Source organism: Aquitalea magnusonii (genome assembly GCF_003202035.1).
Lineage (GTDB): Bacteria > Pseudomonadota > Gammaproteobacteria > Burkholderiales > Chromobacteriaceae > Aquitalea > Aquitalea magnusonii.
The window spans coordinates 120,857-223,308 of the sequence record NZ_QJKC01000001.1 but is presented as its reverse complement, the minus strand read 5'-3'; the positions used below and the strand labels follow the sequence as shown (position 1 = coordinate 223,308).

The 102,452-nt window shown below is 55.9% G+C and carries 95 protein-coding genes, 1 other RNA gene and 1 riboswitch (1 of these 97 cut by a window edge); of the genes, 54 read left to right on the top strand and 42 right to left on the bottom strand.

Annotated elements, in window-relative coordinates; translation table 11 throughout:
• The 8 genes from DFR38_RS01025 to DFR38_RS00990 form a co-directional block, all read left to right on the top strand.
• On the top strand, positions 1–522 hold a 522-nt coding region (locus DFR38_RS01025; RefSeq protein ID WP_110312870.1), incomplete at its 5' end, for an isochorismatase family protein.
• 96 nt (positions 523–618) lie between these two features.
• Positions 619–1,248, top strand: a complete 630-nt coding sequence (locus DFR38_RS01020; RefSeq protein WP_059287372.1) for an isochorismatase family protein — start codon at positions 619–621, stop codon at positions 1,246–1,248.
• A gap of 85 nt (positions 1,249–1,333) precedes the next feature.
• Positions 1,334–2,080 (top strand): SDR family NAD(P)-dependent oxidoreductase, encoded by a 747-nt coding sequence (locus DFR38_RS01015; protein ID WP_059287373.1) that lies wholly within the window; start codon positions 1,334–1,336, stop codon positions 2,078–2,080.
• Positions 2,081–2,093: 13 nt separating this feature from the next.
• The gene (locus DFR38_RS01010; RefSeq protein ID WP_059287374.1) at positions 2,094–2,438 is read left to right on the top strand and encodes a putative quinol monooxygenase; all 345 of its coding nucleotides are present in this window, start codon (positions 2,094–2,096) and stop codon (positions 2,436–2,438) included.
• Positions 2,435–3,331 carry a pirin family protein gene (locus DFR38_RS01005; protein WP_110312869.1) on the top strand — a complete coding sequence of 299 codons (897 nt, stop codon included), beginning with the start codon at positions 2,435–2,437 and terminating at the stop codon, positions 3,329–3,331. The genes DFR38_RS01010 and DFR38_RS01005 overlap by 4 nt, the downstream gene beginning before the upstream one ends.
• On the top strand, positions 3,328–4,533 hold the full coding sequence (locus DFR38_RS01000; protein WP_059287375.1) for an MFS transporter: 1,206 nt from the start codon (positions 3,328–3,330) through the stop codon (positions 4,531–4,533). The genes DFR38_RS01005 and DFR38_RS01000 overlap by 4 nt, the downstream gene beginning before the upstream one ends.
• 33 nt (positions 4,534–4,566) lie before the next feature.
• Positions 4,567–5,472, top strand: a complete 906-nt coding sequence (locus tag DFR38_RS00995; RefSeq protein WP_110312868.1) for a LysR family transcriptional regulator ArgP — start codon at positions 4,567–4,569, stop codon at positions 5,470–5,472.
• Between the two features lie 53 nt (positions 5,473–5,525).
• Positions 5,526–5,963: a cytidine deaminase gene (locus tag DFR38_RS00990; protein WP_110312867.1), complete on the top strand. Its 438-nt coding sequence runs from the start codon at positions 5,526–5,528 to the stop codon at positions 5,961–5,963.
• A 213-nt stretch (positions 5,964–6,176) separates the two neighbouring features.
• On the opposite strand, the gene purL is transcribed toward DFR38_RS00990, so the two are convergent.
• On the bottom strand, positions 6,177–10,136 hold the full coding sequence (purL, locus tag DFR38_RS00985; protein ID WP_110312866.1) for a phosphoribosylformylglycinamidine synthase: 3,960 nt from the start codon (positions 10,134–10,136) through the stop codon (positions 6,177–6,179).
• A 147-nt stretch (positions 10,137–10,283) separates the two neighbouring features.
• Here purL and DFR38_RS00980 point away from each other — a divergent pair, with 147 nt between their 5' ends.
• Positions 10,284–10,622 carry a P-II family nitrogen regulator gene (locus tag DFR38_RS00980; RefSeq protein ID WP_059285500.1) on the top strand — a complete coding sequence of 113 codons (339 nt, stop codon included), beginning with the start codon at positions 10,284–10,286 and terminating at the stop codon, positions 10,620–10,622.
• An 88-nt stretch (positions 10,623–10,710) separates the two neighbouring features.
• Here the strand turns inward: DFR38_RS00980 and DFR38_RS00975 are convergent, their stop codons facing one another.
• Positions 10,711–11,502 (bottom strand): outer membrane protein assembly factor BamD, encoded by a 792-nt coding sequence (locus DFR38_RS00975; RefSeq protein WP_059285499.1) that lies wholly within the window; start codon positions 11,500–11,502, stop codon positions 10,711–10,713.
• Between DFR38_RS00975 and rluD the strand changes: the two genes are divergently transcribed.
• The 8 genes from rluD to DFR38_RS00935 all read left to right on the top strand — a co-directional run bounded on the left by rluD (position 11,501) and on the right by DFR38_RS00935 (position 21,815).
• Entirely contained in the window at positions 11,501–12,601 is a 1,101-nt protein-coding gene (gene rluD, locus DFR38_RS00970; RefSeq protein WP_059285498.1) for a 23S rRNA pseudouridine(1911/1915/1917) synthase RluD, read from the top strand. The genes DFR38_RS00975 and rluD overlap by 2 nt on opposite strands.
• Positions 12,588–13,346: a peptidoglycan editing factor PgeF gene (gene pgeF / locus DFR38_RS00965; protein ID WP_110312865.1), complete on the top strand. Its 759-nt coding sequence runs from the start codon at positions 12,588–12,590 to the stop codon at positions 13,344–13,346. Before rluD ends, pgeF begins: the two co-directional genes overlap by 14 nt.
• A gap of 485 nt (positions 13,347–13,831) precedes the next feature.
• Positions 13,832–16,705: a ribonucleoside-diphosphate reductase subunit alpha gene (locus DFR38_RS00960; RefSeq protein WP_059285763.1), complete on the top strand. Its 2,874-nt coding sequence runs from the start codon at positions 13,832–13,834 to the stop codon at positions 16,703–16,705.
• A gap of 19 nt (positions 16,706–16,724) precedes the next feature.
• Positions 16,725–16,970, top strand: a complete 246-nt coding sequence (locus tag DFR38_RS00955) for a hypothetical protein (protein ID WP_059285742.1) — start codon at positions 16,725–16,727, stop codon at positions 16,968–16,970.
• 142 nt (positions 16,971–17,112) lie between these two features.
• Positions 17,113–17,505, top strand: coding sequence for a DUF4440 domain-containing protein (locus DFR38_RS00950; RefSeq protein WP_110312864.1), 393 nt, complete (start codon positions 17,113–17,115; stop codon positions 17,503–17,505).
• Positions 17,506–17,578: 73 nt separating this feature from the next.
• Positions 17,579–17,851: a hypothetical protein gene (locus tag DFR38_RS00945; RefSeq protein WP_059285744.1), complete on the top strand. Its 273-nt coding sequence runs from the start codon at positions 17,579–17,581 to the stop codon at positions 17,849–17,851.
• Between the two features lie 18 nt (positions 17,852–17,869).
• Complete coding sequence (locus tag DFR38_RS00940) at positions 17,870–18,952, top strand: ribonucleotide-diphosphate reductase subunit beta (RefSeq protein WP_059285764.1); 1,083 nt, start codon at positions 17,870–17,872, stop codon at positions 18,950–18,952.
• A 313-nt stretch (positions 18,953–19,265) separates the two neighbouring features.
• Complete coding sequence (locus tag DFR38_RS00935) at positions 19,266–21,815, top strand: AAA family ATPase (protein WP_059285745.1); 2,550 nt, start codon at positions 19,266–19,268, stop codon at positions 21,813–21,815.
• Positions 21,816–22,035: 220 nt separating this feature from the next.
• Here the strand turns inward: DFR38_RS00935 and DFR38_RS00930 are convergent, their stop codons facing one another.
• From DFR38_RS00930 to DFR38_RS00910, 5 genes are all read right to left on the bottom strand, one after another.
• Entirely contained in the window at positions 22,036–24,651 is a 2,616-nt protein-coding gene (locus DFR38_RS00930; protein ID WP_082693406.1) for an HD domain-containing protein, read from the bottom strand.
• A 72-nt stretch (positions 24,652–24,723) separates the two neighbouring features.
• Complete coding sequence (locus tag DFR38_RS00925; RefSeq protein ID WP_146215889.1) at positions 24,724–28,593, bottom strand: hypothetical protein; 3,870 nt, start codon at positions 28,591–28,593, stop codon at positions 24,724–24,726.
• A 48-nt stretch (positions 28,594–28,641) separates the two neighbouring features.
• Positions 28,642–29,139: a GNAT family N-acetyltransferase gene (locus tag DFR38_RS00920; protein ID WP_082693407.1), complete on the bottom strand. Its 498-nt coding sequence runs from the start codon at positions 29,137–29,139 to the stop codon at positions 28,642–28,644.
• 42 nt (positions 29,140–29,181) lie between these two features.
• Positions 29,182–29,805 (bottom strand): hypothetical protein, encoded by a 624-nt coding sequence (locus DFR38_RS00915; RefSeq protein WP_059285750.1) that lies wholly within the window; start codon positions 29,803–29,805, stop codon positions 29,182–29,184.
• Positions 29,806–29,841: 36 nt separating this feature from the next.
• The gene (locus DFR38_RS00910; protein ID WP_059285751.1) at positions 29,842–30,873 is read right to left on the bottom strand and encodes a hypothetical protein; all 1,032 of its coding nucleotides are present in this window, start codon (positions 30,871–30,873) and stop codon (positions 29,842–29,844) included.
• A 95-nt stretch (positions 30,874–30,968) separates the two neighbouring features.
• Here DFR38_RS00910 and DFR38_RS21395 point away from each other — a divergent pair, with 95 nt between their 5' ends.
• The 12 genes from DFR38_RS21395 to DFR38_RS20850 all read left to right on the top strand — a co-directional run bounded on the left by DFR38_RS21395 (position 30,969) and on the right by DFR38_RS20850 (position 42,873).
• Positions 30,969–31,844 carry a hypothetical protein gene (locus tag DFR38_RS21395; RefSeq protein WP_059285752.1) on the top strand — a complete coding sequence of 292 codons (876 nt, stop codon included), beginning with the start codon at positions 30,969–30,971 and terminating at the stop codon, positions 31,842–31,844.
• Between the two features lie 225 nt (positions 31,845–32,069).
• Positions 32,070–32,324 (top strand): DNA-binding protein, encoded by a 255-nt coding sequence (locus DFR38_RS00900; protein ID WP_059285753.1) that lies wholly within the window; start codon positions 32,070–32,072, stop codon positions 32,322–32,324.
• A gap of 263 nt (positions 32,325–32,587) precedes the next feature.
• Positions 32,588–32,920, top strand: a complete 333-nt coding sequence (locus tag DFR38_RS20855; RefSeq protein WP_146215888.1) for a hypothetical protein — start codon at positions 32,588–32,590, stop codon at positions 32,918–32,920.
• The gene (locus tag DFR38_RS00890; RefSeq protein ID WP_059285755.1) at positions 32,914–33,564 is read left to right on the top strand and encodes a TnsA endonuclease N-terminal domain-containing protein; all 651 of its coding nucleotides are present in this window, start codon (positions 32,914–32,916) and stop codon (positions 33,562–33,564) included. The genes DFR38_RS20855 and DFR38_RS00890 overlap by 7 nt, the downstream gene beginning before the upstream one ends.
• Positions 33,561–35,528, top strand: coding sequence for a Mu transposase C-terminal domain-containing protein (locus tag DFR38_RS00885; RefSeq protein WP_158527671.1), 1,968 nt, complete (start codon positions 33,561–33,563; stop codon positions 35,526–35,528). Before DFR38_RS00890 ends, DFR38_RS00885 begins: the two co-directional genes overlap by 4 nt.
• Positions 35,525–36,454 (top strand): TniB family NTP-binding protein, encoded by a 930-nt coding sequence (locus tag DFR38_RS00880; RefSeq protein WP_059285758.1) that lies wholly within the window; start codon positions 35,525–35,527, stop codon positions 36,452–36,454. Before DFR38_RS00885 ends, DFR38_RS00880 begins: the two co-directional genes overlap by 4 nt.
• Positions 36,451–38,697: a TniQ family protein gene (locus DFR38_RS00875; RefSeq protein ID WP_082693409.1), complete on the top strand. Its 2,247-nt coding sequence runs from the start codon at positions 36,451–36,453 to the stop codon at positions 38,695–38,697. Before DFR38_RS00880 ends, DFR38_RS00875 begins: the two co-directional genes overlap by 4 nt.
• Positions 38,681–39,169, top strand: a complete 489-nt coding sequence (locus tag DFR38_RS00870; RefSeq protein WP_059285760.1) for a hypothetical protein — start codon at positions 38,681–38,683, stop codon at positions 39,167–39,169. The genes DFR38_RS00875 and DFR38_RS00870 overlap by 17 nt, the downstream gene beginning before the upstream one ends.
• A 583-nt stretch (positions 39,170–39,752) precedes the next feature.
• Positions 39,753–40,271 carry a hypothetical protein gene (locus DFR38_RS00865; protein ID WP_153010756.1) on the top strand — a complete coding sequence of 173 codons (519 nt, stop codon included), beginning with the start codon at positions 39,753–39,755 and terminating at the stop codon, positions 40,269–40,271.
• A gap of 24 nt (positions 40,272–40,295) precedes the next feature.
• On the top strand, positions 40,296–41,204 hold the full coding sequence (locus DFR38_RS00860) for a Kiwa anti-phage protein KwaB-like domain-containing protein (RefSeq protein WP_158527670.1): 909 nt from the start codon (positions 40,296–40,298) through the stop codon (positions 41,202–41,204).
• 659 nt (positions 41,205–41,863) lie between these two features.
• Positions 41,864–42,622 carry a hypothetical protein gene (locus DFR38_RS00855; protein ID WP_059285604.1) on the top strand — a complete coding sequence of 253 codons (759 nt, stop codon included), beginning with the start codon at positions 41,864–41,866 and terminating at the stop codon, positions 42,620–42,622.
• A 32-nt stretch (positions 42,623–42,654) separates the two neighbouring features.
• Positions 42,655–42,873 carry a hypothetical protein gene (locus DFR38_RS20850; RefSeq protein WP_146215887.1) on the top strand — a complete coding sequence of 73 codons (219 nt, stop codon included), beginning with the start codon at positions 42,655–42,657 and terminating at the stop codon, positions 42,871–42,873.
• A gap of 718 nt (positions 42,874–43,591) precedes the next feature.
• Here the strand turns inward: DFR38_RS20850 and DFR38_RS00845 are convergent.
• From DFR38_RS00845 to DFR38_RS21390, 5 genes are all read right to left on the bottom strand, one after another.
• Positions 43,592–44,362, bottom strand: a complete 771-nt coding sequence (locus tag DFR38_RS00845) for an LEM-3-like GIY-YIG domain-containing protein (RefSeq protein ID WP_059285607.1) — start codon at positions 44,360–44,362, stop codon at positions 43,592–43,594.
• A gap of 119 nt (positions 44,363–44,481) precedes the next feature.
• On the bottom strand, positions 44,482–44,673 hold the full coding sequence (locus DFR38_RS00840) for a hypothetical protein (RefSeq protein WP_110312862.1): 192 nt from the start codon (positions 44,671–44,673) through the stop codon (positions 44,482–44,484).
• Positions 44,674–44,864: 191 nt separating this feature from the next.
• Positions 44,865–45,557, bottom strand: a complete 693-nt coding sequence (locus DFR38_RS00835) for a hypothetical protein (RefSeq protein WP_146215886.1) — start codon at positions 45,555–45,557, stop codon at positions 44,865–44,867.
• A complete protein-coding gene (locus DFR38_RS00830) occupies positions 45,554–46,522 on the bottom strand; it encodes a DUF2726 domain-containing protein (RefSeq protein WP_082693375.1) in 969 nt (322 codons plus the stop codon). The genes DFR38_RS00835 and DFR38_RS00830 overlap by 4 nt, the downstream gene beginning before the upstream one ends.
• Before the next feature lie 66 nt (positions 46,523–46,588).
• Complete coding sequence (locus DFR38_RS21390; RefSeq protein ID WP_211310694.1) at positions 46,589–47,125, bottom strand: UvrD-helicase domain-containing protein; 537 nt, start codon at positions 47,123–47,125, stop codon at positions 46,589–46,591.
• Between the two features lie 20 nt (positions 47,126–47,145).
• On the opposite strand from DFR38_RS21390, the gene DFR38_RS21385 reads away from it, so the two are divergent.
• On the top strand, positions 47,146–47,562 hold the full coding sequence (locus DFR38_RS21385; RefSeq protein WP_204377448.1) for a hypothetical protein: 417 nt from the start codon (positions 47,146–47,148) through the stop codon (positions 47,560–47,562).
• A 486-nt stretch (positions 47,563–48,048) separates the two neighbouring features.
• Here the strand turns inward: DFR38_RS21385 and DFR38_RS00820 are convergent, their stop codons facing one another.
• From DFR38_RS00820 to DFR38_RS00810, 4 genes are all read right to left on the bottom strand, one after another.
• Positions 48,049–48,864, bottom strand: a complete 816-nt coding sequence (locus tag DFR38_RS00820; protein ID WP_059285613.1) for a YdbT family protein — start codon at positions 48,862–48,864, stop codon at positions 48,049–48,051.
• A gap of 186 nt (positions 48,865–49,050) precedes the next feature.
• Positions 49,051–49,548, bottom strand: a complete 498-nt coding sequence (locus tag DFR38_RS20845; RefSeq protein ID WP_146215885.1) for a hypothetical protein — start codon at positions 49,546–49,548, stop codon at positions 49,051–49,053.
• Positions 49,548–50,105: a hypothetical protein gene (locus tag DFR38_RS20840; RefSeq protein WP_059285614.1), complete on the bottom strand. Its 558-nt coding sequence runs from the start codon at positions 50,103–50,105 to the stop codon at positions 49,548–49,550. Before DFR38_RS20840 ends, DFR38_RS20845 begins: the two co-directional genes overlap by 1 nt.
• Positions 50,106–50,292: 187 nt before the next feature.
• Complete coding sequence (locus tag DFR38_RS00810) at positions 50,293–51,504, bottom strand: hypothetical protein (RefSeq protein ID WP_146215884.1); 1,212 nt, start codon at positions 51,502–51,504, stop codon at positions 50,293–50,295.
• A gap of 443 nt (positions 51,505–51,947) precedes the next feature.
• On the opposite strand from DFR38_RS00810, the gene DFR38_RS21820 reads away from it, so the two are divergent.
• The gene (locus DFR38_RS21820; protein ID WP_059285616.1) at positions 51,948–52,664 is read left to right on the top strand and encodes a 3'-5' exonuclease; all 717 of its coding nucleotides are present in this window, start codon (positions 51,948–51,950) and stop codon (positions 52,662–52,664) included.
• A gap of 508 nt (positions 52,665–53,172) precedes the next feature.
• Here the strand turns inward: DFR38_RS21820 and DFR38_RS20835 are convergent.
• The 4 genes from DFR38_RS20835 to DFR38_RS00780 form a co-directional block, all read right to left on the bottom strand.
• The gene (locus DFR38_RS20835) at positions 53,173–54,777 is read right to left on the bottom strand and encodes a restriction endonuclease subunit S (protein WP_082693376.1); all 1,605 of its coding nucleotides are present in this window, start codon (positions 54,775–54,777) and stop codon (positions 53,173–53,175) included.
• Positions 54,774–56,216, bottom strand: coding sequence for a class I SAM-dependent DNA methyltransferase (locus DFR38_RS00790; RefSeq protein ID WP_059285619.1), 1,443 nt, complete (start codon positions 56,214–56,216; stop codon positions 54,774–54,776). Before DFR38_RS00790 ends, DFR38_RS20835 begins: the two co-directional genes overlap by 4 nt.
• Before the next feature lie 118 nt (positions 56,217–56,334).
• On the bottom strand, positions 56,335–59,817 hold the full coding sequence (hsdR, locus tag DFR38_RS00785; RefSeq protein ID WP_059285620.1) for a type I restriction-modification system endonuclease: 3,483 nt from the start codon (positions 59,815–59,817) through the stop codon (positions 56,335–56,337).
• A 247-nt stretch (positions 59,818–60,064) separates the two neighbouring features.
• A complete protein-coding gene (locus tag DFR38_RS00780) occupies positions 60,065–60,766 on the bottom strand; it encodes a hypothetical protein (RefSeq protein ID WP_059285621.1) in 702 nt (233 codons plus the stop codon).
• A gap of 260 nt (positions 60,767–61,026) precedes the next feature.
• Between DFR38_RS00780 and DFR38_RS00775 the strand changes: the two genes are divergently transcribed.
• A complete protein-coding gene (locus DFR38_RS00775) occupies positions 61,027–62,853 on the top strand; it encodes a DUF4209 domain-containing protein (protein WP_161968923.1) in 1,827 nt (608 codons plus the stop codon).
• Between the two features lie 155 nt (positions 62,854–63,008).
• Here DFR38_RS00775 and DFR38_RS20830 read toward each other — a convergent pair whose 3' ends face one another.
• From DFR38_RS20830 to DFR38_RS00730, 10 genes are all read right to left on the bottom strand, one after another.
• Positions 63,009–63,893, bottom strand: a complete 885-nt coding sequence (locus DFR38_RS20830; RefSeq protein WP_146215882.1) for a hypothetical protein — start codon at positions 63,891–63,893, stop codon at positions 63,009–63,011.
• Positions 63,894–64,169: 276 nt separating this feature from the next.
• Complete coding sequence (locus DFR38_RS00770; protein WP_059285623.1) at positions 64,170–64,556, bottom strand: hypothetical protein; 387 nt, start codon at positions 64,554–64,556, stop codon at positions 64,170–64,172.
• A gap of 538 nt (positions 64,557–65,094) precedes the next feature.
• Complete coding sequence (locus tag DFR38_RS20825) at positions 65,095–65,928, bottom strand: hypothetical protein (RefSeq protein WP_146215881.1); 834 nt, start codon at positions 65,926–65,928, stop codon at positions 65,095–65,097.
• Between the two features lies 1 nt (position 65,929).
• Entirely contained in the window at positions 65,930–66,607 is a 678-nt protein-coding gene (locus DFR38_RS20820) for a hypothetical protein (RefSeq protein ID WP_146215880.1), read from the bottom strand.
• On the bottom strand, positions 66,588–67,145 hold the full coding sequence (locus tag DFR38_RS00755) for a RuvC family protein (protein ID WP_059285626.1): 558 nt from the start codon (positions 67,143–67,145) through the stop codon (positions 66,588–66,590). Before DFR38_RS00755 ends, DFR38_RS20820 begins: the two co-directional genes overlap by 20 nt.
• Before the next feature lie 143 nt (positions 67,146–67,288).
• Positions 67,289–67,504, bottom strand: coding sequence for a helix-turn-helix transcriptional regulator (locus DFR38_RS00750; protein WP_110312859.1), 216 nt, complete (start codon positions 67,502–67,504; stop codon positions 67,289–67,291).
• Positions 67,505–67,652: 148 nt separating this feature from the next.
• A complete protein-coding gene (locus tag DFR38_RS00745; RefSeq protein WP_110312858.1) occupies positions 67,653–68,099 on the bottom strand; it encodes a hypothetical protein in 447 nt (148 codons plus the stop codon).
• Positions 68,099–69,316: a tyrosine-type recombinase/integrase gene (locus tag DFR38_RS00740; RefSeq protein WP_059285628.1), complete on the bottom strand. Its 1,218-nt coding sequence runs from the start codon at positions 69,314–69,316 to the stop codon at positions 68,099–68,101. Before DFR38_RS00740 ends, DFR38_RS00745 begins: the two co-directional genes overlap by 1 nt.
• Before the next feature lie 164 nt (positions 69,317–69,480).
• Positions 69,481–69,845, bottom strand: a transfer-messenger RNA (tmRNA) gene (gene ssrA, locus DFR38_RS00735).
• 189 nt (positions 69,846–70,034) lie between these two features.
• Positions 70,035–70,466, bottom strand: coding sequence for an EamA family transporter (locus DFR38_RS00730; RefSeq protein ID WP_199051969.1), 432 nt, complete (start codon positions 70,464–70,466; stop codon positions 70,035–70,037).
• 94 nt (positions 70,467–70,560) lie between these two features.
• Between DFR38_RS00730 and DFR38_RS21645 the strand changes: the two genes are divergently transcribed.
• Positions 70,561–70,695, top strand: coding sequence for a hypothetical protein (locus DFR38_RS21645; protein ID WP_255524279.1), 135 nt, complete (start codon positions 70,561–70,563; stop codon positions 70,693–70,695).
• A 67-nt stretch (positions 70,696–70,762) separates the two neighbouring features.
• On the top strand, positions 70,763–71,398 hold the full coding sequence (locus tag DFR38_RS00725; RefSeq protein WP_059285629.1) for a LysE family translocator: 636 nt from the start codon (positions 70,763–70,765) through the stop codon (positions 71,396–71,398).
• Here DFR38_RS00725 and DFR38_RS00720 read toward each other — a convergent pair.
• Positions 71,389–72,042: a YkgJ family cysteine cluster protein gene (locus DFR38_RS00720; RefSeq protein ID WP_158527668.1), complete on the bottom strand. Its 654-nt coding sequence runs from the start codon at positions 72,040–72,042 to the stop codon at positions 71,389–71,391. The genes DFR38_RS00725 and DFR38_RS00720 overlap by 10 nt on opposite strands.
• A gap of 220 nt (positions 72,043–72,262) precedes the next feature.
• On the opposite strand from DFR38_RS00720, the gene DFR38_RS00715 reads away from it, so the two are divergent.
• The 4 genes from DFR38_RS00715 to DFR38_RS00700 all read left to right on the top strand — a co-directional run bounded on the left by DFR38_RS00715 (position 72,263) and on the right by DFR38_RS00700 (position 74,702).
• Positions 72,263–72,526, top strand: coding sequence for a hypothetical protein (locus tag DFR38_RS00715; protein ID WP_059287581.1), 264 nt, complete (start codon positions 72,263–72,265; stop codon positions 72,524–72,526).
• Positions 72,527–72,604: 78 nt separating this feature from the next.
• On the top strand, positions 72,605–72,793 hold the full coding sequence (locus DFR38_RS00710; protein ID WP_059287582.1) for a hypothetical protein: 189 nt from the start codon (positions 72,605–72,607) through the stop codon (positions 72,791–72,793).
• Between the two features lie 143 nt (positions 72,794–72,936).
• Complete coding sequence (locus tag DFR38_RS00705; RefSeq protein WP_059287583.1) at positions 72,937–73,368, top strand: LexA family protein; 432 nt, start codon at positions 72,937–72,939, stop codon at positions 73,366–73,368.
• The gene (locus DFR38_RS00700) at positions 73,368–74,702 is read left to right on the top strand and encodes a Y-family DNA polymerase (RefSeq protein WP_110312908.1); all 1,335 of its coding nucleotides are present in this window, start codon (positions 73,368–73,370) and stop codon (positions 74,700–74,702) included. The genes DFR38_RS00705 and DFR38_RS00700 overlap by 1 nt, the downstream gene beginning before the upstream one ends.
• Positions 74,703–74,714: 12 nt before the next feature.
• Here DFR38_RS00700 and DFR38_RS00695 read toward each other — a convergent pair whose 3' ends face one another.
• From DFR38_RS00695 to DFR38_RS00685, 3 genes are all read right to left on the bottom strand, one after another.
• Positions 74,715–76,082 (bottom strand): MATE family efflux transporter, encoded by a 1,368-nt coding sequence (locus DFR38_RS00695; protein WP_110312856.1) that lies wholly within the window; start codon positions 76,080–76,082, stop codon positions 74,715–74,717.
• Between the two features lie 104 nt (positions 76,083–76,186).
• Positions 76,187–76,528, bottom strand: a complete 342-nt coding sequence (locus DFR38_RS00690) for a zinc ribbon domain-containing protein YjdM (protein ID WP_059285153.1) — start codon at positions 76,526–76,528, stop codon at positions 76,187–76,189.
• 159 nt (positions 76,529–76,687) lie between these two features.
• Positions 76,688–77,707: a transporter gene (locus tag DFR38_RS00685; RefSeq protein WP_059285152.1), complete on the bottom strand. Its 1,020-nt coding sequence runs from the start codon at positions 77,705–77,707 to the stop codon at positions 76,688–76,690.
• A 314-nt stretch (positions 77,708–78,021) separates the two neighbouring features.
• Between DFR38_RS00685 and DFR38_RS00680 the strand changes: the two genes are divergently transcribed.
• The 4 genes from DFR38_RS00680 (at position 78,022) to fliD (DFR38_RS00665) (ending at position 83,000) form a co-directional block, all read left to right on the top strand.
• Positions 78,022–78,261: a hypothetical protein gene (locus DFR38_RS00680; RefSeq protein WP_059285151.1), complete on the top strand. Its 240-nt coding sequence runs from the start codon at positions 78,022–78,024 to the stop codon at positions 78,259–78,261.
• Positions 78,262–78,425: 164 nt separating this feature from the next.
• Entirely contained in the window at positions 78,426–79,709 is a 1,284-nt protein-coding gene (locus DFR38_RS00675) for an NAD(P)/FAD-dependent oxidoreductase (protein WP_110312855.1), read from the top strand.
• Between the two features lie 266 nt (positions 79,710–79,975).
• Positions 79,976–81,409, top strand: coding sequence for a flagellar filament capping protein FliD (gene fliD / locus DFR38_RS00670; RefSeq protein WP_059285150.1), 1,434 nt, complete (start codon positions 79,976–79,978; stop codon positions 81,407–81,409).
• Between the two features lie 223 nt (positions 81,410–81,632).
• On the top strand, positions 81,633–83,000 hold the full coding sequence (fliD, locus tag DFR38_RS00665; RefSeq protein ID WP_059285149.1) for a flagellar filament capping protein FliD: 1,368 nt from the start codon (positions 81,633–81,635) through the stop codon (positions 82,998–83,000).
• A 72-nt stretch (positions 83,001–83,072) separates the two neighbouring features.
• On the opposite strand, the gene DFR38_RS00660 is transcribed toward fliD (DFR38_RS00665), so the two are convergent.
• The 3 genes from DFR38_RS00660 to DFR38_RS00650 form a co-directional block, all read right to left on the bottom strand.
• Complete coding sequence (locus DFR38_RS00660; RefSeq protein WP_193394270.1) at positions 83,073–83,660, bottom strand: TMEM165/GDT1 family protein; 588 nt, start codon at positions 83,658–83,660, stop codon at positions 83,073–83,075.
• A gap of 11 nt (positions 83,661–83,671) precedes the next feature.
• A riboswitch (yybP-ykoY riboswitch) is annotated at positions 83,672–83,841 on the bottom strand.
• A gap of 60 nt (positions 83,842–83,901) precedes the next feature.
• Positions 83,902–84,945: an ABC transporter substrate-binding protein gene (locus tag DFR38_RS00655; RefSeq protein ID WP_059285147.1), complete on the bottom strand. Its 1,044-nt coding sequence runs from the start codon at positions 84,943–84,945 to the stop codon at positions 83,902–83,904.
• A 138-nt stretch (positions 84,946–85,083) separates the two neighbouring features.
• The gene (locus DFR38_RS00650; RefSeq protein ID WP_059285146.1) at positions 85,084–85,986 is read right to left on the bottom strand and encodes a LysR family transcriptional regulator; all 903 of its coding nucleotides are present in this window, start codon (positions 85,984–85,986) and stop codon (positions 85,084–85,086) included.
• Positions 85,987–86,131: 145 nt separating this feature from the next.
• Between DFR38_RS00650 and argE the strand changes: the two genes are divergently transcribed.
• The 4 genes from argE to DFR38_RS00630 all read left to right on the top strand — a co-directional run bounded on the left by argE (position 86,132) and on the right by DFR38_RS00630 (position 90,340).
• Positions 86,132–87,286: an acetylornithine deacetylase gene (gene argE, locus DFR38_RS00645; RefSeq protein WP_059285145.1), complete on the top strand. Its 1,155-nt coding sequence runs from the start codon at positions 86,132–86,134 to the stop codon at positions 87,284–87,286.
• A gap of 108 nt (positions 87,287–87,394) precedes the next feature.
• Positions 87,395–87,733, top strand: a complete 339-nt coding sequence (locus DFR38_RS00640; RefSeq protein ID WP_110312854.1) for a thioredoxin family protein — start codon at positions 87,395–87,397, stop codon at positions 87,731–87,733.
• Positions 87,734–87,823: 90 nt separating this feature from the next.
• Positions 87,824–89,749: a B12-binding domain-containing radical SAM protein gene (locus DFR38_RS00635; protein WP_059285165.1), complete on the top strand. Its 1,926-nt coding sequence runs from the start codon at positions 87,824–87,826 to the stop codon at positions 89,747–89,749.
• A 201-nt stretch (positions 89,750–89,950) separates the two neighbouring features.
• Entirely contained in the window at positions 89,951–90,340 is a 390-nt protein-coding gene (locus DFR38_RS00630; protein WP_059285144.1) for a phasin family protein, read from the top strand.
• 77 nt (positions 90,341–90,417) lie between these two features.
• Here DFR38_RS00630 and DFR38_RS21165 read toward each other — a convergent pair whose 3' ends face one another.
• The 4 genes from DFR38_RS21165 to DFR38_RS00615 all read right to left on the bottom strand — a co-directional run bounded on the left by DFR38_RS21165 (position 90,418) and on the right by DFR38_RS00615 (position 94,881).
• The gene (locus tag DFR38_RS21165; RefSeq protein WP_158527667.1) at positions 90,418–90,585 is read right to left on the bottom strand and encodes a hypothetical protein; all 168 of its coding nucleotides are present in this window, start codon (positions 90,583–90,585) and stop codon (positions 90,418–90,420) included.
• Positions 90,586–90,735: 150 nt separating this feature from the next.
• Complete coding sequence (locus DFR38_RS00625) at positions 90,736–91,830, bottom strand: polyamine ABC transporter substrate-binding protein (RefSeq protein WP_082693314.1); 1,095 nt, start codon at positions 91,828–91,830, stop codon at positions 90,736–90,738.
• A gap of 147 nt (positions 91,831–91,977) precedes the next feature.
• Positions 91,978–93,360 carry an aspartate aminotransferase family protein gene (locus tag DFR38_RS00620; protein ID WP_110312853.1) on the bottom strand — a complete coding sequence of 461 codons (1,383 nt, stop codon included), beginning with the start codon at positions 93,358–93,360 and terminating at the stop codon, positions 91,978–91,980.
• Between the two features lie 27 nt (positions 93,361–93,387).
• Positions 93,388–94,881 carry an aldehyde dehydrogenase gene (locus tag DFR38_RS00615; protein WP_110312852.1) on the bottom strand — a complete coding sequence of 498 codons (1,494 nt, stop codon included), beginning with the start codon at positions 94,879–94,881 and terminating at the stop codon, positions 93,388–93,390.
• 223 nt (positions 94,882–95,104) lie between these two features.
• Here DFR38_RS00615 and DFR38_RS00610 point away from each other — a divergent pair, with 223 nt between their 5' ends.
• The 3 genes from DFR38_RS00610 to DFR38_RS21345 all read left to right on the top strand — a co-directional run bounded on the left by DFR38_RS00610 (position 95,105) and on the right by DFR38_RS21345 (position 96,846).
• Entirely contained in the window at positions 95,105–95,905 is an 801-nt protein-coding gene (locus tag DFR38_RS00610) for a helix-turn-helix transcriptional regulator (protein WP_059285163.1), read from the top strand.
• A 204-nt stretch (positions 95,906–96,109) separates the two neighbouring features.
• On the top strand, positions 96,110–96,688 hold the full coding sequence (locus tag DFR38_RS00605) for a LexA family protein (protein WP_059285142.1): 579 nt from the start codon (positions 96,110–96,112) through the stop codon (positions 96,686–96,688).
• Positions 96,689–96,699: 11 nt separating this feature from the next.
• Positions 96,700–96,846: a hypothetical protein gene (locus DFR38_RS21345; protein ID WP_170124147.1), complete on the top strand. Its 147-nt coding sequence runs from the start codon at positions 96,700–96,702 to the stop codon at positions 96,844–96,846.
• A gap of 607 nt (positions 96,847–97,453) precedes the next feature.
• On the opposite strand, the gene DFR38_RS00600 is transcribed toward DFR38_RS21345, so the two are convergent.
• A complete protein-coding gene (locus DFR38_RS00600) occupies positions 97,454–98,401 on the bottom strand; it encodes a tRNA dihydrouridine synthase (protein ID WP_110312851.1) in 948 nt (315 codons plus the stop codon).
• Between the two features lie 60 nt (positions 98,402–98,461).
• On the opposite strand from DFR38_RS00600, the gene DFR38_RS00595 reads away from it, so the two are divergent.
• The 5 genes from DFR38_RS00595 to DFR38_RS00575 all read left to right on the top strand — a co-directional run.
• Positions 98,462–98,917, top strand: a complete 456-nt coding sequence (locus tag DFR38_RS00595; protein WP_059285141.1) for a GNAT family N-acetyltransferase — start codon at positions 98,462–98,464, stop codon at positions 98,915–98,917.
• 66 nt (positions 98,918–98,983) lie between these two features.
• Positions 98,984–99,199: a DUF1653 domain-containing protein gene (locus tag DFR38_RS00590; RefSeq protein ID WP_059285140.1), complete on the top strand. Its 216-nt coding sequence runs from the start codon at positions 98,984–98,986 to the stop codon at positions 99,197–99,199.
• Positions 99,200–99,210: 11 nt separating this feature from the next.
• Complete coding sequence (locus tag DFR38_RS00585; protein ID WP_059285139.1) at positions 99,211–100,116, top strand: histone deacetylase family protein; 906 nt, start codon at positions 99,211–99,213, stop codon at positions 100,114–100,116.
• Between the two features lie 55 nt (positions 100,117–100,171).
• Positions 100,172–100,705: a peptide-methionine (S)-S-oxide reductase MsrA gene (gene msrA, locus DFR38_RS00580; RefSeq protein WP_059285138.1), complete on the top strand. Its 534-nt coding sequence runs from the start codon at positions 100,172–100,174 to the stop codon at positions 100,703–100,705.
• A gap of 153 nt (positions 100,706–100,858) precedes the next feature.
• Positions 100,859–102,452, top strand: partial view of an ATP-binding protein gene (locus DFR38_RS00575; protein ID WP_110312850.1) — the 5' portion only. Its footprint extends 677 nt past the window's final position; only the first 1,594 of its 2,271 coding nucleotides appear in the window; the start codon lies at positions 100,859–100,861; its stop codon lies beyond the right edge, outside the window.

The window sequence follows — 102,452 nt, the reverse complement described above, 5'->3', positions numbered from 1 at the left end:
TTGGGCGATCTCAAACACAATGTGGTGGCACTGGCCAAAGCCGCGCGCACGCTGGGCGTGCCGGTCATTGTCACCGCCACCATGCCGGATGGCATGTGGGGGCCGACCATGCCGGAACTGACCGCCGCGCTGCCCGGTGTGCAGGTGATCAGCCGCACCGTGATCAATGCCTGGGAAGACCCGAAAGTACGCGCTGCCATCGAAAAAACCGGCCGCAAGCAAATCATCGTGGCTGGCGTGTCGCTGGAAATCTGTGCCAGCTTCCCGGCGCTGTCGGCCAAGGCCGCTGGCTATGACACCCGCGTGGTGCTGGATGCCTCCGGCACCTTCAATGAAGCCAAGCGTACTGCCGGCCTGCAGCGCCTGCTGGGTGCCGGCATCCCGGTCACTGACTATGCCACTGCTGCGGTAGAGATGCTGCGTAGCAATGTCGACCCCAAGGCCGGACAGGTGTATGGCGCTCTGGACATGCCCTTCGCCACCCTGGTGTGGCAGATGCAAAGCGGCTTCAGCAAAAAGTAAGCCGCTGCAGTGAGTCCTGCAAACGCCTGTCCGCAGTCAGGCACTGGCCGTAGCGTACGCATCATCCGCATCACTTTTTAAAGCGAGGGGAACACCATGTCACAACATGAAAATGCCAATCTGAACATGCTGTCACGCGATAACGCAGTTGTACTGCTGGTCGATCATCAGGTCGGTCTGATCAGTGGGGTACGTGATATCCCGCTGGGCGATCTCAAACACAATGTGGTGGCACTGGCCAAAGCCGCGCGCACGCTGGGCGTGCCGGTCATTGTCACCGCCACCATGCCGGATGGCATGTGGGGACCGACCATGCCGGAACTGACCGCCGCTCTGCCCGGTGTGCAGGTGATCAGCCGCACCGTGATCAATGCCTGGGAAGACCCGAACGTGCGGGCCGCCATCGAGCAAACCGGTCGCAAGCAAATCATTGTGGCGGGCGTATCGCTGGAAATCTGCGCCAGCTTCCCGGCCTTATCGGCCAAAGCCGCTGGCTACGATACCCGTGTGGTACTGGACGCTTCCGGTACCTTCAACGAAGCCAAGCGTACTGCCGGCCTGCAACGTCTGCTGGGTGCCGGCATTCCGGTTACCGACTATGCCACCGCAGCGGTGGAAATGCTGCGCAGCAATGTCGACCCCAGCGCGGGTGAAGTTTACAGCGACATGGACATGCCGTTTGCCACGCTGGTATGGCAGATCCAGAGCGGATTCACCAAGACCTAAGCACCTGCAGTGAGCACGGCCAGCACCCGCTTGAGGGCGCTGGCTGCCCACAGCCTCCCATCAAGCCAGACAGAGCAAATCCAACATGAAACAAGCAGACAAGGTAGCCGTAGTCACCGGTGGTTCCCGCGGCATTGGCGCAGCCATTGCCCGCAAGCTGGCCAGCCAGGGCGCACAGGTGGTGATTGTCTATCGCAGCAATCAGCAACAGGCCGAACAAGTTGTCGCCGACATCATCAGCCAGGGTGGCAAGGCCGAGGCCCATGCAGCCGATGTCAGCCAGGAGCAGGCGGTGCGCGACGTGCTGTCGGCCATTGCCACCCGCTTTGGCCGCATCGACATCCTCATCAACAATGCGGGCGTCTTCGAGGGACGCAGCCTGGCCGACGTGGATGCCGAGCATATCGCCCGTGTGTTCGACGGCAATATGGGCAGCATGCTGCTGATGACCCGCCATGCCCTGCCGTTTTTCCCGGAGCATGGCGGACGCATCGTCAATCTGTCCAGCAACCTGATCTACTCACCACGCATCGGTACGGCCATTTATTCGGCCAGCAAGGCCGCCGTTTCGGTACTGACCCACGCCTATGCGCTGGAACTGGGACCGCGCGGCATTACTGTCAATGCGGTAGCACCGGCCATGACCGAAACCGACATGACCGCAGCCACGCCGCTGGCGCGGCGCGAAGCCGTGGCCAGGGGCACACCGCTGGGGCGGGTGGCACAGCCGCAAGACATTGCCGATGTGGTGGCATTCCTGGCCAGTGACGAGGCGCGCTGGATTACCGGCCGCACTCTGCTGACTGATGGCGGCCTGACCGATGCCCTGTAAGGCTGCAACGGGCATGCATGTACTGACGGTGGAACTGACCATCAAACCAGAGTGTGTGGCTGATTTCCTGCAAGAACTTCAACAGTTCAGCCGTTTCATTCTGCAGCAAGAGGCTGATTGCCTGCGCTTTGAGATTTTCCAGGACGATGACGACCCTTGCCGCATCCTGCTGCTGGAAGGCTGGAGCAGTCGTCGTCATCTGGAAGCAGTGCAGTTGCAGCGCGCTTACTATCAGCCCTATTTCGCCAAGGTACAAAGCATGCTTGCCGCAGAGCGCTTGCTGCGGCACTGGCAGCCGCTCCCCCTTCAACAACGCTGCGGCCACCTGGCCCGGCGGCAATCAGGACTCACACCATGACTCAACTGAAGATTTCCGCAGCAGTCCACGGCCAGCCGCTCACCATCGGCACCGGCTTCCAGGCCCAGCATTTTGGCGAAGACATGTTCCACGGACTGATCGACCCGGTGGTGATGGTGGACCACTTCCACATGACCGCCCCCACCTTTGAGCCCCACCCGCACGCCGGTATTTCCGCTGTGACCTATCTGTTCGAGGACGCCAGCAGCCCGCATGTCAATTACGACTCCATGGGCAATCAGGGGCCTATCGTACCCGGAGCCCTGCACTGGCTGGCGGCCGGGCGTGGCGCGGTACATACCGAACAACCGGAAGGTGCCAATCCGCATGTGCATGCACTGCAGATTTTCGTCAATCTGCCCGCCAGCAAGAAAATGCAGGCACCGTTTGCCGTGCATGCCGATCCGGCAGCCATCCCGGAATACCGCGCCCCCGGCGTGCGGGTACGCATTGCCGCCGGCAGCAGCAATGGCATCCACGCCGCCCACACCGCGGACTTACCAGAAGCCTTTACCCTGCTGGATGGCTTTATCGAACCGGGCCAACGCTTCACCCATGCACTGGAGCCCGGCTGGAATGCCATGCTGTATGCCATCGATGGTCCCTTACAGCTGCAGGCAGCAGGACAAATCGCCGACATCCCGGCGGGAAGCGCGGTTGGTATCGGCCTGGATGCTACGGCGACACAAGCCGCCGCATTACAGCTATACAGCGCCGAAGGCTGCCATTTTGTCTTGCTATCCGGCCCGGCGCTAAAAGAACCCCTGGTCAAGCACGGTCCCTTCGTGATGAATAGCAGCGAAGAAATCAACGAGCGCATCCGTGCCTATCAGCGTGGCGAGTTCGGCCAACTGAGCGAGGACTGGCTGCGCAACAGCCGTCAGCCAGCATGACGACGCCGACCCGGCCGGCAGCCGCGCCGGCCACCCACTGGCCGGCCGTGCTGATTGCCATTTTTGCTGGTGCGGCCGGAGCCTTCTGCCTGGGCAAGGTGCCGGCGGTGCTCGGCCTGCTGCGTCATGAGCTGGGACTGACGCTGGTGCAAGGCGGCTGGATCGCTTCGGCTTTCAATAGCCTCGCCATTGTGCTCAGCCTGTTCATGGGCTTGCTGCTGGCACGCTGGAATGCCCTGCAAGCCGGTGTCATCGGCCTGTTGTTGCTGCTGCTTGGCGGCGGACTGGCCCTGCCGGCACACGGGCTGGACATGCTGCTGGCCTCGCGGGTGATTGAAGGCATCGGCTTCCTGCTGGTATCAGTTTCCATGCCCAGCATGATCGTCAGCCTGGCCAACGATCAGGACAAGCGGCTGGCACTCAGCCTGTGGGCAGTCAACCTGCCGCTGGGCGCAGCCATCGGCATGCTGCTGACTCCCGCTTTGGCGGCAGTGGGCGGCTGGCGACTGGCCTGGCTGACCGGCATGGCGCTACAGTTGCTGGCCTTGCTATTGTTGCTGGCTTGCAAACCGGCCTTCCGCCAACGCAGTACCGAGACAGCGGCGCCTGCATCCGGACAGACAGCACCTTTTACCGTATTGCGCCAGGCTGCAGTCTGGCGTTATGGCCTCGCCTTCATGCTGTATACCCTGATGCTGTGGGCAGTGTTTGTCTGGCTGCCCACCATGTTGCATGGCCGGCCAGAGCTGACTGCCAGCCGCATCGCCCTGCTGTCGGCACTGGCCGTGGTAGCCAATATTCCCGGCAACCTTGCTGGCGCCTGGCTGCTCAGGCGCGGCATGGCACGCGATACGCTGATTTGCAGTGCGCTGGGGCTGATGGGCCTGAGCGGCGTGCTTGCCTTCTGGCCCGGCCTGTCGGCGGATGCCGCCTATCTGCTGTGCCTGCTGCTGTCATTTTGCGGTGGCGCAGTACCGCCAGCCGCCCTGTCGTCGGCACACGGCCTTAGCCGTGGACCGGTACAGCTGGCCGTGTTGCAAGGCTACTTTGTACAACTGGCCAATCTGGGACAGTTACTCGGCCCCTTGCTGCTGGCGGCCATGGTGGCAGGTGCCACCGACTGGAGCGTGGCGCGCTGGCTGTTTCTGGCCGGAGCCCTCATCGCTGCCCTGCTGTTTGCCATGCGGCCACGCAGCCATTAGCATGGCCTGCTTCTGCCCTCGCCGGAGCCTGCCGTGCTCGACCCGAAACAACTGGAAGCCCTGTCCGCCGTGGTGGACAGCGGCGGCTTCGACAAGGCCGCACGCAAGCTGTTTCTGACCCAATCGGCCATTTCCCAGCGCATACGCCAGCTGGAAGAAAACCTGGGGCAGCCGGTACTCACCCGCACCAGCCCGCCCGCGCCCACCACGGCCGGCCGCCTGCTGCTGCAACACTTCCGCCAGCTCAGCCTGATGGAAGGCGAACTGCTCAACACCCTGTTGCCGGATGGCGAACAAAGCGACTTCACCACCCTGGCGGTGGGGGTGAATGCCGACAGCCTGGCCACCTGGTTTCTGCCGGCCGTGCAGACGCTGATGCAGCGCCGCCGCTTGCTGTTCGACGTGATGATGGATGACCAGGACTATACCCACGAGCTGATGCGCAGCGGCCATGTCGCCGGCTGCATCGGCACCCGCGACACGCCGATCCAGGGGGGCGAATGCCACTTTCTCGGCTGCATGCGTTATCTGTGCCTGGCCACGCCGGACTTTGCCGCCCGCTACTTTGCCGACGGCTTCACCCATGCGGCGCTGGCGCAGGCACCGGCCATCATTTTCAGTGGCAAGGACGATCTGCACAGCCAGTTTCTGCGCCAGGTAGCCGGCTACGACGGCAGCACGCCGCATATCACCCTGCCCACGCCGCAGGGCTTTGTGCAGGCCACGCGGCTGGGGCTGGCCTACAGCCTGCTGCCGGAGCTGATGATAGATGACGATCTGCAAAGTGGCCGCCTGCTGGATTTGCTGCCGGGGCAGTATGTCGACCTGCCGCTGTACTGGCACCACTGGCGGGTGGAGTCGGCACTGGCCGCCGACCTGAGCAGCGCCCTGCTCGACTGGGCCAGGCAGGTGTTGCGTCAGCAGCGACCCGAGCGTTGACAGCCGCCAAGCGCAGGTGCAAGATCACGCGCCCTGCTTCAGGATCAGACACCATGCCGCAGCACACCCCCACCCCGGCCCAGTGGGCCGCGCTCGAACAGGCCGCCCGCGCCGCCGCCCGCCGTGCCTATGTGCCCTACAGCCGCTTTGCCGTCGGTGCGGCCATTCTGGATGACAGGGGCCAGATCCATCCCGGCTGCAATGTGGAAAATGCCAGCTATGGCCTGGCCAACTGCGCCGAGCGCACCGCCATCTATTCGGCACGGGTATTGCACGATCTGCAGCAAATCGTGGCGGTCTGCGTCTACACCCCCACCGCTACCCCGACCTCGCCTTGCGGCGCCTGCCGTCAGGTACTGAACGAGTTTGGCCCCACCATGCTGGTACGCTGCATCTGCGATGGCAGCGAACGCATCGACACCACGCTGGATGTCTTGCTGCCGCATGCCTTTGGCCCGAAAAACCTGAGCGACGCGGCCAGTTCCACCTAAGGACCAGCAGCGGGGCCGACCAGTACTCCCGCAGCACATATAAAAAAACGGAAGCCCTGAGGCTTCCGTTTTGTTTTGCAGCGCAACTCCAGGCCGGTCTGGCGCGGCTGACAAAATAGCGCAGCCGCCCTGGGGCAAGGCGCGCCGACGCAGACAGTACATAAAGTACGGCAAGGAGGCGCAACGCTGCCACAGGGGTTTTGTCAGCTGCGCTTAGCCCACCCAGCGACGTGCCGAGGCAAACATACGGAACCAGGCGCCGTTTTCGCCCCAGTTATCCGGGTGCCAGCTGTTCTGCACAGTACGGAACACCCGTTCCGGGTGCGGCATCATGATGGTAAAGCGGCCATCGGCGGTGGTGACACCGGTAATGCCGTCCGGAGAACCGTTCGGGTTCAGCGGATAGGTTTCGGTGGCGCGGCCATCGAAATCGACATAACGCAGCGCGGTAATCACGCCATCCTGTGCGCCCGGCGCAAACACGGCACGACCTTCGCCGTGGCTGACCACTACCGGCAGCTGGCTGCCCACCATGTCGGCCAGGAAGATGGACGGCGATTCGGTCACTTCCACCATGGTGAAGCGGGCCTCGAACTGCTCGGAGGCATTGCGCTGGAACTTCGGCCAGTGCTGCGCCCCCGGAATGATGCCGGACAGATTGGACATCATCTGGCAGCCATTGCACACGCCCAGCGCGAAGGTATCAGCACGCTGGAAGAAGGCTTCGAACTGCTCGCGGGCACGCGGGTTGAACAGCACGCTCTTGGCCCAGCCTTCGCCGGCACCCAGCACATCGCCGTAGCTGAAGCCACCGCAGGCAGCCAGGCCCTTGAAGTCTGCCAGCGACACGCGGCCGCTGATGATGTCACTCATGTGCACGTCCACCGCCTGGAAGCCGGCGCGGTCGAATGCCGCGGCCATTTCCAGCTGACCGTTCACCCCCTGCTCGCGCAGGATGGCCATGCGCGGACGCGCACCGGTGGCGATGAACGGCGCCGCCGGGTTTTCTTCGGTATCGAAGGACAGCTTGGCAAACAGGCCCTGCGACTTGGTATTGGACAACAGCAGATGCTCGCTGTCGGCGCAGGCCGGATTGTCACGCATGCGTTGCAGGCGATAGCTGGTTTCGCTCCACGCCTTGTGCAGGTCGACACGGCTTTCGCTGAACAGCTCCTCACCATGATGGTTGATGACCAGGCGGTCCTTGCTGTTGATCTTGCCCAGAACAAACAGCTCGCGGCCAATGCCGGCAGCCATGAAGCGGGAGATCACCTCGGAGGTGTGCGCCTTTTTCACCTGCAGCACGGCGCCCAGCTCTTCATTGAACAGCACGCGCATGATGCGGCCGTGGGTGGCGGCTTCTGCCGTCGGCTGCACGAAATCGTCGATGAAGCGCTGGGTGTTCTTGCGCTCGATCACCAGTTCCTGCAGGTCAACCGTCAGGCCAACGTGGCCGGCAAACATCATTTCCGCCAGCGTGGCGAACAGGCCGCCATCGGAACGGTCGTGATAGGCCAGCAGCATGTCGTCACGCAGCAGGCTTTGCACGGTATTGAAGAAAGCGGCCAGCTGCGCCGGGCTTTCCACATCCGGCGCACGGCCTTCCATGGCCTTCCATACCTGGCCATAGATGGAGCCACCCAGGCGGCAGCGGCCGTAGCCCAGGTCCACCAGGATGATGTCGGTGTCTTTTTCATTGCGCAGTTGCGGGGTTACCGTCTTGCGCACATCTTCCACCGGCGAGAAAGCGGTCACGATCAGCGAAACCGGTGCCGTCACCGACTTCTTCTCACCGCCGTCTTCCCACACGGTTTTCATCGACAGCGAATCCTTGCCCACCGGGATGCTGATGCCCAGGTCCTGGCTCAGACGCGATACCGCCTCCACGGTCTGGTACAGGCGGGCTTCTTCGCCCGGATGACCGGCAGCGGCCATCCAGTTGGCGGACAGCTTGATATTGCCGATATGGCTGACAAAGCTGGCGGCAATATTGGTAAGCGATTCGCCAATGGCCATGCGGCCGGACGCGGCAGCGTCGAACAAGGCGGTCGGAGTGCGTTCGCCCATGGCCATGGCTTCGCCACGATGGCTGTTAAAGCCCATGGTGGTAACGGCCACATCGGCCACCGGCACCTGCCACGGACCCACCATCTGGTCGCGTGCGGTCATGCCGCCCACCGAGCGGTCGCCGATGGTGATCAGGAAGGATTTGTCAGCCACGGCCGGATTGCGCAGCACACGGTAGGCGGTTTCCTTCAGGTCGAAGCGCGAGGCGTCGAACACGCGGAATTCCAGCGGCACGGTCTTGACGTCGCGGGTCATGCGCGGCGGCTTGCCCAGCAGCACTTCCAGCGGCATGTCTACCGGATTGTTGTTGAAGTGGTCGTCGCGCACTTGCAGATGGCCATCATCGGTGGCCACGCCCAGCACGGCAAACGGGCAGCGTTCGCGTTCGCAAATGGCGGTAAAGCGCTCCAGGTCCTGCGGCAGGATGGCCAGTACGTAACGCTCTTGCGATTCATTGGACCAGATCTGCATCGGCGTCATGCCCTTTTCTTCCAGATGCACCTTGCGCAGGTGGAAGATGGCACCACGGCCGGCATCGTTCACCAGCTCCGGGAAGGCATTGGACAGACCACCGGCGCCCACGTCGTGAATGGACACGATGGGGTTGGCGGCACCGTACTGCCAGCAGCGGTCGATCACTTCCTGACAGCGGCGTTCGATTTCCGGGTTGCCACGCTGTACCGAATCGAAGTCCAGGTTTTCGCTGTTGGCACCGGTATCCATCGAGGACGCCGCGCCGCCACCCAGACCGATCAGCAGGCTGGGGCCACCCAGCTGGATCAGCAAGGCGCCTTCCGGAATTTCATTCTTGTGAATCTGCTGCTGCTGGATGCTGCCCAGGCCACCGGCAATCATGATCGGCTTGTGATAGCCGCGCACTTCGCCATCCACCACTTCTTCAAAGGTGCGGAAGTAGCCGGTCAGGTTGGGACGGCCGAATTCATTATTGAAAGCCGCACCGCCAATCGGGCCATCCAGCATGATTTGCAAGGCGGAGGCGATACGACCCGGACGGCCGTATTCGGCCTGGCTGTCGCTGTACACTTCCCACGGCTGCTTGAAGCCCGGAATGTTCAGGTTGGACACGGTAAAACCGGTCAGGCCAGCCTTGGGGCGCGAACCACGACCGGTGGCGCCTTCGTCACGGATTTCGCCACCGGAACCGGTGGAAGCACCCGGGAACGGGGAAATGGCGGTCGGGTGGTTGTGGGTTTCCACCTTCATCAGGATGTCGGTCGGTTCGGTGGTGAAACCGTACTCGGCCGTTTCCGGCGCCGGATAGAAGCGGTCGATAAAGGCCCCCTCGATCACCGAGGCATTATCCTTGTAGGCCACCAGCGTGCCTTCCGGATGGGCATCATGCGTGTCACGAATCATGCGGAACAAGGACTTGCCCTGCTCTACGCCATCGATCACGAACTGCGCATTGAAAATCTTGTGACGGCAATGCTCCGAGTTGGCCTGGGCAAACATCATCAGCTCGACGTCGGTGGGATTGCGGCCCATGCGGGTGAAGTTTTCCACCAGATAGACGATTTCGTCTTCGGACAGCGCCAGGCCCAGCGTGCGGTTGGCGGCTTCCAGCGCCGCGCGGCCACCGGCCAGGATGTCCACGCTGGTCAGCGGTTGCGGGTCCATGTGCACGAACAGCTTGTCGGCATCGTCCAGCGTGGCCAGCACGGTTTCGGTCATGCGATCGTGCAAGAGGCCCGCCAGAATCTGACGAGCCTCTTCACTTAAAGATATACCGGCGGTGCTGATCCAGTAAGCCGTGCCGCGTTCGATGCGTAGCACTTGCTCCAGCCCGCAGTGGCGGGCAATGTCGGTGGCCTTGGAGGCCCAGGGCGACAGCGTCCCCAGTCGTGGCGTCACCAGGAACAGCTCGCCCTGTGGCGCTTCCGGGTACGGGGCCTCGCCATAATTGAGCAGCTTGCCCAGAATATCTTGCTGTTCGGTCGAGAGTTGGCTTTCGCTTTCGGCGAAATGCCAGAATTCGGCTTTCACGCTGATCTCGGGCAAACCGGCCTCGGCCGCCGCAGCGAGAAGTTTTTCAAGACGAAACTGGGACAGGGCGGCACCGCCCCGCAGCTTGAGAATGGTCGACATGCAACACTCGCGACAAGTATCAGGAAAGCGCGTCATAATACAGCAAAACAGGCCGTGCATTAAGGCCATTCTGCGGCGAATGTCGGGCAATCAACCGTCCACAGCGCATTTCCGGAACAATAAAGTCACCGCAAGGAGCACCCGAGCATGAAAAAAATCGAAGCCGTGATCAAACCCTTCAAACTGGACGAAGTGCGCGAAGCCCTGTCCGACATCGGCATCAACGGCCTGACTGTCACCGAGGTCAAGGGCTTTGGCCGCCAGAAGGGCCATACCGAGTTATATCGCGGCGCAGAATACGTGGTGGACTTCCTGCCCAAGGTAAAAGTGGAGGTCATCCTGGCCGACGACCTGGTGGACCGCGCCATCGAATCCATCGTGGCCGCCGCCCGCACCGGCAAGATCGGCGACGGCAAGATCTTCATCACCCCGGTGGAGCAAGTGGTGCGCATCCGCACCGGCGAAACCAACGAAGACGCGATTTGATCAGCCGCCCTGCTTGCGGCACCGCCGGCAGCAGGGCAAGAAAAAAGGCCGCAGATGCGGCCTTTTCAGCTGACAAGCACGGTGCAGATTATTTCCACACCTTCCACCACGGCATTTCTTCCACCACCCACGGCGTAGCCAGATATTTGCTGTTGGGGTAGTTCAGCGCCAGTACGCGCTTGGCATCGCCACTGAGCTGGGTCAGGCCCAGCTTGTCGTAGGCAGTCACCATCAGCGCCAGCGCCTCTTCCGGATACTTGGTATTGGAATATTCCTTTACCACGCCCTGGGCACGGTTGGCCGCGGCCAGGTAAGCACCGCGTTTCATGTAGTAACGGGCCACGTGCATTTCACTGCCGCCCAGCGCGTCCACCAGACGATCCATCTTTGCCAGCGCATCCGCACTATACTTGCTGCTGGGGAAACGGGTGGTCAGTTCGCGGAAGGCCAGGAAAGATTCGCGCGCAGCCTTGGGATCGCGCTCGCTCATGTCCTGACCAGCCCATTTCGACAACATGCCCTGATCGTCGTTGTAATAGACCAGGCCCTTCAGGTAGTACATGTAATCCACATTCGGGTGTGCCGGATGCAGTTTGATAAAGCGGTCGGCAGCGGCGATCGCCAGCTCCGGTTCATTGTCCTTGTAATGGGTATAGGCCAGGTCCATTTCGGCCTGCTGGGCGTAGCGACCATAGGGGTAGCGCGCTTCCAGCGTTTCGTACAGCTTGACAGCACGGGTATAATTACCGCTATTCAGTTCATCCCGAGCTTCCGAGTAGAGCTTTTCCACGGTCCAGCCGCGCGTTTCGTCGTAGGTTTCCGTGGTTGCACAACCGGCAAGCCCCATCACCAACATTGCTGCTACAACGTATCTTTTCATGACCGATCCTTACTTTGACTCGGAGGATTATAGCGATATCTCGGAAAACGAGGTATCTGCTCGACAACAGCTGGAGGTTCCGCTCTCTTTGGGTAGCGAACGCCTCGACGCAGCTCTTGCCAAACTCCTCCCCGATTACTCCCGCAGCCGCCTGACCCAATGGATCAAGGATGGCCAAGTACTGGTGGACGGCAAAGTCGTCCCCCCGAAAACCAGGCTGCTGGGTGGCGAAAAGCTGGACGTTACCATTGTTCAGTCAAATGAAGAAATGGCTTTCCAGGCGGAAGCCATGGATTTGCCCATTGTTTACGAGGATGACCACATCCTGGTGGTGAACAAACCGGCCGGCCTGGTGGTGCATCCGGCCAGCGGCAACTGGACCGGCACCCTGCTCAACGGCCTGCTGCACCACTGCCCGGCCCTCGCCCATGTGCCGCGTGCCGGCATCGTGCACCGGCTGGACAAGGACACCTCCGGCCTGATGGTGGTGGCCAAGACCCTGCAAGCGCAAACCGAGCTGGTGCGCCAGATGCAGGCGCGCAGCGTCAAGCGCATCTATCGCGCCATTGCCGATGGCATCGTTCCCTACGATGGCACCATCAACACCCTGATCGGCCGCGACCCGCACAACCGCCTGCGCATGGCCGTGCTGAAGTTTGGTGGCAAGACCGCCATCACCCATGTGCGGGTGCTGGAACGCTACGACGCCCACTCCTATATCGAGTGCAAGCTGGAAACCGGCCGCACCCACCAGATTCGCGTCCACATGAAGGAAGCGCGCCACCCGCTGGCCGGCGACCAGCTGTACGGCAACCCGCGCCACAAGATGGACGACGACATCGCCGCCGTGGTGAAACACTTTGGCCGCCAGGCCCTGCACGCCTACAAGCTGGCACTGATCCACCCGGCCACCGGCGAGGAACGCAGCTGGCAGGCTCCGCTGCCGGACGATTTCCGCTTGCTGCTGGACACCCTGCGCGGTGAAAGTGGCGAACGCATGGAGCAGGCTGCCCCGCTGGCCGATGAATGGGAAGACGACGAGGACGAGGATGACGAAGACGACGACGGCGACATCGAGGTCATCTATGTCCGTGACTGAAACCGGCAGCAGCCCGCTACAGCAGGCCGACTGGCCGGCCCCGGCCACCGTACGCACCCTGCTCACCACGCGGCAGGGTGGCGTCAGCCAGCCGCCCTATGACAGCTTTAACCTGGGCATCCATGTCGGCGACCAGCCGGAAGCGGTTGCCGCCAATCGCGAACAACTGCGCCTGCTGCTGCCGGACGAACCGGCCTGGCTCAACCAGGTACACGGCACCCATGTGGTGGATGCTGCCGAAATCGGCGAAACCCTGCTCGACGCCGACGCCAGCTATAGCCGCCAGCCGGGCAAGGTCTGCGTGGTGATGACCGCCGACTGCCTGCCGGTGCTGCTGTGCGATGATGCCGGCAGCGTGGTTGCCGCCGCCCATGCCGGCTGGCGCGGGCTGTGCGATGGCGTGCTGGAAAGCACCGTCAGCGCCACCGGCGTGCCCCCCGCCAGCCTGATGGCCTGGCTGGGGCCGGCCATCGGCCCGGATGCCTTTGAAGTGGGCGCCGAAGTACGGGCCGCCTTTATCGCTTGCGACGCCGCCGCGGCCAGCGCCTTCACCGACATCGGCGAGGGCAAGTATCTGGCCGACATCTACCAGCTGGCGCGCCAGCGGCTGGCGGCACTGGGTATCGACCGGGTATATGGCGGCGACTACTGCACCGTCATCGAGCGCGAGCGCTTCTTCTCCTACCGCCGCGACGGCGTGACCGGCCGCATGGCCAGCCTGATCTGGCTGCAAGCGCAGCACTGACCCGGCCCGGCAATCACGGCGAGCACGGCAGCCCTTGCACGGACAGTGCGGCGGCTGCCGTTTTTTCTTGCCATCCACGCCTGACGGCCAGTTATCGATGAACTGTCATCGAACTTTCATGCCAACAGCGTAGCAGGCGCGCAACAGCGGCAAAACACCAGATGTTGTGGCAGACATGCATCACCCCCCAGATGCTTGTCTTTGCTGGATTTCCTGCCAGCCCCCCAGGCTGGCCGCCCTGCCTCAAAAAATTCCTAGTGCCCTGCAAGCCTTATCTGGCGCGGATTTCGCATTTTCTGAGCGCTGTCAAGACTTGCCGCATCGCGCCGGGAACACTAGAATTTGGGCCAATCAAGCAGTACAAACATATATATTGTGTTTATTCACAACGAACACACAGCTTTTCAACAGACTTGTCCACAGCCCTGCCCGGCCTGCCACCCAGGCCGCAGCGCAACAGACGCAAACCACCCAAAGAGGGCAATATGCAACTGACCACCTTTGAAGGGCAAACCGCCGCCGAGCTCGGCCGTGCCGCCGCCCCCCAGGCCGACTTCAGCCACTACAAGACCATTCGCCGCAATGGTGCCGTAGTGGCATTCGAGCCGGTCAAGATCTCCATCGCCATGACCAAGGCATTCCTGGCCGTGATGGGGCATCAGGGCGCTACGTCCGCCAGCATCCGCGACAAGGTGGCCCAGCTGACCGAGCAGGTGGTCAACGCCCTGATGCGCCGCAAGCCGGAAGGCGGCGCCATTCATATCGAAGACATCCAGGACCAGGTTGAACTGTCGCTGATGCGCTTTGGCGAACACGACGTGGCCCGCGCCTACGTGCTGTACCGCGAACAGCGCTCGCAAGAACGCGCCGCCCGTGGCGAAGCACTGACCCAGATCCAGATCAACGTCATCCGCAAGGACGGCCGCAAGCAGCCGCTGGACATTGCCCGCCTGCGCGCCGGCATCGAATCTGCCGCCCAGGGCCTGGCCGGCATCGATATCGACGCCATCCTGTCGGAAACCCTGAAGAACATCTACGACGGCGTATCGCTGGACGAAGTCAACAAGTCCGCCATTCTGGCCGCCCGCTCCATGATCGAACAGGATCCGGCCTACGACTACGTCACCGCCCGCCTGCTGCTGGACAGCATCCGCCTGGAAATCCTGGACGAATCGGTCAGCCAGGAAGAAATGGCCGAGCGCTATGCCGACTACTTCCCGCAGTTCATCAAGAAAGGCATTCAGGCCGAACTGCTGGACGAACGTCTGGCCGAGTTCGACCTGAAAAAACTGGGCGCCGCCCTGGACGCCAAGCGCGACCTGAAATTCGGCTACCTGGGCCTGCAAACCCTGTTCGACCGCTACTTCCTGCACATCGACGGCACCCGCATTGAAATGCCGCAGGCTTTCTACATGCGTGTCGCCATGGGCCTGGCCCTGAACGAAGTGAACCGCGAAGCCCGCGCCATCGAGTTCTACAATGTGCTGTCCAGCTTCGACTTCATGTCGTCCACCCCCACCCTGTTCAACTCCGGCACCCGTCGCAGCCAGCTGTCCAGCTGCTACCTGACCACCATTGCCGACGACCTGGACGGCATTTACGAAGGTCTGAAGGAAAACGCACTGCTGTCCAAATTTGCCGGCGGCCTGGGCAACGACTGGACCCCGGTGCGCGCCATGGGCAGCCATATCAAGGGCACCAACGGCAAATCGCAAGGCATCGTGCCCTTCCTGAAAGTGGTCAACGACACTGCCGTGGCCGTCAACCAGGGTGGCAAGCGCAAGGGCGCGGTGTGTGCCTACCTGGAAACCTGGCACGCCGACGTGGAAGAATTCCTCGAACTGCGCAAGAACACCGGTGACGACCGCCGCCGCACCCACGACATGAACACCGCCAACTGGATTCCGGACCTGTTCATGAAGCGCGTGATGGAAGGCGCCGAATGGAGCCTGTTCTCGCCGTCCGAAGTGCCTGACCTGCACGACCTGTATGGCGCCGCCTTTGAAAAGCGCTACCAGCACTACGAAGCCATGGGCGAACGTGGCGAGCTGAAAGTGTACAAACGCATCCCGGCGCTCAGCCTGTGGCGCAAGATGCTGACCATGCTGTTTGAAACCGGCCACCCGTGGGTAACCTTCAAGGACCCGTGCAATATCCGCAGCCCGCAGCAGCACATGGGCGTGGTACACAGCTCCAACCTGTGCACCGAAATCACCCTGAACACCAACGACGACGAAATCGCCGTGTGCAACCTGGGCTCGGTCAACCTGGCCGCCCACATGGGCGCCGATGGCAAGCTGGACGCTGAAAAGCTGCAGCGCACCATCCGCACCGCCCTGCGCATGCTGGACAACGTCATCGACATCAACTTCTACCCGGTGAAGAAGGCACGCAATTCCAACCTGAAGCACCGTCCGGTGGGCATGGGCATCATGGGCTTCCAGGACTGCCTGCACATGAAGCGCGTACCGTACGCCTCGCAGGAAGCGGTGGAATTTGCCGACGAATCCATGGAAATGGTCGCCTACTACGCCTACTGGGCCGGCACCGAACTGGCCGAAGAACGTGGCCGCTACCCGTCGTACAAGGGCAGCCTGTGGGACCGTGGCCTGCTGCCGCAAGACAGCATCAACCTGCTGGCCGCCGAACGCGGTGGTTACCTGGAAATGGACCGCACCGAACGCCTGGACTGGAACGCCCTGCGTGAGCGCATCAAGCAACACGGCATGCGCAACTCCAACACCCTGGCCATCGCCCCGACTGCCACCATCGCCAACATCATTGGCGTGTCTGCCAGCATCGAGCCGACCTACCAGAACCTGTTCGTCAAATCCAACCTGTCCGGCGAATTCACCGTCACCAACGAATACCTGGTGCGCGACCTGAAAAAAGCCGGCCTGTGGGACGAAGTGATGGTCGCCGACCTCAAGTACTTCGACGGCAGCCTGGGCCGCATCGACCGCATCCCGGCCGAGCTGAAAGCCATCTACGCCACCGCCTTTGAAGTGGACCCGAAATGGCTGGTGGAAGCAGCATCGCGCCGTCAGAAATGGATCGACCAGGCCCAGTCGCTCAACCTGTACATGGCTGGCGCATCCGGCAAGAAACTGGACGACCTGTACAAGCTGGCGTGGATTCGTGGCGTGAAAACCACCTACTACCTGCGCACCCTGGCCGCCTCCAGCGCCGAAAAATCCACCGGCAAGGGCGGCGAGCTGAACGCCGTGGCCAGTGGCCTGAACCCGGCCTACAACGCTGCACCGGAACAAGCCGCACCGGCCGTCGAGGTGGACCACACCCCGGCCACCGACGCCAAGTTCTGCAGCATTGACAATCCGGATTGTGAAGCTTGCCAATAATCAGACTGGAGACGCCAATATGATGCTGAAAGAACGTGTAGTTAAGGATGCAATCAAGTCTCAACAGTTACTGATTATTGAAGTTGGCAATATGGCCATGACCATATTGCCGAAGAAACTTGATTTGAATGAAGGCAGAGCAACGCTCGAATTCGTTGAGTTTTATGAAGACATGCGAATCCCTCGGAAAATTGCGATTGATTCAGTTGAATATCTGACTGAATCAACTCCCTGTTCAACAGCGCAATATTTCGATGCCGCATAAATTCTAAGCAATCTCCATTTCCAAACCGCTTGCCCGCAGGCGGTTTCCGAATGGGGAAGTGTAAGAGCAAACAAAGGTGCAGCCAGCATGGCCAGCCCTTGTCTGAACCAGGCCCGCAAGGCCCCAACAATCAGAGATGCCCATGACACTTCAGGAGTTTTTTAACCGTTACAGCCAGGCCTACTCGGCACTGGATGCACGCGCCGTATCGGCCCTGTTCACCCGGCCCTTCACCGCCGTGCACCATGGCCAGATCGCCACCTTTGGCATCAACGACGAAGAAATGCTGTACCAGACCACGGCCGGCATTCTCGCCTACTACCGCGCCCAGGGCGTCACCAGCGCCAGCTGCCATCTGGCCGAAGTACTGTCCTTTGGCAGCGAGCTGGCCACAGTCAAGGTACGCTGGACCGCCCACCGCCACCAGGCCGAGCCGTGGATGTTCTCCACCGGCTACCACCTGAAACGGGAAAACGGCGAATGGCGCATCTACGGCCTGGCACAGTTTGAAGAACACAGCCATCCGGCCCAATGAGCCGGACAGACTTCTCAAGCCGGCTGGCCGCAGCCGGCTTCGGAAGACCGAACCAACACACGGGGAGAACGGCATGAGTACCACCCTCTTCTGCAGCGCCAGCCGCGCCGCGCAGCATCCGGAACAAGACCGCTACCGCAAGCTGGGCCTGGTACTGGTCGACCTGCCGCAGCCGCTGCGCGACACGCCGGCCACCCCCCGTACCGCCATCCGCATCATGCGCCAGAGCGCCATGCAGCTGGAACAAGCCCCCTGTCAGCCCGACAGCCGCACCAGCACGCATGCCCTGCCCGGCGCCAGATACCAGATCCAGCCGACCGCCCCACAAGGCGTGGCCGGCAAATAAACACGGAGAATGCAAAACATGTTGAGCTTTGACGATACCCCGGTACAAAAACCGGCCGTTCCCACCAGCAACGACAAGCACACCGGCGGCCGCGTCAATGCCGTCGACAAAAAAGTCATCAACGGCACCACCGACGTCAACCAGCTGGTCCCGTTCAAGCACAAATGGGCCTGGGAAAAATACCTCGCCCAATGTGCCAACCACTGGATGCCGCAAGAAGTGAACATGCAGCGCGACATCGAACAATGGAAAACCGGCCAGCTGTCCGAAGACGAAATGCGCATCGTCAAGCGCAACCTGGGCTTCTTCGTCACCGCCGACAGCCTGGCCGCCAACAACATCGTGCTGGGCACCTACCGCCAGATCACCAGCCCGGAATGCCGCCAATACCTGCTGCGCCAGGCTTTTGACGAAGCCATCCACACCCACGCCTACCAGTACATCGTGGAAAGCCTGGGCCTGGACGAGGGCGAAGTGTTCAACGCCTACAACGAAATCAAATCCATCCGTGACAAGGACGAATTCCTGATTCCGTTTATCAACGTGCTGTGCGACCCGGCCTTCAAGACCGGCACCCTGGAAAACGACCAGAAACTGCTGCGTTCGCTGATCGTGTTTGCCTGCATCATGGAAGGTCTGTTCTTCTACGTCGGCTTTGTGCAAATCCTCGCCCTCGGCCGTCAGAACAAGATGACCGGCGCTGCCGAGCAGTACCAGTACATCCTGCGTGACGAGTCCAGCCACTGCAATTTCGGCATCGACCTGATCAACACCATCAAGCTGGAAAACCCGCAGCTGTGGACCGACAGCTTCAAGGCCGAAATCGTCGAGCTGTTCAAGCAGGCGGTGGAGCTGGAATACGCCTACGCCGAAGACACCATGCCGCGTGGCGTGCTGGGCCTGAACGCCAGCATGTTCAAGGAATACCTGCGTTTTATCGCCAACCGTCGCATGCAGCAGATTGGTCTGGACCAGCTGTTCCCGGGTGTGAACAACCCCTTCCCGTGGATGAGCGAGATGATTGACTTGAAGAAGGAGAAGAACTTCTTTGAGACCCGCGTGACGGAGTATCAGACTGGCGGGGCGTTGAGCTGGGATTGATTTGATGTCAGAAGTCGGAAAGGTTGAAATTTTGTAGTCAAAGTTTGCAACCTCCAATAGCCAAAGCATGAAATCTTGCTCGGCATCATGAAAAAGGCCCTGCTTTTGCAGGGCCTTTTTCATGAAGTGATCGGTAGGAAGGGTCAGAAATAGCCGCTTGCCGGAGCAACTCCAGACACATGTTGCTCAGGTCGTACCCAGGGAAAATTTCAATCCTAGTAGCGCCATGATATTGTAATATTTGATCACAAAAGAACTCCACCGTATTAAAAGTCAGAATGTGACACGGGGCGAGGAATTCAGGGATGGAACTATGCAATCTACAAATGAGGAAGTTCGTCAGTGGCTGCTTAAACAGCCTGACTGGCTTCAGGAGGCTGCGGATCGTCTCTTGAAGAACGGAGCATTGAGCACCGCTGACATCCAAGATCTTTGCGCTCACCTAAAAACTGAGCAAGGGCGAAAAGCCACTCAACACCGAGTCTTTGGAGCGTTGGCACAGCCGCCGCAAACATGCACAGTTCTACGTTTGAAGAGCATTGACGCACTCACGGGAATCGAGGGGCTTGCCCCCCGCCACCCATTGACGTTTGGCAGATCGAACCTGACGGTTGTCTATGGACACAACGGGTCTGGCAAGTCGAGTTACGCCCGTTTGCTGAAGAAGGTGACGGGCAAGCCGCGCGCGATAGAGTTGAAGCCGAATGTATTCCTGCCAGCGACTCAAAATGGGCAATGCCAGATCACCTACGAGCTTGATGAAAAATCGGTTCCCTGTACGTGGATTGCCAACCCAGCACCTATCGAAGATCTGCGTGCGGTGGACATTTTTGATACGGATGAAGCCACACACTACTTGAGAAACGAAAGCGCGGCTGCATACACCCCGCCTGTCGTCTCGTTATTCGAGAACCTGGCCGAAGTTTGTGATCTGGTAAAGCAACAGCTGCAAGCTGAAGAGCAGAAGCTTGTTAAGGCCTTACCCAGCCTTCCCGCTGATTTTGTGTCAACGGGAGCTGGTCGCAACTACTCAAACCTCAAAGCAGAGGAGAGTGAGCCAACATTAAATGGCCTGCTCACCTGGACGAACGAAGATCAGGCGGCGCTTGACCAAGTAGTAGAGCGATTGAAAGCATCAGACCCCTCTGCCCTCGCAAAGCAAAAACGTGCAAGAAAGACGCAAGTTCAACAAGTTCTGACAGGGCTTGAGGCTGTGGAGAAGGCGTTCGGTACGGTAGGCTTGGAGAGCATGCGGACGCTGCGTAGCACGGCTCAGTCCAAGCGAAAGATCGCAACAGAGTCCGCCGATGTGAGTGCTGCGATGCTGGAAAATGTTGGTTCGTCGACATGGCGAGCTATGTGGGAAGCTGCCCGCGCATATTCGCATGAAGCATATGTGGCGAGCGCATTCCCTGTGACAGACTCTGGCGCAAGATGTGTGCTCTGCCATCAAGAGTTGTCGGAAGGCGCGCAACAGCGCCTGCGATCGTTCGAGGCCTTTGTGCAGGGCAAGCTTGAGACTGAAGCGCGTCAAGCAGAAGCCACCTATGAGCAGGCGAAAAATGCCTTGCCTGAAGTCTGGAAAGAGGAGTTGATCGAGACTCGTTGCGAGGCTGCCGGGCTCACAGCAGGAGATTGGCCCCAGTACCTAAAGGCCTTCTGGAAAAGCGCAGCTGGGGTGAAGGCGGAACTGATAGCTGACGAGATTTCTGCGCCGGCAACACCCATGCCTGGCATTGCTGAGGCCTTGAAGACCTTGACGCAGTATGCGTCACAGTTAGATACCGAGGCCGCCCAGCACGACGACGATGCCAAGGGGATTGACAGGAGCAAGCTTGGGCATCAGAAGCTTGAACTAGAAGCGAAGCAATGGGTTGTCCAGCAGGCTGACGCAGTTAGATCAGAGGTTGAGCGACTCAAGAAACTCAAGGCCTACGAAGGATGGAAGTCATCGGCCAACTCAAGAAGCGTTTCGCAGAAGTCTGCTGAGGTAGCTGAAAAGGTGATTACCCAGGGCTATGTGAAGCGCTTCAACAGGGAGCTACAAGCCTTGGGCGCGACCCGAATCAAGGTAGAGCTGGTCAAAACCAAGGCTGAAAAGGGCAAGGTGCTTCACAGATTGCGGCTCAAGGACGTTATCGGTAAACAAATAATCGATGCTGTGTTGAGTGAAGGCGAAAGAAGAGTCGTTGCACTGGCGGCTTTCCTTGCGGACCTGACAGAAAAACCGAGCAATGCATCCTTCATCTTCGACGACCCCATCTCATCACTGGATCAGACTTGGGAAGAACGGACTATTGAGCGCCTCGTTGAGCTCAGCAAGACCCGCCAGGTAATTGTGTTCACACATCGGCTGAGCTTCCTGGGCCTCATAAATGAGAAGTCGGAAGATGTCTCCTGTGTCCACATTAGGCAAGAATCCTGGGGGGCAGGCGAGTCCGGTGATGTGCCTCTGTACGGAAAGAAGCCTGAATCTGCGCTCAGGGACTTGCAAAACACGAGAGTGAATCAGGCTCGCAAGGTTCTTCAAGAACAAGGTAATGATACCTACTACCCTCTCGGCAAGGCCATTTGTAGCGACTTCAGAATTTTGTTGGAGCGGATGGTCGAGTTTGTGTTGCTCGCGGACGTGATTCAGCGGCATAGAAGGGCTGTGAACACGCAAGGCAAGATTCAGCACCTTGCAAAGATCTTGCCGAGAGATTGCGCGCTGATCGAGGAATTGATGTCGAAGTACTCCCGGTTTGAACATAGCCAATCAGCTGAAGCCCCTGTTGAACTACCCAAACCTGATGAGCTTTCGGAGGACATTCGTCGCGTGCTCGAATGGCACTCGGAATTCTCAAAGCGACCCTTAGAGTAAATCTAATAAGAAAAGAGCAAAGCCTACGCAAGTAGGCTTTGGAATTATTTATCTGAAAAACCCTGCGCAACTCGCCTCGTTTTTCAGTTTTATAGCGGGTGTTGCACTTGGACCTTGAGATCGCCCCTGTATTCCCCCCCCTTACCGGAATGAGGGGACCTCGCCCAATTACACCCTTGATGCAGTAGAGTGCCTCAAGGTCTACGTTCTTCGATCCAGGTTAGAGAGACTCCTCTATTTTTGATCTACGAAATACTCTGACTTCCCGTATAATATTGGTCGAATTAACCGTTCCGACAACTCGCCTCTCATCACTCTCCTCAAAATTGTCACCCCACATCCGTTGAATTAGCTCTATAACATGTGCTGCAACGTTTGAATCACTTGATTTTGGATTTCCAGTAACTGACCGAGGCCAACTTATATTTCCAACAGACATAACCCCACCATCGTGTCGCAGTACCACGGCCACATCATCTGATACAAAGAAACTCTCTCGGAACTCCTTCGGGTGTACATCATCAAGATCTTCGTCGTAATCAAAATCACCATAAAAGTGAATGGCAATTTCCTCCATGTCATGTAGGAGATTTTCTAGCTCATTCGTGTTCAACCAGTCTGCACCCCATTGAACAATTTTAAGATTTCCAATGTCTCCGCCACACTCCAAGACCACTTCCGCAGAGCGTGCTTGACGCTCCTCATCTTTAACTGACGATACGATCAACTCTGCTTGATTAGATGCCCATCGGGAGAGGGCCTCTCTTGTGGCAAGTGGGTGGGCAGCATTTCTTACAGCAGTAATTGCCTCTCCTAATAGCACGCCTTCTATATTGCGAATTCTGGCAGCGCGCAATCCAGAGATAGTCACTAAGCCATCGGCTGTCGATGAAAAAGAATATCTAGGAGGTGAAATGTAAGCTCGCCCATAGAGCTCATTATTCATTCCTCTAATAGTCTGCATTAGCCCCTGATCGGCTTTGGGGATACCTATTTTTGAATTTTCAAGACTAGGATTCAAGCGTTTCCTAAGGTCAACATCACCTATTATCAACCAGTCACCAGGAACCACTACAGGCTCAGTACTTCCATCAACTATTGCTGAGATAGCAACGTCAAGATTAGGAGCAATTGTACCCAAAAGCATAGCGAGCGATATCGGCTGCTTAGTATATGAGTTGCTACATAGCAACCCCCCGGCCTGAAACGGGTTCTCTTTCAATAGCACCTCCACACGAGTGCCGCCATCGATAGGTACTGGGGGCTCATTAACAGGAGAAAGGATCGGTCTGGCACTTGTACCACCTCGAAACTCCAGTAATCGGCCTGTCTCTTGACCCCTATCGCAACGTCTAGAATAGACATGAACAACTGAGCCCAGCATGAAAACCGAGAAAAATCCAATTCCAAATCGACCGATGGCATGCATACCAGCAGCCATGAGCCCAGGAAATTCCTCCATCGCAAGAGGTGACCGCCAAAACGATGTACCGAAGTCCAACAATGGCCCAGTAAGCACCTGCTCGGACATGCCAATGCCATTGTCCTCGATAATCAGCCAAGATTGGTCACCCTCCGTGCGGAGCTCGACTGTAATAAGCCCCCAATCAGCAGATCGTTTTTGAAACCTTCGCCGCGCCTGCACTGCATCAGCTGCATTTTGAATTAACTCACGTAGTGCCACTGTGGGGTCGTCACCATAAAGCTTTGAGCCACCAAGGCTTTCTACAATTCGAGGAACATCAGACACCTGAAGGCGTGCATCCACAGGTCTCCAGCCACGCGTTATAACTGTCCGGGCAAGAATTTCAGGAGAACCTGCACCTTTAACACGCCTTGCTTTTAAGACTTCACGTCCACGACTTTGTAAGAGTAGATCAACATCCCTCAGCTCCCGATCGACAGCATTTAAGGTATCGTATGCCAACCACCAAGCCTCTGCATCCTCCCGCCCAAAGGGTTGGCCCGTAGTAAAAACGATCGAATCAAGTTCAATATGTGGCCTGGCCAATCTCTCTTGAAATGACCAATGGAGGGCTGAAATTCCACTTGGATTTGTAAGAGCGCGAAGAAATATAGGGGCTCGCCGACTATCGAGATGCAATGCATCAGCTATGCGCAATAAACAGGCAAGCTTCAAACGATCAACTCGATTGCGGGTCCGACTTGCAAGGGCTCCCAGATCCTCAGAAAATTCCCGCTCTAGTTTTTGCACTGGCCACCAGTGGCTATGAGCTATCTGGCCAATCGTCGGTCCATAAAAACGACGTAGTTCTGAATCTTCAACGAGATAAAGTTGCGATCCGTCGGAGGCATTCCAAGCTTGTTCGGCTAGATCTTCGGCACGTTCAGCATGCAATCGACGAAGCACATCTGGTACGACCCGCTGCTCGACCATGGCAGGAGGATTCGAAACATCAAACCACTCGCCATCATTTTCGCCAGAAGCCAACGCAAAGCGCGCGATAGCATCTTTCCATGCAACAGTTGTCTTAACTTCCGAAAGGCCACCGGGGTATGCAGCCAAGCTCATTCCAGCATCGTGCAAAAGGATACTAGCACCAAGAACAAATGCCTCAGCAGGGTTGACATTAATAGCCCCCTCTGCAACTGATGATGCCGTGTCCCACAACGCATCTAAATGAGTAATGTCGTGTACTGTCATGCCTGGTAAATCAACAGCTATTCGGGAAACAAGCTGTGCCGCTCTTTCTCGAACTGAAAGGTATTGAGTTCTGAAAAAATCTTGCTCATCAGTGGTGCAGTCTGAGCGTGGCGTTTGAAACGCCTGACGCCAAAGCCATGTTTGACGAAAGTCTGGTTCACTAATAGTCATAAGCCCTCGAAATTATCCGATGTGTGAATTTACGATGATTAACCAGGCTACTTTGGTGTCGATCGCCCCCCCTCAATTACTGCCAGTTATCGCCCGCTCAGCAAGCGTAATTCGGCATAAGATCTGCTCAAGGGAAAAATCAGTCATGGTGCCGTCAGTAAATTTCATGGCCTCTGCAGCTAGGCTTTCACCTTTCATTGTGGCCTCAAACTCATGCTGAATACGTTCAAAACATTTCAGCAAAAAGCTAGCAGCTTCGACTAGCTGTTCATCCTGAACCCCAGCCAACACTGATGAAAACCACTGAACATGCGTATTAAACCGCGTCAGGAGAATTGATCCATAAGCCTCTTCTTCCTCATTCAGAGGCCGACTACGCTCACCAAATATTGCAGACAAGGCAATAAGAGCCTGTAAGGCAGACGTGAATTGTGCAAGTGCATCGTCCTCTATGAAGGCATAAGGTAAATGAGCGGACCACTCTTTCTGAAAATCAACATGAGGCAAAACACTCTGAATGAAAACCACGGCAAACGGTGGAATCAGATCGTTGATGAGCGGCGCATAGGAGAAGCGATAACAGTGAGGAAGAGATTGAACAACTTCCCGAAAGATCTCTAGCCCAGTAAACCAGTCAACGACCGAATCCACAGCTAGTAACCCCGCGTATTCCACATCAGGCCACACGTACCCACTATCAGCGATAGCTGGCTTGGAATATACATGGACACGCAGACCTGCGGCCTCAAAGGCCGCCTCGAACGCCTTTCGTCGCTCAGCCACATCAGCCTCCGCCCTTGCTCGTGCTTCTTGCGCAGCCCGAGGTAGGGTTGGATATCGTCGACTTCCCCTGCTGAATCGTAGTGCGGCGGACTGTCGGCGCTGAGGCTCATTGGCTGTGTCTCCAAGTACAGCCCGGATATTCCATAACGTTTCATGTATTTGGCGAAGAGCCTCGAAAGGAGCCTTTGTGGCAAGTCTCCAGATGCTGGAAGCCGCTATTTTCTCGGATGAATTAGCCAAGTCAGCTGTTCGCGCCGCCATCAAACCAGGTTTTTCCGACACCCCATCAGTGAGTTCACCAATCAGACGCTGAATGCCGCTAACAAAAGTATGGATCTCATCATTGCCAGCGTATTCTCCCTGTGCAAGTGCGTTTGGCACAACCTCAGCTACCGGAGGTGGAGAAACATAGTCAGTCGAAAGACCATGTAGCAGAATCTGAAGCCGCCATTTCTCTTTCGGTTGCTCCATTCGGCAAAAATAATCGCCTGCCTCTTGCAACTTCGGTGCAAAATCCTCAATCGCCTGCGCAAGAGCAATGGTTCGATCTGTCTCACGTGACGCGCCAACAAGGCGCTGAACAGCTCTAAGCTGAGCTCGTGTCCACGCGACACGAGCAGGTGGCGGGAGATTTTCTCGTGATATACGCTTCGTTGCTATCTCATGATCACCGAAGCCTACAGGGCGGCCATCCGGGAAGACCGCGTTAGAAACTACAAGACGGGCATTGGGTGCTGCCGCAAGCTGCAGCTCACAAAAACGAACCACATCACCATGGATATCGGGTTGAATCTCGTCTGAAATGTAGCGAACATCACCAGCGACAATCTGCACTCCATCCTGCTCGCTTAGCCTAGGGCACGTAACCCACGGAAGTTCGTAATAGAGACGCTCAAGCAACACCTCGGAGCCCCCCGCCGCATCAATAAGACATTGCGCATTTTCTGGAGCGAGCTCGTAGGCTGTGCGGATTACCTCAAGCAGCGGGATCAGTGGCACTGCTGAAAGATCCTGATTAAAACTGAGGCTTATGCTTGGCCGTTCCGCACACCTGGCGAGAGGTAACAGTGCAGCAATCAGTTCATGATAAGCACCCAAGTCGAATAGCGGCGCGTCCTTCGGTACATGAAGGTGCTCAATTAGCCTGCATCGGAGGTCTTTGACGGCAACATGGGCAAACTTTTCCTGTGCCTGTGTCAACCTGGAAAAAATTGGCACATCACTTAGGTTTGAACCAGCTATTGCCAGTCCAAGAGAGAAAGATGCCAACCGGTCGTCAATCCCAGTCTCACGGCTGATTGCTACCCAACGAGCGGCAATAAGATCAGCAGTGGCCAGCCCCAATCCATGCAAGATTGGAGCCCAGCACGATGGCCCCTCTTCGCTTACTCGCCGCGTAAGTGCATCCATTAAAGCAGCCGGTTGATCCGGCCATCTACGAAGTACTCGCACGATGAAAGTGGCAAAATCATCTGCACACAATCCATGAACTGCATCGGAAACCGCTACGTTGACCGAATCACCAAGTACCTCACGGATCGCTTCCTCTAGGTAAATAGAGCGAATTTCATGCAAACCAGCGAGTGTCCCATCATCTTGCTGACGGATAGCATGCTCATGGATGAGACGGTTCAACGCACGTGCGAAGCGCGGAGTCTCCCAACCGAGCCGGTTGCGAAGTCGTACTTGATCAATGGTGCCGCCGTGTGCAGCAGCAAAGGCGACGGGCTGCAGGATTAGAAGTTCATCGTCACGCTCTTCGGCAAGCCGCCGTCGTATTTGCTCACGTACTGTTTCAAAGAGCCTACGCCCCTCTGTTAACAGATGCGTGTACTCCAGAAGCAATCCTCGGCTGAGTTCGAACGGTTCTCGCCAGTGACCAAATATTCTTTCACTCTTGGATGACAGTGCCCTCCAAATTCGTTCGGCGAGCTCTTCATCAAGAGTAGGCCGAATGATCGGTACCCTTGCTGCTGTCGAAAGGGTGAAAACATCCTCTTCTCTAACAGAGCCCAACAAGAGCAAGCCAGCCAGCGCCTCCGTTTCTCGCACCAACGCATCCCAGCCGGCCGTCTCCTCATGGCCTACATCGTCCACCATGAAACCAACCGGCCGCTCTGGGCATGCATCCAGTAATCGGGCGAGTTGGACAAGACGGCTAACATCCTCGGGACCGACCCGACGAACGCGATACCAGCGCACTGCATGTCGGGTGTGATAGGCCGCCAACCACGCTAGCGCCGACTTCCCTGCCCCGGATGGGCCGGCAACCAAGGCTGCACGTCGCGACTCAAGCTCCTCAAGAATTTCTGTGGTGTGTTCAGGGCGTTCGAAAACAAGACCAGCCCCGATATGACCTGGCATGACATTCACGCCACTGTAGAAGTCTGCAGAGGCCAGTGACTCGCCAAAGTTTGCGATGTCACATAGGCCTCCGGTAAGTGTAAGGTAGCCGGCTGGGTCGACGACCCCACTGACAGCATCTATTCGTTCCTGAACATCAGAAGAACCTAGGCTCGCAGGGTGATTGGCTGAAGCCAAGAAGTTTTCATCGGCCGCTTGGCCAGCAACTTCTCGGAGTTGCTGCAGCACAAGTCGCGCAGCGGCCGGAGCAAGATTTGCTTGTGCCTCCAGCCTTGGGATTGCACGTTCAAGAGGCTCTTGCTCCACAACGAGGTGGGTGCGCTTGAGAAGAGTCTTAACGATATCGGAAGACGTCTCCATGGCTTGTTCAAGCGCTGTAATGAAGGGGTCTAGCGGTTGGCCGCTGTCATGGAGGCTAATTCGCCAGCCTGTAGGCGTCAAACCAACTACCGGCCGTTCAAAGACGAGAGCAAGACGAATCCTCCCCTCAAACATCCAATTTGCAGGCAGATCACGGGCGCTCTTCGCAAGGTAGGATGCTGCTTCAGTGAGGCTGAATATCCCTTGGGGATCATGACGCGATTTCAGTTGAGCTCGTATTTCACATACGTGCCCATGGAGCGTAATGTCGTCAACGCCTTCCGGTATCACCGCACTCCATGCTTCGTCACCGGACCACGCTTCAATAGCAAGTAAGGCACCAACTGCGTCTTGATATCTGAATCCACGACCGGCACGCGCACCTGCTCGCGTCTTTTGCCATAGCTCGGAGTCAATTAAGAATAGATTAGACATTGCGCCTCTTGGGGTGGTGTCATCACAATATGAAACCAGCCGTTCAAATCATGTATTACAGGTTTCGTAGTCGAATTGAACTAACCTATTCCAATAGTAGATTTTAAGCTTAAGGCTGTTTGATTTGGCAAATTCTTTATATAGATAAAATAGCGCATCTTTCTCGACAGATGGCTCCGTGAGTCGGACCTCAAACTCCGTGCAGCCATCAGCGACAGCTAATTCAAAGGATTTTTTAATGAGACTGCTAGCAATTCCATTTTTGCGAAGATCGACATCTACAAACGTGGCAAACAAATGACAAAGAGTGCTGCCTGGCTTGTGGTAAAAATAACGAAACCCGACAATAATCCCTACCTCGTTCACGGCATAGGCAACAACGTGCTTGAAGGGATCGCAAGTATTTCTGGACTCATAGAAATCTTTAAGATGAGAGATATGAAGTTCTACATAATTACGAGCACCTTCTAATAGATTTTCCGATGCCGAGCACCGCACCAACTCCATGAAATCATTTCCATTAGCAAGCTTTATTTCGAGTCGCATATATTGTCACAAAAATAAAAACCAAAATTACACAAATGAAATTTACTCCCAAAGCTCTCCGGTTTGAAATATTGCATAGTATATTACATACCCTGTTGTTATTAGCATTGGCCACACAACTTTGAGCGAGGCTGCCGAAACATGTGCAAACCCAAAGAGCCCAGCGATTTCATTCTGAAATATACCCACCCCAAAAAACCACATGATCCCAGCAACAAAACTGAATAATGAGAACAGTCCACCAACAAGCAAAACCAAAAAAAGTGACAGGTATCCGTCGTCAAACTTATAAAACAACAATAACATCAGCGACAATACCCCAAATATCAAACCAAACCTCGGAGAATCATCTTGGGAAATAAACGAAAAAACACTTATCAAAAAAATAAATATAGGATAAATTAAATAAAACTTCGAATCTTTTACCAGTTTGGAAAAACCACCAAAAAGCACAAGAAGAATAATGAAAATTATGTAATAAAACGCCACACCCATTATTTTGATGACAACAGAGAGCGACGTACCTAAATCAATATCAAGCAATGGCAGGGATATCCGAGAGACGTCATTCAAAATGTAAAATGCCGAAATAAAAGGCAATGCCAATCCAAGATTATAGCTTGGATGATCAATTATTTTCTTGGCCAACCCAAAGCTCACAGCCATCAGATACCTCGCAGACTAATTTAGATAAAATCAATACTAATGCAGCAGCACACCAATTTTCCGCATTCGGTCAAAACTAAAAACATGCTCCGCAGGCACTTCCTCACAGCGCCCAACCAGCCGACCAGGATATCGTCGCCCACCACTCCTTAAGCTAATCTTTCCCAAGCAAATTGGGCATACCGCGCTATAACGCACCAATCGAATTGCTTTTTTTGCACCATTTTTGTCATGCGGCAGGGACATTAATTCCAATTGAGTATCATCAATTTCTTTATATGCTGTCAGCAATGCCGGCGCCATTGTTATTCGCCAATTAAACAGTCGAACGATTGGTGAAAGAAATAGCCATCCACAAACCCCAATGGTAATAGCTGAAACAATAAATTCCGTAGAATTGTTAAAAAAATAATGGCTATAAACGGCAGAAATTAAAACCGTAAAAACGTAAATCACAACACCAATCAGAATGGTCATAAAATATATGAAGAAAAGCCATTTTCTCCAGCCGTACAGCCTATACCCTGACTTAAGGAGCCATCCGATCCACCAAGCTGGCTGAATCTGAGTGTCCATGATGTACTGGACAGGGGTGTCTGGAGTGAGTGCTTCTGACTGGCTAGAAGCTGTTTGCTTTTGGGTAACAGCAATGAAGCGGAAGAAAAACTTGGAAGTGTTCCCAGCTCCGCCGGGACTGACCAGCTTACTTGGCAGGCAAAAGCCCGAGTACCCATGCTGAGCAGCCCAGCTTCTTAAGCCTTCTCCATGAGCTGCTTCAAAATCGTTCAAGACCTTCCAAGTCGAGGCCATCCACGCCGAAGCAGTCTTATCACCAGTTTCGCCAAAGCAGGCGCGGAGGTTCTCTGCATCATATTGCGAGGTGTTATGCCCCTCGCTGATACGCTGGATTTCATAGTCCAACCACGCCTGCAGCACACGATACGGCTTCGTCGTCTTTCGCACATGCCGAAGGAAGCCCTGCAGGCATAGCAACCCTGACAGATAGTCTTGCGGACTAGCCAGGTCATCGTCGACTACCATTTCCTCTTGTTTTTCAAGCGCTTCCATAACTGTCCAAAACAGTTTTATGACAATTTGAGACTATTCTAGCCGCATAACGGGCTCTAGCGTGACTTCTGTGTTCAACGCCAGGAGTAAACGTCATGACCAGCCCCTCCCAACCGATGATGACCTTCGCCCTCGCCGATGATGGCCGAATGGTCCACGTAGATGATGTACCAACCGGCATGAGTTGCGAGTGCACCTGCCCTGGTTGTCATAAGCGTCTGATTGCAAAGAATGCCGGAAGGGAGAAAACCCACCACTTCGCCCACGAAGCGGGAACCGATGCGCAAGGATGTGCCGAGACAGCCTTGCACCAAGCCGCCAAACAAGTGGTGTTGGAGTTTCACCGCATCAAAGCACCAGCTGGGCAACTCTCCCTCCAACAGAATGCCGACCTACATCTGACGAATGTGTTGCTCGAGCATCGACTGCAAGCTGCTAGTGGTGATGTAGTCGTCGACTGTCATGCCCAGTCAGCGCATGGCGCTTTTGCCATTGAGATTGCCGTCCATCACAAGGTCGACGATGTGAAAGCCGACAAACTGCAGGAGCTGTCTCTACCGACCCTGGAGATTGACCTCAGTGACATGGTTACCCTGCCGTGGAGCTGGAATGAGCTTGAAGATGCCGTTCTGTTTGATCTTGAAAGAAGGAAGTGGATTGAAGGGGCGGCCGAACCTTCATCATTCGCTGGTGAGCTGGATGCTCTGACACCCATCTCCAACCTGATGGATCAGTGGCCGGATGCGCAACGCTTTGCCGTCGGGAATGTATGGGTCTGGTTCAGACGGTTGCCCTATGGCAATTACTCGGTCTATCACCGCTTTGATGAGTCTACTCGACGCATTGTGGAGTCAATTTGCCGTGGCCGTGGACGATGGGAGCCACGCTACAAAAACTGGATTATCTTCGATCGCTTCAAAGACGTCGTGTTATCCGAGCTTATCAGTCGAACAGCGCCGCTTGACCAATGATGCGACGACGTAAATTTAATTATTCTGATACAGAAAAAGCCAGAAGCTACGTACTTCTGGCTTTTTTGCGGCAAACCTTGGGAATTTATTTCCAACGTCAGAAATGGTACGCCCATTTAAATAAATCATTAACCTACAGGAAAAGATAGTTTTTGACTTTTGCAAATCAACAAACTAGCTTCTGATATATGTACGAAATGTTGTGAACTTTTGAAGAGGTGCCACATGAAAACGCCCGAGCAAGTACGCGAAGAGTTTGATAGGCAAGGAATATCCATTCGCAATTGGGCAAAGTTCCATGGCTACACGGCAGCACTGGTTTACCAGGTTCTTAAAGGGAACAAACCTTGCCGGATTGGTATGAGCCATGAAATTGCCGTCCGCCTTGGCCTGAAAGACGGCGTGGTCAGTGATCCTCAAAAGCTAACCAACACGCTGTCGGCAGAATCACCAGAGAAAGCTGAAGCCATCACTGGCTAACCATTCCCACCCAGTCATTTTGTATAGGAGAGTGCCATGTAAAAACCGTGCGCGATGTTATTCGTTGTGATCACGGAAAGGCAAAGCCCCCAAGTTCTGAGAAAACCTGAGGGCTTTATGAAACTGACTAGATATAGACCCAGTCGATTTCATTCTGGCTTTTCCGAAAGGGACAGTCAAGGGCGTTTTGCCCGGGACCGTCCCTGCTCATCCCTACCAAGCCAATTCACGCTTGCCGTGGATTGCAGCCCAAAGGAAAAGCCATGAAACCCCATCCAGAATGGCGGGGCCGTGCGACCCGCCCCCTTCCAGCCCAGTCGAGCATTCAGTTCAGCATGTGCCACCGCCATCAGCGCTGGCATCCTCGAGGTGCTGCACATCTCCAGCCGGTTATCCCTTTGGCGGCAACGTTTACAACTATTCCCCACCAATCTCTTGATCTTCTGCTGATTGACCCCGTGTCCCAGGAGATCACCCGCCCCAGCCTCCATGTCGTGATCGACAAAACCAGCAGGCTCATTCTCAGCACGTTTCTTGTAGTCAACACCAAAAGCCAGGAGCAGCACAGCACATGGGGAGGTGAACAATCATGTTGATCCCTTCTGTACGCAAGATCCACAACCACAACAGCAAAAAAGTGATCGGTCTGTCCTACAGCTACAAAATGAATGGCCAAATCCCATGGGAAAGTACGCTGGAAAGAGACTGGCTGCTCCACCTAGAAGCCAACCCAGCCATTCGTGAAATATATGGGCAACCGAGGAAGTTTGACTATTGCCTCGATGGTGAGTGGCATTGGTACACCCCAGACTTTGAAGTGCACTGGAAGGACAAAAGCCGGCTGGTGACAATTTATGAAGTCAAATCCGATGAAGTAGCTGCTGACACTACTTTCAAGTCGAAGGCTAATGCCATTGGGCTTCGACTTGCCACGCTGGGCTACGAATACATCGTGGTGGATAGCAAGCTCATCCGTTCTGGCAACCAACTCGCCAATCTGAATTTCCTGAAACACTATGTGGATGTGTTTGTTACCCAACGGGATCGACAGCACATCGCGAATTTCCTATCCCAGGGCACAGCCTGCCGGTTAGCATGGCTGGCCATCCGTTTTGGCAACAAAGACCTCACCTTAGCAGGGCTGTACCGGCTGCTTTGGGAGGGATGGCTGGATTACGACAAGCGAGAGAAAGTGACCCCACTACTCACGGTACACCTGGCCGAAGGAGCACGCATATGACAATGCCTTTACGCCCTGGGCTCTCGCTCACCCTTTATGGTCAGCCATTTCGCGTCCTCACTACCCAACCGAACCAGAGCGCAACCCTTCTGAATGAGCGAACCTCCAACGTCAAGCAGATAAGCCGCGATGACATCGAAGAGTACGACCAACAAGGTGTCCTGAAGATTGTCGAGGACCAAGATGCCCTGTTCCGGGACGATGGACTGCCACCTATCCCCTCTGCTCTCCCCGAGCACCATCAACGCACACTCCGGCGTCGGCTGCTGTATGTGCGTGCGGTACTCGACAACACCCAATCCTTTTCTCGGGCGTGGGAAGTAAAGCCCATTGCGTCACAGATTGCCGCGATGATCGGCGATACCAAACCGCCAGGCCACACATCCATCTACAGGTGGTGCCGTTTGTTCGTCGACAGCGGCGAAGATGTGATGGCGCTGGCACCCCTGACAGCCAACTGCGGCCGCCGTTACGGCCAGGTGGATGCGGAAGTGCTGGAGTTGTTCTATGAGACGGTTGATACCTTTTATCTGACCCGCGCGCGGATTAGTAAACGTGACGCACACGCTGAACTGGTAGACCGCATCACGGAGGCAAATGCGGCACGGCCGGCAGACGCCAAATTACGAGCAGTCAGCTATGGCGGATTTTGCAAGCTCATCAACCGTCTGCTGGACCCCTTCATTTTGAAAGCAAGACGCTACGGTGAAAAATACGCGCGTCGCTACTTCAGAACGCGTCGTAACGGGCCGATCGCCATGTTTCCACTGGAGCGGGTGGAAATCGATCACACCCGACTGGATGTCATTGTTGTCCACCCCATCACAAGGCAACCGCTGAAAAGACCGACCTGCACCGTTGCACTCGATCGGAGAACCCGGATGGTGTGCGGGATTTACATTGATCTGGAGCCGCCCTCAAGTATCGCTGTCCTGATGTGCTTGCGTCAGGCTGTGACCAGTAAGCAAGCCATCCTGGATAGTTTGCCGAATGGCAGCAGTTTCACCTGGCCGGTAGAGGGGCAGTTCCGTCTGATCTGCATGGACAATGGCCCGGAATTTCATGGCCATGCTCACAAGCAGTTTTGTGCGGACATGCACGCGGACATGCAGTATTGCCCACCAGGGATGCCGTGGTACCGGGGACCTGGCGAGCGGTTCCTCGGCACCCAGAATCGACGGCTGATTCACAAACTCCCCGGAACAACCTACTCGAACACCAGGGAACGTGGGGATTACCCTTCAGAAAAGCTCGCCCACCTGACGCTGCATGAGCTGCGTCAATTGGTCTACCGCTGGGTGGTAATGGAGTACCACAACACTCGTCACAGTGAACTTGGCGAGACACCATTGCAGTGCTGGACCCGTCTGGTTGAAGAACACCCCATTCCCCCCTTACCCAGCAGTCTCACCCTTGAGGTCGAGACCGGGCTCACCTTCGAACGAACGATCAGTAATGGGCGCATCGGCACCAAAGGGTTGGTCTACCACCACCCCTATCTCATACACCTGCAGAAGCGCTTGGCCACCAAACAGAAAGTGATGTTGCGGATCGACCCTGAGGATGTAACGCAAGCGTACATATACGACCCCATCAACAAGGGCCTGATCCGGCTGGAATGCCTGACCCAAGACCTTGAGCCAGGTACAAGTTGGCTCGATTTTCAACGTGAGCGCAAAGCCCGGATCGCTCAATCCGATACCGTCGAAGCTAGCACGCCGGATGCGGACACAGTTCGGCAGGAAAAGGCCAAGTTGCGCCGAGAGGTTCACCAACTCCACCAAGAAGCCGAGCACGACCTTGCTCAACGGACTCGCAAGCGTACGAAGACGAAAAAACGTGACCAGTCAGCCTCCCTCCAAGAACAGCATCGCAGCACGGCATCAACTAGCCTGTATCCAGCTGAAAGCTTGGGGGAGGATTGGTTTATTGACCTTTCACCTGATCTGGGAGCCACATCATGAAATATGATCCAAAGCGCGTTCATGTGCTACTGAAAAAGATCGCCGCCATCCGCATCCGATACCCATTGTTCATTGCCATCCTCGCCGACATGGACCGATGCCTAGCCGAGTCGCCAGATCTGCGTGAACCACTCTGTATGCTCATCACCGGTGATACAGGTGTAGGTAAAAGCACCCTGATCGACACGTTTAAACAGTTGCATCCGAAACAAAATACTGTTGAAGGAACCGAAATACCCGTTTTGGAGGCTTCATTACAGCTCCCAGTCACAATTGGTGGACTGTTCAGCTCCATACTGGATGCGATGGGGGCGCCATACGCAGACCGCGGCACCGTTGAATTCAAACGCCGGCGGCTGATGGAATTACTGAAGAGATGCCGTGTGCAGCTCGTGATTCTTGATGAGTTCCAGCATCTAGTGGAACGAGGGACGCGCCAACGTATCGAAGCGGTGGCTGATGCCATCAAGAGCTTGATCAACCACTCGGGAATCCCCTTCATTCTGGTCGGAATGCCGACAGCACATGCTGTATTGGAATACAGCCCGCAACTTGCAGGACGTTTTCCGCTGCGTCGTGATCTCCCTTCATTTAACTGGCTAGAAAGACCGGCAGACTTCGAACGATTACTGACATTTTTTGAACAGGCGCTTCCTTTTGAAAAGCCAAGCGGCTTCTGTGATGACACCCTGCCTGCGCGTTTTTACTTGGCTACGGGTGGAAATTTCCGCGCATTTACGACATTGATCTACGATGCTTCGCGTACGGCATTGATGCGAGGAGGAGTGCGCATTGAGCGTGAACAGCTGATCCGAAGCTATCACTCCCTTCTGTCAGCAAACCGCAAGCTTCGTGCCAATCCATTTTTGGGGGACGACTCAGCCATTGAGCGTTGGATCGACCAGCTCAGGGGGAAACGGCAATGAAAACCCAGACTCTGCCAGGCATTGAGGAAATCCCTCTTCTTTTGATGCGTCCCCTCCCTGATAAAGCAGAAAGCCTTGCGGGTTACCTACTCCGTCTGGCCGACGTGAATTACCTACATCACGTCCATGATCTGCTCAGTTACTTGCAGCAGAAGCGGAGCAGCATCTATCAAGCATCCATGACACCCCAGTTTGGAGTTTACTCTCTGAGTCGACTAAGTAAGCAACTTGGTATAGAGGTTGATGCGCTGCAAGCTCTAGCCCGTCCATTAAGTGCACCAATAGGTCGATATCGCACGTTCAGTTGGCAAGGTTATGAATGGCCATTGCATCTGATTCGTAATCGATACCGTGTGTGGTGCCCGCTTTGCCTTGGAGAGCAGGCGCTGCAACGGGCATCATGGGATTTAAGACTAACCACGGTGTGCCCTAAACATAAAATACTGCTGGTAGATTGCTGCCCATGCTGCATGAAACGTGTGCCATGGCGTTTCTCACAATTGCACCATTGCGTTTGCGGGTTTCCATTAGACAAAGCCCCAGCTATAGCAGTAGGAACGCCTGATCAGTTAGTCGACATTGAATTACTTACCTGCACAGAGCTGCAGCGATTTATCACCCTCAGCATTTTATTCAGCTGCAGTAGCGCCACGACTCTTGATGCAAAGTACTTAGAGAAAATAACCCTTGCCGACCTTCATCGCGCACAAAATTATATTTTCCTAACTGACATTAACGAGCAGTGCAACTTCAGACGCGCACTAGTTGGAATCCTGTACAGAAGATTTAGGCACCAATTTGAGCTTGGACCGCGTTACACAGCTAGTCCGTTACTAAATGGACTGAAAATAGCGCCATCATTCGATGATGAGTTGAAGATGATCGGCAATGATTGGCTTTCACGCCAGAATCCACATTCTTCAATAGCAACCATTGATAACAAAACTACAAGTGAAGATTTAACCTTTTCATCTGTTGCAACCACTCTCAATGCCAGCCCGCATGTTGTCAGCACGCTCGTCAAGCGCGGGGTTCTCAAATACTCCCTTAGCAGCAGGGGCAGCTCAGGAAAAAGCGGCATCACTCGCCATAGCCTTGCCAGGTTGCAGTCAGCACTTTCCCGCATCACTCCATATAAAGAGGGATGGAAAAGAATAAAATTAGATCATTTCGGCATTGATTTTTCTTCAAGGCTGAATCTTCTAGGACTAGCCTTAGCTGGCAGAGTGAAGGTCGGCTCCTACGACATCAGGGTCGGCCTTCCTAGCCTTGAGTTATACCTTGTTGAAACCCCATCAAAAGAATGTAGCTATTTGAATGCTGCAGAGGCGGCAACGATATTGGATATTTACCAGGGTGCCATTTACCATGTGGCACGCTCAGGCTTGCTATCGCATGAGATCTACATGACACGCCAATTACGTTTTACTATTGAAGACATACATGAATTTCATCAGCAATATGTTTTTGCCAGGGAGATTGCCCGACAGCTTGGATGCAATGCTACAAATATTGCTGACAAGATCATCTCTGCAGGCATCAAGCCAATTCATGGTCCTGGTGTAGATGATGGATTGGTCTATTTATTTCGCCGTTCCGATGTTGCCACACTAGATCTAGCTAAAATATGCTCTCAAATACCTTATGAAAGTCGAGCAGGCAGAGGGCACAAGCGAACAAGCAACCTTGCCAATACGGACCTCTTAACAAAGCCTCAGGTCTGCAAGCTACTCAGCATACGGCCCCATCAGCTTGACAAAGTGAGCAGTGCAGGTCTGCTAGTACCCTATCAGTCACGCGAACCAGCCATATGCATCACGTATCGGGCAGCAGATGTTGAGGCATATCGTCAGGATTACATACAGAACACCAACTTGGTTTCCATCTATGAGGCACACCAGATGGCATCAGAAAAGGGATACCGGCTGCAGTTTGACATTTTGGGGCCAGGGCTAGTGGCCGCCATATCCACTGGATATGAAATGCGCTACCACCGCAACGAGTTAGAGGGGGCCTTTAAGATTCTGGAGTCGACACTTAACGTCCGCCAACTTGCATTGACTACAGGGCTCAGCCCTGCCACGATCCGAAATGAAGCACGAGAAGGCTGTTTGACTAGCCTAGTGGTTTTCTCTGGTAATGGCATGCGTCGCTACCTGTTTTCCAAGCAAGCAGTAGAAGTGTTGATAAGCAAGAAAAACCAGTCACGTAAAAAGGAAATTGGCGATGATTTTATTTCTTGATACTGAATATACCAACCCAGAAGATAGGGGGTTGATAAGCTTGGCAATGGTTAGTGAGGATGGAAAGCGGGAGTTCTATCTTGAAGTAACAGACTTCCCACTTGGGAAGTGCAACAGCTTTGTCGTCAGCAATGTTCTGCCACATCTTGGCAAACACCCTGCACATCTGGCCTCTTACGAAGAAATCAATAAGCCAATAGCTGAATGGCTTAACACGCTACCGCGATCAATCATCATCGCCTGTGATTCTTTTCTCGACAAAGAAATTCTGCTGCAAGCGTTGGGTGATATTCCATTAAAAAACCTTAATGGCTGGCTGGACCTGAGGCCCATGATCGATACAGGTGCTTACCATGCTGCCGTCAATAAATTTCATACTGAACAGCGGCCGTGGCATCATGCCTTATACGATGCGCAAGCTCATAGAGCGGGCTGGATGGCCTGGATGAACGAAAAAAATCAACGCGCTTGAATACTAGAATAAAATTCTCTCTCTATAGCTCAGCAGAACCGCCTGCGACATAACGCAACCTTTGTACGCACCACCTCCCCCCTCACCTTCCTCTTCTATTCAAGATCAAGCGGCGCGTGTGCCACCAATCCAACATCACGGTTAATTTTTACAAATGGGCTAGCCCAAAAATCTAGTGTACTGTAAATTTCACCATTAGCCTTCCCTCTGTCATATTTCCATACTTTGGCTTAATATTTTTCATGCGACGCAAACGACATGACAGGCAATCCATTGAAAACAATAAGCATGGCCATTCAGGTTTTGAAAGATGAAACAGATTGCTACATTTGACATAAATCGTTGACGTATTTTCATGACAAAGGCACACACGCGAGTGTGCCTTTGTCATTTAGGTGTCGATTTTACACATTACCAAAATTATTTATCAACCTAATATTTTGAATTACAGACAATCCAAGATGATATAGAAAGATAATGATGAATTTCTTGATAGAACCGAAACTCAATGAAGAATAGCATGCAATTCTTATCGAAACCAAGATCAAGTCAGTACAAGTGAAAAGGAAGCCAAATGGACTTCATGAGACTGATGCTGGTACTTGCGTGTATGGCACCACTATTCATCCTAATGGCAATCAGAGGAATTGGCTTGGTTCCATGGGAAATATATTTCCCTACATTTATTAGCCTTGCACTAATCCCAAATGCATATCTTGCGCTAAGAATAATCTATGCAATCAAACAAAATGATAGAAAAAGAATACGCCCCGAAAACGTTACAGACAATCGCGAACAATTAATCACTTATATATTTGCCATGCTGCTACCTCTTTTTCAGTCAGCAGTAACGACGATACAAGATTTATACTCTGCACTATGTGCCCTTCTCTTTGTTGTATACATATTTGGCAACATGGAAATTTATTATATGAATTTCTTCTTCTCCCTGGCAGGCTATCGAGTACTTTCAATAAGGCCCAATGCACAATCAGGAAACAACTCCGTATCGCACGTATTAATTACCAAGAAAAATTTCCTTGCGCCAAACATTGAAATACAACCCATAAGAATTACAGATTTTTTACTTTTTGATAAATAATTATTATATTAATTCGGAATGGCAATGAACTTCAATTCGCAAAATATAACACTGGTTACTCTATATGGATTTTTTGAGGATGCGCAATCTCAAAACCCAAGACATATTCAAATTCCAGTGGCAGTGCAAGTGCAAAATGAACTAAAAACAATGCTGCTAGAAACCATTTCCAGACTGGGGCTTCCTGCTTCAGCGGGGGCCATGAAAACATTCGATCCTGCGGAAAAATACTCATCCGAGGAGCAGTTAAAAATTGCTTTAAATACAGCATATCTACGAGATTTGGATAGTGTAATCTCTTTATCAAACTTACCTAGTGACGTACACGCACTAGATGCCATCGCAGATTTAGAATATTATTACGCCATTTTTACTGACAATCAGAATAGGAAGCTATACGCATTTCGAAGAGCCAGTCAATTTAAAGGAATTACAAAATCAAAACTAACCTGGATTGACGGCGGCCTTTTAAAAATGATGACATCCTCCATCTTCAGGCTTGACATCGACTTTGACTATATAGTACTCGATCAAGATGTATTTATTCTCAGGCCAAGTGGCTTTGAGTTTACCGCCAATATTGGAGAACAAATACTACAAGCAGCGGCAGCTAATGCGCAAAACATTTCATCCGCAATAACTTATCTAGACATGACAAGCATTTCTACATACGCTACTACGCACAAAAGATCTGCCAGACTACTAGCCGCCATTAAGAGTAGAAACGATTTACATCTAGTTGATAGAAATTTGTTAGTACAAGCCTGCCAAAGCTATGGAGTTCAAATCTTGAATCCCGAACAGGGGCAACTCACTCCGGATACGGGGTATGAATATGACTTTCTTTGCATCCTTGATCGCCGTGCTTATACGGCGCTACTAATTCCAAATCAGTCTGAAAAATACGAGGCAGCCAGTCGCGTACAAAAATAGATTTTGTAATTTCAATTTTGAACAATGCAAGAATGCTATATTCTTGTGATGTTACGGCAACACAAGCATCATCCGGCAGAACTTGTCGGGTGATGGCATTGGAGGTGAGGAAGGGCTTGGCCAAGCAGGCTCTCCTTGCCATCTACCACGCGGCAACTGCATACATACCATCATCCGCGTTGCAGATTTCCACCCTGAACCTTTCAACGAAATACCGACAGAAAAACCTACTTCGCGGGTCTCGCCCCGCCGGCGAGGTACTTTGCTTTTGCTTCGCCAAAAGAAAGTACCCAAAGAAAAGGCGACCCGCAGCGCGTCGAATTCCCGCCCCATCCGCACCGCCCAGGGCGCGGCCGGAACTTGCGGCGCGCTAACGTCGCGCCGCTGCGGACAGCCGACCGCTTAAAACCCTGAGCGGCACGTCTGCGTCGGCTCGCGCTGACGGGACCGGGCTAGCTCCGACAGAGGTTTTAGTCAGAAAAGGAAAGAGTGTGGCTTGCGTGAAATGTCTGCCAAATGGACGCTACCCGATACCATTAAAAGCCACCGTACCGATGCCACCCATGGGCCCCGTCAAGCATGCCGACGGGTGACACTGCTGCGGTTTTAAGCGGCTGGCTGTTTGAGCGATTTTTCTCAGTTAACCGAAGGAAATCATCATGCCTGGCATTTCAGAACGTCTCGACTTTATCAATAGCCTGCAATTACCCAGCAGCAATCTGGCCTTGCCGGCCGGTTTATTAAAAGACAGCCCCACACCGCCACCCGTTGACAGCAAAGGCGGCTATGTGGTGGATGGCAGCCTGGTTTCCTTTGTGGCTGGCCTGGATAGGCAGAACAAATCAGACGTATTGAATTCCACATTGCTGGCACAGCTGGCGGCGAATAAAAAATATGACAGAGAGGCACAAACCGAGCAGTGGTATGCATTTTATCAAAGTGTTCTGGAGCCATTGGGCTGGGTGATTCAGGCTTTCCAGTTTGAAAAATACAATGCCTCTGGCGATTCATTTGCCATGAACAAGGCTGTGCTTGAAATACTGAAGGCCATTGCATCAGACGACGAAGCCGCTGTATCCCAAGCCACTATCGACGCTCTGGGTGCGCTGGATAAAAACAGCCACGGCCTGCTGTTATGGAATAGCGCCAGCAGCAGTGTAAGCGCAGGCAACTTCCAGATCGCCCCCTGCAGTTTGTCGAATGGCTCGGTAGTGATGAAAAACGCCTCCTTCTATTTCAATACCACCGAAACCACCACCGGCTTTCTCTGGTTTACCTATTCCACCTCCAGCATGACTTTATACAAATCCACCAATACCATGACGCTGGATGACGATATTTACAGCAAAGTCAGACAGAGCGTTATCGACAAGCTGGGCGACAAGGCGGTGCAGTTTGTTGCAGATCTGGATATTTGAGTTTTATTACCCGTCACACAGAAAGACAGCGCATGAATGAAATCATCGATGCAGGTCAGCACTGGCCAATGCTCAACCCCAGGGTGGCCCAGCAGCAAATACGAGTCACCATGGCGGGGCAAAACGGATTGCAAGCCGTTAGCAGCGGAAAACCGCGCATGGGCCAGGCTGTGATAAATGGCAATGCCTATCCCATTCACCAGCCCGGATTGCAAGGCGGCGGCCTGGATGCTGAATTCACCCGTCAATAAGATGCCTCCCACTCAACAGAAAAGCCGCATGATGCGGCTTTTCTTTATCAGCTGCAGCAAGCCCCCGGCGGCTGGACTTGCGGGTATCAGAGGGTCAGTCCCGGCCTATCTGTTGCAACCGCAGCTTCGAGCCACTTCGAGTACACCCTCAATGGACGCAAGAGTTGGCCACCCGACTCGCAACTACCTTGAATAAAACCAGCGAACCACACCCGAACAGGAAAAGCTGCGTCGGGATGGTCTTCCTTTTCTTTATGTCATCGACTGCCACCCGCCCGATGATAATCAGCAAGGACACCAGGACGAGTGCGAAGCTGATGGCAAACACCGCAACCGGAGTCCCTCTCAGTGACCGTATGAATGGGGCGCAAGGGCTGAAAAGCCATGCAGCGAGCAGCGTATTCAGCACGATGAACAGCAGTGCATACGAGCGGGTTATTTGCATTTGACCCTTGCGCCTCTTGTGTGCCACTGCGAGACCGCTCCCGACTGAGCGTGACTAAGAAAAAACCCCGAAAGCCTTAAGCTATCGGGGTTTTGTCGTTACATGTCTTTCGGTGACATGTGAATTTAGTGGAGGCGGGAATCGAACCCAGGGCCGTTTTAAGCCAGTTCTACGTTACAAGGCTGCTTTCGTAAATTTGGGGCCGATTTGGGGCAATCGTACTCCGATTTCATGCCATATCGACTTGAACCATTGCTGACCTCCACCGCATCCCTACTTCAACGGCAAATAGCTATAACCCTTCTGCCGCGCTGGAATAGGCTGGCCTTCATCATCCACCAACAATTTGCCAATCAACTCATGATCAGGGATCTGCCTGCCAACGAATTCCCAACGGTCCTCCGCCCCGACACGCAGCGCACGACTGGACATGGTTGCGCCAGCACCAAACCACTGTGCAATCTCATAGGCCGCCACCACCACACCATCGACCACACCCAGTGCTGTTGAATGCTCCAGGGACTCACGCTCCTTGGCACTTACCCCATGCCAGAACTGCCGAACACTGTCGTACACCTCCATGGCGGACAGCGTCGGAGAGTAAGTATTCTGAATGTAAAACAACATGTACGGCTGATTAAGAGTACTTACGGCCACCGGATCAGCTGCAAAACGATTCACCTCGGAAGCCAGAATGCGACCACGCTGCACACCATGTCCACGCACCTCATTAGTCAGGTTCTCCAGACCTATCGCGTCAATAATGGCCGCCTCAACTTCAAAAGCAGTTTCCTCATCCGGCAACCCATATCGCAGCACCTCCACCAAGGGCCAATCCCCGGTAGCACCAAGAATATCCTCAATTCGCTGCGACTTTCTGGATTCGGAGGGTTTGGCTTTTAGGTGATCAAACGCACGGTTGTTGGCAGAAGCCTTGCCCACATAGAAAATCTCTCGCGTACGCGGATCAGTCAGTGCGTACACATAAAACCCCAGAACCTTGCGGGCCTGGGCAGTAAACACCGACAACGAATCATCACTCATAACGCCTCCAAGACAGGCTGCGGCAAAAAATTTGCCACATGACAAGCTGCAGAAATGCGCGACCTGCAAAGCCGCTCATGCATAATGCATCATACGTCAATTACGATAACGTCATCAAACTACGCCTTGCGCCCCGCTAACTCCTCCCCATACTGCTGCATCAAGAACAGGATCGCCGGCATCGCCGCGCCAGCCATGGCGCGCTTGATAAAAACAACTGAAAGGGCTAGTGCCACCTTGGTGGCATGATGGTGATAAATAAGCAGTAGCAACGGCACGGTGATGCTGGCCATGATGAGTTGTATGAACATGCCTTCAACCAGCAAGCCAACCCAAGCATCCCAAAGCTGGCGACTATTGGTCCAGGAGAAATGAGCGCCCACCCAGCTGGAAATCTGGAAGTGCGGTTGTATTACAGCCCCATCACAGCAAGAGCACAAGCAACGCCCCCAGCCTTAAAGCGTCAATAAACCAGCCTATCAGCTTGTGCATTTAACCAACCTCAGTCAGCTTGTTGCCTGTTGTCACGCAAGGGATATATCGCCCATGAGGTGACAATCCCATTAGCCAGCGCATCGCCCATATCGGGCTTGGCGCATTGCTCCTGTCGCTTGCCTTTATCCTCTGTGCCCTGGCACAGCATCACCTTTTGCGTACCCGGCAGGATGTTGGCATCACGGTGATAAAAAGCGATATAACCGTGATGATTGGGGATGTGCACCCACTGCTCCACCAGGTCGGGGTTGGCCTTGCCATCGCTGTATTTGATGACCCACTCTTTCAGGTAGCCCATGCGATTCGCTTGCAGGCTTCCATCGGGAGCATAGTTCCCATGCAGGCCGACAAAGGTTTTTTCCTGTGACTGCTCATCGGAGTACTGCCGTTGCACACCACCCAGGAACATACGAGAGCAGGAGGATATGCAAAAGCCGGACAAGGCGGTATTGAGCTTGTGCGCGCGGATGAACTCTCCCACTGCGTAGCCGGTACGGGCATCGCCACCATGTGAATTTCTCAATACCACAGTGCTGATGTCTGGATGACTCTCCAGCGTGCTTTCCAGCACCCGTAGCTCGATGCCGGTTACCGGCCCGGACATCAGCACGGCATGACCGCGTACTTCCACCTCCATAGCCTGCGCGGTACTCGCCAACGCCAACAGGGAGAAACCCGCTGCCAATCTTCGCTTCATCATGCTTCCTTCGCTGCGGGAGATTGCCCCGTAGTAGATGATACGGAATTTGCGCCCAGGTACATCCGCCGCAACACATCCGCCAGGTTCTTCACCGGCTCATTGCCGGGGGTATTGGGTAGACGGAAGGCCAGCAGTCCAGCCTGGCGCACCGCGGCATCGCGCTTTTTGTCTTGTTCTTCTTTACCGCGGTGGCTGCTGTCGTCCAGCTCGATTACCGCTACCACGCTCAGGTCTTTGCGGCATACCACAAAGTCCGCCACCTTCTGGCGCATGGTGCCGTACAGCGCCTTGTTCTGTTCGCCAGTACCGCCCTTGGTGCTGAGGATCTGGCTGAAACCCACCTGGGCCAGCACAATGAAATCCGGCGACAGGTGCTCTACCAGCCGCCAGTAACAGCCCTGCTCGCGCTCGGACAATAGTTTTTTGTTTTTCAGGCAGAAGCGCGCATTGCCGTAATCCATCGGCTTTTTAACCACAGGCGGAGACTCCTGCTCCGGCAGCGCCTCGGGCGCCGATACCGTGCGCGGTTCCTGCCTGCGATCAGGCTGCTTGCCACGGCCGCGTGAGCCGCGTCGCTGCTTGGGCAGCATCACGGCCAGCACGCCCACCGTCAGCATGATGATCAATGGCCATTTGATTGCCTGGAAGATCGGCGCCAGCAAGGATGGCGCAGGAGTAACAACCGGCAGAGGGGGTAGCTGTTGACTGGCTGCCAGAGTTGGCTGTGGGGTAAAACCCTGCACGGGCGGCATGGCTGGCGCGGTGGGTACGGGCTGCGGTGTGGTCTGCGCCGGCGTAGCGGGCTGCACCACTTGGCTAGGTGCGGGTTGCCCGGTATTCATCACCGTACAACCGGGGTAATTGCTATAGATGGGTCGACCGGTTTGCGGGTCAGTACAGGTGTAAACCTGGGCGGCTGCGCTGGCGCTGGCCAGTAGCAGGGATAAGGACAATACTTTAATCATCCAAACATCATATTGCTAAATCATAGGTACCGCCAGACAGGTGCATGCACCTCCCTCAGGAATTAATCACACAAGCCACCCTGCACCGGTGCAGGCTCTTTCGACTTGACCGGCGCGGGGGCCGACTGGGTAATGGGCGAGAAAGCTGCGCCCGTAATGTGAGACCACCTTGGTTACATTTGCAGTGGAGTACAGAAGAAGAACTGGGGGATGGGTGGTAACACCTTCTCCGATGACCGCATCACCATTCACCCGGACGCTTTCCACGGCAGCAGCAATTGCAGTACCAAACCTTTTGCTTGTACCGATGCTGCCATACTCACTCCTTGGGAACGTGAGGAACTCGGCGCCCTCCTCGTCCGAGAGAATCTTCTGGTCGATGTCTCCGAATCGCTGCATCACAGACTTGCTATCGAAGATACGGTTCAGGAAGGATTCTTGCTCCCAGGATGTGTCCTGCATCTCGTCGATAAATACCATAGGGAAACGCCGATGCACGACATTAACCAAATGGGGGCATGTTTTGAGAGCCAGGTCGGCATAGGCGAACATGTCGCGGTGCCGAAAAATTACAGCCTCCGTGAGCATCTTCTTAAGTCTCATCAGGTCTTATATGAGGCTGTGTGCGACGCAGGCAGCTTGCCACTTTCGACCTGCACTTCCAACGTCGCCGTTCGACAAAACAACGCGGTGGAGATGTCTTCCCTGTTGTGTTGATTCTCCAGATACATGCGAAGGCGAGTGAACTGTCCCAACTTGAGCAGAGACTTGGCCTTATCGACGAATACCATGTCATCAATGACGTCAACCTTCTGCCCCATGCTTCGCAGCATGAGCATTGCAAAGAACTGGTTGACGAAGCTATGGATGGTTACGATGAAATGGGGCTAACTGAGAAGCTGCGCGCCCTCCGTCGTCTCTCCAAGTCGGTGCGCGATCTCATCGCGGGCAACGTTGGTATGGCTGAGGACGCAGATGCCGTGGCGTACAACCGAGATTGCCGCTACAGCCCCAAGGTTGGTTATGTGGTGGACCTTTGAACGAGTACTAGCTGACCAATAGTAGCAATAATATGATTATTACATTGAAATGCTTTTACTTGCATGTTTTTGGTTTAGCACCGTGACAAAAGGCTGTTTTACTCTGCCAGTTACCATCGAGTTCTCAATTGGTATGTACATCTGCTTAGGCCAATAGTCTTTATATGAGCGATGATTTCTTCTTGAAACAACAAGCACCAAAGATAAGGAACTATTCAAAATAGATGACGTGACTCACATTGAAATGTTCTGGCTTTCCAAGTATGTGAATGCTACGGTGGATAAGTGGACGCAGTTCTACTGCGGGAACACTATAAGGCCAGCAGATGGCAGAAATACAAAAAAAGAAAACAGAAAAGCCGCAATCAGGAAGTATCGACGCTTGACTTTGCGATGTGTTTTGTCAATTCAATTAATGACTTTTTGTTAATTATATTGTATGCACTATGGAGTAGTGCATACAATACTGTAGATTGTGCTCGCCTTTTATCTAAAACGCGCTTTTTCCATACGACTAGCTTCTATCTGTCCTGCGTTTCGCATTAGGTCTCGGACGGCCTCCGCATTTTTTATTCCAATTAGCCACAATCCACTGATATATAAGTTAGACACGCCAAAAATTCTTAGCGTAAATGGGGAATATATTTGGCCACTGCCTAGATTGTGAATTTCATATGAATTAATGTTTTTACTTAAAATACCAGATTGTATGGTTAGTCTTTGCGATGTCATTCTGTATTTTGTGCATTTTATTTGCATCGCGGATTCTATGTGAACAAAAATCTGGAATGTAAAAACTATAACTCCAGACCAGAAAACTATCTTGTACCATGTGTCATCATTCTTCTCTGGTGTATTCGTATTTTGCGTGGCAATGGTGCTTTCATTTTCTTGGATTGATGCTGCAGCTTTTTTGCTGTGCTTAGTATTTTTCTGATGTTTCTTTGATTGCTTGTTTTCAATGGGCTGAGCTGTAGGCGCTGATGCGGCCATTGCTTCGGCATTCTTAAAATTGCTTTTGATAGGTTGCATAGCGGTTTGTATTAAAAACCAAATGATAAAGATAAAAAGCCATTTTATTATGCTAGGTATCATAGTGGCCAAGGATGGAGAGTCTTGCCATATCAGTGCTTCAGGGTCATAGTCCAAAACATGTTGCGCAATCGGCGTAACGTAGGCATTTCCAATGTCGGGATGTTTTTGTGCGGAAATATTGTCAATATGTTGAATTTTGTTGTTTTCTTTTTTCTTCAGTAGTACGTTTTCATTGTTGCCTAGTAATTTATCAATGTTTTCTTTCATTTTATAACTCCCTTCGCTGATTTGTTATTTCAGTACTTTTTGTCCGAATGACATCTTTCAAGAGGATGTCTCTTTGGGCTTTATTTTAAAGTGAAAGCACTATCCATATGCACGGTAATTCAATGTTTTGATGTGCCTGAGTGGTTAGCGTTGCCTGGTCCGTTTTTTGCATTAACTTCGCGAAATTCACTTTGCTGACACTGGGGTAGTTTTGGTATCTTTGCTCGTGTAAGTTTGCTGAATGTTTTGTTGTTTGGCAGAAATCATTACACTGTCACCCACCTTAAAGTAGGTTATTGGGTCTCCCGGTTTTAGATGACAAACCGAAATCTTTTCTGCATTGGCAGTAAGTTGTTCTCCCTCAATGCTTTCAAAAGTGATATCAACGCTTCCAACTCCACAGGGAATTGAAAACATGTTAATTGTCCCCGCTACCAATCCAGAGGCTGTGCCCGCAGCTGCACCAAGGACTGCACCAAAAGGTCCAAATGCAACACCACCTGCGGCACCTCCTGCAATAATTCCATTTTTTATCCCGCTGCCAAAATCCTTTAACTTGGCATCTGAATAGCCAATGTATTTACCAGTAAGAGGTAGTGTGGTGTTTGTGGCGCACCCAAGCAGGAGTGCCGTGAATGCGATTAGCATGGGGCTGTATAATGAACGAAAAGGAGTAAGTGTCATTATTGTTTTATTTCTTCTTGCGCATTCGCCTTTTGGAGAGATTCTGGATTTGTTGAGTTTACATTATCAGGTTCCAATTTCGACAAATTGGCGTAAGTTCTAAATTCAGATGCAACGGTGCTATCTGAATGGCGCAGTGTATTCATAACTTGCGCCATCCATGCTGGTTCTCTTACATCCACGGGATTGAATTCTTTCACGAATACCATGTCTTTCCCGTTGACAACTGAAATGGATTTTGCCTCACCTGCCAAAAATAATTTTTCTGCCGCCTTGTCCGGGCATTGGCGTTTGTAGACGATGAGGGCGCGACCATCTATATCATGGGTCGTTTGAGCAATCGTATCTTTTTCTTGAACTCCAGGACTCGGCTTGGAATAAGGGACGACCACCCCTTCATAAATACACTCCCTATACGCACTGAACATCGAAACTATAGGTTTTACGGCCACTTGAGCGACCTGTTCCTGATTTGGGGATGGTATTCCGCCCAAGAACTGCACTTGAATTGTGGCTGCATGAATACCAAGATAGATTAAGTCATCAATGAGAAACATAATTTATTCGTGAAGTTAGGTTTCGGATGAGAGTATGGAAAGTGTATTGTTGGCGGAATGATTGCTTGCCAACAGAGTGAGATATTTAATTTGTCAAGTTATTAAAATGTATGCTTTGTGTGGGCTAATCTTAAGCTGAGGATATGCACTCCACGCCAAAATGATATTCATATGATGTCGGCTTGAACTAATCCATACGGCCAGTTGCTGGGTTGATTCTATTAATCTGTGCGGCAATTTGCGGATACATGGACAGGACTTGACGACGGAATACTTCAATCTGATCTTCGGACAAGTTAATGCCTTTTAGCCGCGCCTCTGTTATGGTGACATTCATTTGGGTTTTGACGTTTTCTTGAAGCGGAACTGGTAGCTGTGCTTGTGCCTCATCTAGCAGTCGCTTAAAAGATACGGCATCGTAGCCGTTGGTTGCTGCTGGGTTGGTAGATACGGTGGCACTCGTCTTGCCGCTCAAAATGGGTATTAAGTTAGGTGCGCCAATTTCTTTGGCAATATCTAGCGGGGTTTTTCCGCGCTTGTCTTTGGCTGAGATATCAATGCCACCCCCATCCATAAATAGCTGTACGGCGACGTCATCCTTACGGCGAATAGCAGTAATAAATTGTTCTTGCGAATGATAGGAAAAACCCATTGCTGTTAAATTCTTCCGCGCCTCGATTTTGCTAGCAGTAACCGCTTGTGTAATCTGTGTGTTTGGTTGTGTAGTTTGCATTGGTACGACAGTTGCGATTTCTGCTGGGATGATTCCGGCAACTGCATCATGGTCAGGTTCTTGCACTTGTTGACCTGGAACTTCAATTCTGGCAATTAACACCCCTGGTATTTTTTTACGGATGTCATCAGTAACCCCTGCCATTTGCTTGGTCAGCCACTCAACCTCGTTTCCTCTGATTGAGTTTGCAATACCGTTAAACAGCCCACTAGTAAGGGATTCAGTCTTTTTAATGGTGTTATACATTACGTATGCCTTTACCCCTTTCTGGAAGGGATATACGCATATCTGAATGATTTCTGCCGAAGAGAAGAAAGGGTTCTTTATTGGTGCGGGGCGTTTTACGATTTCAGCGTAAGCTGAACTGCATTGGTATTCGACTACCGCGGTACCTCCGTACTGTTTTTGTACTGCGGTGGGACTATCAGGTCGTGAGGGCAGCACCGCAGGTAGGCTTCTGGCGTTGAACGTAACTGGAGTCGCCCAGGACGATAGCGCATCTCGAATCTGGTCAGCGACTTCTTGGGCGGAAGCCCCCGGAATTATCAGTTCAGTTTTTGCAGTTTTGACTTCAGTTTGGTCTTGTAGACTCCCCGCCATGGCTGGTGTGGTCGCAATAAGTGCCACCGAGATAGCAGATGACAATGCACGGATACGTGTAGACATTTCAATTTCCTAGCTTGCTTAAAAGTGTTATCAAAACAGCTTTTTTTCTTAACATATACTTACAATGATAGCATAAAAAATGACAATGGGAATTATGTTTTAGTCAAATAATATATATGTCTATTTAATTTGATTGAAATGTATCAAGCACTCTTACAAATCGTGCCCATGCGGTTCACAGCGCAATAGCCATACTGCTGGAGGCACAATCAGTACCGTGGAGCATTACGCGTGCCCGCAAGCTGTTTTGGCTGGTAGTGGGTGTTTCAACCGCGCCATGTTGTGACTCATGTCCATGCTGCAGCGTGGAGAGGCAATGGCGGTTACCAGTTATTTCCTCCTGGTGCAGGTATGCACGGTACTCATGGCTTGAGGCGTCTTTGGAGTGACCCTGACCCAGACCCTACCTAAGTTATTAGGTTGCCGGTTCGGATTTGGCTGCGATGGCTGAGTTCGAAGCCAAGTTTGGGCGGGCAGTCACTCTGAAATTGGAGGACACCTTTCGGTGCCTCCAATCCCTGTGTGACATCAGTAGTAATTTCGTTCAGAAGAATCCTAAACAACTTAGAAAGCGGGTACGCTCTGTGAAACCGAATGTTGCGCAACCTGTTCGCATCGTTTGCGTTGATGATGAAGCGAAGATTCAAACCGCAATCGAAAGGCGAGTCCGCGAACTGGCTAACGAATATGCCGTCCCAGGTAGGCAGCTACACATTTATGTTGTGGGCCGCTACCCAAAGGAGCGAGAGCATCTTCCGCCTGCCAGCATAGATAACCGAGTCAAACTCGAGTTCGTGACAGCACATTCCTCCAAGGGCTTGGAGGCCGACCATGTCATGGTGCCTAGAATGACCTCTGAAACGCTCGGGTTTCCAAGTCGCATAGAGGATGGCCCAGTGCAACAACTGGCGATGCCTGGTGGTGATACATTTGAAGACGCAGAGGAGCTTCGGCTTTTCTACCTCACCCTAACGCGTGCCCGTTCAACCGTTACCCTGGTTACCTTGGCGCATCGAAAGTCTACCTTTATCGCTGAATTGATTCGAGACCACGAATTAGAGGTTCATGACCTAAATGGCGAGATCGGGTCAGCACGCGCTTACCCTGAGTGCCAGGAAGGGCGGGACAGACCACCCCTCCTCCATCACTGGAAAAGGTAGCAGTAAGGAAGCGTTAAATTTTTACGCACCGGTGACAAAAAAAGCGCAAATCGTGACAAAAACGCTACAAATCGGCGGTGACAATTAATGTGCAAACGAGTGCCAAAACGGCCGCAAAGTTACACTTGTACCCCCGTTGTTTATGCACCCTTCATGCCCCCTGGAATGGGGGCATGTCAAGACGTGTCATGCCACGGTAAAAAGCCATAAAAAAACCCCGAGAGGCTTATTTCCCGGGGTTCTTGGCACACCGTGACACGGTGTGAAATGCTAATTTGGTGGGGCGGCGCCTACCGAAAAGTGAAGTTATCATTTTGATTTTAAATCAAATTATTATTTGATAATTTTATACATACCAACATAAGCACCAACATCTCATGCATGCTGGTTTACGCTAGATAGCTCTGTTCAGCCTCTTCCACTCTCTCTCCACCCGTGGAAAGTGAATGCCGACACTGATGTCAGCATTCTTGCAACATTGACAGTCTGCCTCACGGGTGGGAAAGCTTTATGCCGCAGCAGGTTTTCGGCTGCGTTTGGCCTTGGGTGCCTTGCCTGCGGACTCCCGGCTGGCAGCCAGGCGTTTGAGCAGCTCGCTGGCCGGTTCGTCGTTAGGGTCTTGTGGTACCAGCTCGCCACGGAAGGCTTTGGCCAATAGCGACGGCGTCAGGCGCTCGGCGGCAACCGTGGCGCTGGCTAGGCGGGCTTCGAGGCGGTCGGCGAAGGCGAACAGCGTTTCCACACGGCGGACGATTTCGGTTTGTTCGGCCAATGGCGGTATTGAAATCGGTGATTCAGCTATTTTACCAATAGTAAGGCGCTTAATTGCAGTGCCAAGCATCTTGCCAAGCATTTTTCCACGCCCTGTCGGGGAGTTTAAATAGTGTTGTAAATATATGGGCTTGAGGATTGATGATGGTCTTAAAACGCCGACACTGGATAGTAGGGATATTGGGTCTTCTAATGCATTAACACAGGCCAATCCAGTATTAACTCCATCCTTAACATACAGAACATCTTGTACCTTAACATCGCAACGAGCATAAATCTCAGCATGTGTTTCTTTGTTAACATAGGTAATAGAGCTTAAATCTAAATATCCCTCTCGAACATTTTTAGATGTGACGTACATGAAGTCACCAGATGACAAATTTACTGGCGAATGGTGTGTTCCATCGGTAATTTTCAAGCAAGCCTGGTCCAAAGAAATCCAACACCACCCTTGCGGTAATATTTCATCTGGATGCGGCTCGAGAGCTACAGTTTTTTTATAACCTCGTGGATTCGATATTGCTTTTTCAGCCAAACTTTTACTAAGAATATCTTCCGCAGTCTGGAAACTCTGCAAGTTGGGCCTGGCTTGACAAGTGCTGCATTCATTCTGCGTAACTGATGCTGGGTTGATTTCATCAGTCCATTCTGCATCCTTTCTACAGAGATTACATTGCTGCTTTTTAGCATCACTTCCAGCATTGCTATGCCGCTGTTGCTCCCTCCAGTCCGCAGTCAGTCGCCCACTGGTAGCGGCTGCAAGCACCGACTGACGGAAGCGTTTGAGGATGGGCGCCACACGGGCCAGGCGTTCGCGGCAGATATCGACCCGTGCCAAGGTTGCATCGAGCTTGTCGGCGATGCGTTTTTGTTCGGGGAAGGGGGCGAGTGGAATTTGTTCTGCAAGCACAAAATCTTTAGGCACACGCTTTAAGCCGACAGAGCCCGTCATGGCGACAGTTGCACGACGACGAAAATCTTGTGTGCTTAACCAGCCCAGAAGGAAGCGATTCAAAATGGCTTCCGTAGAACGAAACACCATGAATTCGCTACTGCCAGCACCTATTCCGCTTGGTAAGTCGCTGGCAATGCCCGCCTTTCCATTTTCAAAACATGGAGTAACTTTCGCCATCAAAACATCACCATTCTGAAAATGGGTATATGCTTTTTTGATGTCACCCCATGTTTTAACTTCAAAACCGAGTTGACTGCGAAAGTTTGTTCCCAAGTATTGCATCGGGGAGAACGCGCATTCAGTGTTTTCTGGTGCTACTGTTTTTGGGTTATAAATTGCAATTTCAGAAATTGCCACGGATGACCACCCCTTCGGCAATTCACTCATTCCGCCACCTCTTCACCCAGCTCGGCCAGAATCGCTGCCAACTCATCCAGCGCACCATTCAGCTCGTCGATGGCTTCGCGGGCCAGTACGGCTGGCTCTGGCAGGTCGGCGGCATCTTCTGCGTTGTCGTCTTTCAACCATGAGATGTCCAGGCTGTCGCCGCGCTCGTGAATCCAGTCACGGCGGAAGGCGCGGAAGCGGCCGGTTTCGCCCTGGTCGATACGTGCGCTGCTGCTGTAGGCGGCTTCGAAGTCGGCAAAGTGGGCGCGGGTAAGTGGGGTGCGCTTGCCGAATTTGGGCATGTTGGCGCGCAGGTCGTACACCCAGACTTGTTGGGTGCTGGCGGTGGCCTTGTCGCTGACCTTGCGAAAGAACAGCACATTGGTCTTGACGCCCTGGGCATAGAAAATGCCGGTGGGCAGGCGCAGGATGGTGTGCAGATCGCACTTGTCCATCAGGTCACGGCGGATGTCGGTACCGACGCCTGCTTCAAACAGCACGTTGTCGGGCAGGACGACGGCTGCGCGGCCGCCGTCTTTCAGGTGGCGGTAGATGTGCTGCAGGAAGGCCAGTTGCTTGTTGTTGGTATCAAAGGTGAGGTCGTCGCGGGTGGGGCCGCCGCCGCCCTTGGCCGTGCCAAACGGCGGGTTGCTGAGCATGATGTCGACCTTGGGCAGATGGCTACCGGCACTGCCCAGGGTATTGCCCAGATGGACCACGCCCTCGTTGTCGCCTTCCATGCCGTGCAACAGGCAGTTCATCAGTGCCAGACGGCGGGTGCCGGGCACCAATTCCATACCGAGATAGGCCCGGTTGCGCTGGAAGGCCTGCTGCTTGTCGGTCAGGTCGAACAGGTCGTCGGTTTGTGCCTTGATGTAGCTGTCGGCGGCAATCAGGAAGCCTGCGGTGCCTGCTGCCGGGTCCTGAATGGTTTCACCGGCTTGCGGAGCAAGCAGCGCGACGATGCTGTCGATCAACGGGCGTGGGGTGAAGTACTGCCCGGCACCGGATTTGGTTTCGTTGGCGTTTTTTTCCAGCAGGCCTTCATACAGGTCGCCCAGGCCGTCTTTTTGTGCCGAAAACCAGTCGAGGCTATCCAGTGCGGTAATCAGTTGTTCTAGATGGCGCGGTTCGCGCAGACGAGTCTGCGCATCGGCATAAATGGCGGCAATCAGCGGGTCCTGATCCACGCTGAGTTTCAGCAGGGTCTGGCGATAATAGTTGAGCAGGTTGATGCCGGATAGCTTGGTCAGGACATCCCAGCGGGCGTACTCCGGCAGTTTATGCTGTTGCAGGACGCCGGACTGGGTGTTCTCGTATTCCATTTTGATGAACAGCAGCAGGACCAGTTCGGTCACGTAGTCGCTGTAGTTGATGCCGTCGTCGCGCAGTACATCGCACAGGCTCCAGAGCTTCTGGACAATATCGTTTTGGTTCATGGTGTTTGTCAGTAGTAATGCGGGCGGCAGCACAGGGGTGTCACGCTGCTGCCGGGAGAAAGATGTCGGGATTGTAACGATGGCCCCGCCTTTTGCCTAATGCGGGACCTGTCGTGTTTTATGCGGCGTCGGCCCACAGGGTTTCGGCCAGTTGGTCCAGTACGGTATTCAGTTGCTGGCCAAGGAGTTTATCCAGCCCCTGGGCACCGCCACTTTGTGCAAATGCAGGGTTGCTGTTGATGAAGTCGCGATCGATGACGGCTTCGTGGGTGAGTTGCTTGGCCAGCCGCTCCAGCCATTTGCGCTGTACGGGTGTCCAGGCTTGGGCCTGGTAGATCCTGGTCATGGCATTGCCCACCCGCTGTTCGAACGATAGCAGGGCGCTGCCAATGGCGGTTTGCCGGATATAGCCGATGATGCCTGCGGCGATGTCCTGGTTGGTCTGGGTGCGCCAGGCGGCTTTCAGCCGGGCTTCGTTGAAGCCGTTCTGGTCCAGCAGCAGGCGTACTTCTTTTAGTTGCTCGCGGGTGAGGTCTTTGGGGCGCTTGACCACTACCGACAAGGCGACAGACTGGTTGAGCTGCTGGGTAATGAAGTGATGGAAGCTTTCCAGAAAGTCCGCTGGTTTGCCGTGGTCACCATAGGTTTGCTCGCGGCTGACCAGCTTGTCCTCGTGTTGGGAGATAACGGGCCGATACTGGCTGCCAATCAGCTGGTTGACTTCATCTAGTTGCCGGGTCAGTGTCTTGTGCTGTTTCAAAAACTGCGAGGCTGCCTGCGGGCCCATCTGGTGCAGGTGTTGATGCAGTTTGGCGGGCTCGACGCCCCATTGCTGTGACAGCTCGTCCAGCTTTTGGCGTAGCTGCGGGTTCTTTTCGGCCTTGTTCTCGGCCTTGCGCAGCACACGCATTACCTTCTGGCTGATCATGGCCAGCACGTCGTCGGCGTGGGTTTTGTTTTCGGCACTGCCGGGCACGGTTTGGCTGGCCGGGTCGTCCAGCTCATCAATCAGTTGGTCCAGCGTGATGGCGACATTCTTCACCAGGGGTTTCATGGTGTTGACGTCTTCCAGCGCAGCATAGATGTCTACCGGGTCGTAAATCTTGAACACGGTTTTGCCGATGTCGTCGCAACAGCGGGTGGCCCGGCCTATCATCTGCTCATACAGAATGCGGGAGCGTACCCGGCGCATGAAGACCAAGTGGCAGATGCGTGGCACGTCGATGCCGGTGGTGAGCAGGTCTACGGTAATGGCGATGTTGGGGTATTGCTCGTTCTTGTAGCGGCGGATCAGCTGGTCCACCTTGTCGGATTTGCCGGTGATCTTCTTGACAGCTTCCTGGTTGTATTCTTCGCCGTACAGCTCTTTGAATGCCTCGTCCAGCAGGCGTTTTACCATGTCGGCATGGGCGTCGGTGGCGCAAAAAATCATGGTCTTTTCATCGCCAAACGGGTCGAGTTCTTTGGCGAGTTCAGTGCAGATTACCCGGTTAAATGATTCGGTAATGACGCCCCGGTTGAAGCTTTCGACGTCGAAATTGAGGTCGTCGTCCAGATGTGCCGTTTCAATTTCGCCGCTGCGGGTGTCAACTACGGTGACTGTGCTGCCTTTGGCAAAGGTTATGCCATTTTGGGACAGCAGTGTTTCGTAGCGGATGGGTGGTTCGTGGTCGATCAGCCAGTCGTCGGCGACGGCTTCACGGTAGCTGTAGGTATAGACGGGGTGGCCGAAGATATCCGAGGTGTGCTTGGCTGGCGTGGCGGTGAGGGCAATCTTGACGGCGTCAAAGTAGTCCAGCACTTGGCGATAGCGTGACTGGTACTGCACCTGGTCGCGCATGGCCTGTTCGCCTTCGGTCATTTCCTGGTCCAGAGTGTAGCCGCGGTGGGCTTCGTCCACGATGATGCAGTCGTATGCGCCGACGCCCGGCGGGTTGTCAGAGGACAATACCCGTTTGACCATGGCCTGCACTGTGGCCACGTGCACGCGGTCTGCGTCATCGGCGATCAGGTCGTCCAGCTCGGCAATATTGTAATGCTTGGAAAGCGGCAGGTTCTGTTCGAGGATGGCTTCGTCAAATGTGCCCTGGGCCTGGTCGCCCAGCGCAGTGCGGTCCACCAGGAACAGAATGCGCTTGAAGCGCTCTGCCTTGAGGAAGCGATAAATCAGGCCAATGATGGTGCGGGTTTTGCCAGTGCCGGTGGCCATGGCCAGCAGGGCTTGGCGCTGGTCGTTGGCAAGGGCTTTCTCAACTTCTTGAATGGCCAGTTCCTGATAGGGACGCAACTTGAGGTAGGCGAACCCTTCGCTGGCCAGTTTTTGTTCGGCTTCTTCCTTGCTGCGGGATAGCAGGTCCAGCAGTTGTTCCGGGCGATGGAAGTCCACCAACGGACGTGCCAGATTGCTGTTCTTGCGTACATCGCGGAACCAGGTGCCACTCAGTTCTGCCGATTGTTTGATGTAGGGACGGCCATTGCACGAGTAGACAAAGGGCAACTGGTATAACTGCGGCAAGGTTTCATATGGCCCGGCTGCCCATGGGGCGTTTTGCCCGGCCAGCTGCCAGGCTGGCTTCAGTCCGTGGGTGTTGGCCAGGCTGCGGGAGTAGCGTTCGGCCTGCTCAATCTTGCCGGAGACATTTACGTTTTTCCGTTTGGCTTCAACGGCGGCAATCGGGGTAAGCCCGGCAAACAGGACGTAGTCGGCAGACTGTTTGCCACTGCATGGCCATTCGGCAATGGCTTTGTTTTTGCCAATCTCCGGCCGTGCACCCTTGGCGTAGGTCAGGGTAGTGGTATCAGCCTCCCACCCCGCAGCAATCAGCTGCTGGTCAATGATGATGCGGGTGAGGGCTTCGTCCAGATGGATATGCTTGCCCGCCGCGGCTGTCTTCTTGCGGTTCTGCTGGCTGGTGCTCTGGTCCAGTCTGGCTTGCAGCGCAGCCAGTTGCTGTTCGAAATCCGTGCGCATCGACACCAGTCGTGCTTCATGTTCCCGTGCCAGCGCTTCATAGGTGTGTGCCTCCACCTCCATCTGCTTGGCCAGTACCTCATACTGCTCACGTTCCTGCTCCAGCAGGCTGACTAGTTCCTGATTATTTTCCTGCGCCTGGCGGGTGTCACTCAGCGTGGCCTTGAGTTTCTCAATCTGCTCCTGCAGGTCGCGCAGCTGCACGCTTGGGTCTGCCGGGGGCGTGAAGGTACCCGGTTTGAAATTCAGCCCTGCTTTGCTAAACGATTGATGGAACCAGATGGCCAGCGCACGGGCTACCCGCAGCCCGTCCATGGCGTCCTTGTGTCGCGTCTGGAACTGGTGCGTGGCGCGGTTACCTTCAATGCGCAAGGTGTGAAACAGGCTCAGTACCTGCGCATCCAGGTTCAGCTCGCGCTTGAGCTTCTGCAGCAGGTCTATCTGGTTGGTCTGGTCGTCAAACGGCACCCCGCTGCGTACGGCCAGATCTTGCGCCATGGCCTCACCCAACTGGCGTAGCTTGATCAGCGTGGTATTGGGGTCGCTGGCAAATACACGTTCTGCGGCAACGGCCAGTTCGACAAACAAGCTGGAGTGTTCTGCCAGAAAATCGAAATTGCTTTGGCTCATTCTTGGGTCTGCCATGTGATCAGGGGTGCATGACCCAGCCTTGGCGCTTGGGTTGCCATGTCTGGACGCAGCGGGTCATCTAAATTGGCATCTATTCTAACTGCATTGCCTGCAAGGTTCATGCAATTCGGGTGCCGATAGCAACAACGCTATTGTGCAGACTCGACTCATTCATTGCCAGTCAAGCTGATTAGGGAGGGCCGCCTCCCCTTTTGGGATAAAAATTTCTGTAGGAAATTGAATATAACTACAATTCACCGCATCGAAAGCTGATAGGTCTGCGCCCACGGCCTGATGGCTGAATGGAGAAAACAAGAGAGTCAGCCATATCGGCTTCCTTTCCACTCTCATACACTCCGATCAGAGCCTCTTTGTCGAAAAGGTTTGTTGCTTGCGAGAAATACTCTCTATACAACTCAATTTCTTCACATGCGGTATCAAAAGATGGGCTTAACATTGTTTGCAGGATGCTGATATCAATCATCGTTCCTGACATCCAGTCGACGATGCAACGATATCCAGCCATCCAGCGCAATGACGTTTCAATCAAGTAGGTCTCCATCGTGGTGGTGTTGTTTCCGACTAGACATGAGCCAAGCAGGATGCCACTGATATTTTTAGACTTCGACAATAGCCCTACCTGAAGCATTAGATGTCTAATGTCGACGCCCTCAATCTTGCGCCCTTCTCCATGTCCCGCGATGTAAACCACTGTATTTTCGTATTTGGGTCCAGAAGTTAGATGTGTGAGTGCTTGATCAAAACTGCTTTTATCAAAAAAACGGCTATACAGTACATCAATATCACCGCATACCTGGGCCATTCCCTGGATAAACGGTAGTACAGATACTCTCAACTGATCCTGCTCATGCAAACTCCAAGGAGCCTCCAGAACTATGATCGATCTGGATGCCGCTATTCGCGCGTTCACTGTTGTACGGGTCTTCATGATTAATCACCTCGTCTAGTATATGAAACAGCCAGCTGTGACAAATTAAATCATCTCAAGAGCCACACCTACCAAGTCGGTATGCGAATCTAATACCGCCATGTTAGCACACTGGCATTGCCGCTTTGGAGGTTATGAGCTAGTTTGACTAGACAAGCTTGGACGAAGCTAGGCGTTCAATTTTTTGATCAGTTTAGCTTAACTTTGATGTAAGTATTTATTATAAATATTTCGCGATTCGAAACTCAGCAAGGCTCTTTGTGGCATATCTTTGTTACCCCGCCGAAATCATTGTCACAACTGCACATCTAGTAGAGAGTGATTGGCAAAACAGTCAAGTCAATGTGGAAAGCTACGATGCACTAGCTCGTACCTTCTCGACTGCAGCAATCAGTGCGATGGGGCGGAACGAAGTAGGGCCCGGTAAAGTTCTGTGGTTGCTCGCTGATGTATGCTCAATGCGATTGAGTCCAATGTCCGTTAATGATGTGTTTGTGGAAAGTATCTCGCCGATTGGTAGCCGGATAGTCAGGCCCAGTGACTTTTCTACTGAAGACTTCCATCTTTTTCAGACGGTCGCAACATCTGCGTCCAACCCATACCTAAAAGCACGTCTGCATGACATCCTTTGGTCTACTCGAGAACCACGCGATATTAAAGATGCTTGGTCAGCAATCGACTCATACTTACAGATTCCATTAAATAGTGATGCATGGAGAGAAGATGGCTTCATGTGTTGGCAGAGAGCTGTAAAACTGGGACTTGGGCCCGGCCGAGGTAAGAATGGGCTTGTAGAGGTTCTTGAGCAGAAGCTGTCATTAGCATTTCAGTCCGCAACACCATCAGATTGGTTTGTCGCGCGTGACCTTGCCGAACTACTTGGGTACTTCTCCCTCGATATCAATAGCAAAAAGTCCATTGCCGAAAAATTAGAGTCCCTAGCAAACAGTTTCGATGATGGCCAATCGCCAGTAGCACCAATGATTGCTGGTATGTTATACGCTAAGTCGGAGACGTGGTTTACCAAGATTAAGGAGTCTACAAGGGCTGCCACGGTTACAGCTAAAAGGGCTGAAACTTATGTATGTGAAGCAAAGATGAGGTTGGCATCACCTCACCCTTCCCATGCCGTAGCAGCAGGGTTCTACGAAAGGGCCATTCAGACCTATCGAAGCATTCCGCGTGGAGAAAGAGCACGCTTCAGTGGTGACGAGCGGATAGCTGAGTTAAGAACAATGATGGGTGCGGCTTCAAAATACGCTGTCGGCGAAATGCGTAAAATCGGTGGTGAGTCGATAGAGCTTAGCGATGAGATCTGCGCCGCCCAAAATATCATTCGAGGAAAATGCGCAGTCGAAGGGATGCTGACATTTATCAATCTTGTTCCGCAGGCAGATGAAATCAAACTGCGAGAGCAGATTTTGGAACAGTTGCGTCAGCCATTTTTGCTGCATACCATTCCTCGAACTTTGGTAAACAAAGATGGGCGTGTGCAGGCAAAACTGTCTGGGCTCGATACTCGAGTAGATCCTTCCGAATCTTGTAACAATGGAATCGTCCATCACGAAGTGCTCCGAGCATATCGATTTGAGCGATCATTTTACGTCGTGTCGATGATACTTCCAGCACTGGAAATTCTTTATGCTGAGCATCAACTCACTGAGGCTGACTTTGTGGAAATTGTCAGCCAGTCACCGATTGTGCCAGCAGGTAGAGTACGTGTGTTTGCTATGGCGTTATATTCCGGCTTCAAGCATGACTTTGTGACTGCATTACATATTCTCGCGCCGCAACTTGAATATTTAGTTAGGTATCAGCTTAAGCTCCGTGGAGCACTGACAACGAATCTCGACTCTAGTGGGGAAGAGACTGAAAATAGCCTTAACACACTATTAAAGCTCCCGGAGATTGCTAGTGTTTTTAGTGGAAATCATCTATTCGAGCTGCAAGCCTTATTTGCAGATCCGTGGGGATGCAATTTCCGTAATCACATCGCCCACGGTCTGCTCGATGAGGATGAATGTCAGTCGGCGGAGGCCGTATACGCTTGGTGGTTCTGCCTGCGACTCATTCTAAGACCTATTTGAGATCTAACTAGAGTGATGAATTTTATATCGGCTGTTCAAAAAAAGAAAAAATTGTACAACGGTAAGTAATCTTTGCTTGATAGCCATGTCTGTTCAATCTCCTTTTTTGGGTAGAGTTAATGTTGCGTTGTTGGCCATTGCTGTAAATATATGGCTTATTCAATTGTTTCTGCCAAATCTAATACTCTTTGGATGAGCCCAGGGTCCAGGTCTCCATCTTTACCTAACGTGGGAACTAGTTTCCAGTTTTCACACATTTTCTCGTATGCTGGTATAAGTAGCTTAGAGTGCTGCTTGATAATACTGAAATAACTATCAACAAATTTTGGCAATAGAGGAAGCGAGTTGTCTGGTATTCCAACACAATGCGCCCATGCAGGTTGTAAGCCATAGGACCACTTTGCTAAATCTGGAAGGTCATTTGCACCTGAACGTAGTGCATTCCGTAGTTCCAGAAAGGCATAACTTTTCAGAAATGAAGTTTCTGAAATATGCTGCTGGTCTTCTTTGCCAATGTCATCGAGGAATGGAATGCCGAAGTGCTTAGACAATAGTACTACTTGGTCGTCTAGCATAAATTCAAGACTGTGGATGGGCTGGTAACTGTATCGCATAACAGACCAGTGGCCACTTTCCCTTTCATTTTTGGGCGTGACTCGGTTGATAACTTGGAAGATGCCTAAGTCAGATATATCACTTCTATCCGGGTATTTGGAGCATGGTCGCTCCTGAAGTTGGAGCTGTGGTCCATGTGGTGACAAGCGAAGAGCCCAGACACTCTTACCAATCAGTACTCGGTAAACAGTATCCGAACCAGGAGTGACTCCAAGTTTTATTCCAAGAGATGCGGCTAATGTTTTTCTTTGCTCAGAATGAGCAAGACGTTCAAGTTGTCCACGGTTGGGATAACCGTGGTTTTTGCATAAGGCTTCGAGGTTGAGCAGGTAATGGCCTTCGCCAGCTCTAACCTTTTTTTTGGCTTGCCGTTCTAGATCTTGAAGTAATTTGGAATATGGGGAGTATGGGGAGGATGGCTTCATCGAAATCTCCTGGTGCAATTTAAGCGATGTCCACCTTGTCTCGCTATTTGCATGGGAAATTTTCAATAATTAATTCCAAGCCATCACTATGTGTTTGCCAACGGTGGACTGGCGCGCTTGGCGTAAGCGCACCTGTATTACAGCTTACTAAGGCTGGCTTTGCAAGCTTCCTGTATGAATGTGACCGAGACTTGTGTTTGAGATGTCTCGGATTTGCTCACAAGTACCCATAGCAGGCCACTGCTGAGCATGTTAGTGAGGTGACAGTTGTTACACCTAGTCATCCCACTCACTTCTCACCCGTTTCTGGTACTCAACACCATCACCATATGAAATTCCCAGTTTAGTAGCTAGGCCGAAGCTCTTGGCAAGTTCGGTTTTTTCTTCTGCAAGAGAGACTTCGTGTGCATGGTCGGAAGTTTTACTTTCCGGAGGTGCAGCAGCAGATAGGGCACCTGGCTTACCAGTCTTGAGAAGCTCGACAATGCTGGCGATACGCTGTTCCGGAGGTAGGTTGGAGGTTGACATCATGACCCATTCAACAAGCTTGGCAGCAGCCCGTTCGGCCGCTTGGTCGATGATTCGTTCTACAGCTCCCTCTACTGCACTTTTAACAGCGCGTTCGATGGTTTGAACAGTTATATCAATCTCGGGCTTATCCATGATAGGTACTCCATCCACTTGAGAGTGTGTGTATGCGAAGCGTCGTCAATGTTGCATTTGGTGTGCAACTATAAAAGTCGTTCCGAAGTGTTCCGCGTATGCATGGAATCGTCAAGATTAATCTACTTCTAGTGATGGGCCGTCGTTCCATTTGCGCGTGAAACAAGTGAGTCTCCGCTCCTTTGATGTCATCTCATGAAGGCCGGCTGCTACTTGGGCTGATGTACTATGGTTAGGTATGGTGAGGAAGAGATGATTGAAAGGATGTACATAAATTAAAAAACTTCAACTTGAAATGTACACCTATGTTGGGGGCGTGAATTGTAGGGGTGTGAGCGTGGTGTACATAAATTCCATTCGTCATGGAAATTTATGTACACCTATTGTGAAAAAAGTGTACACCTTGCGCGTACACCTTGCGTGCTATTAAGTATTTGTTTTCAAAAGGGAAAACAAGGGGTGCCGGCTTTGCATTTCAATGGGTCTTTAGACCCACAAAATGCATTGCATCCGGTACCCACATAGATGCACTTGTATCTTAGTATTCCTTCTGTCTTACAGGCTTGATAGGTTTGGTAAGTGTCTTATCTAAGAACGCTACCAATCGTGAATATAACTTGCGTATATATGATGTACTCGCAGCGTAGTCCGATGTATCTACAAGAGCGTTGTAGTAACGAGCTGCTTCGGCGTAGCCACTTCCCTGATGAAAACAACCTGCCGCATAAAGTGAAATGTAAACAATCTCCATATTCATGGTACGATTTTGCCCGCGGGTGGGTAGAAAACTGGCAGACAAACCACCCTGTATAAGCCTCTGATATATCATCCTCGGCTCAATTATCTTCTCTCGCCTTGAGAAAAGAGAAGGCAAAATAACTAATTGTGTCTCATGTCGTCTAATCAGATTAAGAATTTTCTCCTTTTGTATAAAACGTTGTGATCGCTGCGTGCTTTCAATGCTGAAATATAGCCCTACACAGCTTTTAACCGCTTTTGAATAATTTTTCTGTTGCAAATTATTGACAACTTCTCTTGCTAGTTTGTGAAAGATAACACTTTTAGAACATAGCCATAATAAATCTCCCAGTATAAGTATGGTGCGCGTAGTCGTTCCGTAGCGCATCTGACTGTCCGTCGGAAAGGCGCATCTTAGTGATGGTGGTATTCCCTTTATCAAAAGTGCCATTGAAATAGTCAAGATGGGCAAGATGTCATCCTCGCGTAATAAAAAGTTATACTTTTTTGTATACGCATCCATAAGTATTCCTGATGGAAGTGATGCCAATTTGACCGCAATCCTAGCCATATTATCAAGGCGCCAAGATTCAATCATGCTAAAGCTGTCTCGCCCAAATTGATCTAATGCCATGCTACAACTTCAGCTGTTGGCGGATGGACGGGAAGGACTTTTCTTTCAATACGGTTAAACCTGATGCATCTACTTCATAATTAAAGAATTCTCCCTCGGCTATATGGGTAAGATTGTTGGGCATTTTGGTCAGATCAAAGATAAAGCACTTGCCGATTTTGCTATACAAGCAAAGGTGTACCTCCTGCGTAATTGGGTGAAAAACTACATATACACTACCTTCCATTTCGTTAATCGAACTGTGTGGATTTGCCTGAAGTAACTTGCTATCAAGGATGAAATTGATAGCTTCGTTACTGTTTACTTCACGCATTGGTACTGAAGGAGAGTTCCAGATTGCATGCTTGCTCAGGTAGTTCATTGTTTGGGGAAGTGTAAGGTTGGCTGGGACTCCGTTTTTATTGGGAAGGTTGACTTGTGCTGCTTGCATATTGATGTCTACTCCTTTGTGTACATAGTATTTGCAGCATTGCCCCCTGGTTTTAATGATTTGGCGAAGCCACTCCGGGCGCTGAATATGCTCAGGCCGGGTTTTTTCTGCATTTTGGATGAGACGCTCAAGTGTCTGTCCGTGATATCGAGCTACAATGTCTAACTTATCCCACTCTTCTTGTGTGGCCCGTATTGTTACCCTTTCACAAAAACGAACCTCAAAGCTTTTAGCGACCTGTCTTGCCATTTCTTTCCTTGACTTTATTAATGCCGGCATAAATCGCAGCGATTGCATCGGCAAGATGTTCCAAATAGCTGAAATTTTCCACTGGATTAAATTTCCCTTGATAAGGGTAGGTTGGCCAAGGCGCCTCCGGATGCTTATCTATCGCCCAAGATACCATCGCCCCTTTGTTGCGATCTTTTGCCGGATGTTCAGAAAGGACGGTTTTCTTTACGTCGTGGGGGCTGACAGTAATCAATGACTGTGGAAGGCCAATCAGTGCAGCAGTAAATCCAGCGCCGAGAGCGAATGCAGTTTGGTTATTGCTACCTCCAGTGGGCAGTTCTGCAAAGATGATTTGGCAATCTTTTGTGTACTCCTTGGTTTTGTTGTAAATTTCCTTACAGCGACGCAGCGTATCTTCAGTTTTCCAGGTACCATTCATTGGTGCCGTCTGTATCACGTACAATTCCGTAATGATCAAGCTTGAATTTGCAATGTCAAGTTCTCCAATTGCAATACCGGTATTTCTCAATCCCGGGTCAATTCCTGCAATTTTCATGGTTTTTATCCTTTAAATGAATGTTGTTCAGTTCGAGTTACTTTAAAATTGAGGTTATGTAGCAAATGGTAAGTTGCATTTGCAACAAATAATATTTGCACCTGATAAATTGGCGGCTATGCATTAGCAGCCTACTAAATTTTCTAAGACTTCGATTTGTCAGCATTGCACCGTTCCTCAATCCATTTATTTATCTCCTCAAGCTTGTAAGCGCTGGTGTTTTTGCCAAGTTTAATTTTGCGAGGAAAGCCACCTTCCTTCTCCCAGCGCTGGATGGTGCGTTTGCTCACCCCCAGCATCTGTGCAGCAGTAGCTTCCCTGATGAAGGCAATATTTAAGGCATGATCGTTAGCATTCATGACTAATTCCAAATTGTTAAAGAGCAAAGAAAAACGCCATCACACTTGTCCTGCTATGGCGCGGGACGTCGTGTGATGGCGTTACTTTAATTTTTATGATGCGGATTGAGAGGGTCTATATTTTCATGAAAATAGACCTTGACAAGCCTTAAATTTCTTCATTCAGAATTTCATTCTTGACGTGCTCTATGTATGCCTTGTACTCAGGTACTTTTTTCTTGGTCTTATTCTTCAGTGTGTCGTATGACATGCCACATTCTTCTGCGACCCAATGAACAATCTCATCTAAATTCGGTAGGTCGGTTTCGATTCCGCATTCTTTGTTGCTTTCATGTGCGGCTTTCAATAGGCTGTACCTCTTAAGCGGATGATGCGCATGCGCCTTGCCTTTTCCTTTATGTGCCAATGATTTACCTGCTAGCATGGCAGAAATGTGCTTGGGTACTGAATCGCCTGAAGTGAGTAGCACATTAAGCTTGTCGGGCGCATTGAGGCGCTCAAACTCATAGGCGGCTTCAGCCCATTTCTGTGCTCTTTCATTCCTCTGAAGTGCCAGAAGAATTCTTGTCTCTCCGTATATTTCAGATTCGCTCATCATGACGCCTTAAAAATAGGAGTGATCTTTACTCCGGCCTTTAACGAATCAAGATAATCGGCCCAAGCCTGCATCATCTTTATGCGCTCAGGCATGTATTCGGCATAGTTGTAGGTTGCCCGAATGCTGTTGCGTTCTGCGTGTGCCATCTGGCGCTCGATAGCATCGCGATTCCATCCTTGCTCATTCAGCAGGGTTGATGCCATGTGGCGGAAGCCATGGCCAGTCATTGTGTCTTTGTCGTAGCCAAGTCTACGCAAAGCAGCATTAACTGTATTCTCGGACATAGGGCGCTTGTTCGAACGTGCGCCGGGAAAGACGTACTTGCCATTCGCTGTGAGCGGTTCAAGCTCGCGTAATATTGCTACCGCCTGTGAGGAAAGCGGTACCACATGCTTCTCCCTCATTTTCATGCGCTTTGCTGGGATAATCCAAAATCCGTTCTCAAGGTCAATCTCACTCCAGGCGGCTTGGCGTAGCTCTCCTGGGCGGACGAAGACCAGTGGCGCGAGCCTAAGAGCGCATCTTGTTTCCAATGTCCCTTGGTAGCCATCAATGGCGCGAAGAAGTTCAGCAATCTTTGCAGGGTCAGTAATGGTCGGGAATGAAGTCTTTACAACTGGTGAGAGTGCCCGCGTCAGGTCGGCTGCAGGATTTCGCTTGGCACGACCAGTTGCGATTGCATACTGGAATACTTGGCTGATGTTTTGCTTGGCTCGATGGGCGGTCTCAATCGTTCCTCGTTGCTCGATCCTTTGAAGGCTGGCAAGTAGTTCCGGTGCTTCAATCTCGTAGATGGGACGCCCACCAAGCCAAGGAAACGCATCTCTTTCCAAGCGTCTGATGATGCGATCGGCGTGCCCATCCGTCCACGTAGGTTTGTATTTGGCAAACCATTCGCGTGCCACGGCTTCAAAAGTATTGTCTGCTTGGAGTGCTTTAGTGGCTTTGATTAATTTCCGGTGCTCGCCAGGGTCTATGCCCTCTGCTAGCAGTCGGCGAGCCTCATCTCGCTTATCTCGAGCTTGTTTTAACGTGACTTCAGGGTAGACGCCAAGAGCAAGCGTTTTCTGCTTTTGTGTGAACCGATAAGCAAGGCGCCAGTACTTTCCGGATGAGTTGACGAGAAGGAAGAGGCCTTTCTCGTCGGAGAGCTTGATTGGCTTGCCATCTTCTTTGGGTTTGGCATTTTTGCATGCAGTATCTGTAATTGCCATTGTTGGTATCTGCCCGTGTTGGTATCAAATCTACCAACATAGATACCAACGGATTTGTTGGCATGTCAAGGCGCTGCATGTCGCACCGTGACATAAGAAAAAACCCCGAAAGCCTTAAGCTATCGGGGTTTTGTCGTTACATGTCTTTCGGTGACATGTGAATTTGGTGGAGGCGGCGGGAATCGAACCCGCGTCCGAAAGTCCTCTACGGTGAGATCTACATACTTAGTCGTGTCATTTGGATTTAACCTCCACCACGCCGACGGACAGGCTGGGCTTTGGCGAGTTACCTTGAGTTTCGCACAGTGCCAAGTAACCCGGCACAGCACTAGCAGATGTAGAGTGACACTACAGGGTTTTGACGCCCCCGGCCCATCTGCGAACCGTTGTAGTGTCTAGCCGGCCGTTAGGCTGCTAGAGCGTAAGTTTCGTCGTTTGCGACTAAAAAAATTCAGCTTTTTACGGGGTGACTGAAATCCCGGTATGCCCTCATCCGCTTCGCAACCCCCGTCGAAACCAGGTCGCCCCCAGATAAGACTGACAAGTATACAGTGAAACGTCCGTGGCGACTAGTCTGGCTGCCGCGGCGAAATCATTCGGCAGCAGGCCGGGCAATGAGTGGGGGTTGGCGCGGCTAACACAATGCGCCGTGGGGCAAGGTCTGTCGATGCCGGCCACGCAGCAGGCGTACCCGCAGCCGGGCCTGGGGCGGCGGCGCTTAGCGCTTGAGGGCCAGCACCACTACCCCGCCAGCCACCATGGCAATGCCCAGCCATTCGCGCGGGGCCGGGCGCTCGCCAAGAAAGATCACGGCAAACACGGCCACCAGCACCAGGCTCAGCTTGTCGACCGGGGCCACTTTCGATGCTTCTCCCATTTGCAGGGCGCGGAAATAGCAGGCCCAGGACAGGCCGGTGGCGATGCCGGACAGGCCGAGAAACAGCCAGGTCTTGCCGGATAGCTGCAGGGGGTTGCTCCATTTGCCGCCAAGCCAGACAAATAGCGACAGCACCACGCTGATGATGGCGGTGCGAATCAGCGTGGCCAGGTCGGAATCCACGCCGCGGATGCCTATCTTGGCAAAAATCGCGGTCAGTGCGGCAAATACCGCCGACAACAAGGCCCAGAACAACCAGCTGGCCGTTCCCATCATGATTTTCTCCCTTTCATTGACGCGCACGCTATCCGGCCAGCGCCGACCGGCCTAAAATAGCCGCTCAAATATTATTCCTGCGGCGGCTGCCATGTCCCAATCCAAAACCATACTCCTGCTTGCCCTGCTGCTGGCGCTGGCCATGCTGGCCGGGCACCGCCAGGAAAACAAGCCGGCCAGCGCAGGGCAGACCCGGCTGATCAAGAACATCATCCGCATTTTGTAATGCTGAACACGCAGGACAGGCCAGACAACGGCCTCTTGCCCGCCACGACACACTCCAAGGACAGATCATGATTTCTGCCTCAACCCTGTTGCTGTTCATGGCAACCGTGCTGCTGCTGTTTTTGTCGCCGGGGCCGAATATGGCGTTTGTGCTGTCGTATTCCACCACCATGGGCCGCTCCGGCGGGCTGGCGGCGGCGCTGGGCATTGCTGTGGCGGACATGGTGTTCACCATTCTGACCGCCAGCGGCATTACCGCCATGCTGGCAGGCTGGCCGCCGATGTTCGACCTGCTGCGGCTGGGCGGGGCGGCGTATCTGCTCTGGCTGGCGTGGAAATCCTGGCGGGCCGGCGGCATGCTGGCCCTGCTGGGCGGTGAGCGCCGCAGTCACCGCCAGGTGGTACGCATGGCGATGCTGAACAGCCTGCTCAACCCCAAGGCGCTGCTGTTTTTCATGGTATTCCTGCCGCAGTTCGTCAATATCGCCCACGGCCATGTTGCCCAGCAGGTTTTGCTGCTGGGGCTGGTGCTGGCGGTGACCGGGCTGGCTTTCAATGCCTTGCTGGCACAGTTCAGCGGGGCATTGGGGCGCTATTTGCAGACACAGCCGCGCTTTGCGCTGTGGCAAGGGCGGGCGCTGACCCTGGTGTTTCTCGGTCTGGCCGCCCGACTGCTGCTGTTGCAGCGTCCGGGTCAGCCCTGAGCGGCTGTGCTGTTGTCCGCTGCGGCGTACCAGCGGCTTGCCGCCGTGTCGTCTGCCAGTGCCTGTAATACGGCAGCGCTCAATTCCTGTACCGCGCCATCCAGCCCGCGCTGGCGATAGCCCAGTGCCGTGCCGCGCTGCAAGGCTTCTGCTGCCAGGGTAATGGCCAGGTCCTGCGGCAGTTGTGCCGCCCCGCTCTGGCAGGCCTCGGCAGAAAAGGAATGCGCCTTGCGGCAGCTGGCTGGCCGCCATGGATAAATGCTGCACAGCGCATCCTGCAAGAACGCGCAGGGCGGCCGTATGGCACCCTCTTGCGCCAGCACGGATTGTTGCCGTTGCAGGGCCTGCCGCAGCTGCGCGAGCCGCTCTGCCGGGCCGCTGCGTAGTTGCCGGGCAATCAGCAGGGCTTCGGCCGGCGCCACTTCCACCCGCAGGCTGCAGCAGCTGGCGCAGCCGGCCCGGCAGGCCACCGGCTCGCCACGCAAGGCTGCCTGCGCCATGGTTTGATCGATGCCGCGATGCAGATTGCCGACAAATGCCACCGCATAGTCAACGCCGGGCTTGTCTTGCAGCGCTGCCGTCACCCGCGCGCCCACTCGCTCTATCGAAGCCTGCAGGGCCGCGGCTTCGTCTGCATGCAGCATGCTCATCCTTCCTGTCGTTTCCGTGATGCCAGCTGGCACACCAGACTGGATTATAGCCCGCAGCCGGCGGCCGGATCGTGACACTCCATGGCGGGTGCGGCGACAAAACCAACGCACGTTTCAATTTGTTGATCATGATCATGCCAGCTGCACGCAGGCCATTCAGCCGCCACCGGCAGGGTTAAAATAATGCCAATGACAAATCAACACACCACAAGCCATGACGGAAACCGATATTATCCAGCTGATACGGGATCTCGATTCTGCCGCAGAACGGGCCATTCTGGCCGAGCTGGCACTGCTGCTGGGCTCCAGCCACCAGGGCAGCCAGCTCAAGCTCGATGATCTGCAAGCGCTGAGCCAGCCGGCGCGCAGCGTTTTCAACCAGCTGTGCGAACTGCTTGGCACTCGGGCCAGACAGCCTTTCAGCCCCACCACCACATCCACCCTGCTGGCCATCCTCACCACCACCCAGCAGGCCTGAAGCGGCAGGCTTAAGTCTGGCTTAAGCCAAGCCCGGTAATAATCCGCGCGGGGAATAAGCCCCTTCTGGAGATCAATCATGGTATCGGGTATCGGCAATATCGCTAGTACTGCGCCTGCTCAGGTCTTGCGCTCCGTCAGCCAGCCACCGGCCCAGCGCGGCCGTGATAGCGACGGTGACAATGACGGCAGCAAGCCAGGTGTGGCGGAAAGCAAAAACCGTCCGGTTTCTGCCACCATCGGCAATACCATCAACACCACGGCCTGAGATTCCTGCAAAATCCCGGCCACACCCAGCCCGCTTGCGCGGGCTTTTTTGTCGTTTCCGCGCGCCATTGCATGAAAAAAACCGGCCGCGCCTTGTGTGCATCTGCTATATTTTGATTATGTACATTTTCAAAATAATCCGCCATGCCTGACGACATCACCTTGTGCGGCCGCATCACGACCACCCCGCCCTGCAGCCTGCCGCTGGCCGGCATGGGCATCCGCGCCGGCTTCCCCTCGCCAGCCGACGACTATCTGGACAGCAGCATCGACCTCAATGGCTACCTGATGAGCGACCCTGACGCCTGCTTTGTGGTGCGGGTGCAGGGCGACTCGATGAGCGGGGCCGGCATCCTGGAGGGCGACCTGCTGATCGTCGACAAGGGCCGCCCGGCGCTGCATGGCGATATCGTGGTGGCCGTGGTGGATGGTGACTTCACCGTCAAGCGCCTGCACCGTCGCCATGGCCGGCTGGCTTTGCTGCCGGAAAACCCGGCTTACCCGGTACTGGTGCCCCAGAGCGAGCAGGAGTTGCTGATCTGGGGCGTGGTGTGCGGCTGCATCCGGCGCTACTGATGAGCCTCTTCGCCCTGGTGGATGGCAACAGCTTCTATACCAGCTGTGAGCGGGTGTTCCGGCCAGACCTGATCGGCAAGCCCATCATCGTGCTGTCGAATAACGATGGCTGCGTGGTGGCGCGCTCGGCCGAGGCCAAGGCCATCGGCATTCCGGCCTTTCTGCCCTACTACCAAGTGCGGGGCCTGTGTCGCAAGCACCGGGTGGCGGTGTTTTCCAGCAATTACACCCTGTATGGCGACATGTCGCGCCGCATGATGAATATCCTGGCACGCTTCGCTCCGCGCCAGGACATCTACAGCATCGATGAATGCTTTCTGGACCTGAGCGGCATCGCCACGCCCCAGGCACATGGCCAGCACATCCGCCAGACCTTGCTGGACAAGCTGGGCCTGCCCAGTTGCGTGGGGATCGGCCCCAGCAAGACGCTGGCCAAGCTGGCCAACCACGTGGCCAAGCAGCAGGCACACTGGCAAGGGGTATTCGACTGGAGCGGGCTGACACCGGCCGAAGCCGAGCGCCTGCTGGCCAGCATGGATGTGCGTGAGGTATGGGGCGTGGGGCGACGGCTGGCGGAAAAGCTGCACCAGCTACGCATACGCAGCGCACTCGACTTGCAAAGAGCCGAGCCGCGCCAGCTCAAGCGCCATTTCAACGTGGTGCTGGAACGCACCGTGGCCGAGCTTAACGGCGTATCCTGCCTGGCGCTGGAAGATGTGGCCAGCAGCAAGCAGCACATCATTTCCAGCCGCAGTTTCAGCCGCCAGGTCAGCAGCCTGCCCCCCTTGTCGGCCAGCATTGCCCACCACACCGCCCGCGCGGCCGAAAAGCTGCGCGCCCAGGGCAGCACGGCGGCGATGATAGGCGTCAGCATCCAGACCAACGCCTTTGGCAGCGCCACTCACTATCACGGCTATACCTGCATTCCGCTGCTGCAGGCCAGCGACGACACCCTCAGCCTGAACCAGGCCGCACAGGCGGGGCTGCGCCAGCTGTTCCGGCCCGGCCTGTCCTATCACAAGGCCGGGGTGGTGCTGATGGAAATCGGTGACAAGGCCATCGGGCAGCAGGATATGTTCGCCCCTGCGCCAGACCCGCGCCGCGCCAGGCTGATGGCCACCATCGACCAGCTCAACCGGCGGCTGGGCAAAGGCAGCATCCGGCTGGCCATCGAAGACATCAGCCAGGACTGGCAGATGCGCCAGGCCATGCGCTCGCCCTGCTACAGCACCGACCCGCAGCAGGCGATCTCCGTCCACGACCAGCCACACAGCAGCGCGCCAGCCGGCTACCGCCTGTACTGGCCGCGCCGCCATCACCACGCTGGCGATTGACTGACAGGCCGGTCAGCCCGGCTGGCCCACGCCGTCGCGCAGTGCCGGCCAGGCCAGGGTCAGCAACAGGCCGCGCATGGCCATCAACACCAGCAGGGCCGCCCAGATACCATGATTGCCCAGCGCGTGCTGCAGCAGCCACAAGGCTGGCACATAGGCGGCAAAGCTCAGCAGCATGCCATTGCGCAAGACCCGTGTGCGCATCGCCCCCATGAACACGCCATCCCAGAAAAAAGCCCAGATGCACACCGGCGGCAACACCACCAGCCAGGGCCAGAAGGCCGCCGCCATGCGCTGCAGCTGCACATCCGGCGTCATCAGCGGCAGGTAAAACAAGCCCAGCAGCGCCATGGCCAGTGCCAGCAGGCTGCTCCAGCCCAGCGACAGCCAGCCGCAACGCCGTACCACCAGCCTCAGCGCTGCCCGCGAGCCGGCACCAATGGCCCGCGCGCCATACACTTCCGCCGCCACGGCGAATCCGTCCAGCAGGCTGACGCAAACCATGAAGGCCTGCAGCAACAGCTGATTGGCCGCCAGCGTCAGCGTCCCCAGCTGCGCCCCGCTGCGCGTCATCAGGGCAAATGACACCGTCAGCAGCAAGGTCCGCACCATGATGTCCAGATTGGCAGCAAACAGCTGCCGCCACGGCGCCATGCCCCCCAGGCGGTGCCAGGCGGCACGCCATTGCGGCCACGGTACCTGCCGCAGCATCACCCACCCCGCCAGCAGGCTGGCGGCGGCTTCACTGATGGCGGTCGCCCAGCCGGCGCCGGACACGCCCCAGCCCAGCCCGGATACAAAGCTGATGGCCAGCGCCGCATTCAGGACATTCATCAGCACTTGCAGCAGCATGACCTGGCGGGAATGCCCCAGCCCCAGCAGCCAGGCAAACTGGGCATAAGCCAGCAGAGTAAACGGAGCCGACCAGATACGGGCATCAAAATACTGCCGGGCCAGCCCGGCCACCTCGGCCGGCGGTGCCAGCAGGTGCAAGGCCAGCCAGGCAATCGGCTGCTGCAGCAACAGCAAGCCGATGCCACCCAGCAAGGCCGCCAGCATGGGCCGCAAGCCGGCCAGCACCACGGCTTCCCGCCCCTGCCCGCCGGCAGCCTGGGCCACCAGCCCGGTGGTGGTAAAGCGCAGAAAGCTGAAGCACCAGTACACCACATTGAAAATACTGCCACCCACCGCCACCGCCGCCAGCGCCACCGGATTACCCAGCCGTGCCAGCACGGCGGTATCCACCAGCCCCATCAAGGGCGTGGCCAGTGCCGCCAGCATCACCGGTACGGCAAAGGAGATCAGGTGTCGTGCAGAAGGAGCAAGAGGGGAAGCGGCAGTATCAGACATGGACAAGGCGGACAGACAGGAAAACAGCATGGTAACAGAGCCGCGCCCCGCTGGCGGCAGGCACGGCCGGCGGGGCGAAAAAGCAAAAAGCACCCGCGCGGGGTGCTTTTCATCAATCGCGTGCGGCGGCAGGCTCAGGCCTTTTTCACGAACTCCGACTTCAGGCTCATGGCACCGATGCCTTCGATCTTGCAATCGATATCATGGTCGCCGTCCACCAGGCGGATATTCTTGACCTTGGTCCCCACCTTCACCACCAGCGACGAACCCTTGACCTTGAGATCCTTGATCACCGTCACCGTGTCGCCATCCTGCAGCAGATTGCCATTGGAATCACGCACTTCGCGCCCTTGCTCCTCACCAGCGGCATCGGCCTGGGCCGACCACTCGTGCGCGCACTCCGGGCAGACCAGCATGGCGCCGTCTTCATAGGTGAATTGGGAACCGCACTGGGGACAATTGGGCAAACCGCTCATGCTATACCTTGCTCGCTAACAGAAGAATCAAAGCCAGCGGCAATTGCCGCTGGCGCAAAGGCAGTATTGTACGCCAGCACGCCGGCAAGATCACCCACTGCGCTCATGGTCTCGTCAGCACCACCTGCTTTCTGTGCCGCAATCCGCACCGCAACCGGCCTAGCGCGGCTTCTGCCGGCTGAACGCCCACCAGCCGGCCAGAAAGGTGAAGCTGGCCACCAACAGCACCAGCACCCAGAAGCCATGCGGATGATTGGCCAGCGGCACGCCCCCCACATTCATGCCAAAGAAACCGGCCACGATATTGATGGGCAGTGCCAGCACCGTGACCATGGTCAGGGTGAACAGGGTGCGGTTGGTCTGCTCGTTCAGCTTGGCGGCCAGCTCTTCCTGCAGCAGCTTGATGCGTTCCACCAGGGAGGCCAGATCGTTCAGCACCAGTGAAAACTCCTCTGTCGATTCGCGCAGCGCCTGCACATCGTGCTCGGCCAGCCAGGCCGGCGGCCGGTTCAGCAGACGGAACAGCGCGCCCGGCTCGGGTGCCAGCAGACGCTGCATCCGCACCAGGGTGCGGCGCATGCCGGACAGCTCGGCACGATGATCCTGCAAATGCTCGGCCAGGAAACGATCTTCGATATGGTCCACTTTGCGCGCAGACTCGCGCACGATGCCGGCCATCACATCAGCCTGATCCTGCATCAGATGAAACAGCAAGGAACGGGCCGAGGGAAACACCTCGCCGCTTTTCACTGCCGCCCGCAGCCGGTCCACCGAACGCAGGGGGCGCACGCGCGCGGTAACCAGCAAGCGCGAACCGGCGGCCACCCACAGCGTGGCGACATCCGAGGTCACCACACCAAAGCCCAGCGCCACATCGTTGATCACCGCCAGCAGCATGCCGTCCGAAGGTTCGATGCGGGTGGAGCTGCTGCCGGCATGCAACATGGCAAAAAAATCATCCGGCAGCGGCATCCTGGCCCTGAGCCAGCGCTCGCAGGCGGCATGCGCCAGATTGAAATGCAGCCAGACAAAGCCATCGTCCTGCGCCGGCTGCTGCAGAAAATGCACAGCCTCTTCCGACGCAATGGGCTGACCGGCCTGCCCGGGTAAAAAACGGAAGCCACTGATCAGCCCGACCTGATCAGCACCATAGGTCACTTCGGTAATCGACACGCTCATGCAATACACCTTCCGGAAACACGGCCGGGCCAATCCTGGCTGGCCAGCGGCAAACGCCCACCCGTGTAGGATAACACCGCTCCAGGCCGGGCTTTGCGAAAGGCAGATGACAGTTTGCCACCCAGCCGGAGCGCGCAGGCAGCGGCCTCAGCGGCGGTGGGCGCTCAAGTACATTTCCTAGCAACAAGAAGAAACAAGAGCAATTTCATTGGGAAATCATCCCTTATTTAGCGCGATGGGAGTTCATAGACTGGCTGCTGTCCGTTTGAGGACAGTCTCTACTCACTCAAAGTCTTTTATCCAGGAAAACCATCATGAAACTGATTGCATGGACTGTAGCCGGAGTGCTGCTGGCTGGCCCCGCCCTCGCCAACAAACTGCACCAGGAATCCCCGACGGCCAGCGAGGTAAAAGCCTGGAAGGCCGATCATGCCAAAATCAAGCAGGAAGAACGCAAGAAAGCCCACAAGAAACACAAAAAGCACAAAAAACACAGCTCGGGTGTCACTGGCCAGGTGAAGGAAACCGTTGGCGGCCACGAGCACACCAAGTAATCCCCAGCACTTCATCAGCATCCGCCCGGCGGATGCTGACCCGCCTTAAGCAGCGCAGCCCCAGCGCCGCACCCACATATTTGATCAAATAATTTGGCAAGCGGCGCTTGCCTGCGCTAGAATCAACTGGCATGTGCAAAATATTAAACGAAAAGTTTAACGAAATGCCACAAACCAGCTATCCCGAATCCTACTACGCCGCCTCTGCCAATCCGGTGCCTGCGCGCCCGGCCCTGCAAGGCGAAATCGCAACCGATGTCTGCATTATCGGTGCAGGTTACACCGGCCTGTCCACGGCACTCTTCCTGCTGGAAAACGGCTTCAAGGTCACCGTGCTGGAGGCCGCCAGGGTTGGCTTTGGCGCATCCGGCCGCAATGGCGGCCAGATCGTCAACAGCTACAGCCGCGACATCGATGTGATCGAACGCACGGTGGGCAGCAAGCAGGCCAAGCTGCTGGGCGACATGGCCTTCGAAGGCGGCCGCATCATCCGCGAGCGGGTGGCCCGCTACGGCATCGACTGCGCCCTGAAAGACGGCGGCGTGTTTGCTGCGCTGAGCGAAAAGCAGATGGGCCATCTGCGATCACAAAAAGCCTTGTGGGAGCGTTACGGCCACCGCCAGCTGCAACTGCTGGGCAAGGATGACATGCGCGGCATCGTGGCCACCGACAGCTATGTGGGCGGCATGCTGGACATGAGCGGCGGTCATATCCACCCGCTGAACCTGGCGCTGGGCGAAGCCGCAGCCGTGGAATCGCTGGGTGGCGTGATTTACGAGCAATCGCCGGCACTGAGCATAGAACGCGGCCAGCAAGCCGTGGTGACCACGCAGCAAGGCCGGGTCAAGGCAAAATTCCTGGTGGTGGCCGGCAATGCCTACCTGGGCAATCTGCTACCGGAACTGGCTGCCAAATCCATGCCATGCGGCACCCAGGTGATCACCACCGAGCCGCTGGGCGATGAACTGGCCGCCAGCCTGCTGCCGCAGGACTACTGCGTGGAAGACTGCAACTACCTGCTCGACTACTACCGCCTGAGCCAGGACAAACGGCTGATTTTCGGCGGCGGCGTGGTTTATGGCGCACGCGACCCGGCCAATATCGAGGCCATCATCCGGCCGAAGATGCTGAAAGTATTCCCGCAACTGGCCAATGTGAAGATTGACTACGCCTGGACCGGCAACTTCCTACTGACGCTGTCGCGCCTGCCGCAAGTGGGCCGTATCGGCGACAATATTTACTACTCGCAAGGTTGCAGTGGCCACGGCGTCACATACACTCATCTTGCCGGCAAGATTCTGGCCGAGGCACTGCGTGGTCAGGCCGAGCGCTTCGATGCCTTCGCCACCCTGCCGCACTACCCCTTCCCCGGTGGCGAACTGATGCGCGTGCCCTTCACCGCCATGGGTGCCTGGTATTATTCGCTGCGTGACAAACTGGGCATCTGAGCCGGCACACAGCCCCAGCTGACGGCCTGCACCGGGCCTGAGCACAACGGACAGCAAGGACGGGGTTCATACCCGGCCCTTGCTGCCCCCTTCTGCCAGGCCAGCCGGACCCGATCCGCCCCCCTCCTTACCCCTCTTTACCTTGTTTGCAAAAGCAAACATTTTTTGACCTGTCCTGCCCATCCCGCCCAAGTCGCTGTCGGGGATAATCATGACAACCGTCATGAGCCGGCCATTCCGGCACCCACAAGGCAAGCAAAGACAAGATGAGCAGCGCATCCATCACCACCTCGGCAGGTCCGCTCGACGTACAGAATATTGTCAGTCAGTTGATGACGGTGGAAAAACAGCCGCTGACCACCAGCCAGAGCAAGCTGAGCAGCTTCAACAGCAAGCTCAGCGACATCGGCCAGGTCAGCTCGGCCCTGTCCGGTCTGCAAAGCGCCGTCAGCGGCCTCTCCTCCGCCAGCTTCCTGCACACCATCAAGACCAGCACCTCGGATGCCACCGTTGCCACGGTGGATGGCAATGGCAGCGGTGCCCCCGGCAACTACCTGCTGGATGTGCAAGAGCTGGCCAAACCGCGCCAGTTGGTATTCGACACCACAGCCGACGGCCAGGCCATCACCAGTGCCAGCAGTACGCTGCCTGATGTGCCGGACACGCTCACTCTTGCCGTGGGCGGCAACAGCACCACCATAGCGCTGCGCGATACCGCCAGCAGCAACGGCAGCGCTACCGATGGCGCGGCCAGTCCGTCGACCACGCCAGCCGCCGTCAGCCTGCAAGACATCGCCGACAAGATCAACAGCGCCAATGCCGGTGTCAATGCGTCCATCGTGCAATACAAGGGGAGTTATTCGCTGGTGCTTGCCTCGGCACAGTCCGGTTCGGACAATGCCTTTAGCATCACTGCCGGCGGCAGCGACAGCAGCCTGGAGAGCAGCAGCGCCAATACCCTGGCGGGCCTGCAACAAAGCGATACCGCCATCAGCGAATCCAACGATGCCAGCGATGCCTCCCTTACCGTCAACGGCGTGTATGTTTCCTCCAGCAGCAACACCGTCGGCGATGCGATCAGCGGTGCCAGCGTCAACCTGCAAAAAGCCGGCCAGGCCACCATCAGTCTGGCAATGGACAGCAGCAGCATTGCCGGCAAGCTGCAGGGTTTTGTCGATGCCTACAACAAGGTTCAGGGCGCCATCAATAGCGCCTCTGCCGGCACTATGAAGGGGGATGGCTCACTCAACACCATCCGCAACCAGCTCAGCGCGGTACTGCAAACTCCGGTCAGCGGTGCCGACCCGCTTGCTTCCTATGCCTATCTGTCGCAGGTGGGCATCGCCATCCAGAAAGACGGCAGCCTGTCGCTGGACCAGACAGCCTTCAACAAGGCCCTGAGCAGCCAGCCCGCCGCCGTGGCCAATCTGTTCGGCAACAGCAGCAATAGCGGCTTTGCCGACCGCTTCAACACCACCATCAACAATTTGCTGGGGCCAGCGGGAATCATCGTGACCAAACAAAATGACCTGAACCAGAATGTGAGCGACGAAACCAACCACCAGTCGCAGCTGCAAACCAAGATGAGCGACAAGCAGGCCAGTTATCTGCAGCAATACACCACGCTGAATGCCACGCTGTCCAAGATGCAGCAGTCGACCAGCAATCTGTCCGGGCTGCTGAAGTCTTCCGGCAATTAGTACGGACAAGCCCATAGCGCTGCTACGGCCAGGCACACCGGGGCAACAGGAATTTGCCTGACGGCTCCGGGCAGGGCAATCGTGACGCTTTGTGACAGCCTTAACATTCGGCAACATTGTTTAACCCTGTCTGACCATCAAGCAGCAGGCTGTTCCAGCCGATAATGCCAGGAGAGCATATCAAGACCGGCCTGATCCAGCTGCAGGCCGCAGGGAGAACAGCATGAGCGCAGCATCCATCACCACCACCGCCGGCCCGCTAGACGTGCAAACCATTGTCAGCCAGCTGATGACCGTGGAGCAGCAACCGCTTACCGACAGCCAGAACAAGGTGTCCACCTACAAGACCGAGCTGAGCGACATGGGCCAGATCAGCTCGGCGCTGTCAGCCCTGCAAACCTCGGTCAGCAGCCTGTCATCCGGCGCTTTCCTGCAGACATACAAAGCCACCACATCAGACAGTACGATTGCCAGCGTTGCCACCAGCACGGGTGGCATTGCCGGCACCTACCAGCTGAACGTCAGCAAGCTGGCCCAATCGCGCCAGCTGGTATTTGACCAAAACAGCAGTGGCCAGCCGATCACCAGCGCCACCACCGCGCTAAGCGGCGTTCCCTCGTCGCTGACCTTCAGCGTCGCCGGCACCGCCACCACCGTCAACCTGAACAATGGCGGCAGCGGCGGTGAAAGCCTGCAAAACATTTCCGATGCCATTAACGCCGCCAATGCCGGGGTCAATGCCTCGGTCGTGCAGTACAACGGCAATTACTCGCTGGTGATCGCTTCGGCCAATTCCGGCTCGGCCAATGCCTTCAGCGTCACGGCAGGGGGCAGCGACAGCGGCAACACCAGCGGCAACACCCTGGCCGGGCTGCAGCAAAGCAGCACCGCGGCAACCGAATCCTTTGCCGCCAGCGATGCCCTGATGACGGTCAACGGCGTCAATGTCTCGTCCAGCAGCAATACCGTGACCGGAGTGATCACCGGCGCTACCGTCAATCTGGAAAAAATCGGCCAGGTTTCCATTGGCATGAGTCAGGACACTTCCGGCATTGCCTCCACCCTGCAAGGCTTTGTTGATGCATACAACAAGGTGTACAACACCACCAGCACGGCCTTCAATGGCGACATGAAGGGCGATGATTCACTGCTGTCCATCCAGGATCAGCTCAGTTCGGTATTGCAGACCCAGGTGCCGGGCGTGGATGCCACCACATCCTATGCCTATCTGTCGCAGGTCGGCATTTCCCTGCAGAAGGATGGCACGCTGGCACTGGACCAGACCGCCTTCAACAAGGCACTGACCAGCAATCCGACCGCCGTGGCCAATCTGTTCGGCAACAGCAGCAGCACCGGCTTTGCCGACCGTTTCAACACCACCATCAACAATCTGCTGGGACCTACCGGCATCGTGGCCACCAAACAGAACGACCTGAACCAGAGCGTGACTGACGAAACCAATCACCAGACCGAAATCCAGACCAATCTGGATGCCCTGCGCACCTCCTATTTGCAGCAATACACCACGCTGAACGCCACGCTGGCGCAAATGCAGCAATCCACCAGCAATCTGGCAGGCCTGCTCGCCTGATCCTGCCCAACAGTAAAAAAACGCCGCCCGGAGCAGTCCGTGGCGGCGTTTTTCATGGTGAAGGCAAGCAGCTCAACCCAGCAGTGGTGTGCCATTGATGGCATTGGCCAGTGCCAGGCCGCCCAGCACCAGAAAAATGATGGATGCCACAATATGCACCGCCTTGGTGGGCAGGCGGTCGGCAAAGCGGCTACCCAGGTAGATCACCGGCACGTTGGCCAGCATCATGCCCAGCGTGGTGCCCGCCACCACCGGCAGGAAATCATGAAAGCGCGCCGCCAGCGCAATGGTCACCACTTGCGTCTTGTCGCCCATCTCCGCCAGGAAAAACGCGAATACAGTGGTGGCAAACACCCCCATCTGCCGCTTGGGCAGGGTGATTTCATCTTCGTCCAGCTTGTCGGGAATCAGAATCCAGCCGGCCATCAGCGCAAATGACGCCACCACGGCCCAGTTGAGGATGTTGGGGCTGAGCGCCGTGGACAGCCAGGCGCCAATACCGCCGGCACCGGCATGATTGACCAGAGTGGCCAGCAGGATGCCCAGGATGATGGGCAAGGGCTTGCGATAACGCGCCGCCAGAATCAGGGACAGCAATTGGGTTTTGTCGCCGATTTCGGCCAGGGCTACCACGCCGGTGGATACCAGAAAGGACTGCATCAAGTGTTCTCCATGGCCGGGACGCGGAAACGAGTGACCGCAATGCGTCCCGGCCATGCGGAGCATTACGGTCAAAAGTCTCGCCAAGTCTCGGACCACGTGTGCCATGCCGGAACCGGCAAGTCTGTTGACACACGTCCCTCTCACATGCGGAGGGCGGCTACTCCCTGATGACGGGTGGCATTGTAAAGCAGCCATGCCATTTGGCAAGTCCCGTTTCCGTTTTTTTGCGGCTGACCCGTCAGCGGGCGGCCCAGGCGTTAAAGCGCTGTTCCAGGTTTTCGCCGTGATCCACCCAGAAACTGCTGTCAATGGCCACGCCCTGCTTCAGGTTTTGCGGTGCGGTGGGCAGGTTGGCCAGCACGCTCTTGTCAATCAGCGCCGAAGCCTTGCGATGGCTGACCCCATAGCTGATACCCTTCACATATTCGGCCTGGGCGGCAGGCTGGCTGACGAAAGCCAGAAACTTGTAAGCGGCCTCCAGATTGGGACTGCCCTTGGGAATGGTCCAGTAGTCGTAATCGTAGATATTGCCGTTCCACACCATTTGCAGCTGCTTGCCGCCCTCTTTCTGCGCCGCGCTGATGCGGCCGTTATAGGCCGAGCTCATCACCACATCGCCCGCCACCAGATACTGCGCCGGCTGCGCGCCGGCCTCCCACCACTGGATATAGGGCTTGAGCTGGTCCAGCTTGGCAAAAGCGCGATTCAGCCCGGCCGGGGTATTGAGCAGCTTGTACACATCATGTGGTGCTACGCCGTCCGCCATCAGGGCGATTTCCAGCGTGTACTTGGCCCCTTTGCGCAGGGCGCGCTTGCCGGGATATTTCTTTACATCCCAGAAATCGGCCCAGGAGCGCGGCGCTGTCTTGAGCTTGTCGGCGTTGTAGGCCAGCACCGTGCTCCAGGCATAGGCCGCCATGCCACAGGGTTGGGCAGCGCCAGGCAGCAGCTCGGCCGGCTTGATGATGCGGCGGTAGTCCAGCTTCTCGAACATGCCTTCGTCGCAACCACGCATCAGATCCGGCGACTCCACGTCCAGCACATCCCAGCTCACCCGCTTGCTGTCGACCATGGCGCGCACCCGCGCCATTTCACCGTTGTAGTCGCCACTAAGCACCTTGATGCCGCTGCTGGCGGCAAAGGGCTGGTAATAGGCTTTTTGCTGGGCATCCTTGTTGGCACCGCCAAACGACACCACGGTCAGCTCGGCCGCCGACAACAGCGGAGCAAACAGCAGCCCGGCATACAGCAACACACTTGGAAAACGCATGGATGAAGGCATGACTATCCCCTGGAAGTTGCGCAGCCAGGTGGGCGGCTGCGTGACTTACTCTAGGGACAAGTCCGGCAATAGGTAAAATAGCTTTACCGTGTGAACTGCATCGATTTTTACGATGCAGGGAGCGTCGTGCGGCCTGACTCAGCCCAGGCGGCTGATATTGCGCTCGCACAGGGTGACAAAGGCCTCGGCGCGCCGGGTGAGGCGCAACTCCTGCGGCCAGGCCAGCACGATATTCAAGGCCGGTACCTCCTCGGCAATCGGCAGGCACACCAGCTGGTCGCCGGCATAGCTCTGTGGCGTGCGCGGGCGCAGGTTCAACAAGGCATAGCCGTTGCCAGCCGCCACCAGTCCACGTACCAGTTCGAAATTGACAGTCTTGTGGCGCACCCTCGCCTCCAGCCCCTGCAGCCGGAATACCGACAGGAAATACTCGCGGCTATGCGGCAGGTCCAGCAACACCATGGGCAAGGGGGCGAGATCCTGCAGCGAAACCGCCGCCTGCCCCGCCAGCGGGTGATCCACCGGCAGCAAGACATAGGGCAGCACGGTCTGCAGCGTCTGCCGGTACAGGCTGGGCGCCAGATCCAGGTCGTACAGCAAGGCCAGCTCGGTCTGGCCGCTCAGCAGGGCTTGCTGCAGCTGCTCGGTATCGCCTTCGTGCAGCCGCACCGAAATATCGGGATAATCTTCACGCATGGCCGCCAGCAGGCGCGGCAGGAAAATCGGCGCGATGGTGGTGAAGCACCCCAGTTCCAGATTGCCCTGCAAGGACTGACTGAGCGCACTGGCGTGCTGGCTCAGGTCCTCGGCATGCGCCAGCAGATTGCGCGCCGCCGCGACAAAGCTCTGCCCGGCCGGCGTCAGCGACACGCCCTTGGCATGGTGGCGGATAAAGAACTGCAGGCCGAACTGTGCCTCCAGCTGGGCAATGGCGCTGGAAATGCCGGGCTGCGAGGTGTACAAGGCATTGGCAGCCGCTGTCACACTGCCGTGGTCGGCCACCGCCACCAGATAAGCCAATTGCCGCAGGGTGTATTGCATAATATTTATCGATCCAATTGGAAAAATAATAATATTTTCGATATCAACTGTGAGCACCTACACTCGTCTTGTCAACCAGACTGCCCCGGCCACAGCACAGCCGGCACCATTCGGCATCACCCCGGCCGCTACGGAAAGAACTTCAATGGAATCCCTCACCCTGCTGCAAACCCTGGTCGGTTTCGATACCACCAGCCGACTGAGCAATCTGCAACTGATCCGTTTTGTCAAAAACTACCTGGCCGGTTTTGGCGTAAACAGCCGGATCGTGGAAAACGAAGACGGCAGCAAGGCCAATCTGTACGCCACCATCGGCCCCACCGACCGTCCCGGCGTGATGCTGGCCGGCCATACCGATGTGGTGCCGGTAGATGGCCAGCACTGGCACAGCAATCCGTTTGCATTGGATATCCGCGATGAGCGGGCCTATGGCCGCGGCACCGCCGACATGAAGGGCTTTATTGCCAGCGTGCTGGCGCAGGTGCCGCAGCTGGCACGCAGCCCGCTGCATACCCCGCTGCACCTGGCTTTCACCTATGACGAGGAAATCGGCTGCATCGGTGTGCGCCGCCTGCTGGAAGTGCTGGGCGGCCTGCCGGTATTGCCGGCCATGGGCATTATCGGCGAACCCACCCGCATGCAGCTGGTGGCCGAGCACAAGGGCAAGACCGCCTGGCGGGTCACCGCCCACGGCCATGAAGGCCACTCCAGCAATCCAGCAGCCGGGGTCAATGCAGTGGAGTATGCCGCCGAGCTGGTCAGCTTCATCCGCAGCCTCGCCCGCCAGCGTCGCCAGCACGGGCCGTTCGACCCCTTGTATGAGGTGCCGTACAGCACGCTGCATGTTGGCACCATGCAGGGCGGCACTGCCCTCAACATCATCCCGGCCAGCTGTCATTTCGATTTTGAAATCCGCCATTTGCCAGCCGATGCCCCTCAGCCACTGCTGGATGCCATCCGTCAGCACGCCACCCAGGTATTGCAGCCGGAAATGCAGGCAGTGGACCCCGCCTGTGGCTTCAGCTTCACGGAAAAAACCAGCTACCCCGGCCTGCTTACGCCGCCGGACGCCGCGGTGGTGCGCTTTGTGCAAGGCTTGCTGCAAGACAGCACACCGCCGCGCAAGATCGCCTTTGGCACCGAGGCCGGCTTGTTCAGCGAACGCTGCGGCATTCCCACTGTAGTGTGCGGCCCCGGCGACATTGCCCAGGCCCACCAGCCGGACGAATGGCTGGCGCTGGACCAGTTGGCCGCCTGCGACAGTTTTCTGTCACGGCTGACGGCGCAGCTGCAACGCTGAGGCTGTCGCACAAACGCCGCAACCGGCCCGGCGCCGCGCACAAGGAAGCCGGGCCGATCCGCCTCAGGAATGGTATGCTCCTGCTGCCTTTGCAGACAGGAGCCGGCCATGGCCTTCAACAGCACATTCACCCCGCAGGATCAGGAAGCGACAGCCGAGCAGCTGGCCAGTGAGCGTGGCTGGTTATTGCTGGAATTCGGCGCCCCCTGGTGTGCGCACTGCCAGGCGGCCCAGCCGCTGCTGGCCGCTGCCATGCAGGCGCATCCGCAGCTCGCCCATCGCAAGATTGAAGACGGCAAAGGCCGCCGGCTGGGCCGCACCTTTGCCGTCAAGCTCTGGCCCACTCTCATCCTGCTGCGGGATGGGCAGGAGGCCGGCCGGCTGGTGCGACCGGATAATGCCGCCGCCATTCGCCAGTTGCTCGATCAGGCCACAGCAAATAGCTGAAGCACTATATTGATGATTTGGCCCGCGTGCTTAATGCACGGCGGGCAGTACACGGCAGCGGCCTGTCCGCCGCCGCAGGAAATGGATGTCATGCAGTTCACTCACGCCGAGCCGCCACGCTCCCCCCGTATCCTGTCGCTCATCCCGCCGATGACGCAGCTGAATACGCCCTACCCCTCCACCGCCTATATCACCGGCTTTTTGCGCTCGCGCCAGATCACCGCCTTTCAGGAAGATCTGGCACTGCAACTGGTGTTGCGGCTGTTCTCGGTTTCCGGCCTGCAGGCAGTACGGCAGCAGATTGACGCCATTCCGCCGAAAAAGCGCAGCGCCCAGCTGCATGGCTTTGTCGGCCAGTTCGAGCGTTACCTGGCCACCATCGGCCCGGTGATCGCCTTTTTGCAAGGGCGTGATTCCACCGTGGCCCATCGCATCTGCGGCCGCAACTTTCTGCCGGAAGGCGAACGCTTTGCCGCGCTGGAAGTGTATGTCGACCCGGACGATCCTTACGGTGGCGACCCGCTGGCCTGGGCCTTTGGCGCACTGGGCCAGCAGGACCGCGCCCGCCATCTGGCAACGCTCTACCTGAATGACATCGCCGATGTGCTGCGCGAAGCGGTAGATGAGCGTTTTGAATTCGTGCGCTATGCCGAATCACTGGCCATGAGCCAGCCCACCTTCGACCCGCTGGCCCGCGCACTGGCCGGCAAACCCACGCTGGTGGACGACACCCTGCAACAACTGGTGGAAGAAGCCATTGCCCGCCATCAGCCGGACATCGTGCTGTTGTCGGTGCCCTTCCCCGGTTCGGTGTATGCCGCCTTCCGCATCGCCCAGACCATCAAGGCGCGCTGGCCGGCCATTCGCACCGTGCTGGGCGGCGGTTTCGTCAATACCGAGCTGCGCGAACTGAAAGAGCCACGGGTATTCGATTACTTTGACTTCATCACCCTGGATGATGGCGAAAAGCCGCTACTGGCGCTGCTGGAACACCTGCAAGGCAAGCGCTCGGCCTCGCGCCTGGTGCGCACCTTCGTGCGCGAGAATGGCGCGGTGCGCTACATCAACATGATGGAAGCCGACATCCCCTTCGAGGAAGTCGGCACCCCCACCTGGGATGGCCTGCCCATCGACCGCTACCTGTCGCTGCTGGACATGCTCAATCCCATGCACCGGCTGTGGAGCGACGGGCGCTGGAACAAGCTGACGGTGGCCCATGGCTGTTACTGGAAAAAGTGCAGTTTTTGTGACGTGACGCTGGACTACATCTCACGCTACGAAACCGCCTCGGCCAGCACGCTGGTGGACCGTATCGAAGCCATCATTGCCGAAACCGGCCAGACCGGTTTTCACTTTGTCGACGAGGCCGCACCGCCCAAGATGCTGCGCGCGCTGGCCGAAGAACTGCTACGGCGCAATGTGTCCATTTCCTGGTGGGGCAATATCCGTTTCGAGAAATCATTTACCCCGGAGCTGTGCCAGCTACTGGCGGAAAGCGGCTGCATTGCCATTTCCGGCGGGCTGGAAGTGGCCTCGGACCGCCTGCTCAAGCTGATGAAAAAAGGCGTGTCGGTGGAACAGGTGGCGCGGGTCACGCAAAGTTTTACCGAAGCCGGGGTGCTGGTGCATGCCTACCTGATGTACGGCTTCCCCACCCAGACGGTGCAGGACACGGTGGATGCGCTGGAATACGTGCGCCAGCTGTTTGATACCGGCTGCATCCAGTCCGGTTTCTTCCACCGCTTTGCCTGTACGGTACATTCGCCGGTGGGCCAGAACCCGGAGGAATACGGCGTCAGCCTGCGCCCGCTGCCGCCGGTCAGCTTTGCCAAGAACGATGTCGGCTTCATCGACCCCACCGGCACCGACCACGACGCCATGGGCAAGGCGCTTAACAAGGCGCTGTACAACTACATGCATGGCATCGGTCTGGAGGAAGATGTGCGCAGCTGGTTTGCCGGCCGGGTGCCGAAAACCCGCGTGCCGCGCCAGTTCATCGCCCGTGCGCTGGCTTGAGCAGCCGCATCGATACCATTACAAAGGCCGGGTTGTCCACCGGCATGGCCAGTATCTGCCGGGCTTGGCCAGCCCGGCAGCTGCTTACCTCGCCCGGCACACTGAACGATTAGCTGATGCGGCGCTCAAAACCGATGCAGCCCGAACCTGGAAATCATCTTCTTGATTTTCCACGCGCTGCGCCAGCCCAGGAGAACCCCCATGTCATCCAGCCCGAAGAATGCCCGCTTCCCGCAGCAACCCAGCCTCGACATCACCCTGAAGTTCCTGCAGGTTTCGATGAACAATGTCGAGCAATTGATGAATTTCCAGATCAGCACCAGCCGCAGCCAGCTGGACAACTATGCCAAATCGCTGCAAGCCCTTAGCCAGGCCGGCAGCCCGCAAGAAGCACTCAACCAGATCAGCAGCATCGCCAAGGAAAACGCCAACCAGGCCATGGAATGTTCCGGCGAGTTCTGCGGCATCCTGACCAAGGCCCAGGAAGACCTGCAAGGCCTGGCGCTGGAGCACCTGGGCAGCATGCAGCACTCCTTGCAGGGCATGGCGGCCTATCTCCAGCCAACGGAAACGGCAGACAAGAAAAAATAAACCCTGCCATCCGCAAACAAACAGCCCGCACATCCATCAGGATGTGCGGGCTGTTTCGACATGGGCCGCCTGTGTGCTCAGTCGTCGCCGAAATCAGCCTGCTCCGCCAGCTGCTCGGCCTGTTTTTGCTCTTCGGCCAGCCTGGCCTGCCATTGTTCTTCACTCAGACCATGGCTGCCATCGCAATAATCACGTCGCCCACAACCACAACGACCGATATCGGCCGGATTCGCCTGTACTCGCATTGTCTTCCCCGGATAAACCCGTCCGCGCCACCGTGGCAGGACGGGCCGCCCGGCCACGATGGCCGGCAAGGGGCAGAGACTACCCTGAGTAGGCGGCCGTTTCAACGCCCACGCTGACACATGCCACCCACGAGCGCCTGTGTGGCTGGCTCAGCGCCCGGTCTTGAGCTGTGTCCACAGCCGGTTCTGCAAGCGCAGGATATCGCTGGGCAAGGGCTGCAACAGGAACAGCGTCTGCATCACCGCCGGCGGCGGATAAATACCGCCATCGCTGGCAATGGCCGCTTGCACCAGCTTGCGTGCCGGCAGATTGGGCGTGGGGTAGAACACCTTGTTGGTGATGCCGGCTGCCACATCCGGCTGCAGGATGTGGTTGATCCACTGATGGGCTGCGGCCGGATTGGGCGCATCCTTGGGAATGGCCATCATGTCGACGGAAAACGGTGCCCCGCTTTTGGGAATGACATAGCTGATCTGGTAGTGCTTGCCGGCATCCGCCGCACGACGGCGGGCAATGCCGATGTCGCCGGACCAGCCCACGGCAAAGCAGATATCGCCATTGGCCAGATCATTGATATAGCCGGAAGAGTTGAACTGGGTGATATAGGGGCGGATCTTCTTCAGGGTTTCAAACGCCGCCTGATAATCGGCCGGGTTCTTGCTGTTGGGATCCTTGTGCAGGTAATGCAGGGTGATGGCAAACACGTCGCTGGCCTGATCCAGCATGGATACGCCACAGCCCTTCAGCTTGCTCAGCTTGGCTGGCTCGAACAGCACATCCCAGCTATCCAGCGCCACTTCATTGCCCAGCGCCGCCTTGACCTTGTTCAGGTTCAGGCCCAGGCCATCGGTAAACCAGGCATAGGGCACGCCGTATTTATTGCCCGGGTCGGCCGTGGCCACCATCTTCAGCAGCTGCGGGTCCAGATTGGCCAGATTGGGCAGCTCGGCCTTGTTCAGCGGCAGATAGATGCCGGCTGCCGCCTGACGGGCCATGTAATTGGAGGTGGGCACCACGATATCGTAGCCCGCCTTGCCGGTCAGCAGCTTGGCTTGCAAGGTGTCGTCACTGTCGTAGACATCGTATTTCACCTTGATGCCGGTCTGTTTCTCGAAGCTGCTGATGGTCTGTTCACCGATGTAATCGGACCAGTTGTACACATGCAGCTCGGCTGCCTGTGCGGTCAGGCCGAGACAGAGTGCCGCGCCGGACAATAGCAGGCGCATGGTGGGTTTACGGCTCATGATGGGACTCCCGATAATCCTGTGACGAAATCCGCAGACCGGCGCATGGCAGGACTGCGGGGTAAATGGCGTAACTGGGAATGAGTCATGCCGGCTCTGGACGGCCGTTTGTCAGGGACCAGCAGGGCGGCAGCTGCCGCCCGCTGTTTACAACAGACCCAGCTCCTGTGCGGTGCGGTCCACCGCGCGGCGGGTCTTGCCAACCAGCTCGTCGATCTGGCTGCGGGTAATGGCCAGCGCGGGCGCCATGATCATGCGGCCATGGGTGGAGCGGATGATCAGCCCCTCGTCAAAGCCATGAGTACGGCAGCGCCAGCCGATGTCGTCTTCGTTGGCAAACAGCTGGCGGCTGGCCTTGTCTTCGCACAGCTGCAGGGCCGCCACCATGCCCGTGCCCTGGATGTCGCCCACCAGCGGGTGGTCGGCAAACACTTCACGCAGGCAGCGTTGCAGATAGGGACCGGTGTCCTGCTTGACGGCCTGCACCATGCCCTCGCCCTGCAGCACATCCAGATTGGCCAGCGCCACCGCGGCGGCCACCGGGTGGCCGGAATAGGTCAGACCGTGGGCAAACACCCCGCCCTTGGCGATCAGCGCCTCGGCCATGCGCCGCGACAGCACCAGCCCGCCCATGGGGATGTAGCCGGAAGTCAGGCCCTTGGCGATGCTCAGCGTGTCGGGCTGGAAGTCAAAATGCTGGTGGGCAAACCATTCGCCGGTACGGCCAAAACCGCCAATCACCTCGTCGGCGCACAGCAGCACATCGTACTGGCGGCAGATACGCTGGATTTCCGGCCAGTAGCTTTCCGGTGGAAAAATCATCCCGCCCGCACCCTGGAAGGGTTCGGCGACAAAAGCCGCCACCTTGTCCGCGCCCAGTTGCAGGATTTTCGCCTCCAGTTCCTGCGCGCATTTCAGGCCAAACTCGGCCGGGCTCAGCTTGCCGCCATGGGCATACCAGTAAGGCTCGGCAATATGCTCTACCCCCGGTATCGGCAGATTACCCATCTCGTGCATGAAGGCCATGCCACCGAGCGAGGCGCTACCGACGGTGGAGCCGTGATAACCATTGTGGCGGCCGATGAAGATTTTCTTGTCCGGCTGGCCCATCACATCCCAGAAGCGGCGCACGGTGCGGATCAGCACCTCATTGGCCTCGGAGCCGGAATTGGTATAAATCACATGGCTATAGTTGCCGGGCAGCAGGGAAAACAGCCGCTCGGACAATTCCACCACGGCCGGATGGGTGGTGTGGAAAAACATATTGTAATAACTGAGTTCCTTCAGCTGACGGGTGGCAGCATCGATCAGCTCTGGCCGACCATAACCGACATTGGTACACCACAGGCCGGACATCCCGTCCAGATACTGCTTGCCCTCGTTATCCCACACATACAGTCCTTCGCCACGGGTAATGACGCGGGCGCCCTCCTCGTTCAAGGCTTTCTGGTCGAGAAAGGCATGAATATGGTGGGCGGCATCCATCGCCTGGTATTCGGCGGTACTGCGAACGGGTTGGGTATTTTTCATTGAGGTCTCCATGCCGGCTGCGCCGGCTTACAGGCTGATCCAGGTGGTCTTGAGCTGGCTGAACTTGTCCAGCGCATGCAGCGACAGGTCGCGGCCAAAGCCGGACTGCTTGCAGCCGCCAAACGGTACGCCGGCATCCAGCGCATCCACGGTATTCACCGATACCGTACCGGCGCGCAGGGCGCGGGCCACGCGGTGGGCGCGGCGCAGCTGGTCGGTCCAAACCGCCGCTGCCAGGCCATAGATGCTGTCATTGGCCAGGGCGATGGCCTCGGCCTCGCTGTCAAACCGCAGCACCGACAGCACCGGGCCGAAGATTTCCTCGCGAGCAATACGCATGTCGGGGGTCACACCGGTAAACAGCGCGGGTTGCAGATAGCAATCGCTATGGCCTATGCGCAGGCGCTCGCCGCCAGCCAGCAGGCTGGCACCTTGCTGCAGGCCGCTGGCAATAAAACCCTGTACCCGTGCGGTATGCCCGGCATCCACCAGCGTCCCCTGCCGGGTGGCCGGGTCCAGCGGATTGCCCGGCTGGAACGACGCCATCTCGACCAACAGTTTTTCGACAAAACAGTCGTGAATGCTGGATTCGACCAGCAAGCGCGAACTGGCGGAGCACACCTGCCCCTGATTGAAATAAATGCCGAAGGCTGCCTTGCGCGCGGCCGCATCCAGATCGGCACAGTCGGCAAACACCAGATTGGGACTTTTGCCACCGCACTCCAGCCACACCATCTTCATATTGGAAGCGGCCGAATACGCCAGAAAACGCTTGCCGATTTCCGTGCTGCCGGTAAATGACAGGCAATCGATATCCGGATGCAGGCCCAGCGCCTGCCCGGCTTCTTCGCCATAGCCAGGCAGCACATTCAGCACGCCATCGGGCAGGCCGGCCTCGCTGGCCAGTTGCGCCAGCCGGATGGCCGACAAGGGCGACTGCTCGGCCGGCTTCAGCAGCACGCTATTGCCGGCGGCCAGCGCCGGGGCCACCTTCCACGCCGCCATGTCCAGCGGGAAGTTCCACGGAATCACCGCCGCCACCACGCCCACCGGTTCGCGCGTCACCAGCGCCAGCGCATCCGGCCCGGTGGGAGCTACTTCGTCGTACAGCTTGTCGCAGGCTTCGGCATACCAGTCGAACAGCGCCGCGGTAGCCGGGACATCAATATTCAGCGCATCCGAGATCGGTTTGCCCATGTCCAGGCAATCGAGCAAGGCCAGCTCGTCGGCATTGTCACGCAGCAGTTGCGCCAGCTTTTGCAGCACAACCTTGCGCTCACGCGGATGGCAGCGCGACCAGTGGCCGGCATCGAAACTGCGACGGGCTGCGGCTACCGCGGCATCGACATCCGCCCGGTCGCAGCGCGCCACCATGGCCAGTGTCTGACCGGTGTGCGGGCAGCTGCTGGCAAACTGGCGGCCGTCCCGTGCATCCTGCAACCGGCCATCGATATAAGCCTGGCTGGCCGGGCGCAAGGCGGCAGCGCAGGCAGTCCAGAAAGCGGTATCTCGTGCATGCATCGTGCTACTCTCCTGTCGGGGTGCAAGCCCTGCGCCGGAACAGGCCGATGGCCGCTGGCAGGCTTGCTACTCATTGCCGGCCAGTCTAGGCAGCCACCGGCAGCAGCAACATAGCCTTGATGGGTTAGCCGGCTAACCCCGCCGGGGTAGCGAGGAACAAGCCGGCTTGCGGCATCATGGCGGGCCATGTGCGGCCATGAACGGCGACAACAAAGGAAAGAACATGCAGCTTGCAGTGGCAGACCTGGCCTTTCACCAAAGGCTGGGCCGATTGATGGAAAAACTGGGTGAGCCCGGTTTCTGGCCAGCCCTGGCACGGCTGCTGGCCGATGTCATCACCTTCGATACCTGGGTGGTCCTGCTGTTTCAGCCGGAACAGGCACCGCACATCCTGGCCGATCACGCTGCCAATCTGGCCGCTGCCGACCTGTTTGCCGACTACCGCGCCCAGCTCTACCGCATCGATCCCTTCTATGCCTTCAGCCAGCAGCAGCCGGCCAGCGGCCTGTACCGGCTGGATGATGTGGCACCCGATTCATTCCGTGACACCGAGTATTTCCGCCAGTACTTCAGCCGCAATGTCGGGGCTGACGAACTGCAATTCCTGCTGCCCATACCCGGTCAGGGCGTGCTGTCCTTGTCGCTGGGCAGCCGCCGGCGCTTTACCGATGTCGAAATCGGTGCCTGCCAGCTGTTCAGCCCCTGGCTGTTGCCCCTGATGGGCAAGGCCATGCGGCTGGATGCCCATCTGACCGAGCAGCTGCGCCACAATCCGGCCGAGCGCCAGCTGCGGCTGGAAGATGCACTGCGCCAGCGTGGCGAGCCCCACCTCACCGAACGCGAAGTGCAAGTCGCCCTGCTGGTGCTGGCCGGCCACTCCACCAAGGCCGTGGCGCGCGAACTGGGCATCTCGCTGGATACCGCCAAGGTGCACCGGCGCAATCTCTACGCCAAGCTGGGCGTCAGCAATCAGGCTGGCCTGTTTCTGCTGTTTTCCGCTCCCAGCGCGGCCGCAGCCGATTGACACGGGTAGCGGCAGCGCCTTGCCGCCCCAGCCCGCCCTGCGCCAAAGCCTTGTCATGCAACGGTTTTTCTGTCCCGGCAGCGTGACATGCGACAGGAATGCCACAGTCCGGAGCCGCAAAACAGGACATTTTCCCTATGCTGGTTGCCAAGCAATTTGAATTTGTACACAATCAATATCACAGCAACAGCAAAGGAAGCCGGCATGGCCCAAGGTGGTAAACGCGATGGCGCAGGACGCAAATCCGCATTCGGTGGCGACAAGACCGTGGCCATGCGGGTGCCGGAACCACTGCGCCCCCTGCTGGAAGACTGGCTGGCGGAATACCGCCAGCTGCGCTCGGTGAAAACGGCGGACACGCAGGATATCCGCACCCTGTCCGACACCCTCAGCCAGCTGTCGCTGCCCCTGTTCGCCAGCCGGGTGCCGGCCGGTTCGCCGGTGGCGGCGGATGACCTGAAGGAAGCCGACATCGATCTGAACGCCCACCTTGTCAGCCACCCGGCCAGCACCTTCATGGTGACGGTCAAGGGCGACTCCATGATCAATGCCGGCATTCACGATGGCGACCTGCTGATTGTCGACCGCTCCTTGCAGGCGCGCAGCGGCAAGGTGGTGGTAGCCGTCATCAATGGCGAACTGACGGTGAAACGGCTGGAGAAAACGGCGAGCGGGCTGTTTCTGATGCCGGAAAACCCGGCCTACGCGCCGATTGAGGTGCCGGAAGAAGCGGCGCTGTTTATCTGGGGTGTGGTGACCAATGTCATCCATCCGGTCTCGTAAAGGAGAGCAAGATGCAAATCGATGAAAGCCTGATCAAGATGAAGTTCATGGACTGGCGTCGCCTGCCGCGCGCCTTTCGCGAAGTGCGCGCCGGCCAGCCACAAGTGCTGGTGTCCCGTACCGGTCGCAGCTACTTTGTCCCGGTGCAGTTTGTCTGAAGCCATGGCGTACCGCCATCGGCACACCTCCAGCGAACCGGCGCCCTGCCGGTTCCGCTGCGAACGCCCGGCCTGAGCAACACGCGGGGCCAGTGCGAGCAGCAGCCGGCAATCCAGGCCCGGTCCGGCCAAGCGCAGCACCGGCACCCAGCATCACCACGGCCCGAGCCTGCCCGCCGGCCAGCCTGCACCACGCCAGACGTCCACCCCGCCAACAAACCCGCGCCACACTGCCTGGCACATCATGCGCCAGCGTAGCCGGCGGCCATCCTTGCAGGGTCTGCTGCTGTTAGGCTGCGGCAACTGCCCCTGCCGCGCTGATCCGCCACAGGGCATGGTGAGAAATTTAGTGAGAAATCGCTGAAACAAAGCAGGATCAAGGCTGGTAGCCATGCCAGCATGGCAGCCCTGGCAAGCTGCGCCGAGGGAAGCGAAGCGGGAGGAACCATAAAAAAGCCCTCCCACAAGGGGAGGGATTAACAGGGTATCGGGGAAGTGTAAGGACCGGAAGCTGAGGGCATCCGGTCATACAGCGCCTGGATCCATACCAAGAACCAAGCACAGAATCATCGTATCGCTTTGCCCATGGCATTGACTATGGGTGAATTTACTTAGCAGACATATCCCGCATGATCTTAAGAATATTCTCAGCCGAAGTTTCGCGCCGTATCCGCTCAAAAAAAGCGGCCGCCTCGGGATAGGTTTTCTTCAGCTGCCCCAGCCACTGCTTGAGCCGGGCCGGCGGATAGCGCGACTCACCCGCCTCTGCCACGCATTGCTGATAGAAGTCGAGCAACCATTCCATCAGCACGGACCAGGCCATGGGGGTGGCCGACTGGTCGCTGGCGATACGTCGTGCCAGATCGGGAGCCGCAATCAGGCCGCGTCCGATCATGACACGCTCACAGCCGCTCTGCGCACGAATGGCATGATAGTCGGCCACGGTCCACACCTCGCCATTGGCAATGACCGGCACCGTGACATGTTCGCGGATACGGGCAATCCAGTCCCAGTGTGCGGGCGGCTTGTAGCCTTCCAGCTTGGTCCTGGCATGCACCACCAGCTCGGCGGCGCCAGCACTGGCCAGCGCCTGGGCACACTCCAGCGCCAGACTCTTGTCTTCGTATCCCAAACGCATCTTCGCGGTGACCGGAATGGCTTCCGGCACAGCTGCCCTTACCTGGCTGACAATGCGGTACAGCAGCTCCGGCTCGGTCAGCAATACCGCACCACCGCGATGGCGGTTGACCGTCGGTGCCGGGCAACCGAAGTTCAGGTCGACTCCAGGCGCACCAAGGCCCGCCACCTTGGCGGCATTCTCAGCCAGGCATGCCGGGTCGGACCCCAATAGCTGCACCCGCACCGTGGTGCCGGCCCGTGTCTTGCCGCCATGCAGCAATTCGGGCGCCAGCCGATGGAAAGTCCGCGTCGGCAGCAGCACATTGGTGACACGGACAAACTCGGTTACGCACAAGTCGATACCGCCCAGACGGGTCAGTACATCCCGCATGATGGGGTCGACCAGACCCTCCATCGGCGCCAGCATCAGATTCATGGCTTAACCTGCTGAAAAAAGGGCGCTATTGTAACGGAATCATTGCCCCGGAGCGAATGCATGACCTTGAAGATCTCCCCCGTCGCACCACACCAGGCCGCCAGCTGCCTGCCGCTGTTTCAGGCCTATCTGGCCTTTTATCATGTCGAGCAGGCCGCTGCCGATTGCCTGGCCTTTCTCGAAGCCCGCCTGAGCCAGCACGAGGCGCGCTTGTGGCTGGCCGAAGATGCCGGTGTCGCGGTGGGTTTTGCCCTGATGTACCCCGGATTCAATTCGCTGACGCTCAAGCCCAGCTGGCTGCTGCACGATCTCTATGTTGCGCCGGAATACCGCGGCAGCGGCGTCAGCAAGCAATTGCTGCAAGTGTGCCAGGCGCATGTGCTGAAGCTGGGTGGCGGCGACATCATGCTGCAAACCGCCCATGACAACAGCAAGGCGCAAAGGCTGTATGAGCGCAATGGCTTCGTGCTCGACACGGACTTCCGGGTGTACTACTGGGATGGCAAGGGAAATTGACCCGCAGTTGACCTGGTGGCCGCTCCCGGCCATGCTGGCGAGCGTTTTGACTGCAAGGAGCACGCAATGGACATTCCACGCGGCATCTATCGCCACTATCGTGGCAATCTGTACGAGGTACTGGGGCTGGGGCTGCATTCGGAAACGCATGAGCCGATGGTGGCTTACCGCGCACTCTATGGCGAATATCAACTGTGGATGCGCCCGGCCGGCATGTTTCTGGAGACCGTGATCCACGAAGGGGAAAGCCGGCCACGCTTTGCCCCGGTCAAGCTGTTCTAGCCCGGCGGCCCATGCACATATACCGTACCGACCAGTTCCCCCTGCCCTTGCCTGCCGGTCACCGTTTTCCGGCGCAAAAATACCAGATGCTGACCGAGGCCGTGGCCCGCTTCGCCGCCGACTGCCTGGACACGGCAGCGGCTGCCACGCCATGGGAGCTGCAGCAGGCGCACTGCCCCGATTATATCGCCCAGGTGCTGGATGGCAGCCTGCCGGCGCGCGCCTGGCGTGAAATCGGCCTGCCATGGTCGCCACAGCTGGTGGAGCGCTCCTGCCGCTCGGTGGGTGCCACCATTGCCGCCGCCCGCTCGGCCTTGCTGCATGGCTGCGGCATCAGCCTGGCTGGCGGCACCCACCATGCCTACCGCGACAAGGGCAGCGGCTTTTGCGTATTCAACGATGTGGCGGTCGCCGCGAAGCTGCTGCTGCAAGAAGGGCTGGTACGGCGCATTCTGGTGGTCGATCTGGATGTCCATCAAGGCAATGGCACCGCTGCCATCTTTCGCGACGATGCCCGGGTATTCACTTTTTCCATGCACGGCGCAAAGAATTTCCCCTTCCGCAAGGAGGCCAGTTCGCTCGATATCGACCTGCCCGACGCTACCGGCGACGAAGTCTATCTCCGCCTGTTGCAACAGCATCTGCCGCTACTGCTGCGGCAGCAGCAGCCCGAGCTGGTGTTTTATCTGGCGGGGGCGGACAGCTATGCCGGCGACCGGCTGGGCAAGCTGGCGCTCAGCATGGCCGGGCTGCAGCAACGCGACCGGCTGGTGCTGGAACAGGTCGCCGCGCATGGCGCCGCACTGGCCATCACCATGGCTGGCGGTTACGCCAACGATATTGCCGACACGGTGGCCATTCAGCGCAATACCGTGCAGCTTGCCTGGCAGTACCATAGCCGGGCCGGCGCAATGTAAGCAGCACCCGGCCAGACCGACCAACCATGACCACCCACTATCGCAGGAGCAAATCATGAGCAAAGCCACACTGGCCGCCGGCTGTTTCTGGTGTACCGAAAGCATTTTCCTGGCCTTGCAAGGCGTGCGACAGGTGCAATCCGGCTATATCGGCGGCCATACCAGCAACCCTGACTACCGCAGCGTGTGCAGCGGCCAGACCGGCCACGCCGAGGCCGTGCAGATCGACTTCGATGAGCAGATCATCAGCTTCAGCCAGTTGCTGCAGGTATTTTTCGCCACCCACGACCCCACCACCCTCAATCGTCAGGGGCATGATGTCGGCAGCCAGTACCGCTCGGCCATTTTCTATCACGATGCCGAACAGCAGCGCATGGCCCGCGACTACATTGCCACCCTGGAGCAGCAACAGATTTTCTCCGCCCCCATCGTCACCACCCTGGAAGCCGCCAGCCACTTTTATCCGGCGGAAGACTACCATCAGCGCTATTTCGAGCTGCATGGCCACGAACCCTATTGCCAGGCGGTGATCCTGCCCAAGCAAATGAAGCTGCGCCGGCAGTTTGCCCAATGGCTGAAAGATAGCTGAGTGAGGCCCGTGCCGGCATGACACCGGCCACTGGCGGCACAGCCGCCAGACCGGGCCGCCACGACAGGGGCCGCGATCAAATTAGCGTTAAGCGGCCCTTGCTGCTACAGTCGACAACTGCATTGCCATGACTGGCCAATACACCACAACATCATGCCAGCCCAGCCCACCGCCACCTCACACCCGGCCAGCCTGCTGCACCGCCACCTGAAGCTGCTGCAGGAAACCGACCGCCGCCGCAAATGGCTGCTGGCCGGCTTTTATCTGCTGCTCTGCGCCCTGCTGGCCCTGCTGCTGGTACACGAAGCCATGCAACGCCAGCAACAGGCACTGGATGGCCTGGCCAGCCAATTGCAAGCCGACATCAACTCCCACATGCAACTGGCCCTGGCCACGATGGACCACGCCAGCATGCTGCTGCCGCAACAAGCGACCGACCCGACACCACAGCTGCGCGATTTCGCCGGCCTGGCCGCTGCCCGCCAGCCGTTTATCGATTACCTGGGCTGGCAGCCGCGCATCCGCGCCGACCAACGCGCCCGCTTCGAACAGCAGCAAAGCCAGCTGCGCGGCCAGGCTTTCGCCATCCGCGACTACTGGCCCACCCGCAACGCAGCGGGCCAGGACAGCGGCAACTATGTGCCGGCACCGCCGCGTCATGACTACCTGCCGCTGCTGATGCAAGAGCCGGCGCCGTCCGCAGCGCTGCGCGCCATGCAGGGGCTGGACCTGCTGCACGACCCGCTGCTGGGCCAGACCGTGCAGCAGGCGGTCAGCCAGGGCTCGGTACAATTCAGCCCGCCCAGCCGCATCGCTGAGCACTGGCATCTGCTCTTGCTGCAGGCCCGCTATGCGGCCAACCCGCCCTCGCCCAATCCGCTGGTGCGCAGCGAACAGTTGCAAGGCGTGTTGCTGCTCAGCCTGCAACTGGATGGCTTGCTGGCTGCATCCACCGCACCTTACCGCGGCTTGCAACTTGACCTGCTGGCCCCGGATGGCAGCGCCAGCCCGCTAGTTAGCGGCCAGCAAAGCGGCGGCAACAGTCTGCTGCCAGTACAAGGCGCCCAGCAGCCAGTCGTGCTGCCTGTCGACGGCTATCGCCTGCAACTGGCACAGCCACTGGCATGGCAGCAGCTATCCCTGCCCCTGCTGGCCGTGGGCCTGGTAGCCAATACCCTGCTGTGCTACCTGCTATGGCTGCTGGCCGCCCAGCAGCAGCGCCAGCGCAATATCCGCCGCCGCGCCATGGATCACCTGCACCGCGAACGCGAGCACGCCAGCGTCACCCTGCAAGCCATTGCCGATGCCGTGGTCACCTTTGACACCACCTTTCGCATCCAGTACATCAATCCCTCGGCAAGCATGCTGCTGGGGCCGGGGCATCACAGCGTCATCGGCCAGAATGTGCGCCAGCTGCTGCGGCTGGGGCATGAATTTGCCCGCCCCGGCGACACCGACCCCTTTACCCAGGCCATGCAGATCCGTGACAACGTCTACCTGCCAGACAGCAGCTACCTGACCCGCAGCTCGGGTGAAAAACTGCTGGTGGAAGGCTGTGTGTCACCGGTATTCGACCAGCAAACCCGGCTGCTCGGCGCCGTGCTCACCCTGCGCGACACCGCCCCGCGCCGCCAGCACATGCTGGCGGCACTGGAAGCCAGCGAGCGCCGGCTGCGCCAGCACGAACAAGAGCTGGCGCGCGTCGCGCGCATCAACACCATGGGCGAAATGGCCTCGGGCATCGCCC

Bases quoted from the DNA above. Each gene is read 5' to 3' on its own strand.
- DFR38_RS21390 (WP_211310694.1), bottom strand. From the start codon at position 47,125: ATGAGACTTAAGAAGATGCTCACGGAGGCTGTAATTTTTCGGCACCGC.
- DFR38_RS00980 (WP_059285500.1), top strand. From the start codon at position 10,284: ATGAAAAAAATCGAAGCCGTGATCAAACCCTTCAAACTGGACGAAGTG.
- DFR38_RS00590 (WP_059285140.1), top strand. From the start codon at position 98,984: ATGGACATTCCACGCGGCATCTATCGCCACTATCGTGGCAATCTGTAC.
- DFR38_RS20855 (WP_146215888.1), top strand. From the start codon at position 32,588: ATGAAACCCCATCCAGAATGGCGGGGCCGTGCGACCCGCCCCCTTCCA.
- DFR38_RS00915 (WP_059285750.1), bottom strand. From the start codon at position 29,805: ATGGCTGTGAGCTTTGGGTTGGCCAAGAAAATAATTGATCATCCAAGC.
- DFR38_RS00770 (WP_059285623.1), bottom strand. From the start codon at position 64,556: ATGGATAAGCCCGAGATTGATATAACTGTTCAAACCATCGAACGCGCT.
- DFR38_RS00920 (WP_082693407.1), bottom strand. From the start codon at position 29,139: ATGCGACTCGAAATAAAGCTTGCTAATGGAAATGATTTCATGGAGTTG.
- DFR38_RS00935 (WP_059285745.1), top strand. From the start codon at position 19,266: ATGCAATCTACAAATGAGGAAGTTCGTCAGTGGCTGCTTAAACAGCCT.
- DFR38_RS00685 (WP_059285152.1), bottom strand. From the start codon at position 77,707: ATGAGCGTGTCGATTACCGAAGTGACCTATGGTGCTGATCAGGTCGGG.
- DFR38_RS00705 (WP_059287583.1), top strand. From the start codon at position 72,937: ATGCCTGACGACATCACCTTGTGCGGCCGCATCACGACCACCCCGCCC.
- DFR38_RS01000 (WP_059287375.1), top strand. From the start codon at position 3,328: ATGACGACGCCGACCCGGCCGGCAGCCGCGCCGGCCACCCACTGGCCG.
- DFR38_RS00830 (WP_082693375.1), bottom strand. From the start codon at position 46,522: ATGATTAAAGTATTGTCCTTATCCCTGCTACTGGCCAGCGCCAGCGCA.
- DFR38_RS21395 (WP_059285752.1), top strand. From the start codon at position 30,969: ATGACCAGCCCCTCCCAACCGATGATGACCTTCGCCCTCGCCGATGAT.
- DFR38_RS00615 (WP_110312852.1), bottom strand. From the start codon at position 94,881: ATGCATGCACGAGATACCGCTTTCTGGACTGCCTGCGCTGCCGCCTTG.
- DFR38_RS21645 (WP_255524279.1), top strand. From the start codon at position 70,561: ATGTCCCAATCCAAAACCATACTCCTGCTTGCCCTGCTGCTGGCGCTG.
- DFR38_RS00900 (WP_059285753.1), top strand. From the start codon at position 32,070: ATGAAAACGCCCGAGCAAGTACGCGAAGAGTTTGATAGGCAAGGAATA.
- DFR38_RS21345 (WP_170124147.1), top strand. From the start codon at position 96,700: ATGCAAATCGATGAAAGCCTGATCAAGATGAAGTTCATGGACTGGCGT.
- DFR38_RS00635 (WP_059285165.1), top strand. From the start codon at position 87,824: ATGCAGTTCACTCACGCCGAGCCGCCACGCTCCCCCCGTATCCTGTCG.
- msrA (WP_059285138.1), top strand. From the start codon at position 100,172: ATGAGCAAAGCCACACTGGCCGCCGGCTGTTTCTGGTGTACCGAAAGC.
- DFR38_RS00755 (WP_059285626.1), bottom strand. From the start codon at position 67,145: ATGAAAATTGCAGGAATTGACCCGGGATTGAGAAATACCGGTATTGCA.
- DFR38_RS00910 (WP_059285751.1), bottom strand. From the start codon at position 30,873: ATGGAAGCGCTTGAAAAACAAGAGGAAATGGTAGTCGACGATGACCTG.
- DFR38_RS00600 (WP_110312851.1), bottom strand. From the start codon at position 98,401: ATGAATCTGATGCTGGCGCCGATGGAGGGTCTGGTCGACCCCATCATG.
- purL (WP_110312866.1), bottom strand. From the start codon at position 10,136: ATGTCGACCATTCTCAAGCTGCGGGGCGGTGCCGCCCTGTCCCAGTTT.
- DFR38_RS00740 (WP_059285628.1), bottom strand. From the start codon at position 69,316: ATGGCAATTACAGATACTGCATGCAAAAATGCCAAACCCAAAGAAGAT.
- DFR38_RS01005 (WP_110312869.1), top strand. From the start codon at position 2,435: ATGACTCAACTGAAGATTTCCGCAGCAGTCCACGGCCAGCCGCTCACC.
- DFR38_RS00725 (WP_059285629.1), top strand. From the start codon at position 70,763: ATGATTTCTGCCTCAACCCTGTTGCTGTTCATGGCAACCGTGCTGCTG.
- DFR38_RS00950 (WP_110312864.1), top strand. From the start codon at position 17,113: ATGACACTTCAGGAGTTTTTTAACCGTTACAGCCAGGCCTACTCGGCA.
- DFR38_RS00840 (WP_110312862.1), bottom strand. From the start codon at position 44,673: ATGTTCATACAACTCATCATGGCCAGCATCACCGTGCCGTTGCTACTG.
- DFR38_RS01020 (WP_059287372.1), top strand. From the start codon at position 619: ATGTCACAACATGAAAATGCCAATCTGAACATGCTGTCACGCGATAAC.
- DFR38_RS00845 (WP_059285607.1), bottom strand. From the start codon at position 44,362: ATGAGTGATGATTCGTTGTCGGTGTTTACTGCCCAGGCCCGCAAGGTT.
- DFR38_RS00650 (WP_059285146.1), bottom strand. From the start codon at position 85,986: ATGCAATACACCCTGCGGCAATTGGCTTATCTGGTGGCGGTGGCCGAC.
- DFR38_RS00710 (WP_059287582.1), top strand. From the start codon at position 72,605: ATGGTATCGGGTATCGGCAATATCGCTAGTACTGCGCCTGCTCAGGTC.
- DFR38_RS00610 (WP_059285163.1), top strand. From the start codon at position 95,105: ATGCAGCTTGCAGTGGCAGACCTGGCCTTTCACCAAAGGCTGGGCCGA.
- DFR38_RS00790 (WP_059285619.1), bottom strand. From the start codon at position 56,216: ATGAACCAAAACGATATTGTCCAGAAGCTCTGGAGCCTGTGCGATGTA.
- DFR38_RS00855 (WP_059285604.1), top strand. From the start codon at position 41,864: ATGCCTGGCATTTCAGAACGTCTCGACTTTATCAATAGCCTGCAATTA.
- DFR38_RS00715 (WP_059287581.1), top strand. From the start codon at position 72,263: ATGACGGAAACCGATATTATCCAGCTGATACGGGATCTCGATTCTGCC.
- DFR38_RS00875 (WP_082693409.1), top strand. From the start codon at position 36,451: ATGAAAACCCAGACTCTGCCAGGCATTGAGGAAATCCCTCTTCTTTTG.
- fliD (WP_059285149.1), top strand. From the start codon at position 81,633: ATGAGCGCAGCATCCATCACCACCACCGCCGGCCCGCTAGACGTGCAA.
- DFR38_RS00730 (WP_199051969.1), bottom strand. From the start codon at position 70,466: ATGGGAACGGCCAGCTGGTTGTTCTGGGCCTTGTTGTCGGCGGTATTT.
- DFR38_RS00955 (WP_059285742.1), top strand. From the start codon at position 16,725: ATGATGCTGAAAGAACGTGTAGTTAAGGATGCAATCAAGTCTCAACAG.
- DFR38_RS00990 (WP_110312867.1), top strand. From the start codon at position 5,526: ATGCCGCAGCACACCCCCACCCCGGCCCAGTGGGCCGCGCTCGAACAG.
- DFR38_RS00655 (WP_059285147.1), bottom strand. From the start codon at position 84,945: ATGCCTTCATCCATGCGTTTTCCAAGTGTGTTGCTGTATGCCGGGCTG.
- DFR38_RS01010 (WP_059287374.1), top strand. From the start codon at position 2,094: ATGCATGTACTGACGGTGGAACTGACCATCAAACCAGAGTGTGTGGCT.
- DFR38_RS00930 (WP_082693406.1), bottom strand. From the start codon at position 24,651: ATGACTATTAGTGAACCAGACTTTCGTCAAACATGGCTTTGGCGTCAG.
- DFR38_RS20820 (WP_146215880.1), bottom strand. From the start codon at position 66,607: ATGGCAAGACAGGTCGCTAAAAGCTTTGAGGTTCGTTTTTGTGAAAGG.
- DFR38_RS00750 (WP_110312859.1), bottom strand. From the start codon at position 67,504: ATGAATGCTAACGATCATGCCTTAAATATTGCCTTCATCAGGGAAGCT.
- fliD (WP_059285150.1), top strand. From the start codon at position 79,976: ATGAGCAGCGCATCCATCACCACCTCGGCAGGTCCGCTCGACGTACAG.
- DFR38_RS00700 (WP_110312908.1), top strand. From the start codon at position 73,368: ATGAGCCTCTTCGCCCTGGTGGATGGCAACAGCTTCTATACCAGCTGT.
- DFR38_RS20840 (WP_059285614.1), bottom strand. From the start codon at position 50,105: ATGTTTCTCATTGATGACTTAATCTATCTTGGTATTCATGCAGCCACA.
- DFR38_RS00925 (WP_146215889.1), bottom strand. From the start codon at position 28,593: ATGTCTAATCTATTCTTAATTGACTCCGAGCTATGGCAAAAGACGCGA.
- DFR38_RS00945 (WP_059285744.1), top strand. From the start codon at position 17,579: ATGAGTACCACCCTCTTCTGCAGCGCCAGCCGCGCCGCGCAGCATCCG.
- DFR38_RS00890 (WP_059285755.1), top strand. From the start codon at position 32,914: ATGTTGATCCCTTCTGTACGCAAGATCCACAACCACAACAGCAAAAAA.
- DFR38_RS00695 (WP_110312856.1), bottom strand. From the start codon at position 76,082: ATGCTGTTTTCCTGTCTGTCCGCCTTGTCCATGTCTGATACTGCCGCT.
- DFR38_RS20845 (WP_146215885.1), bottom strand. From the start codon at position 49,548: ATGACACTTACTCCTTTTCGTTCATTATACAGCCCCATGCTAATCGCA.
- DFR38_RS00975 (WP_059285499.1), bottom strand. From the start codon at position 11,502: ATGAAAAGATACGTTGTAGCAGCAATGTTGGTGATGGGGCTTGCCGGT.
- DFR38_RS00720 (WP_158527668.1), bottom strand. From the start codon at position 72,042: ATGCTGCATGCAGACGAAGCCGCGGCCCTGCAGGCTTCGATAGAGCGA.
- DFR38_RS00630 (WP_059285144.1), top strand. From the start codon at position 89,951: ATGTCATCCAGCCCGAAGAATGCCCGCTTCCCGCAGCAACCCAGCCTC.
- DFR38_RS00780 (WP_059285621.1), bottom strand. From the start codon at position 60,766: ATGAAGACCCGTACAACAGTGAACGCGCGAATAGCGGCATCCAGATCG.
- DFR38_RS00690 (WP_059285153.1), bottom strand. From the start codon at position 76,528: ATGAGCGGTTTGCCCAATTGTCCCCAGTGCGGTTCCCAATTCACCTAT.
- DFR38_RS00960 (WP_059285763.1), top strand. From the start codon at position 13,832: ATGCAACTGACCACCTTTGAAGGGCAAACCGCCGCCGAGCTCGGCCGT.
- DFR38_RS00605 (WP_059285142.1), top strand. From the start codon at position 96,110: ATGGCCCAAGGTGGTAAACGCGATGGCGCAGGACGCAAATCCGCATTC.
- hsdR (WP_059285620.1), bottom strand. From the start codon at position 59,817: ATGAGCCAAAGCAATTTCGATTTTCTGGCAGAACACTCCAGCTTGTTT.
- DFR38_RS00625 (WP_082693314.1), bottom strand. From the start codon at position 91,830: ATGAGCCGTAAACCCACCATGCGCCTGCTATTGTCCGGCGCGGCACTC.
- DFR38_RS00660 (WP_193394270.1), bottom strand. From the start codon at position 83,660: ATGCAGTCCTTTCTGGTATCCACCGGCGTGGTAGCCCTGGCCGAAATC.
- DFR38_RS00640 (WP_110312854.1), top strand. From the start codon at position 87,395: ATGGCCTTCAACAGCACATTCACCCCGCAGGATCAGGAAGCGACAGCC.
- DFR38_RS00865 (WP_153010756.1), top strand. From the start codon at position 39,753: ATGAGACTGATGCTGGTACTTGCGTGTATGGCACCACTATTCATCCTA.
- DFR38_RS00675 (WP_110312855.1), top strand. From the start codon at position 78,426: ATGCCACAAACCAGCTATCCCGAATCCTACTACGCCGCCTCTGCCAAT.
- DFR38_RS20850 (WP_146215887.1), top strand. From the start codon at position 42,655: ATGAATGAAATCATCGATGCAGGTCAGCACTGGCCAATGCTCAACCCC.
- rluD (WP_059285498.1), top strand. From the start codon at position 11,501: ATGACCGATCCTTACTTTGACTCGGAGGATTATAGCGATATCTCGGAA.
- DFR38_RS01015 (WP_059287373.1), top strand. From the start codon at position 1,334: ATGAAACAAGCAGACAAGGTAGCCGTAGTCACCGGTGGTTCCCGCGGC.
- DFR38_RS00810 (WP_146215884.1), bottom strand. From the start codon at position 51,504: ATGTCTACACGTATCCGTGCATTGTCATCTGCTATCTCGGTGGCACTT.
- DFR38_RS00745 (WP_110312858.1), bottom strand. From the start codon at position 68,099: ATGAGCGAATCTGAAATATACGGAGAGACAAGAATTCTTCTGGCACTT.
- DFR38_RS00885 (WP_158527671.1), top strand. From the start codon at position 33,561: ATGACAATGCCTTTACGCCCTGGGCTCTCGCTCACCCTTTATGGTCAG.
- DFR38_RS00680 (WP_059285151.1), top strand. From the start codon at position 78,022: ATGAAACTGATTGCATGGACTGTAGCCGGAGTGCTGCTGGCTGGCCCC.
- DFR38_RS00880 (WP_059285758.1), top strand. From the start codon at position 35,525: ATGAAATATGATCCAAAGCGCGTTCATGTGCTACTGAAAAAGATCGCC.
- DFR38_RS20835 (WP_082693376.1), bottom strand. From the start codon at position 54,777: ATGAGTGAATTGCCGAAGGGGTGGTCATCCGTGGCAATTTCTGAAATT.
- DFR38_RS21165 (WP_158527667.1), bottom strand. From the start codon at position 90,585: ATGCGAGTACAGGCGAATCCGGCCGATATCGGTCGTTGTGGTTGTGGG.
- DFR38_RS20825 (WP_146215881.1), bottom strand. From the start codon at position 65,928: ATGGCATTAGATCAATTTGGGCGAGACAGCTTTAGCATGATTGAATCT.
- DFR38_RS00870 (WP_059285760.1), top strand. From the start codon at position 38,681: ATGATTTTATTTCTTGATACTGAATATACCAACCCAGAAGATAGGGGG.
- argE (WP_059285145.1), top strand. From the start codon at position 86,132: ATGGAATCCCTCACCCTGCTGCAAACCCTGGTCGGTTTCGATACCACC.
- DFR38_RS00620 (WP_110312853.1), bottom strand. From the start codon at position 93,360: ATGAAAAATACCCAACCCGTTCGCAGTACCGCCGAATACCAGGCGATG.
- pgeF (WP_110312865.1), top strand. From the start codon at position 12,588: ATGTCCGTGACTGAAACCGGCAGCAGCCCGCTACAGCAGGCCGACTGG.
- DFR38_RS20830 (WP_146215882.1), bottom strand. From the start codon at position 63,893: ATGAAGCCATCCTCCCCATACTCCCCATATTCCAAATTACTTCAAGAT.
- DFR38_RS21820 (WP_059285616.1), top strand. From the start codon at position 51,948: ATGGCTGAGTTCGAAGCCAAGTTTGGGCGGGCAGTCACTCTGAAATTG.
- DFR38_RS00835 (WP_146215886.1), bottom strand. From the start codon at position 45,557: ATGATGAAGCGAAGATTGGCAGCGGGTTTCTCCCTGTTGGCGTTGGCG.
- DFR38_RS00595 (WP_059285141.1), top strand. From the start codon at position 98,462: ATGACCTTGAAGATCTCCCCCGTCGCACCACACCAGGCCGCCAGCTGC.
- DFR38_RS00820 (WP_059285613.1), bottom strand. From the start codon at position 48,864: ATGAAAGAAAACATTGATAAATTACTAGGCAACAATGAAAACGTACTA.
- DFR38_RS00860 (WP_158527670.1), top strand. From the start codon at position 40,296: ATGAACTTCAATTCGCAAAATATAACACTGGTTACTCTATATGGATTT.
- DFR38_RS00940 (WP_059285764.1), top strand. From the start codon at position 17,870: ATGTTGAGCTTTGACGATACCCCGGTACAAAAACCGGCCGTTCCCACC.
- DFR38_RS00585 (WP_059285139.1), top strand. From the start codon at position 99,211: ATGCACATATACCGTACCGACCAGTTCCCCCTGCCCTTGCCTGCCGGT.